Raw genomic sequence first — 91,593 nt, 5'->3', positions numbered from 1 at the left:
CGGCGCGGGTGGGGAGCGGCCTTTTCTTCATCGAGAGTGACGGCCACGAGGCAGCGGCGGGGCGGTACGGCGGCCAAACCGTTCCACTTCATAAAAAAAGTCGCTCCCTCCCCGCACGTCGCGGGTGGGGAGGGACTTTTTCTTCATAGAGAGTGACGGGCTCGAGCAAAAACAGCGGCCACGAGCAAGAGCAGCGGGAACGAGCAAGAACAGCAGCCACGCTCGCGGCGCACGCATGCGCCCGAATTACTTGGTCGAGCCTCGCATGACGCCCGAGATGATCCACTTCTGCGCGAACACGTACACGAGCATCATGGGCGCGATCGCCATGAGGTAGCTCGCGAAGGAAACCGGGTAGTTCGTGTTGAACTGGCCCTGGAACACGTACTGCGCAAGCGGGAGCGTCTGCGAATCGGGATCGGAGAGGATCACGAGCGGCAGCATGAAGTCGTTCCACGACCACAGGCACGTGAGGATGCCGACCGTCGCGTTCATGGGGCCCATGAGCGGGAACACGATCTTCCAGAACACGGTCCATGTCGAGGCGCCTTCGAGGCGCGCGGCCTCTTCGAGTTCCTCCGGCAGTGACTTCAAGAAGCTCACGTAGAGCAGGATGTTCATCGCGAGCCCGTACACGGTGTACAGGAGGATCAGGCCGGCTTCATTGTCGATACCGAGCGCGGCCGTCTGCTTCACGACGGGCAGCATGATGATCGGGAAGGGCACGAAGAGCGCCGCCACAAAGAAGTAGTAGAGGAACTGGAAGCTCTTGCGGTGGAGGTTACGCGCGATCGCGTAGGCCACCATCGAGTTCGTGAGCAGCGTGACGATCACGGCGCCGACCGTGATGATCGCGCTCGTCATGAGACGCTTCGGGAACTCGGTGAGGCGCCAGGCCTCCACGAAGTTGTCGAGGTTCCACTGGTTCGGCAGGCCGAAGCCGCTCTCGGCGAGCTCGGGTGCCGTCTTGAACGCGGTCACCACCGCAAAGTACAGCGGCACGAGGATCGTCAGGGAAAGAACGGCCACGAGGGCGGTCGCCCACCAGTTTGTGCGGTGGAGGCGGTAGCGGCGCTTGTTGCGCGGGGGCTTTCCGACGCTTGCTCCGCCCTTCTCGATGCTTTCGTTCGTGGGTGTTTCTGCGGCACCCGGGGTGGGGATCGACTGGGTACTCATGTCAGTTGACCTCCTTCGACTGAAGGAATCGCAGCTGCGCGAACGACAGCACGATGAGGATGATGAAGTAGATGACGCCGTTCGCCGTCTGGTAGGCGAATTCGCCGCCCTGGAAGCCGTTCTTGAAGATCAGGAACGAGATCGATTGGGTGGCGGTGCCGGGGCCGCCCTCGGTGAGGGCAACGACCTGGTCGAACACGCCAAGGGAGTTCTTGAAGCTCAACACGACATTGATGGTGAAGAACGGCATGATCAGCGGGAACGTGATTTTCCAGAACTGCTTCCACTTGTTCGCGCCGTCGAGCGAGGCGGCTTCGTAGACCTCTTCGGGCACGGTTTGCAGGCCCGAGAGGTAGATGAGGGTCGTGAAGGCGACGCCCTGCCACACGCCCACGAACACGATCGCGAGCCACGCGAGGCTCTCATTGGCAAGCAGCGAGGAGGAGAGCCATTCCCAACCGAGCCACTGGCCGATGAGCGGAATGTTGTTCGTGAACAGGTAGCTGAAGATGTACGAGACGATCAGCACGGGAAGCATGTACGGGAGGAAGAAGATCCCGCGGAAGAGGTTCTTCGCCTTGATCGCCGAGTTCAGCAGGAGCGCGAGAACCATCGCGATGACGTTCGTCGCAAGCGTCGAGGAGATCGCGAAGAGGAACGTGAAGCCGTAGCTTCCCCAAATCACGTCGTCCTGGAACAGGAACTTGTAGTTGTCGAGGCCCACGAAGCGCCAGTCGCCGTAGCCCTGGTAGTTCGTAAACGTGTAGAAGATGCCCTGGATGAGGGGCCACACGAGCAGGGCCACGAAGATGATGATCGCGGGAATGACCATCCACACGTGGGCGGGATCGATTCGCTTCTTTTTTGAGCGAAGTACCGGCGCGGAGCCGGATTTTGTGTGCGTTGCAGACACGGTGGCTTCTCCTTACGCCGTCGCGGCCATGCGCTTCGTGACCTTGTCCCACTGCGTGTCGAGCGTCTTGATGAACGCGTCGATGTTGTGGTCGATCAGGAACTGCTGCATGTAGTTGTTGAGGTTCACTCCCTGGGGGAAGTTGTGGTCGGAGTAGGTCGCGACGAGGTTGTTCGCGAAGTAGTCCTGGAGCCCTTGGAGCGCGGGGTCATCCGGCTCGGTACCCTTGAGGGTCGGGTAGGCCACCTGCTCCTTGCAGTAGGCGAGCATGTTCTCTTCCCGCATGACGTAGCGGATGAAGTCGAGGGCTTCTTCCTCGTGCTCGGGTTCGACGCCCATCGTGAGGGCCACGTCCACGCCGGAAACCACGCGTGTGTCGGCGGGGTCATCGGCGGGGGTCGCGAAGGTGCCGAGGTTGATGTCGGGGTTGTAGGAGCGGATCGCGGGGATCGCGTAGGTGCCGTGCACGTAGATCGCGGCTTTGCCCTGGGCGAAGCCCTGGTTACCGCCGTTGTAGTCGACCTCGTACTTGTTCTTATTGCCCATCTTGGCGATCTGGTTCATCTTCTCGAGCACGGGGCGAAGATCCTCGAAGGTCGTGTCGCCCTCGAGGCGCTTTTGGTACCACTCGGCAACATTCGGAAGGAAGTTGCCGGAGATCGACGAGAACATGGGCGCGCCGGTCCAGTTATCGCGGAAGCCCCAGTAGAACGGGTCCACGCCGCCCGCGGAGAATTCTTCTGCCGCGGCGATGAGGTCGTCCCATGTTTTGGGCGGCTCGATGCCGAAGTCGTCGAAGATGTCCTTGTTGTAGATCATGCCTGAGCCGTTCGTGGAGAGCGGCAGGCCGTTGACCTCGCCTTCCGCACCGGCACCGAGGCTTGGGAGGATCTCGCCAACGGCTTCCTGGACGTCGCCGAGAAGGTCGGTCTTCGCGAAGTCGTAGAACACGCCCGAGCGGGCGATCGAGCCGAAATTGTAGTCGCCGTTGATCGAGACGATGTCGGGCATGCTGTTTTTCACGAGTCGCACGCGCAGCGCCGTGACGTTGTCGGCCTGGAAGTTTTGGCGCACGTGAACGTTGTTCGATTGCGCGTTGAAGTTCTCGCAAATCGAGTTGAACAGGTCGATGGCCTCGGATTTAAACTGGAAGTATTCGAGCGAGGTGCCGCCCGAGTTCGAGCCGCCGCATCCCGCGAGCGCGCCGAGGGTCCCGAGACCCGCCATGCCCGCGAGGAAGCCGCGACGGGTGGTGGTCGCCATGGTTTCTCCTTGAGGTGCGTCTTCAATGACCTACTTATTTTCGTTATAAAATAAATCCCCGTCAAGCGCATTCCCCGAAGTGGGAGGCAAGTCGCGCTACACCCCGCAGCATCTGGCAAAGTTGAGAACCGTGAACACCCCAACCGTCCCCGAGCGCCTCACGCTCGACACGCTCCCGCCGTCGGCAAGGCGCGTGTATCTCGAGCTGCTCCGCTACGGGCCGCTTCCGCGCACGCAGCTCGCCGAGCGCCTCGGCCTGAGCGCCGCCTCCCTCACGCGCGTCACGACCCCGCTCGTTGAAGCGGAGCTCATGCTCCAGGGCGCCCCCGTTCCAAGCGAGGTGGGCCGGCCCGCAATCCCCCTCTCCGTGAACCTCACGAGCTTCGCCCTCATCGGGCTGTCGATCACCCACGAAAGCCTCGTGGCGATCGCCACGGACGCGCGGGCGACCGTGCTCGACTCGCGCACACTCAGCCTCACCGACCTGCAGCCGAACACTGTTCTTCGCGAAGCAGGCGCCCTCATCGCTCAGCTGCGCGAATCGCTGGCCGCCTCCCACCCCGGCCTGCCCGTCGCCGGAATCGGCGTGAACATCGGTGCACAAATCGACGATGGCCGCATCGTCCGCGAAGCCCCATTCCTCGAATGGACGAACGTGCGCGCCGCCGATCGGCTCGAAGAACTCACCGGCCTCCCCGTCCTCATCGTGCATGACCTGACCTCCCTTGCCGAAGCGGAAAACTGGTTCGGTGCGGGCCTTGAGGCCTCGAGGTTCATCGTGGTGACCGTCGGAATTGGCACGGGCTTTGCCCTTGTGCTGGACGGGCGCGTGATCACGGATGAGAACACGGGTTTCGGCACGGTCACCGAGGCCATCCGGGGGGCCGACTGGCCCGATTTGAGCGGCGCCCGCCCCCTCACCGCCGAGGAGTCGGCGCGCGCGGCCCGCAAGGTTGGGCGGCTCGTGGGCACGGCCGCCGCGTTCACGATGCCGCAGGCCGTCGTGATCTCCGGTGAGGGCGCGCGGTTCCTCGCGGGCAACGAGGAGGAACTCGACGCGGGCATCGCCGAAGTGAGGCACGTGAGCGCGAGCGGCCTCGACATCCAGCTTCGCGAGCACGACTTTGCGTTCTGGGCGCGCGGCGCGGCGACCGCCGCGATCCAATGGATCCTCGGCGTGGGCGAGGGCGCCGCTCGATAAACTCGAGGTATGGCTACGAAGAGCGCAACGCGCACGACCAAGACCCAAGCGACCCCCAGCGCACTGACCTCGGAACTGATTGTCATCACGGGCGCTTCCGCCGGTATTGGTGCGGCTCTCGCGCGGCGCCTCAGCGAGAGCGAATGCCGCCTCATTCTGCTGGCCCGGCGCAAAGAGAAGCTCGCACCGCTCGCGAAAGAGACCGGCGCGGCATACTACCCCGTCGATCTTTCGGATCCCGACGCCGTCGCGCAGGTGTGCGAGCGGATCCTCGCCGAGCACGGCACGCCCGACATCCTCCTCAACAACGCCGGATCGGGGCGCTTCCTCAGCATCGAGGAGACGAGCCCCAAGGAGGCGCGCGAGCAGATGGCGCTGCCGTACTTCGCGGCCTTCGACATGACGCGCGGGCTCATCGAGCCGATGCTCGCCCGCGGCAGCGGCACGATTTTCCAGATCAACTCCCCCGTCGCCCAGATCGCGTGGCCCGGCGCCGTGGGGTATGCCGCCGCCCGCTACGCCGTTCGCGGCTTCACCGAGGCTCTGCGCCAGGACCTTCACGGCACCGGGATCAACGTGGGCTCGCTGACCCCCACACGCGTGCACTCCGACTACTTCAAAGCCAACCCCAACTCAGAAAAACGCGTCCCCAAAGTCGAGCTGCTCGTGGGCACGATGACCCCCGACGAGGTTGCCGAAGCCGCCGTCCACGCCCTCGAACACCGCCCCAACAAGGACTCGAACGCCCCGTGGCGCTGGGCGCTCAGCGCCCCGATCGCGCGCGCACTCCCCGAGCCGTTCCTGTGGCTTTTCCGGGCCACGGGCTACAAGCGCCCGCGCGGCCGGATCGCTGGCCGGGTGCTGGGTCGGGGCCGACGCTTGCCGCGCGCCTAAGTGTTCCCCTGAGTGAGCATCGAGCGCATCGCCCCGAGAAAAAGAAACCAACGTAGCAGGCTCACTGCACTAGGTTGCGGCGCGGGCACTAGGAGACTGATCGGTTGCTTTCGCTACCTCAGTCGAACGGTTGCCCTACATGCGAAAAGTAGTACGGGAAGCGCGAGACACCAGATGCTCCTCCGCTCTAGACTTCACCTATGTCACGGCTCACATTTTGGAGATTTGGCGGCCTTCCCGCAGCTCTGGCGCTCGCACTAGGCGCTCTGGCGGGGTGCACACCAACAGCAGAGCAAGCTACTCCTGCAAGCACTACCGACGCGACACCACGCCCCTCCGTCGAAAACGCGACTCCGGAGAAAGAAAGCGATCCTGCTGAGCAGAAAAAGGATCCACACAGCCAAGCTCCTCCAAAAGCAGAGTCCAGGAATGTCACCCCGGGGGATCCGCACTTTGCTCTAGAGATACTCCTTGGCACTCCTGGCGCAATAGAAGACCACCCAATACTGCCAAGTGGGGGGACTGCGGAGAGTTATATTTCTTCCACTACGCCGTTCAAGGTCGAATCGGTGCTAGATAACAGCGGTCCGCGAACGTTTCATTTTTACTGCACAGAGGAGGCTGCTCAGTTCACTTTCACAACCCAGACGAGCGACCTTGTGCGTTCCGGGCCTTGCTCCGCCAATCGGGTCGTAAGCTTCACGCTTCCCGCAAGCGCCTATAGAGACGGAAAATTGGTCCTCAACATCGATTCAAGTATTGCTGGCACGCCCGTAGAGGTGCTCACGGAGAGAAAAAACCAATGACACTCACGAATGTCACACAGTCAGCCTAAGCGGAATTGCAGTGTCGCCCTATCCTCATCACATCTCGCAACTACCGCATGAATAAACGGCATTGGGTTTCGTTGACGCCGGGGCCGAGCCTTAGCGCGGATCTCGTGCGTGTACTCGTGACGGAGTCCTCTCTCTCCTTGTTGTGGAGAAACTGCCTCGGACTCAGAGGCCGATAGACCCGAGAGTAAAATTTTCTTCCAAACTCTAGGGTTTGCCCGTACGATGGTTTCACGCGCAGCGTTGCGCACCTCCTGGTGAGCGGCGCCGCACAGTGTCCCTTCGACCTCGTCGACGCACGCCCTAGGAGTATTCATGCAGGTCATCGACATCGTGGTGGTGATCGCGTACCTCATCGCGACCGCCTGGCTGGGCCTCAAGCTCAGCGGTAAGCAATCGGACGCCAAGGACTACTTCCTCGGCGGGCGCGATATCCCGTGGTGGGCGGTGTGCTTGAGCGTCGTCGCCACGGAAACGAGTGCACTGACCGTGATCGGCATTCCGGTCATGAGCTACGTGGGCGACATCAGCTACCTGCAGCTCGGCTTCGGCTACATCGTGGGCCGTGTTATCGTCGCCTACCTCCTGCTCCCCCGCTATTACGACGGCGAGATGGTCACGGCTTACGCCTACCTGGGTAAGCGCTTCGGTTCGGCTACGCAAACTACGGCGGGCGTCACGTTCCTCTTTACGCGCCTTTTGGCCGACGGTGTCCGCGTTCTCGCCGCCGCCATTCCACTCAAGATCATTCTCGACGGGCTCGGGGTGCACACGAACTACTTCGTCATCATCGTCGTGCTCGCGGTCGTCACGATCCTCTATACGTTCATTGGCGGCATTCGCGCGGTCGTGTGGGTCGACGTGGTGCAAATGTGCCTCTACGTCGCGGGCGGCCTGCTCGCGATCATCGTCGTGAGCTCCTCGCTCGGCTTCTCGTGGTTCACCGATGCGGTCGAGGCGGGAAAAACGAACCTGTTTATCCTTGGCGAGAACCCCATCAGCGGCGCGTCGGGCCTCATTCCCTCGCTGCTTGGCGGCACCGTGTTCGCGATGGCCTCGCACGGCTCGGATCAGCTGATCGTGCAGCGCCTGCTCGCATGCCGCACGAAGGCGGAGGCGCAAAAGGCACTCATCGCGTCGGGCTTCGTCGTGGTCGTGCAGTTTGCGATCTTCCTCGTGGTGGGGCTCGCGCTGTGGGGTTGGTACCACCATGCCACCCCCGCTGACCTCGGGCTCACGCGCGACGACGAGATCTTCCCGAAGTTCATCATTGAGGGTCTGCCTGCGGGCATCTCGGGCTTGCTCCTCGCGGGTATCCTCGCGGCGGCGATGTCCACGCTGTCGTCGTCGCTTTCGGCGCTCAGCTCCTCGACCGTCACGGATGTCGTCGCGAAGCTGCGCCGCACTCCCATGACGAAAGCCGACGAGCTCAACACGGGCCGTATCGCGACGGTCGTGTGGGGCCTCCTGTTCATTCTCCCGGCGACGTTCTTCCGCAGCGATGAGGGAAGCATCGTGGTCCTTGCCCTCGGCATCGCGGGCATCACGTACGGCGGGCTGCTCGGCGCGTTCGTGCTCGGCATCGTGAACAAGCGCGCGCGAACCCTCGATGCGAACATTGCATTCCTCTGCGCGATTGCGACGAACGCCTTCTTCTTCGTGATGGAGAAGTACGTCGTAGGCGAGGTGTGGATCGCGTGGCAGTGGTATCCGCTGCTCGGCGTGCTCGTCACGCTCGCGGTCGGCGGCTTGCTTTCGCTCAGGCACCCGGCCCCAATTACACCGGAGCCCTCGGCCGAGCGCTCCGCTTAAAAGAAAGCGGCTCTTCACGAACGAGGGTGTAGCGCGGGTCTGAACCCTCCGGCTTCGAGCAGCGACCGAGCGATGTAGTGGGTGAGGTTGCGGAAGCCGAGGGCGGAGCCGCGGAAGTGTTCGAGTCGCCCGTTGATGGCCTCGGTCGGGTCGTTGCTGGTGCCGGGGCGGTCGAAGAACGCGAGGATGTCGCCCGCCCGCTGCTTCATGGTCCGGCCGAGCTTGCGGACCTCGACGAGCGCCGCGGGAACGCCGCTGCTGATCGCAGCGATCACCTCCTGCATCATCGCCTTCGCTTTCTTCTTATCGGGCTCCCGGTAGGCCGCGACGATGCGCTGGTAGATGCCCCAGGTCGCCTCGACTTCGACGTGCTCCTCGCTCGCGAACACTGCGTCCAGGCGTGCCCGCTGCCGGTCGGTGAGCAGGCTCGCCCCGGTGTGCAGGGTGCGGCGGGCTTTGTAGAGCGGGTCGCCCTTGAGCCCGCGGTGACCGGTGGTGTCTTGCTGGACCCGACGCCGGCAGACATCCAGCGCGTCGCCGGCGAGGCGGACCACGTGGAACGGGTCCATGACGGGGACGGCGTCGGAGAGTTCCTCGGCGGCAGCGGTCTTGAACCCGGCGAAGCCGTCCATCGCGACCACCTCGATCCGCTTCGCCCAGTCCGCAGGGCGGGCGGCGAGCCACTGCTTGAACACCGCCTTGGAGCGGCCCTCGACCATGTCCAGCAGCCTCGCCGACCCGGTCTTGTTCCTCGCGGGCGTGAGGTCGATGATCACGGTGACGTACTTGTCGCCCAGCCTCGTGTGTCGCCAGACGTGCTCGTCGACACCGATCGTGGTGACCCCGTCGAACCGGGCGGGGTCGTCAATCAGGCGCCGCTTGCCTTCCGCGAGGACGGCGGCGTTCGCGGCACTCCAGGACACCCCGAGACCTACGGCGACGCGGGTGACGGTGAGGTGGTCGATGACGATGCCCCGCAGCGCCCACTCCAGGCCGCCGCGGGAGATCTTCGCACGCGGCGCCGCTGCCCGCGTCATGTCCTGCCGCCACGTGCGCCGGCAGTGTCCGGCCGGTACCGGCGCACCCGCACCAGCAGGGTCGTCGGCCGGTGCCCGAACGGCTCGTGCGCCAGTCGACGCGTGACCGTGTCCCGCGGCACGCCCTCGACACCGCACTTCCGACACCACGGGTCGTCTTCGACGACGCGGCATTCGATCGTGGCCCGATCCGGCTCGATCAGCTGGCCGACGGCGACGAGGCCGAGCTCGTCGAGGCGGCAGAACGTGGTCAGGTCAGGGGTCGCGAAAGTAGGGTGGAGCACGTCGAGGTCTTTCGGGATGGCGAGCGTGAAGAACTTCCATCATCCGGGAGACCTCGACCCCTACCCGGCCACCGACGCGCTCAACCGACTACACCCTCGTTCATGAAGAGCCGTCAAAGGGAGCCTCGGGCTGCGATCCTGGTACGGGGCATTCGTGTGGAGAAAGCGTAGTCCAGGTTCTGACCCTGCAGCCCTCGGGTTGTCGACTCGACTAACGCCATCTTTGGAGCTGGCCTGCAGGGCGCGCTGACGGTGGGTCAGGGTTCGCCTGCGGAAAGGCCTACGCTGGCGGACTCATGTGTCGAAGTCGATCTCGATGCGGAATACGTCGGCCCTCAGCCACGAGACCGTGAGCTCCACCGGCTGGTGGTCTCGTGCTGCCGCATCTGTCCGTGAGCGGATCGAGATGACCGGCGGAAGGACTCGGCGAAGCCGACCAGCTCGTTGTCGATGTACCGGTCACGCGAGAGCGCCAGCACCTGCCGCCTCGGTCCCATCCTCATTCGCCGGCGCACCTCGGGCGACGGAGTCTCGAGTCGCCATTCTGTGGTCCGGACGTCAGGTGTGAGTCCCGCATTGCGGACGCTCTGGCTCCATGACGGCGGATGGCAGCGGCTGATCGTGTAGTCGACCCGACGGGAGACGTACGTGCCGCTGCCCTGCCGTCGCCGCACCAGGTAGCGCCTCTCCAATTCCGCCAACGCCGCCCGCACGGTCAGTCGGCTGACACCGAGCTGACCGGCGAGCGCGTCTTCCGACGGAAGCCGGGTACCGACCGGGTGATCTGCGATCTGCTCGGCGAGAGCGTCTGCCGCGGCCAAATACACCGGGACCCGAGGTGAGGGCTGCTTCGACGTCACGTGGTTGATGGAACTGATCATATCGCAGGCGTCGGAACGGGAGATGCGGTGCGCTGGGGACGGTTGACAGCGCCGTCGGGCACCTCGCCGGCAAGCGCCTGCAGGATAGCCTTGCCAGCATGTTCCTCAATCGCGAGCCTCGCGGAGGCCACAGCGGACCCGAGGTGCGGAGTAAAGAGAGTGCGGTCCTGCATCGCCCGGAGCTCCTCTGGCACGTCCCGAGGTCGGTCCGGGCGCGAGAGGTCCTCGAACTCGAACACGTCCGAGGCGAATCCGCCGAGGTGTCCGCGACGTAGCAGCTCAGCCACGGCGACCTCGTCCACTACGGAGCCGCGACCGACGTTGACGAGCAGTGACCCCGGACGCATGGATTCCAGTCGGGGCCGGTCGAGCAGGTGCAGGGTGTTCACATCTAGCGGTGCGCAGACCACTACTGCATCGGTGCGCGCCAGCAGCTCCGACAGCTCCACACGCTCCATCTGCAGATCTTCCTCACCGGACACCGGCGAGGGATCGCAGTAGAGCAGATTCGCCTCGAACCCGCTGAGCAGTCGCGCCACTGCCCGGCCGAGCCTTCCCGCGCCCACGAGGCCGATTGTCGAGCCCACGAGCGTGCTTCCATAGAGCGTCGGTCGCCATCCTGCGAGGCGGGCCCGCACCGCGCGGTCTCCTACCGCGATGTTGCGCGCGAGTCCGATGAGCAGACCGACGGCGAGCTCAGCCGTGGGTTCGGTGAGGAGGTCCTCTACCCGCGTCAGCCAGATCCCGCGCTCGGTGCACGCGTCGGCATCGATGTTGTCGTGGCCCTTGAGAGCGCCGGCGACCACCTGCAGGCGCGGACAGGCGTCGAGGAACTCCGCGGTGATTCGATCCGGCATGAACGCCATGAGGGCGTCCGCGTCCGCTGCCCTTCGTCGCAGCTCCGAGGCGGGCAGGCTGCTGTCGCTCTGGTTCGCGATCACCTCGCAGGTGTCAGTGAGCATCTGAAGGATCAGGGGATGCACCCGGTGGGTGAGGACCACCACCGGGCGGTGGCGGGTCTCCGTCATATGCGCATCCATCGGATGTTTGTCTGTCATTGGAACCTCTTCCGCAACGCTCCGCCGAGGGCGTCGACCAGGGTGACTGTGGCTAGGATGACGAGCAGGATTGCGGCGACCTCGTCGTACTGGAGGGTGCGGAGGGCAGCCATCAGTTCGAAACCGATACCGCCGGCTCCGACGACGCCCACGACCACCGAGGCCCGGAAGTTGAGCTCCCAGCGGTAAACGGTCGTGTCAGCCATTTGCGGCAGAACCTGCGGCAGGATGCCGTGCAGGATCACCTGCGCCGGGCTGGCACCAGTCGCGCGGGCGGCCTCGACAGGCGCGTGATCGGCATGCTCGATCGCCTCGGCGAAGAACTTGCCCACCATCCCCGCGGAGTGGATCCCCAGCGCCAGCGCTCCGGGCAGAGCGCCGAAGCCGACGGCCGCCACGAAGACGATGGCCAGGATCAGCTCCGGCACGGAGCGCAGCACGTTGAGGATGAGCCGGGCGACCCAGTAGACAGCCGGATGCGGCGCGGTGTTGCGCGCACCGCACAATGCCAGCGGAACGGAGAGCAGCACCGCCAGTGCGGTGGACGCGATGCTCATCGTCATCGAGTCCCACAGCGGGCCCCACCAGCTGTTGAGGTTGGTGAAGTCCGGGACCCACATCTCGCTCAGCAGGTCGGCGATGTCCGTCAGTCCGGTGATCATGCGGGCGCCGTCGAGCATCCCGACGACCCACCAGCTCACCAGCACGGTGACGAGGACGAGTCCGGTGACAGCGACCGAGCGCCTCCAGCCGGACCGTGCCTTGTCGGAGATCCGCAGGTAGTCCTGCTCTCGCCGCTCGTCCACCAGGCCGACGGTGCTCGCGCTTTCCGTGCTGGTGCTCACTGGTAGTCCTCAAGGTCGATGTCGAGCAGAGGTGCGAGCTCGCGCACCGCGTCATAGTCCGCGTCGGTGACCTTTTCGAACCCGGCGGCGTCGAACGGTTCGAGCACCGCCGGGTCCTCGAGGTCCAGGAATGCTCTCCGCAGCTTCTCCTTCAGGTCTTCGGGGAGGTCTGACCGCATGGTCCACGGATAGTTGGCGTAAGGCTCGGACTCCTGGACCTTGACGACCTTCGTGGGGTCGATGAGTCCCTCTTCGACCATGCGCTCATAGATGGGCAGGCTCATGCCCCCCGCATCCGCATTGCCGTTCTGGACCGTCAGGGCCACCGCATCGTGAGAGCCGACGTACTGCTCTTCATAGTCGCCGTGGTCAACTCGCAGGCCCGCGTCTTCGGCGAGCATGGCCTTGGGGATCAGATGGCTCGACGTGCTCGCCTGGTCGCCCCACGCGACAGTCTTGCCGGCGACATCGTCGAGGGATTCGATTCCGGACTCGCTGTTGGCGATGAAGACCGACTGGTAGGTGGGGTCCTCGCCCTCGACTTCCTGCAGTGCGGCAAAGGGTTCAATGTCGGCCTTCGCCTTCGCGAGGACGTATGACAGCGGGCCGAAGTAGCCGAGATCGAGGCGGCCGCGGACCATCGCCTCGATCATCGAGGAGTAGTCGGTCGTCACCACGAGCTCGACCTCCATCCCCAGCTGCTCCTCGAGGTAACTCTTGAGTGGTTCATTGTTCTTGATGACCTCCGAGGCATTCTCATCGGGAAGCAGCGCAACCCGAAGGGTTTCGGGGGCGGCGCTTTCCTCGGAGGCGGCAGTGCAGCCGGAGAGGAGAAGGGCAAAAGCCGTCAGGGCTGCTGTTACGGCTGCGGTGAGGCGGGGGTGTCCAAACACGGTGATTCACTCCTGTTTCAGTTGATCGAGGGCGATCGGGTGGGTCGATTTATAGGTGACGGGTGGGTGCGGAGACTGGGGTCAGGGAGGCTCGATCACGAGTCGGTCGTCGACGGGAAGGGAGGCATCCTGAGCCTACGGCTCGTCGCGTACGTCTTCGTAGATCACGCGGAGGTCATCGTCGTCGACTTCGTCTGCGGGACCGTCGTAAACGATCCGGCCATGGGCGAGGCCGACGATGCGGTCGGCGTGCTCGAGCGCGAGGTCGATCTGATGAAGGCTGGCGACGAGAGTGATGCCGCTCTCCTGGCAGACGCGGCGCAGCAGCTCCATGACGCGACGTGCGGTAGCGGGATCGAGGCTGGCCACGGGTTCATCGGCAAGGATCAGATCCGGTTGCTGGGCGAGTGCGCGGGCGATCCCCACACGCTGCTGCATGCCGCCGCTGAGGTTGTCGACTCGGGTGAGGGCCTTGTCCAGCAGTCCGACACGGTCGAGCGCCTCCAGGGCGATGCGCTCGTCGGCGCGGCCGAACGGCAGGAGGCTGCGCCAGAAGCTGTAATATCCGACCCGGCCGAGCAGCACATTCCGCAGCGCTGTGTAACGCGGGGTGAGCTGGTGGTGCTGGAACACCATCCCGGTGCGCCGGCGATGCCGTCGAAGGTCGCCGCGCGTTTCGAGCGACGGCACGCCGTCCGCTCGCACGCCTCCCGTGCTCGGCTTCACGAGCAAATTCATGCACCGCAGCAGCGTGGACTTGCCAGCTCCCGACGGGCCGAGAAGCACGGTCACTCTCCCGGCCTCGATCGAGAGGTCCGTGGGTCCCAAAGCCTGCACGCCGCCCTTATAGGTCTTACTGACGTCGACGAGTTCGATCATGCCAAGTCCTCTATATGATTCCTGGTAGCCTCCGCAAAGGTATAGAGGATTTGTGAACTCCAAGGGGAGTGCTGGACAACGGCGTGAGAATCAAGGATGAACAGGGCATTCTTGTGGGCAGCCGTTCATGAGGCGTCCACATGAGGGTCAAGACCGGATGGAAGGTTGTCTGGCCATGACATCCTTCACCTCGGACCGCCCAGTCTCCGATCTCGTGATCGGCCACGCCACAGCAGTGCTGCCCAACGGGGTGATCGACGACGCCCGGGTGGTCGTCCGCAGCGGTCGAATCGCTCACGTCGGGCCGCATCCACGTGGCACTGCCTGTGACCTGGATGCTCGCGGCGCACACGTGCTGCCCGGGTTCGTCGACGTCCACAGCGATGTGCTGTCGCGAGATATCCGTCCACGGCCCGGTGTCGTTCTCGATCCCTCCTTCGCGGTTGCGTCTGCGGGTGCCCGGCTTCGTGCGGCAGGCATCACTACCGCGTTCCACGGCCTGGCCTTCCAGGAACGGTCGATCGTGGGAAGACCGATCGATTCTCCCGCAGCGTCCGAACTCTCGGGAGCACTCCGTCGCACTGACGACACTCAAGTCGATCATCAGGTTCTGCACCGGCTCGATGTGCGCTGCGAATACGGACTTGCGCTGCTCACGAAGGAGTTGGAGTCATCGGAATCGGCACCTCAGGACGAGATGTGTGCACTGCATCCACAGGGGCCGAACGATGGTGATTCGTGTCTTCCGGGTGGACGAGTGCCCGTCGTGTCGCACGAAGACCACACGCCGGGGCAGGGACAGTTCGCCGACCCAGCGAAAATGCAGAAGTGGCTGGTTGACAGCGATCGAATGAGTGACGACGACGCTGCTGATCATGTGGAATGGTGGCGCAGCAGTCGTGACGAGCGCCTTGCTGTGCGTGACCGTACTCTGTCGTGGTTGGAGGGCTTGGTCCGGGCAGGTTCCATTCGACTTTTCGCCCACGACCTCGCGACACCGGAGGAGGTGTCGGCGGCTGCCGACCGTGGCTGTAGTGTGGCGGAGTTCCCGACAACAGTCGCGGCTGCCCGTGCGGCCCGGGATCACGGGATTGCTCATCGTCGCGGGGGCACCGAACATCGTCCGGGGAAGATCTCACACCGGCAACGTACCGGCATCCGAACTCGCATCTGCGGGCCTGATCGGCTCGTTGGCTAGCGACTACATCCCCACATCGATGCTTCCGGGCGCACTGCGACTAGTGCGTGATGGAATTGCAACGCTTCCCCAGGCGGTGCGGCTCGTGACTTCCGGTGCAGCCGCCTGTGTGGGTCTTGACGACCGTGGCTCTCTGACCGAAGGACATCGAGCCGACCTGATCCTCGCCGACCTCACCAAGAGGTGGCCCTCCACTCTCTCCCTCACAAGAGGAGTTCTTATTGGTGGGCGACCAAGATGAGAGGATCAGCTGATCTCTGAGGTGGAGCAAGCTCACCCGCAGGGAAAGAGTGGGGGAGGGTGCAAAACGCGAGACGAGTCGTTCCATGTTGCTGTCTCATAGGGGGCTGTTCTGCGTCGGCCTACCGACCAACCTGCGCGTAACGCCGCACTCATTCAGACGAACTGCACGATGTTGCCGTTCCTCAGAAACCACCCGCAAGAACGTCACCGGGCGGTGCCAGCTGCGGAAAGACTGTCAGAACTCTTGGCTCAGCAGCCATCTCTGCAATACGGCGGTGAGCCGTTCGGGCGCGTCGAAATGGATCAGGTGACCGGCCTCGGGCACGAGGTGCAGCTCGGAACCGGGAATGAGCTCTGCGAGTCGGTGGGCGCGGTCAACCGGGATCCAAGCGAACACTGCGGAGTTGTCGGCGACGAGGCGGAAGAACTCCGAGCCCCGCGGGGCCAGAGCAACCACGTCGACCAGGGCCAATGAGTTGTATTCAGCGTGGTGAAACAGGTGAGCGCGAAGGGCCACTGCGCCGCCGTAGTCGTGGGCGACCATGTGCGGATCGGCCAGGCCCCAGTGATCGAGCAGATCCGCGAGCAACGCAGCCTGGGCGCTGAGCGAGACGTCCTGCCCGTCAGCCTTCGTCGATGTCCCATAGCCGAGCATGTCCCACAGGTGGACCGTGAAGTCAGCGCTCAGGGCGTCGGCCACAGGCCGCCACACGGCTGACGACCACGGGGTGCCGTGGCAGAAGACCACCGGCGGCCCCGACCCGTACCGCGACCACTGAACCTCATGACCATCGCGCCACACGAACGTCTCCTCGAGCATCTCACCATCATCACTGCACCAGCGGTTCGCGACTACCCCCCGTGCGCCGCCGGTCGGCGAGAAGACCGATGAAGCCGAGAAGAGGGGACGGGAACCAGGTGAGCGACTGTCGGGTCCCCGCGGAACCTGTATCGAACGTTACGGCCGCCCTGCAGCCGCCTCCGGTGCTCACTCGTCGGTAAAGGGGCTCTTCATGAACGAGGGTGTAGTCGGTTGAGCGCGTCGGTGGCCGGGTAGGGGTCGAGGTCTCCCGGATGATGGAAGTTCTTCACGCTCGCCATCCCGAAAGACCTCGACGTGCTCCACCCTACTTTCGCGACCCCTGACCTGACCACGTTCTGCCGCCTCGACGAGCTCGGCCTCGTCGCCGTCGGCCAGCTGATCGAGCCGGATCGGGCCACGATCGAATGCCGCGTCGTCGAGGACGACCCGTGGTGTCGGAAGTGCGGTGTCGAGGGCGTGCCGCGGGACACGGTCACGCGTCGACTGGCGCACGAGCCGTTCGGGCACCGGCCGACGACCCTGCTGGTGCGGGTGCGCCGGTACCGGCCGGACACTGCCGGCGCACGTGGCGGCAGGACATGACGCGGGCAGCGGCGCCGCGTGCGAAGATCTCCCGCGGCGGCCTGGAGTGGGCGCTGCGGGGCATCGTCATCGACCACCTCACCGTCACCCGCGTCGCCGTAGGTCTCGGGGTGTCCTGGAGTGCCGCGAACGCCGCCGTCCTCGCGGAAGGCAAGCGGCGCCTGATTGACGACCCCGCCCGGTTCGACGGGGTCACCACGATCGGTGTCGACGAGCACGTCTGGCGACACACGAGGCTGGGCGACAAGTACGTCACCGTGATCATCGACCTCACGCCCGCGAGGAACAAGACCGGGTCGGCGAGGCTGCTGGACATGGTCGAGGGCCGCTCCAAGGCGGTGTTCAAGCAGTGGCTCGCCGCCCGCCCTGCGGACTGGGCGAAGCGGATCGAGGTGGTCGCGATGGACGGCTTCGCCGGGTTCAAGACCGCTGCCGCCGAGGAACTCTCCGACGCCGTCCCCGTCATGGACCCGTTCCACGTGGTCCGCCTCGCCGGCGACGCGCTGGATGTCTGCCGGCGTCGGGTCCAGCAAGACACCACCGGTCACCGCGGGCTCAAGGGCGACCCGCTCTACAAAGCCCGCCGCACCCTGCACACCGGGGCGAGCCTGCTCACCGACCGGCAGCGGGCACGCCTGGACGCAGTGTTCGCGAGCGAGGAGCACGTCGAAGTCGAGGCGACCTGGGGCATCTACCAGCGCATCGTCGCGGCCTACCGGGAGCCCGATAAGAAGAAAGCGAAGGCGATGATGCAGGAGGTGATCGCTGCGATCAGCAGCGGCGTTCCCGCGGCGCTCGTCGAGGTCCGCAAGCTCGGCCGGACCATGAAGCAGCGGGCGGGCGACATCCTCGCGTTCTTCGACCGCCCCGGCACCAGCAACGACCCGACCGAGGCCATCAACGGGCGACTCGAACACTTCCGCGGCTCCGCCCTCGGCTTCCGCAACCTCACCCACTACATCGCTCGGTCGCTGCTCGAAGCCGGAGGGTTCAGACCCGCGCTACACCCTCGTTCGTGAAGAGCCAAGAAAGCACGGCTACACCCGCATGCGTCGAGAGCCAGGAAGGGGGCTTCGGCGCGGCGCGTGTAGCCGTGCGTGTGTTCTGGGGGTTTACTCGTGCGCGCCGGGCAGGTGTGCCTGCCAGGCGAGCGCGACCTCCACGAGCGTGAGGATCGCGATCACGGCGCCGCCAATGAGCATCGCCGTGTAGCTGAAGATCGTGCTGAGCGCCGCGAGGAGCATTGGCACGAAGAAGCCAAGGTAGGCAATCGAGTAGAACACGGCGGTGAGGCCGGCAAGGTCGTCGGGCCCGGCGAGGCGCTGAACTTCGCTGAGGCCGGCCACGAGCGCGAGGCCGTAGCCGCAGCCGAGGGTCGCGGCGGCGATAAGGCCGATCGTGAGGCTCGTCGTGGAAGCAGCACCAGCAGCGAACACCGCGCCGGTCGCCACGATCGCCATGGCGATCACGGAGGCACGCGCACTTCGATGCGTGTCGATCTTCTTGCCAACGGTCTGGATGCCCACGCCGAAGCCGAGGGTCACGGCGGTCATGATGCCCGCGAACGCGATCGGGTAGTCACCGGCGCGATCCTTGAGCAGAGCGGGAAGGACGGCGTAGGCGGTGCCACATGCACCGAAGACCCACGGGGCAACGGGAAGCACCACGCGCAGGAAGCGTTTGTGCGCGGCCTTCGGAACGATGAGCTTCGACATGAGCGTCTCGGCACCCGAGGCGGGTTCATTCTCGGCAGGAAGGTGACCTGGTGTGCGCGTTTCGGGCGCGGTGAAGAGCCACAGGCCGGTCACGATCGTGATGAGGATGTGCAGCGCATACGAGGTGCGGGTTGGCCACGGGCCCCACTGCGCGAGGATTGCGGCCACGAGGGCACCGGCAAGGAAGCCGGTGGTGAGGGCGAGCGACGCCCTGCGGGCGCCTGCGGCGGGGTTGGCTCCGGAGGCGTCGGAAATTTCCTTGATCCACGCGGTGCCGATCGCCATCACGAGACCGAGCGCAAGACCGCACAGGATGCGGCCGATGCCGATCATGAGGGGCGAGCCGGGAGCAAACATCAACATAAGGCTGCCGAGGAGGCTGAGCGGTGCGGCGGGCAGCAGAATCGGGCGGCGACCGTACACGTCGGAGAGGGGCCCACCGATCATGAGAGCCGGGACGATACCGAGAACGTAGGCACCAAGCAGACCATCGACGACGAGGTCGGAGAAGTGCGAGACCTCGCGATACATCACGAGAAGCGGGGTGAATTCGTTACCGCCCCACGCGATCGCGAAGATCGACGCCGCCACCGGCCACCACGCGCCGGCCGGGAGATCCGGCAGGGGGCGCGAGTCTTCGGGGAGGGTTTCGGGAATCGCTTCGAGTACGTGGGCGTGGTCCGACGCCGGGACGGCCGGCATCGAGGCCGTGTCAGTGGCGCTCACTGGCTTAAGTCTCCTTGGGGTACGAGAAATGTGGATGGGATGCGACTTCGCCGGCGCCAGCTCCTCTATCTTGACGTGAGCGCCGTACGAAACGCTAGCCTTTCTCCCCGTTTTGTATGTCATTTCATAACTACCAAGCGTTGCGGAATCGCCACTCCCCCATCACACGGTCCCATGCCACTCGGGCTAGGCTTAAGGCGTCGTCTACGCCTAACCGGCGCGCCCATGGAGGATTTCGTGAACACCGCCCCCGCATTCGTCACCGCTGCCGTGCGCGACGAAAGCCGCATCCAGACTCGACTGATCGACAGGGTGGCCGCAGCAAGCGACGCCTCCCACTATCTCTTCACCCCCGAAGCGGTCGTGCTCGCCGATACGGCACGCGAAGTCGCCGCGATCCTCAAGGGCGCAAACGCCGCCAAAAGCCCCGTCGCCTTCCGCTCGGGCGGCACGAGCCTCTCCGGCCAATCCGCAAGCCCGCACGTCCAGATCGACGTGCGCCAAAACTTCCGCCACATCGAAGTCCTCGACGAGGGCGCGCGCGTGCGAGCCGGATCGGGCGCCACGATCGCGCAGGTAAACGCGCGCCTTCGCCGCTTCAAGCGCCGCCTCGGCCCCGACCCCGCAAGCGAGGCCGCGTGCACGATCGGCGGCGTCGTCTCGAACAACTCGAGCGGCATGGCCTGCGGCACGGAGTACAACACCTACAAAACCCTCGAATCGATGGTCATGGTGCTACCGTCGGGCCTCACCCTCGACACGAGCGATCGGGAAGGGGCCGACGCTCGCCTGCGCACCAACGCGCCCGACATCCACGAGGGCCTCTTGCGCCTTCGCGAAAGAGTCGTGTCGAACCCCGAGAGTGTGCGCATCATTCGCGAACGCTTCGCACTCAAGAACACGATGGGCTACGGCATCAACGCCTTCCTCGATGCCGAGCGCCCCATCGACATCCTCGAAAAGCTCGTGATCGGAAGCGAGGGGACGCTCGCGTTCATCGCCGAGGCGACGTTCCGCACGGTGCCGATCCCGGCGCTCACGACGAGTGCGCTCGCCGTGTTCCCCACGCTCGATGCGGCTACCCGAATCCTGCCCGAGCTCGTGGACTCGGGGGCGGCGACGCTCGAGGTCATGGACTCGACCTCGATCGCGGTGGGCCAGAGGCTCGCCCGCGTGCCCGAGCAAATCCAGGGCTTCGCGCCGAGCACGGAAGCGGCACTGCTCATCGAGTACCGCGACGATGAGCACGAAAAACTCGCCGCGGCTCAGCGCGCCGGCGAAGAAATCCTGCGCGCCCACGAGCTGCGCTCCCCCGCCGTTTTCTCCGAGGATCCACGCATGCGCGCGACGGCGTGGGCGCTGCGCAAGGGGCTCTACGCCTCCGTCGCGGGCGCGCGCGAAAGTGGCACAACCGCGCTCCTCGAGGACGTCGTGGTGCCGCCCGCGAACCTCGCCGACACGTGCGGTGACCTGCACGAGCTCTTCGACGAGCACGGCTACGAGAACTCCGTGATCTTCGGCCATGCGAAAGACGGCAACATCCACTTCATGCTCACGGATCGCTTCGAGAGCGACGCGGCCCGCGAGCGCCTCGGCGCCTTCACCGAGTCGATGGTGGACGTGGTGCTCGCTCGCGGCGGCAACCTCAAGGCCGAGCACGGCACGGGCCGCGCGATGGCGCCGTTCGTGCACCGCCAGTACGGCGACGAGCTCTACGCCGTGATGAAAGAGATCAAGCTCCTCGTGGATCCCGCGGGGATCCTCAACCCGGGCGTGCTCATCGAGGACGACCCGAAGGCCCACCTCGAAAACTTCAAGCTCAACCCCACGATCGAGGTCGAGGCCGATCGCTGCGTCGAGTGCGGCTACTGCGAGCCGGTTTGCCCGAGCAAGGACCTCACGCTCACGCCGCGCCAGCGCATCGTGGTGCGCCGCGCCGAGGAGCGTGCCCGCAACGCGGGCGATGCGGCAACGGCGGATGAGCTCGCCAAGGACTACGACTACGAAGGCATCGACACGTGCGCCGTGGACGGCATGTGCGTGACGGCGTGCCCCGTGGGGATCAATACGGGGCTACTCGTCAAGCGACTGCGCCGCGAGAACACGAACGCAGTCGAGTCCGGCGCGTGGAAGGCCGCGGCAGCGTCGTGGGGTGCGATCACGCGCGGCGCCGCGGTTGGGCTCTCGGTCGCGGATAAAGTTCCGGCGCCTGCCGTGGGGGCGGCAACGAGCGTTGGCCGACGCTTGCTGGGCGAGGACACCGTGCCGAAGTACACGAAGGACCTGCCGGCCGGCGGGAAGGCTCGTGGCGCCCTCGGCGAGCGCGCCGAGGATCGCGCGGTCGGCTCTCACCTGCCCGGCCGCCTGTTCGGCGCGCCCCATGGCGAGGTCGCGGGCATCTATGTTCCCGCGTGCGTGAACACGATGTTCGGCGGGGCCGCACCGGGTGGAAACGTCGTCTCCGCGTTCGAAACACTCCTCGCGAAGGCGGGCCTTGCGCTTCTCATCCCGAAGGGCATCGACTCGACGTGTTGCGGCACCCCGTGGACGTCGAAAGGCAAAGCCAAGGGGCACGAGGTCATCTCAGCGAAGACCCGAAAGGTGGTTGACGCCGTGCGCGAGCTCGACCTGCCGATCGTGAGCGACGCCGTGAGCTGCACCGAGGGCTTCGCGGCGATCCTTGAGCGCGACGGCGCCGACGTGATCGACGCCGTGCAGTTCACCGCCGATCATCTCCTTGAGCGCCTCGACATCGACCGGTCGAGCGAACACCTGGTTCTCCACCCCACGTGCTCCTCGACCCAAATGGGGCTCAACCCCGCTCTCACGAAGGTCGCCCAGGCCGCCTACGCGAAGGTCACCGTGCCCGACGCGTGGGGCTGCTGCGCCTTCGCGGGCGATCGCGGCATGCTCCACCCCGAGCTCACCGCCTCAGCGACGGCAGCCGAAGCGGCCGAGGTCAAGGCTCTTGACGCCGACTACCACGCCTCCCTCAACCGCACGTGCGAAATCGGCATGACCCGCGCGACGGGAAAGACCTACCGCCACGTGCTCGAGCTACTCGCCGAGCGCGCGCGGTAGGCCTTCGAGGTTATTCCTTAGGCGGCGCCGCGCTCGAGCAGGAACGCGCGCAGCTCAGCGAGGTCATCGGCGCCCACGACGTCGATGCCCGCATCGAGCTGCATCTGCCACAGGATCTCGCGACGCTTGGGCAGAAGCTCGGGAACACCCCACAGGCGCGAGCGCGCGCCGATCGCGTGGGCACCGTCGGAAAACTCCTTGAGTGAACGGAACTGATCCTCCGGGCGCTCACCGAAGCCCTGCCAGCCCCACGTCTCCCAATCCTCCGAGATGAGTGGCATGTCGAGCGAGCTGATCTCACCGCCGAGATCACCCTTGTGGCCGTCGGCCGAGCCGAACCGCACCGGGTTGTCCTTGATGAGATCGTACGGGCGACCTCCCGTGTAAACGACGCGCACGGGGTTCTCGACGACCTCACCGCAGCGGTTCACGTGCCAGAACACGTCGCTGTAGGGCGCAAGCAGCTTCTCGATCGCGGGCAGCTGCTTCTCCCCCTGATCCTTGATGTCGATGAGGAGCTGGAACGGGCCGTCGTAGCCGGGGAACACGTGACCGCCGTTCGAGCGCACGAGCGCCGCGAGCGGCTTCACGTAATACTCCTCGAGGGAGCGGCCGCTCGCCGTGCCGAGGCGGGTGTGGCCAAGGAGGATCGCGCCGCCCTCAAACCACACGTCCGCCTCAACCGAGCAAAAGCCCTGCGCAAGGGCATCCCACAGCGGGTGCGTGTGCAGGTAGTCGTTGTGGGCGTGAGCGCGAGCGAGCGGGCTCTTCGGCGCCCATCCCTCGGGCGCGGGATTCTTCAGGCGCGCATCGAAGGGGTCGTCGAGAAGGCGCGGGGTGTCGTTCTCGTCGCGCTCAAAAAGCGGTGACGCGCTCGCGGGCGCGAGGGTTGCGGCACTCGCGGCGGTCGCGGCGGCTGCGGTCAGGAAGGTCCGACGGTTGAGAGCCATGCGGGGTGTCCTTTCATGCGGTGTGTGTCCTGGGCGGGCGATGGGAAAGGGGCTCGATTCCGCGGGGCATAACCCCCGCGAAACCGAGCCCACTCGTGTTCACGAAACCGTGATCACTCGACCTCGAAGAAGATCGGGTTGGTGTACATCCAGGTGTCGATCCACGGGCTTCCTGCGCCGTTCTCGCCACCGTGGGGAATCGGGCCGGCCGGATCAACATCGCTGCCCATCGGGCCCACACCCGAGCGCTTGCCATCGCTTCCGCGCAGGCGAAGGTAGCCGCTTTCCTCGACGGCGCCGAGGTCGAATTCGACCGTGAACTTCTCACGCCCGTGGCCCGCGGTGTCCTTGCGCTCAACGACCTTGGTGTGAGGGGCCGTCGTCGTGTTGACGTCCTCGACCGGGCCAGTGATAAGGCCGCGGATGAGGTCGATGTGCGCGAGCTCGGGGAGGATCCCCGCGGAGTTTTCCTTCGTCGTGGGTGTGACGGTCACGCGCAGGCCAAGCTCGGTGCCGGCCTTGACCTTGAGGGTGTCGCCGAGAGTCACGGGCTTGGCGCTGTCGTCCTTCGCGAAGAGAACGACCTCGAGGCCGGAGATGAGGTGACCGTGCTCAATCCAAATGCGGCCGGCGCGCATGGCCTCCATGACCGCCTCGTAGGAGCGGCTCGTGGCACCCACGTGCGTGCGGGAGAATTGGCCGGGCCAGTAGTCGCTTCCGCCCTGAGCTTCGTTCGTGTTGACGGGAACGGGGCGGCGACCCGCACGGTTGAAGTTGCCGAGGCTCGCACCTTCCTCCCAGCCGTCACCCTTCGGGTAGTCGCCCACGCGGTAGGTGTCGTGGGTCTTGAGGTGGAAGTCGGAATTCGAGGTGATCCAGTAGCGGCGGCCCTCAGAGAGCAGCGAGTCCCACATGCCACCCACGACCGAGGTGAGGTAGTCAAAGCCGCCGCGCGTGCGGAAGGCTTCGTCGGGGTAGTGCGGCGAGGAGTCAGGGCGGCGGCTGTTCTCGTACTCACCGCGCTGGTACTTCGGGTGGCGGTTGAGGCCGAACGCTGAGCCCTGAGCGCCAGGGGCGCCCTCCATGCCGAGGTAGATGTCGCGGTCGGCATCATGCCACGCGCGAAGCTCGCGCGGCGAGTCGATGCAGTAGCGGCTCGGGTGGTTCGCGATCACGATCGCGTCATCGATGAAGCCCTCGCGCTTCCGCTCGCCGAGCCAGGCGATGGCCTCACACGCCTTCTTCTCCAACTCTTCTTCGGGAGATTTGAGCGAGGGCTTTTCCCAGTCGTTGAGCTTGCCATCAAACTCGAGCTCGAAGGTGCGCAGCACGCGGGCCTCGTTGATGCCGGGGGCAATGAGAACGGTGCAGTGCTCGGCCGCGGGGATGTACCACTCGATGCCCTGGAGCACCATGAGCTTGCGCTCGTCGCGGGCCTTGCGGATGAGTCGATTCGCCTCCCACACGCCGCCCTTGTTGGCATGGCCCCAGTTGGAATGCTCGGTGAACGCAATGACGTCCACGCCGAACTCCTCGGCCTTATCCATGATCATGTCCATCGTGTACTTCGCATCGTGGCTGTAGAGCGAGTGCACGTGGTGGTCAACGACGAGCCATTCAAGACCGGTCTTCGCGGGCGCGAGATCCTTGCCTTCGGCCGCGTCGGTGGTGGTCACGGGGGTTTCTTCGGCGATCGCGGCGCCGGTGGTTGCGGCCGCGGCAGCACCGAGGGCACCGGCGGCAACGCTGCCGCGGAGCACGGTGCGTCGGCTCGGGGCGAGCGAGGAGGCTTGGGGGGAGCGAAGCTCGGTCATGGGGAATCTTTCTCTCAGGGCGTCGGGAAGACCAATCAGAACGCTAGAGGGAGGAAGTGAATGGTGGGTGACGGGAAGGAACTGGGGCCGACACCGGCCGGTTACCCGCCGTTCACTAAGGCCTGTCACAGTTGTCCTCGCTAACCCACCCCCCGCGCCCCAAGGAACGTGTAGAACCATGCAGCTCTCCCTCTCGCTCCGCCGCGCGGCTGCCCTCGCCGGCGCCGCAGCGCTCCTCGCCCTCCCCCAGGTTGCCGCAGCGGCAACCGAGGTCACCCTCGACGATTCCGTGACGGCCACGATCGAGAATGCCGAGGGCGTCCAGGCACACGGCGCACTCGATGCAGACCCTTTCACCTACACCGTGAAATCTCGCGTGAAGTGCGAAGAGCCCTACGTTGACGGCGCCCGCACCGTCTTCGTCCAGGGCGAAGGCGCCAAGGCGACCCGCGTCGTCATGTCGGGCATCGACTCTCTCGAAAAAGACGGCACGGTCGTCAACCCGATCGACGCAAGCTTCGTGGACGTCGCCGCAGAGGGCAAGGCAAACCTCCAGATCGAATGCGTGAAGATCGACAACGGCATTCCTCAGCCGGCACCCCAGGCGATCGTCCAGCCGCTCACGATCACGAAGGAAGAGTGGAAAATGGAGGGCGTGAGCTTTAAGGAAGCCGCTCCTGAAGAGTCTTCCGACGAAACCCCAGAGAAGAAGCCGACCGATTCCGCACCGGCTCCCGCACCCGCACCGGCTCCCGCTGCCCCTAAGCCCGGCGAGAACGACCAGGAAGCACCGAACAAGCCTTCGCCGGACGAGGTCTCGCCCGGCAACGCTGACACGGGCAAAGCCGATTCGTCGAAGCAGGCCCCCGCGAAGCCCTCGAAGTCCTCTAAGCCCGCGGGGCAGGCGAGCGGCGCTCGCGGGTTCATGCCCCGCACTGGCGCCGAGATCGCCGCGACGGCAGTTCTCGCTCTCGCGCTGATCGGCGGCGGCATCTTCGCCGTCGTGCGCATGCGCAAGAACTAAACAGCACGACGCACAAGGGAGGGCCCGGGCAACTGCCCGGGCCCTCCCTTGTCGCAATGAGGCGCGCACCGCGCGCGAATGCACTTCTCAGAGGCTGGCTACATATAGCCGAGGGAACGCCTAGCCCCAATACACCTCGCGGGTCGCCGGCTCCGTCTTCGCCACAAGCTTGCCGTCCCTGTAGGAGCGAACGACGGGCGCGTTGAAGTTGAGCGCCTCAACCCAGTTCGGCGCATCGAGCACGATAAACCGCGCGGGGTTGCCCACCTCGATGCCATATTTGTCGAGGTGGAGGGTGCGCGCCGCATTGTGGGTCACAAAGTTGTAAGACTCCGCGATCTGCGGGTAGCCCATCATCTGCGTGACATACAGGCCGTTCAGCACAACGTCGCGGAGGTTCCCCGTCCCAAGCGGGTTCCACGGGTCGCGGATATCGTCGGTCCCGAAACTCACGTTGATACCGGCCTCCGTGAGCTCCTTGACGCGCGTCACGCCGCGGCGCTTCGGGTAAGTATCCATGCGGCCCTGCAAATGCGTGTTCACCATCGGGTTAGACACGAAGTTGATGCCGCTCATCGTCAGCAGGCGAAGCAGACGAACGAAGTACGCGTTGTTATAGGAATGCATCGCGGTCGTGTGCGAAGCGGTGACCTTCTCCCCCATGCCGAACTCGAGGGCGCGCGTCGCAAGAGTCTCGAGGCCGCGCGAGGCCTCATCGTCGATCTCATCGCAGTGCACATCCATGAGCAGGCCACGATCACGCGCAAGCTCGCACGCGAAATTGAGGGAATCCACCGAATACTCGCGCGTGAACTCGAAGTGAGGAATCGCGCCAATCGCATCGACGCCCATATCAGCGGCCTTGACCATGAGATCGCGGCCATTCGGGAAGGAATCGATACCCTCCTGCGGGAACGCCACAATCTGGAGCGTAATGAGGTCGGCAAGCTCGTCACGCAGCTCAAGCAACGCACGAAGCGCCGTGAGCTCAGGATCGGTCACATCCACGTGCGTGCGCACGTATTGCACACCGAAGCTCGCCTGGTCACGCGCGACGCGGCGCACGCGAGTTTTGACATCCTCAACGCTCAGAGTCTTCTTCCGCTCGCTCCAGCGCTCGATCCCCTCAAAAAGCGTGCCGCTCATATTCCACTTCGGCTCGCCCGCCGTGAGAACCGAGTCGAGGTGAATGTGGCTCTCCACAAACGGCGGGAGCGCGAGGCGCCCCTCGGCGTCCCATGTCTCTTCGCCCGGCTCCGCGGTGAGATTCGGTTCGATGTGGGTGAAGCAAGCGTCGAAAATGCGCAGGTCAACCGAGCCCTCCCGGCCCGGTAGCGTGACGTTCTGGATGAGCACGGGGCTGCCTTTCTATTGAAATGGAGTGGGACGGGCGGGCAACGCCACCCTGGACGGTGGCGGCGCGACCCTCGACGATGCGGGCCGCGCCGCCCGCAGAAGGTGTTAGCGGCGCTTCGTCAACGCTACGCCCACGAGGTGAATAGCGACCGCGACGGCGACCGCGTTGAGGGCCGAGATGCCCCACGGCACGAAGTAGCCCACGAAGCCGCCGGCGATGACGCCGAGAACCGCGTGCCACGCGACGGTCTGCTCCGCTTCGGTCGAGTCCACGTACGCGTGCTTGCGCACCAGGAAGTCAGCGATGAGGATCGCACCGATCGGCGGAAGTGCCGCGTTGAGGAAGCTCAGCCAGCCCACGAAGTTGTCGTACAGCCACAGCGCGCTCACCGTACCGAAAATGCCCGCGATGAGAGTCATGGGGCGGGTGCGCACGCGCGTGATGTTCGAAAAGCCCAGGCCGGAGGTATACAGGGCGTTGTTGTTGGTCGTCCAAATATTCGCGCCGAGCACGAGAATCGCAGGAATCGCGAGACCCTGGGCGATCATGACGTAGAAGATGTCGTCCTTGCCGGTGAACGCGCCGCCCACCGCACCGAAGCTGAACATGAGGGTGTTGCCAAGGAAGAACGCGATCACCGTCGTGATGACGGCAACCTTCGCCGAGCGAGCAAAGCGCGTGAAGTTCGGGGTCGCCGTGCCGCCCGAAATGAAGGAACCCACGACCATCCCGATGCCGGTCACGATCGGCATCGAGCCGCCACCGAACACCTCGACGAGACCGCCGGCCTTGCTGGTTGCCGTGACCATCGAGTACGTGCCGAGGATCGCGATAAGAGGAACGGAAATGAAGGAGACGACCTCGATCGCTTTCATGCCGAAGTAAGCGGAAGCGGTCATCGCGGCGCCGGCGGCGATCACGATCCACCAGGGGCTGATGTGGAGGAGGTCGGCGACGGGGATACCAAGCATCGCCACACCCACGCCGAACCATCCCATCTGGGTCAGGCCCACGAGGGCGGAAGCCAAGAGCGAGCCGCGACGGCCGAAGGCGCGGCGGGCGAGGAGGTCAAGCCCCATGCCGGTCTTCGCGCCAAGGTAGGCGAGGCCACCGGTGTAGATCGCGAGCACGAGCCCACCGAGCGTCGTGGCCCATACGAAGCCGCCAAGATCGAGACCGTTGCCGATCTTCGCGCCGACGCTCATGGAGGCGGAGAAGAAGGTAAATCCGAGCATCACGAAGCCAACGGCCCAAAAACCGTGGCGCGCGGATGCGGGAACTGGGGTGAAGCTGAAGTCGGCGTCGTGGCCGCTTGCTTCGGTCGGGTCCGGCCCCGAGGCCGTCACTGCGGTCTCGTCGATTGAGGGGCTGGCAATAATGGGGGTGGTTGCGGGGCGCTCAGGCGCTGTGGTGCTCATGCACATTCCTCACGTGAAAACGGGACAAAGGCATGGCTGTACCCGGATCACATGAAGTGCTCGCATGGCTCTCTGTCCATGTCCGTGCACAACCGTTGGAAGGCTAGCACCCATCCCGCGCCCTCGGGAGCGATTCGAGGCTTCTAGTGGCGCGGCTCGCGTATGCGGGCAGCAATTCTTCATGCGGCCCGACTCCCCCAGCTCCCGGCTCCCCCAGTTGCTCAGCTCCCCCAGCCACCGGGCTCCCCCAGCTGCTCAGCTCCCCCAGTCACCGTCGCACTTCATGAAAAAAACTGAGCCGCCCCCGGCTCAACAGCCAGCCAACAGCCCAGTCTCTTCATAGACCGAAACGGCCCGCATCAGTGTTGCGAACCCGAACGGCAGCACCTCAGTGCTGCGAACCGGACGGCAGCGCCTCAGTGTTGCGCCGCAGCCGCGTCCCCATCGCCTCCATCGCCGAGCTCATGGGCCTTGTCTTGGGCAGCACCCGCAACGTCAACGACCTTGTCGGTAACGCCCTTGGCCTGCGGGAACTTCTCCTCGGCCTTCGCGGCGAGGTCAACAACGGCGTCGGCCGCAGCATCAACGCCCGCGGGAAGCTTTTCCTTCGCGGTGTCCGCGAGGGACTGCGCGACGTCCTTTACTTTGTCGAGGGGGCTGCTGTCGTTCATTGGTACTCCTTAGGAGGGGGGCACCCCGCGGGGGCGCCACTTTTTTAGCGTTGAATGATTTTACGAACACTTTGTGCGAGCAAACAGAGAGCGCCAAAACTGCTGTTCGATAAACTCAAGCGCCGGATGTTTCCCAGCGAAAGGCGTTTCACGTGGCCATCTCGAACCTCACTGTCTCCCAGCCCGGCCCCACACCGGGGATCAGCAAAGGCGGCACGGAGTTCGATGTCGTGATCCTCGGCGCGGGCCTCAACTCGCTCAACGTCTCGATTGCCTTTCACAAGGCCTACGGCATGCGTTCACTCACCGTGATGCGCACCCCCATCGCGATGAACGAACGCACTGTCACAAGCGCTCACGTCGCTATCGGTGCCGAGGCAAGCGAGTGCGATCTCAAGGACGCGCTCGTTCAGCTCGCGAAAGACAAACCCGTCAAGCGACCTACCCTCATGCTCGCGAATGCCGATTCGTTCATCTCCTTCATCGACACGTACCGGGCCGAGCTCGAGGAGCACTACCTTCTCGCGCAAGTCGATTCCGCTTCCCTCGCGACACTGGCCGATAAAGCCCACTTCCAAGAAGCGTGCAACGAGCTCGACATTCCGACGATCCCCACTGAAGTCGTGGACTTCTCCCGGTACGGCGGGGCCGATTTCGACGCGCCCGAGCAACTTCCCTGGGCCTACCCGATCATCGGCAAACCCGCGAACACCGCCGACTATTCGCGCGTCAAATTCCCCGGCAAGCGCAAAGTATTCGTGCTCAAGTCGCAAGCCGAATACAAGGAACTCGTGGCAAAACTCGGGGACGCTGGCTTCACGGGGCGCTTCCTTTTCCAGGAGCTCATCGAGGGTGATGACACCTCCGAATACTCGATCACCGGCTATCGCTCGCGCTCGGGGGACGTGACGCTCACATGCGCGGCGCAGGTGCTGCTCGGCGAGCACACACCCGATGCGCTTGGACGCCCCGCAGCGATGCTCACCGGTCCTCACCGCGGAATCGTCGCGCAGTTCGAAAAACTCCTCGACCACGTGGACTACGTCGGCTTCGCCAACGTTGACCTCAAGGTCGACCCGCGCAACGGAACGGCCTACTTCCTCGAACTCAATCCGCGGCTCGGGCGCAACAACCACTACGTCACCGCCGCAGGCGGCTCCTACCCCGAGCACATTGTCGCGGACCTCATCGACAACGCTCCCCTTGAGCGTGTGCGCGCCGAGGAGCAGCACCTCTACTCGATCCTCCCCACGCGCCTCGTGAAGCACTACGTCACCGAACCCGAGCTGCGCGCTCAACTCGATTCCGCCGTTCGTGCCCACGGCGTGGACAACCCCTACCGCTACGCCCCGGAGGGTGCATGGATGAGGGGCTTCGCTCTCGCTTCGGGTCTCCGCCAGGTGCAGAAGTTCCGGAAGTACTACCCGAAGGCCACGCGCACCGGGTTCTAACCGCGCGTGAACCTCATGGACGGTCCGGGGAAGCCGCAGGGCTTCCCCGGACCGTTTCGTATGAGCAAAGAATGAGAGACGCCCGTGAGGAAAGAATGAGGACCGCCCGTTGAGACCTAGTCTCGAGCGGGTGCGGCCTCGCTCTCACTGGGCTGATCGCTGAGTTCACCGTCATCCACGAGGTCGTCGAGGTTCACGACGTCGAGGCCTCCCGAGAGCGCGTACTCCTCTTCGGGACTCATAATGAGCCGGTGGCGGCCCCACAGCCAGAAGGTAATGAGCATGACCGCGTAGATCACGATGATCGCGATGATCGCGGGCAGGTAGTCGGGGTTGAGGAGGAAGCCCAGGAAGATGAGCGCGGAGATAACGGCGGCGATGATCGCACCAAAGTTTCCCCACGGCGATTTGTAGGGACGCTTCGCGTTCGGGAATCGCTTGCGCAGCACGAGGAACGACACCATTTGCATGAGGTAGGCGACGACGGCACCCCAGGCAGCGATGTTGAGGACAACCGCACCGGCGATTCCACCCTCACCACCGGCAAGATCGACGCCCACAAGGGCGCAAAAACCGATGACGGCGCCGGCGATAAGGGCAACCCACGGCGTCTGCGTGCGCCCCGTGAGCGAAAGGAACTTCGGGTAGTAGCCCGCACGCGAGAGCGAATACATGTTGCGCCCGTAGGCGAACATGATGCCTTGAAGCGAGGCAAGCAAGCCCACGAGAGCGAAGAGTGCGAGGACGGCAGCGAGGCCGTCGCCTACGATCGCGCGGAAGCCGTCGAGGAGGGGTTCGCTTGCCCCGGCGGTCGTTTCCGCGCCGAGCACGCCGGTGTTCAGAACGAGCACGAGAAGGCCGGTGACGACGAGTGTGAAGCGCGCCCACAGTGCCGCCTTGGGAATGTCGCGGACGGGGTTGTGGGCCTCTTCGGCTGCGAGCGGCAGCTCCTCGATGCCGAGGAAGAACCACATGGCAAAGGGCAGCGCGAACAGGATCGGGAGGAAACCGTGGGGCAGGAAGGCCGAACCGCCTGCGTCGGGAACGATGTTGAAGAGTGAATCCCATGAGAAAGCGCCGGAGAACAGCGCCATCGCACTAAAGACGAGCAGGATCACGATCGAAATGATCGACACCAGGATGGCGAACCTGAACGATACCGCTGCGCCCGAGGAGTTCAGCGCCACGAAGATCGTGTAGAGGATGAGCCACCACACGGGTTTTGGCAGGTCAACACCGAGGAGTTGCGATACGACCGCGTCGGCGTAGCCCGAGGAGAAGTAGACGATCACGGCGGTTGTTGCGACGTACTCGATTGTTTCGGCAAGGCCCGTCACGAAGCCTGCGTAGGGCCCCATCGCCGCTCTCGCGAACGAGTACGCGCCTCCGGTGTGGGGCATGGCGGCGGCCATTTCGTTGATCGAGAAGATGAGGCCGTAGTACATGACGATGAGAATCGCGTAGGCGATGAGCATCCCGCCGAAGCCCGCGAAATCCACGCCGAAGTTCCAGCCGGAAAAGTTACCGGAAACGACCGCGCCGACCGCGAGGCCCCAGAGTCCGAAAATGCCGGCCGCGCGCTTGAGCTGACGTTTTTCAAAATATTCGGTATCCGCCGTTCGATAGGTAACGCCACCGACCTTGGTGACTTCCCCCGATTGCGTGGAGGGCGAGGCAGGTGATGCTGCCGCGCGTTGAGGAGATTGACGATCGCTTTGATCAGCCATTGCATACCTTCCGTAGTGACGAGACCACGTTGACTCGTGTGTGCTGCCCCACACTACTCGCCTAATGGTTGGATTTCCACGCTTTTGTAGAAATTTATTGACGTGAGTTGTAGACAATCAACCCAGAACACCCAGAACTTTGCCAGACTTTCGGGTTGCATAGCTCACACCATGTGGTCTAATGGTTGCCAGACCGATGTTTAGTCAATGGCTTGCATCGCCACGTAAGGGCCCCGCCAGGCCACACCGAAGCACAATGAGGAGCTTCCATGTCAGGCAACGAAGGAATGCTGACGTTCTCAGAACTCACCAACCGCATCCACGCCGGCGATATCGACACCGTGATTCTCGGATTCACGGACATGCAAGGCCGACTCGTAGGCAAGCGCATCTCCGCTCGCCTCTTTCTCGACTCCGTCGCCGAACACGGAGCCGAGTGCTGCAATTACCTCCTCGCCGTCGACATCGACAACAACACGGTGGACGGCTACAAGATCTCCAGCTGGAAGAGCGGCTACGGCGACATGGTCATGAAGCCAGACTTGGCCACGCTGCGCCAGGTCCCGTGGATCGAGGGCTCCGCACAGGTCACCGCGGACCTCCTCACGACCTCGGGCGAGGAAGTCGGCCCCGCCCCGCGCAGTGTCCTCAAGAAGCAGCGCGCTCGCCTCGAGGAGCGCGGCTGGACGTGCATGGGCGCGACGGAACTCGAATTCCTGATTTTCGACGACACCTACCGTGAAGCGTGGGCCAAGGGCTACAACGACCTCACCCCCGCAAGCGACTACAACACCGACTACGACATCCAGGCCTCCACGCGCCTCGAACCGCTTCTTCGCGACATCCGCAACTCCATGGATGCCGCCGGCATGTACTGCGAGGGCGTCAAAGGCGAATGCAACCCCGGCCAGCAAGAGATCGCTTTCCTTTACGACGACGTGCTTACCACGTGCGACAACCACAGCCTCTACCGCACGGGCGCCAAGGAGATCGCCGAAAGACACGGCAAGTCCATCACCTTCATGGCGAAGTTCAACCAGCGCGAAGGCAACTCGTGCCACATCCACATGAGCCTGCGCGACAAGGACGACAACCCCGTGTTCGCCGATGAATCCCGCGAAGGCGGGCGCAGCGTCATCATGGATCAGTTCCTCGCGGGGCAGATCGCCGCGGCGCGCGAACTCGCCCTCATGTTCGCCCCCAACATCAACTCTTACAAGCGCTATCAGCCCGGCACATTCGCACCGACCACACTCGCGTGGGGCCTCGACAACCGCTCGTGTGCCTTCCGAGTCGTGGGCCACGGCAAATCGCTACGCTTCGAGAACCGCATTCCCGGCGGCGACGTCAATCAATATCTCGCGATGGCCGCGATGATCGCCGCGGGTCTCCACGGCATCGACAACGAGCTCTCCCTCGAGGACGAGCTCGTGGGCAACGGCTACGAAAGTGACAAGCCGAGGGTGCCGACGACGCTCCGCGAGGCCGCCGACCTGTTCGAAAACTCCGAGATTGCCCATGCCGCCTTCGGCGAAGACGTCGTCGAGCACTACACGCGGGCTGCCCGGGTCGAACTCGAGGCGTTCGATGCCGCCGTCACGGATTGGGAGCGCGTGAGGGGCTTCGAACGTGGCTAGCGCACCCATCATCGGTATCTCGACATACCTCGAATCTGCCACGTGCGGGGTATGGGATACGCGCGCATCCTTCCTGCACGAGGCCTACCTTCAGGCGGTCCTCGATGCTGGAGGCGTGCCCGTCCTGTTGCCCCCGCAACCGTCGGAACACGAACGCGCTGCCCAGGTCCTCGCCCGCCTAGACGGGCTCATCCTCGCGGGCGGGGCCGACGTCAACCCGGCTCGGTATGGCGAGCAGCCGCACGAGAGGACCGGGGCGCCGCGCGATGATCGCGACGAGTGGGAAATCGCTCTGTACGAGGCGGCATGCAGCACCGGGCTGCCCTTGCTCGCGATCTGTCGCGGCATGCAGATCGTCAACACCGTCCACTCGGGAACGCTTATCCAGCACCTGCCCGACGTCGTGGGCTCGGATCAATACCAGCCTGCCCCGGGCGTGTTCGGCTCGGTGGACATCGAGATCACCGATGGCTCGACGCTCGCGAGCATCCTCGGCGGCAGCGCGCACGATATCCCCGTGTACCACCATCAGGCGGTAGCGAAGGTTGGCAGCGGTCTCACGGTCACCGCCCGCACGTCCGACGGCACCATCCAGGCCCTCGAGTCCCCATCAGCACGGGGCTTCTTCCTTGCCGTCCAATGGCATCCCGAACAGCAAAGCGACGACCGCAGACTCTTCGAAGCCCTCGTCAATGCTACGCCCCATACCTCTAAGGAGCGCCCATGACTACGTTCGACATCATCAACCCCGCGACCGAGGAGTTCATTCGCAGCATCGAGCTCGTCGACGTCGAAGCGACTGACGACGCCATCGCCAAGGCCGTCGTTGCACAAAAGCGCTGGGCGGCCACCGCTCCAGCCGCGCGAGCACAGGTTCTACGGAGTTTTGCCCGCATCGTCGCCGAGCACAACGAGGAGCTCGCCCAGATCGAGGTTGCCAATGCCGGCCACCCCATTGGGCAAGCCCGGTGGGAAGCGCAAAACGTTGCGAATGTCCTCGAGTACTACGCAGCAGCGCCCGAAAGGCTCATCGGCGAGCAGATTCCCGTCGAGGGCGGCGTGAACGTAACGTTCCATGAGGCGGTGGGCGTCGTCGGCATCATCACCCCGTGGAACTTCCCCATGCCAATCGCCGCGTGGGGCTTCGCACCCGCGCTCGCGGCTGGCTGCGCCGTGGTTCTCAAGCCCGCCGAATGGACACCACTCACGGCGATCCGCATTGCCGAGCTCGCCCTCGAGGCCGGCCTTCCCGAGGACCTTCTCACGGTTCTTCCCGGCAAAGGGTCGGTCGTCGGCAACCGGTTCGTCACACATCCCGACGTGCGAAAAGTCGTGTTCACCGGCTCAACGGCAACGGGAAAGACGATCATGCGTGGCTGCGCCGAACAGGTCAAGACCCTCACGCTCGAACTCGGCGGAAAGAACGCGAACATCGTGTTTGCCGATTCCGATCTCGAGAAGGCAGCCGCCGCAGCTCCCGCGGGGGTTTTCGACAACGCCGGGCAGGATTGCTGCTCGCGCTCACGGATCCTCGTCGAAAAGTCCGTGTACGAGAAGTTCATGGAGCTCTTCGAGCCCGCCGTCAAGGAGTTCCGGGTTGGTGACCCCGCGAAGGACGACACCGAAATGGGGCCGCTCGTGGCGAAAGCCCACCTCGACAAGGTCACCGGATACGTGGACGACGAATCGCTTGTCGCCTTTAGAGGGAGTGCACCGTCGGGCCCCGGCTTCTGGTTCCCGCCCACCGTGCTCACGCCCGAGCGCACGCACCGGACGGTTCACGAGGAGATTTTCGGCCCCGTCGTCACCGTGCTGCCGTTCGAGGACGAGGCCGATGCGCTCGCCCTCGCAAACGACACCGAGTACGGGCTTTCGGGGTCGATCTGGACTCGCGACATCGGCCGCGCGCTTCGCGTGTCGCGCGGGGTCGAGGCGGGAAACCTCTCCGTCAACTCCCACTCGTCGGTGCGGTACTCCACGCCGTTCGGCGGGTTCAAGCAGTCCGGTCTAGGCAGGGAACAAGGGCCCGACGCTCCCCTCGCCTTCACCGAAACCAAGAATGTCTTTTTCGCGCAGGACTAGCCATCATCCACCCCTTGTAGAAAGGTTTTGACATGTCAGAGACGACTATCGACAAGATTGATCTCACCGAACGCCTGAAGGGCAAGGTCGCCGTGATTACGGGCGGCAGCTCCGGCATCGGGCTTGCGACCGCCCGCCGGTTCGCGGCCGAAGGCGCCACGGTCGTCATCGGCGATCTCGATGCGACAAACGGCGAGGCGGCTGCCAAGGAGGTCGGCGGCCTCTTCGTCGAAACGAACGTCACGAGCGAAGAGCAGGTCAACCACCTGTTCGACGAAGCAGCTCGCGTGTACGGCTCGGTCGATATTGCCTTCAACAACGCCGGGATTTCGCCCGCGGATGACGATTCGATTGAAACAACCGAGCTTCCCGCGTGGGAGAAGGTGCAGGACGTCAACCTGAAATCGGTTTACCTGTGCTCGCGCGCAGCGCTTCGCCACATGACGAAGCAGCAGTCCGGTTCGATCATCAACACGGCTAGCTTCGTGGCGGTGATGGGCTCGGCGACCTCGCAGATTTCCTACACGGCCTCCAAGGGTGGGGTGCTCGCGATGACGCGCGAGCTCGGCGTGCAGTTCGCCCGTCAGGGCATTCGCGTCAACGCCCTGTGCCCGGGGCCCGTGGCCACTCCTCTTCTTCAGGAGCTTTTCGCGAAGGACCCCGAACGTGCGCAGCGTCGCCTCGTGCACGTGCCCGTGGGCCGCTTCGGCGATGCGAAGGAATTGGCTGCTTCGGTGGCGTTCCTCGCGAGTGACGACGCTTCGTTCATCACGGCCTCGACGTTCCTCGTTGATGGCGGCCTGAGCGCCGCCTACGTCACGCCGCTCTGAGTCGCGATGCTTGTGACAAGATGTTGAGCGATGACTGAGCTGCCTGATCCCGCCCCCGTGCTGAACTCCTGGGTTCTGTTGAAGCCAGGAGCGGCCTCGAACGCTTTCGAGGGGACCGTGCACAGGCTTGTTCAATCGCTCAAACTTGGGCTCGTTGCTCCGGGGGAAAAGCTTCCTCCGGAGCGCGAGCTCGCCTCGATGCTTGGGGTTTCGCGCGACACCGTTCGCGAGGCGATCTCGGCTCTCGTTGAGGCGGGTTACCTCGAAGCGAAACGGGGCCGCTACGGCGGGACGTTCGCAAAGAATCCGCTTCCCACCTCGAGCGCGCTTTCGGAGACCTCGAGTCGCGTCGCGTCCATCATCGACACTCTCGCTCTTCGGGCGGTGGTCGAGGTAGGGATCGTGCGCAGGCTCGCCCGCCAAGAGCTTTCACGCGAAAGCCGCGAACGGCTTTGGCGCGCCCACGAGGAATGCCAGGGTGCCGACCTGGCTGACTACCGCAAGTACGACACGCGTCTGCACCTGCTCATGGGGGAGCTCGTTGACGCTCCCTCCCTCGTCCCGGTTCTCGCCGATATCCGCATGCGGGTCAACGAGCTTCTTGACCAGATCCCCCTGCTCCAGCCCAATATTGAGCATTCGTGCGAGCAGCATCAAAGGATCGTCCAGGCCATTCTTCGCGGACGGCCGGATGTCGCCTCGGTCGAGATGGAGGAACACCTCGCGGGAACCGAGGCGCTTCTTCGCGGCTTCCTCGACTAGTCACACCTCACTCTCCCGCGGCGTTTTAGGGGATTGATCCGGGATCGCCCGAGTTCTCGCAGAAAAAGGGCAGATTTCGGGACTTTTTACCCGTTTCGATCCCGGAGTTTTCCCCGAGGAGCTGCCGCTCTCACCGGGCTTTCCCACCCCAAGCTGGGAACCATTCCAGACTGCTTCGTTAGGTTCTTTCGTCGTTGCCGCACGCTGTTATGCGGCGGCTCAAACACCTAATGTTGCCTTCTGGAAAGGATCGTTCCGTGTCGTCTTTCGGCCGGGCCTGGCGCTACGTTTCACGTCAACGCGTCAAGTCGTTCATTATTTTGGGAATTTTCGCGGCGATGATGTCGGCGCTCATGGTGACCGGTTCGGTGACGCGCGCTGCCGATGCGGCGGGAGCACAGGTTGATCGGCGCACGGGCGCGGGCTTCGTTCTGCAAAACAACCCGCAGTTCAATCAGGGAACACCCCGCGGCGCAGGCACCGTGAAGGGTGCGGATATCGAGAAGATCGCGAAGCTCAAGAACGTCGACAGCTACGTCGCGCGCCAGAACGTCACGGCGGATCTTGTGGGCGCAAACGTCAAGAAGCTCGACCACAACGAGTACGACGAGCAAAAGGAAAAGCAGTTCGGCAACGCCGCCAACGTGTGGGGCGTGAACGGCTCTGAGCTGGAAAATAGCTTCCGCGGTGGGGCGCTCACCCTCACGCAAGGCCGCCACCTGCAAAGTGGGGACTCGCACAAGGCCCTCATTCACGAGGATCTCGCGAAAGCAAATGGCCTCAAGGTGGGCGATGAGATCACCGTGAAGGGCAACCAATTCGATGTGGATAACCAGAACAAGTCAACGACCGAGGTCAAAACGGAAATCGTCGGCCTTTTTTCGGGAGATAACCCGAGGCCCGTTGCCCAGCGCAGCGAGCTTTTCGCCAATACGCTATTCACGGATCTTGACACGACGCGCGAGCTCTATGGATGGACGGCGAAGACCGAGATTTATCAGGACGCTAATTTCTTCGTGAAGAAGGGCGCTGAGCTCAAGGCGGTCGCGGAGGAAGCGAGCCGTCTCGGCATCGACTGGCGCAACTATCAGCTTGCCCCGTCGACGCAGTATCTCGCGGGCATCACCGGTGCGGTTGATGGCGTTCGCTCGATCATGAACGGCGCAAAAATCGCAACGTTCGTCCTGGCCATTGCGCTTCTGAGCCTCATGCTGTTCCTGTGGCTCGGTGAACGCAAGAAGGAAACGGGTGTGCTCCTTTCGGTGGGCACCACCAAGGGTGGAATGCTGCGCCAGTACTGGATGGAGCTTGGGCTCATCGCCATTCCAGCGATCGGACTCTCGTTTCTCGTGAGCACGTTTATCGCGCAATCTATTGGCTCTTCGGTGCTGGGAAGCGTCAATTCTTCTGCGAAGAATGGTTTTGCTCCCGGGCAGCAGGCCGGCGCCGATCTCGAATCGTCGAGCGCGCTTAAAACTCTCGATTCATTGCACGTAAGCCTCGGCAATCAGGATGTTGCATACGTCGCGATCGCAGCGGCCGTCGTCATTATCGTATGCGTGCTACTCGCCGCACTCCCGATGCTTCGCACGGCCCCGAAGAAGCTTTTGGTGGCACTCAAATGAGAGGCCTTTCTTCGGCGCGCCTCGCCGTGCTTTCACTGCGCAGGCGCCCCGCACGCAGCATCATTCTTCTCCTGCTCATGACCTTGATTTTCACGGGGCTCGTGGCGCAATCAGGCGTGCGCGCCACGATGGGCGATATTAGCGGCGCGATCGATCGGAACGTCGGGGCTGGTTTCACGGCGCAGAATTCCGACGCCAGCCTCGCCCGCACCGATGCCGACGCTCTCGCGACGCTTCCCGGCGTGACCTCAAGTGCGTACGAGACCGATCTTCTGGTGAAACCGAAAGGTCACCGTCCCGTCACGGCGGCCGGAGCAGTGCAGCTTGACCCGGAGTTCGCGAATGAAATGACGGCGACGGCGACGACTAATTCGCAGTTGAACCCGCTGTTTCAAGGCAAGCTTTTCACGCTTGAGCAGGGCGAGCACCTGAAGTCTTCGTCGCACGGCGCCCTCGTGCACAAGGACTTTGCCGCGAAGAACCACCTGTCGGTGGGAAGCGCGATCACGCTCGTACGTGACGGCAAGCTCGTGCGTCTCGTCGTGACCGGCATCTTTAGCGGTCGCGCGGAGAATCCGTCCGGCCTTCCTGCGGGCGCCGCCGAGAACCGTATTTTCGCCGCGGCCGAAGACATGTCGCCCCTAACCGATCCGGCGTCGTTGACCCTCGCGCGATACAGCACCGCGAGCGCTGAGGCTCTTCCCGCCGTGCTCGCGAAGGCGCATAAGGCTCGCCCTCACCTGAGCCTCGAGGATAATTCGGCGCAGTTTCGTACCGTCCTTGCCTCGATCGCCGGCGTGGAACGCCTTCTCACATGGCTCGTTCTTGGACTGAGCGCAGTGAGCATCGCGGTGCTCGTGCTCGTGCTCGCGTTTTGGGCGCGCGGCCGCCTTCACGAGATCGGGATTCTGCTCTCCCTTGGAAGGTCGAAGGGAAGCATCCTTCGTCAGTTCCTCACGGAGATTTGCGCGCTCGTAGCCGTCGCGGCGATTCTCGCTCTTGGGCTGGGGCTCCTCGCGACGAATGCCGTGAGCGAGGCTCTCCTGGCCCGCTCTCACGACCCGGTTCTCGAAGCCCTCTCCCCTTCCGCGAGTCCGCTCGCGGCCCTGGCTGCGCTTGGCGTGGGCGCCCTCATCGTCGCCATTGCTGTCGCAGCGGTTCTTATTCCTGTTTTTCGGCGCAGCCCGAAGTCAATTCTCGCCTCTATGAGCTAGGAGCACATCATGAGCATTCTTCACCTCGATCACGTCAGCTACACCTACGAACAGTCTCGCGGCCGGGTTCTCGAGGACGTCTCGACAACCTTTGAGCTCGGGAAGCTCTACGCGATCGTCGGCGCATCCGGTGCGGGCAAATCCACTCTGTTGAGCCTCCTTGCGGGCCTTGAAGCGCCCACCGGTGGCACGGTGCGGTTCAACGGAACCGATATCGCACAGACGGGGTATTCGAAGCATCGCCGCGAGCAGATCTCTCTCGTGTTTCAGAACTACAACCTGATTGACTACCTCACTCCGCTCGAAAACCTTCGTCTCGTGGATAAGAAGGCAGGCGTCGAAAGCCTCGAGAACCTCGGTCTCACGAAGGACCAGGCGACCCGCAATGTGCTTCGCCTTTCGGGCGGGCAGCAGCAGCGCGTCGCGATTGCGCGTGCGCTCGTATCGAAGGCGCCGGTGATTCTCGCGGACGAGCCGACGGGCAACCTCGACGAGGACACGGCGGAAGAGGTGATCGAGATTCTGCGGGGCGCGGCGAAAGCCGGTAAGTGCGTGATCGTTGTGACCCACTCGAAGCGGGTCGCGGAATGTGCAGACGTGCAGCTGCGACTAACGAAGCGGACGCTTGTCTGACGCTCGTCTAGCGGCGGCCCTCTCCTCGATGCCCCGAGTGGCGCCACCTTCCCCCCGGGTGGCGCCGCTTTCTCGTTTCCCCGAAACATCGCCATCTTCCAACTCCCCCGAAAAGCCGTCACCTTCCAACTCCCCGAAACACCGCCCCTCCTCAACTCCCCAAATGCCGTCACCTTCCGACTCCCCCAAATGCCGTCACTCTTTATGAAGATTCGACGGCGCTCCCAGTCCGACACAGCGCCAAACCCCACTTTTCTTCATGATCTGAGACGGGAAGAGGCGCATGAAGGGCCCGCCCCCCCCCCCGAAAAACCGTCACCTTGTCGATCCCCCAAATGCCGTCACTGTTTATGAAGATTCGACGGCGCCCCCGGCCCGACACAGCACCAAACCCCACTTTTCTTCATGACCTGAGACGGGGAAAGGATCCGAGACGGGAAGAGGCAGCATGAAGGACCCGCGCCTCCCTGGAGAAGCGCGGGCCCTTTCTGTAGCTGTGAGCGTTTAGCTGTTCTTGCGACGCCTTGTGAGCGCCGCACCGCCGGCCGCGAGCGCGCTCGCGGCAGCAACGGTCAGGCCAACGCTCGCGCCTGTGCGCGGGAGGTCGCCCAGTAGATCGTCGCCGCCTGCATCGGATGCATCGCCGGCGTCGGAAGCTGCGGGTGCACTGCCACCGGCATCAGAGGCGCCGGCGCCCGCGGGATCGCCTTCGGCTCCGGTCCCATCGGTGTCACCGGCACCGTCAGCGGGGTTGCCCGGCTGGGCCGGGTTTTCGCCCGACGGATCCTGGCCCTCGGCGCCGCCCTGGTCGCTACCCGGCTGCTCGCCCACTACGAAGGTGAGGCGCTGAGTCTTGGCGGTAGCCTCCCCGTTATCGGCGCTGCGCTCGCCGTTACTCGCCTGCTTAGCGTGCGCCGTGACGTCGATCGTGTACGTACCCGGCTTCGTGAATGCCCACGCGGTGTGCATGTGGGTGCCGGGCGGAAGCGGGATGTCGGAAGCCTTCTCGCTCGTGGCGTACATCTTCTGGATCGTGCCGAGGTTCTCGGTGTACGCGAACCACTTACCGCCTTCGGGGGCGCTGACGGGGGTGAGCGTCATCGTTGCACCCTCGGGGTATTTGTCGCGATCGAGTTCTTCGCTCGAGAAGCCCGGCCACACCCGGCCCTGCTGCTGGGACTGCGGGAGAACATACAGCTCGCTGCCCTTCGGGCCGAGCACGTCGTAGCTCTTATCGGCAAGGACGTTACCTTCGCGCTTGGCCTTCGCGAGCTTCGTGACCTCGAGCGTCGTCGAGTCGATCGTGCGAAGCACGGACTTCTTCGCGTGTTGGCGCGAGTCGTCTCCGAGGGCGACGGAGAAGCTTCCGTCGACGTCCATGACGCGCAGGTCAACGTGCCCGTTGTTGATGGTCACGGGGGTGTTGAGGAGGGAACCGTCGGCCCCTTCATCTCCGGCGCCCGGGTCCGACGCATCCCCGCCCTCCGGTGCGTCCGGAGTGCCCGTTGCGCCGTTCTCGGAGAACTGAGTCGAGATTTCCTTACCTTTGGCGGTCACCGGGCCGAAGTCCGCGACTTCGGTGTTGCCGATTGCGGCACGCGGAAGCGGCTCGAGGGTCAGGCGGAGGTCATACTTGTCGCCCATGCATGCTTCGCGGTCGATATCGAAGCTTCGGCGGCCAGGGCCACTGACGGCATCGACGTCACACGTCGCGAACTTGGAGCCCTTTTCGTAGAACCCGCCCGAGACGTGATAGGTGAGGGAGTCGTCGGCAGGTTTCGTGGAGAGCTTCATCAGGGTGTCTTTGTCGCCGGCCTTCGCGCTCACCGAAACGTCGCGTGACCTGACCTTTACCTCTCCCTTGGGGAAGCCGGTTGCGACAGAGTCGGGGGTTTCCGTGGGGAGGTCGCCCGCGTCCTTCGTCGACGTAGCTGCTTGGCCAGTGCTCGAGGTGAGCGGCGCGCTGATCCAGCGAGCAGCGCCCTTCGTGGGCACGAAAACGGCCTGGAAGGTCGACTTCTGCGAGCCGATCATCTCGCTCCACGTGGCCTTGCCGCCCTTCACGGGCACTTCGGCGAGGTGGTAGCCGTCGATGTAGAACACGACGGTGCCTTCTGCTTCGGCGTTGCCGGCATCGAAGGTGAGGTCGGTGAGGCGCTCGTCGCCGTCCTTCTTCTTGCCGGTGTGCGGGGCGATGGTGAAGGTCGGGGTGGATTCGCCGGTCACTCCAGCAGCCTTGTCGTAGGCCGTCTTGACGTCGCCGAGCTTTTCGTCGGCGGGGTTGGTGCCACCCACGCGCCACACGAGCGTGGTGGGCTTCGAGGAGGTGAAGGTGCCGTCGGACTTCCGGGCACTCGCCTCGTAGGTGACCTCGTACCGGCCAGGTTTCGTGAAGGTCGTGAAGTTGTGGGTGTGCGTGCCCGGGTCGAGCCACACGGCGCGCGAGTTGTGATCGTGCGAGGAGAACAGATGCGTGACCGGCAGGTTGCCGTAGCTCGAGTAGTTGAACATGTTCATCTCGCCGGGGCCGTTGAAGCCCGTCAGCTCGATGGTGAAGTTCTCGTCCTGGAACTCTTCGATGGGCACTGCCGTGTCGGCGCCGAACCCTGACCAGATCGGGGTGTTGCCCGGCCCGGGACTGTGAGGCGCCATGTAGAGGTGGTCGCCTTCCTTTCCGAGGAACGCGAGGCGCGGATCCTTCGTCACGTCAAAGATGTAGCTTTGCGTGCCGTCGTCCTGGTAGCCACGTCCAACCCAGTTGGTGGTCTTGTCCAGCGGGAGTGTTTTCCCGTTGGATTGGGAGTTGATCTGGAATGTCTTGGCGTCTTTGTCCCAAAAGACCTTGGGCGCGTCGATATGCGCGTTCGTCTGGACCGTACGGTCGTCGTCGGGCCCCGCAAAGGCGGGCGCGAGGGCGAGCGTGAAAGCCGCGAGCGTGGCGCAGGTGGAGCGGAGAATCCGCATGAACCCCTCCTCGAATGGTAACTGTTCTCATTTACAGTACAGCTACCGGCGCCCCGCCGCCACCCTGCCCCCCCCCTTCTCGAGTAGAGAAAACTTCCTAGGCGCCACTGAAACAGAGGGGTCTCACGCCGTTATTTCCACCTTCATTCGGGACCTGCGGCGCGGGTCCGAGCACTACACTGGAAGTACTACCGCAACCTCCAGGGGGACCAATGCTCTGGCGCCTCTTGCGCGCCGATCTCCGGCGCAACCGTGTAGTTTCGCTCGTGCTCTTTGCGATCGTTGCCGTCGCTTCCCTCCTCGCGTGCACAAGCGCCGTTCTTCTCTCCCGCACTGCCGTTGCCCTCGAGAGCTTCTGGGCCGATTCCCGCCCTCCCGACATCGTTCAAATGCACGCCGGTCCCCTCAATCCTCACGACATCACCGCGTGGGCGCGCACCCAATCGGGCATCGCCGACACCGACGTCATGGAAACCCTTCCGGTTCCCACAGCACGCCTCACGATCGCGGGCGAGAACCAGGCCAATTCCGTACTCGAGCCCGCCCTCGTCACCTCCCCCGAGCGCTTCGACCTGCTCCTCGACGAACACGGCAACCGCGTGGCCCCCTCCCCCGGCGACGTGTGGCTTCCCGTGTACTACGAGGCGGAGAATCTCGCGAAAAAGGGAGACACGGTCACGCTTGAGCTCGGGGGCACACAACAAGTTCTGACGGTTGCCGGGTTTGCACGCGATGCCCAAATGAACCCATCGATGGTCACCTCGAAGCGCCTGGTCGTCAACGAAAGCGACTTCGAGGCCGCCCGCGCACACCTCGAGCCCGAATACCTCATCGAATTCCAGCTCAAGGAAGGCGCGAGCCTCCAGGAGGTCAAAGACGCCTACATCCACGCGGGACTTCCCGCACAAGGCGTCATGGTTGATTCCACGATCTTCGCGCTCATGAATGCGCTCAGCGCACTGCTCCTCGCGATCGTCGCCACCCTCATCGCGGGGCTGCTGATCGTGATTGCCCTCCTCGCCCTGCGCTTCGCTTTCCTCGCGGCCTTCCACACCGATATGGCGGAGATCGCGACGCTCAAAGCAATCGGCGCACCGATCGGAAAACTCAAGGGTCTTTTCATTCTCAAGTACGCGGCTCTCACCGCGGCGGGTGCGCTCGCGGGCCTTCTCATTTCGTTCCCGCTTGGAACCCTCGCAAGCCGGGGCGTGCTCATGTACATCGGTAAACCTCACTTCCACGTGGCGCTCGTGGCGGCCCCGGTAGGCGTAGCAACCTTGGGAACCCTCGCGATCGTGGCTTCATGCTGGCTGCTCATGCGTCGCATCGCCACAATGTCGGCCGCAGAAGCGCTGCGCACGGGAAACACGCGCCGGCGAGTTCGACACGCGCCGCGGTGGCAGCTTGCCCGCACACGCCTCACAGTTCCCGATTTTCTTGGCGTACGCGGCGCGCTCAATCCTCAAAATCTGCTGCTCATCGCCGTGATCGCCCTCAGCGCTTTCGCGATCATCGTGCCCGCAAACATTGCCGCGACCTTCGCGAACCCGCAGTTCGCCACCTATCTCGGCGTGGGCTCTGCGGACTTGCGGATCGATGTGCGTGAGAACGCCGAATCTCCCGCATCCCTCCTCTCGCGCCTCGCAACCGATCCCGCGGTCACCGAGACCGCGCATCTCACCACGGGCCGCTTCGAGGCCCAAAACCCCGAAGGCGAGTGGGAAAGCGTGCTCGTTGAGGTAGGTGACCACGCGGCCTTTCCGCTCACCTATCAGGAGGGCGCCGCGCCCGCGAGCGCATCGGAGATCTCTCTTTCCGTGAACGAAGCGAAGGCGCTCGACGCGAGCGTGGGCGAAACGGTCACGCTTCGCGGCGAGGGTGAGGTCCGACGGCTGCGGATCTCCGGGGTGTACCAAGACATCACGAATGGCGGCATGACCGCAAAGGCGGCATTTGCTGCCCCCACCAGGCCCCTCGCGGAGCTCGTGTACGTGCGCCTCGCCCCCGGTGAGGATGCCAACGCCGTTGCCGCGAGGCTCTCGCACGAGTTCCCCGGAGCGCGGGTCACGCACATGGCGGATTACGCCTCGCAAACGATGGGCGGCGCGATCGCGCAGCTGCGCACCGTCACGTGGATCGCGGCGGCGATCGCGCTTGGGCAAACATTCCTCATCGTCGCCCTTTTCGTGGTGCTTCTCATCGCGCGCAGCGGGCGTGAACTCGCCTCACTCACGGCACTCGGGATGAGAAACACCGCGCTCACGCGCATGCACATGGTGCAGTTAGCAAGCGTCGGAATTGTGGGCGTTGCCGCGGGCGTGGCCCTCGCCTCCCTCGCCACCCAACCCCTGTTCCGGCTCGTCATGGGGCAGATGGGTGCCCCCGGAATCTCCCTCATGCCAAATCCGTGGGTTGCGTGGCTGCTTGTTCCGGCGGCAGTTTTCGCGTGCGTGCTGCTCGCGACTCGCACGTCCACACTTCGTCTTCACACCCTCGCCCTTCGCGACTAGGAGAATCTCATGCTGAGCGCGTCAGGAATCATCAAGGATTACAGCCAACGCGTGCTACACGGCATCGACCTCGAGGTTGCAGCCGGGGAGTTCGTGGTGATCATGGGACCTTCGGGCTCGGGGAAAACGACTCTTCTCCACATGCTTTCGGGAATGGATCGGCCCACGGCCGGCACGGTCACGCTCGGCGGGCGGGAACTCACGGGGCTTGGGGAGCGGGAGCTTGCCGACGTTCGCTTGCGTCATATCGGCTTCGTTTTTCAAGAACCGCACCTTCTGCAGAGCCTTGATCTGCGCGACAACATCGTGTTGCCCGGACTCCTCGCGGGTGAGCGTCCGCGCAGTGAAATCGTGGCGCGTGCCGAGGAACTCATGACCGACATCGGGATCGCGTCGATCGCCGATCACCTGCCCGGGCAGGCATCCGGTGGGCAATTGCAGCGGGCGGGGATTTGCCGCGCACTCGTTAACGGCGCGAGCGTAGTGTTTGGCGATGAGCCCACGGGCGCGCTCAATCAGGCGATGAGTCAGCAGATTCTCGATGTGCTTTCGCGCCTCAATGACGCCGGCACAACGCTCATTCTCGTGACGCACGATCCGCAGGTTGCCGCGCGTGCGAGCCGCCTCGTGATCCTCGTGGATGGTCGCCTCACGGATGATCTGAAGCTCGGCGCGTATAGCGCTCGCGAGCACGAGGAGCGCATGAGTCCCGTGCGCGAGGTGATGGCGGCGCGGGGAATATAGGCGCTGCTGCTCTGGTCTTTCGGTTTAGGCGTCGGAGGTGGTGCGCTTTCGTGCGGCGCGATCCTTCTTGCGGCGCTCGACAACCCAGCGCGGCGCGAACGGCCAGGGAAGCGGCACCCCAATCCCGCCGAGAATGCCGATGGGGATCATGACCACGGTGATGATCCCGAGGATCCGCAGCGGCTCAGCCACGAACGCGCCGCCAGGAAACCCCAGCTCCTCGTGGAGGATGAGCAGCGCCCCGACGCTAAAAACCGGCGTGCAATAGGGCAGGATCCACAGGTTCGGAATCTCGCGGTAGTCGTCGTACCACTCGGCGTTCTCCTGATACCGAACGTGGAACATGTAGAACGCAAAGATCGCCGTGGTGACAACGAAGATGAGGACCCACAGAAGAATCTTCATGCGTCCATCCTCCTCTCTCGCCACCGCCGAGCGACGGCACCTCTTACCACGCGGAGATCTGCTGCTGGGAGGGAAGCTGATGGGCGGCCATCATGTACAGCACCCACGCATCGGTTGGCTGAAGGTAGTGGGAGCTACCGAAGATCTTGCGCGGCTCGGAATAGAAGGACAGGTAGCCGTGCGGGGTCGACACCCACGCGGTCGCGATCGGCTTCGGGCCGTTCTCGGTGTGCTTCTCGGAGGCCACAACGACCTGCTCGTAGAGGCCCTGGGTCACGTCGCCGGCCACGCCGGGTGAAACCTCGCGCACGGCCGCGGCGACATCCTGCTGAGCCTTATGGAGCTTGTCTTCCTCCCCGGGCTCGAGAACGAGGTTCTCCCACGTTTCCGCGTCGATCTTCACTGAGTCATTAGACGTGAAGTCTTTGTCGGCGATGGGCGTGAGATCCGAGAGATCAAACAGCACGGCATACCTGCTCGAGAGCTGATGCGACTTGAGCACGAAACTCGGCGGAGCAGAGACCTCGCTCGTAAGAACGGTCTGGGCGCTCACGCAGCCGTCCGGCCCGAGCCACAGGAAGCGGTTGTCTTCCGCTCCGTTGCCGGCAACCGACGTGATCGTGAGCTGGTAGCGATAGTCCTTGAGGGTGCGCCAGATGCCCTCGGTGCCGTCGGCAACGCGACCATCACTTGCCACGACCTGGTCGTTCACATCAACGACTCGAAAACCCTCGTTCGGGATTCCCTTTTCGAGCAGCATCATGAAGCTCTCGAAGCCGAGTTCCACCGCGGTGCCGTCGCTGCCCGTGTTGATCTGCTCAGTCACTGTGCCGACTCCTTCCACAGCAGGCTGTGCCCCATGTTCAAGATCAGCTGCGCTCTCTCGCCCAGCAGCTCGGTGGGGTACGTGATGGTGAGGTCAATGTGGACGCCGTTGTGCACCGCAGTCCACTGGAACATCACCAGCGGGATGCCGTCCTGGTTGGTGTACGACGCAATGCGTTGCAGCCCCGGCACGCCCTGAACGCCGACGGTGTCCGCATCAAGATGCATGATCCGGTATTCGTCGAGCGTATCCGCGTAGGAATCCTCGACCTCGTCCTGGATCGCCGCGAGCCCTTCCAGGGTCTCGATGCCCGCCTCGGCCTTCCTCTGGATGAGCACGATGTTCGGGCGGAACTGCTCGTTCCAGATTTCATCCGAAAGGTAAATGAAGATGCCTCGGTCAGCTCCCGACGTGTCTTCTTCCCACCCGCGAGGTGCGAACACATCGACGACCATGTCCGGGTGCGTATAGGTCGTCATCTCTGCGGGTACTGACTTACCCGAATCGGGCATTGCCTCTCCTCACATCCTCGTTTTCGACGTACGCGATCAATAGAAACCGCCGTAGCTCGGCGTTTTTTGCGCGTCAGTCGAAGAGATTGCCAATGGGATCCTTCACCTTGTTCGCAAGCCAACCACCTGCGGCTCCGCCAGCGACGCCGCCGATGATGCCGCCGGCAACACCGCCCACCACGGTACCAACCGGGCCGCCGAAGGAGCCGATCGCAGCGCCCATGGCCGCACCGGCCTTGCCGCCGGCCCAGCCGCCTGCCGTAGCGCCGGCAGCAGACACGCCTGCGCGCGCGCCCTTTTCCACGTTGCCCATGTTCGGGTGAACCTTTGAGTCGGTTTGCCACGAGTCCACCGCGGTAGTCGCAGCCGAGATTCCTGTGCCTGCCCGGGATACCCATTTCGCGCCCGTAGCGACCTTGCCCCACTTGGCTTTCGTCAGCCCCTGGCTGTGAGCGTGCGGCACTCGCGAATGCTTGCCTTCAAGCTTGAGCATGCTGCGGCCAATGACCGCCTGGAGCGCGCCACCGAACGAATTGGGCTTGGCCAGGGGGTTCATCGGCGAGTTCTTCGCGAGGAACTGACCACCATTGGTAACGGCATCCGCGTCCCAGCCGGTCAGGCCCTTGACAAGCCCCTTGCCGAACTCGCCCTTTTTAGCGATATTTTGCAGAAGCTTAGGTGCCCACCCCTGCCGAATCTTGATGCTGCCGTTCGAATAGAAAAAGTACGTGCTGTAGTACTTGACGAAGTCTGTACCGAGCTTGCCGAACTGGAGCAGCGCCCCCATGGCACCTTCAATATTGTTTCCGCGGGTGATAGCCCCCAGGAGCTTTTTCCCGATCACGGCGCCGGCGCTCTCGGTCGTGTTTCTGATCGAGCTCGCGCACGACGAATCCGCCGCATCACGGTCAATCCGCAGCTTGGTGCACTTATTCTGCAATCTCAGCTCCCACGCGGCAAGGGAGGCCTGAGCAGCAGCGTCAGTGGGGTCCGCTAGCGCCTTCGCCGCTTCGTACTTCTTGATCTCTTCTTCGAGGTCAGTCTTTCGCGTCCTGAGCGGCCCCAGTTTGTCCGCATAGGCATCCAAACCGTCGGCAACCTTGCCGGCCGACTTCATAATTTCGTCAGCCATTTCTTCGGGGGTCCTCATGGCGCGGTGCACCTGACCCTCCTCAGGAGCGTGGTACTGCCCGCTGATGGGCTGCCATGCATTCGAGGTGTCCCTCATCTTCTGTTGGACATTCTCGCCAGCGGTGCGGATCTCCGAGGCACCACCGGTCACGATCGACGGGTCTTCGATTTCTGGTACGTCAAAAGTCATTGCAGTTCCTCACTCGTCGATCATTTTCACTGCATGCCGGGCATATCGCTCACATGGGCCTGCTGGTTACCAGCATTAGCCGCCGTGCACATGAGCTGATCGCCCTGGGTGTACTTCTGCACTGCATCGTCCGTGGAATCGATGTTGTTGTTCACCATCTCCACGAGCGCCTGACCCGCTGATTCGAAAGCTGACGCAACGTCCCCCGCGAGCGCAGCCGACGTTTGTTTGCTGTGCAGCAGCGATCCCCCCAAGTCCGACGCGCCGTTCTTGAGATCTCTGTTGGATGATTCGATCGCGGGGACGGTTCCCCTGGTATTCGAAATCGTGCCGCGCACGGCCTTGTCGTCGATGTCGTAAAACATGTAGCTCTCCCGAATCGTCGAGTTCGTGGTCTACAAGCTGTTCGAGCTCCCCTTGCGGGACCCAGTTAACATCACGAACAGATAACAAACCTGAGTGCTCGAGGCCGCGCACGTGCACGACTGCCTTGGCGAGCCGTCAAACCGTCGGGGCCAGATGCGGAGGAAACTTCCTAGCCAGCGTCCATTCGCAGAATCTACGGTGGAAAGAGTCGATGACGAAGGAGTGCCTGATGACAACCATTGCTTTGGTAGGAACGCTCGATACGAAAGCCGAAGATTATGCCTGGCTGAAAGCGCGTCTCACAGAAATGGGGGTCAACGTGCTCGCCGTCGACGTCGGCTCGTTTTCCACGGCCGATTTCGCGGATGTCTCTTCCGATGAGGTCATCGACGCTGCCGGCGAGGATGCCGCGAAACTTAGGGAGCGCCGCGACCGCGGAGAAATGATGGCGGTCATGGGTCGCGGTGCTGCCACGATCGTGCAGAAGCTCGCGGATGAGGGCCGCATTCACGGTCTACTTGCGGTCGGTGGCTCAAGTGGTTCGTCAGTCGCGGCACCGGCGATGCAGGCGGTCCCGGTTGGTTTCCCGAAGCTGCTGGTCTCGACGATGGCCTCGGGGGATGTTTCTCCGTATGTCGGCGAAACGGACACGACACTTATGTATTCGGTCGTGGATGTTGCCGGCATCAACTCGATTTCTGCGATGGTACTCGGCAATGCGGCCGCAGCAATCGCGGGAATGGCGAAGGAATTCGAAGCCCGCACGAAGAGAGCCCCCGTTGAGCACCGCCCTCTCGTGGGGCTCACGATGTTCGGGCTCACCACACCCGCAGCAGATGAGGCTCGCAAGACTCTCGCGGATCTCGGCTACGAAGTGCTCGTGTTTCACGCGACCGGCACAGGCGGTCGGGCAATGGAAAAGCTCATTGAGTCGGGATTGATTGTTGGCGTGTGCGATCTGACGACAACGGAACTCGCCGACGATCTTGTGGGTGGAGTGCTCAGTGCCGGACCCGACCGGCTCGAGATGGCAGGGCGTACGGGAACGCCGCAAGTGGTCAGCCTTGGCGCCCTCGACATGGTGAACTTCGGTCCACAAGAGTCGGTCCCGAGCGAGTTTGAGGGCCGCACATTCCTCGTGCACAACCCGACGGTCACCCTCATGCGCACCTCCCCCACCGAGACACACGAACTGGGTCGCCGCATCGGCACGAAGCTTGCCGCCGCGAAGGGGCCCACCGAGCTTTTCATTCCCACAAAAGGCTTGAGTGGCATCGACGTTGAGGGCGGCCCATTCCATGACCCCGAAGCAGATACCGCACTTTTTGACGCCGTGAAGCAGAGCCTCGAAGGCAGCACCGTTGCCGTTCACGAGCAAGACTGTGCGATCAATGACGAGGGCTTCGGCCGCGCGATGGCCGAGCGCCTCCACGAACTTATCCGCAACCAATCGGGAAAGAAGGAGAACTGACATGTCCCGCAAAGAAATCCTTGAAGCGCTGCGCGCAAAGGTCGCGAGCAGCAAGCCGATTATCGGCGGCGGTGCCGGTACCGGCATTTCAGCGAAGTCGGCGGAAGCCGGCGGGATTGATCTTCTCGTCATTTACAATTCCGGCCGTTTCCGCATGGCGGGCCGCGGTTCCCTTTCGGGCCTTCTCGCCTATGGCGACGCGAACGGCATCGTCATGGAGATGGCAAACGAGGTGCTTCCTGTTGTGAAGCACACCCCTGTGCTCGCTGGCGTGAACGGCACGGATCCGTTCCGCGTGATGCCGCATTTCTTGAAGCAGGTCAAAGAGATCGGTTTCGCGGGCGTACAGAATTTTCCGACGGTTGGCCTCATCGACGGTGTTTTCCGCGCGAATCTTGAGGAAACCGGTATGGGCTTTGGCCCCGAGATCGACATGATTCGCATGGCGAATGAGCTTGATCTTCTCACCTCGCCGTACGTCTTCGATACCGAGCAGGCGAAAGAGATGGCCGCTGCCGGCGCCGATATTCTCGTACCGCATATGGGCCTCACGACCTCGGGCACGATCGGGGCACAGACCGCGCTTAGCCTCGAAGAGGCAGCGACAAAGGTTCAGGAACTTGCCGATGCTGCTCGCAGCGTCAACCCGGACATCCTGTGCCTGTGCCACGGTGGCCCCATCGCGAATCCCGAGGACGCCCAGTACATCCTCGACAACACGGAGGGCATCGTCGGATTCTACGGTGCTTCCTCTATCGAGCGCTTTCCAACCGAAACGGGCATCCGCGAGCAGACGGAGAAGTTCACTCAAATTACGTTCAACAAGTAGGAACGTGAGTTCGCAATGGCCCGCGGCGTGTGGCACGCTGCAGGCCATTTCTTACTGCATGTCCTCTTCGAAGTAGTCCTCGTCGACGGAGAAGAGCGTGAACTCGTGGGCCTTTTCCACGCCAACGCCGTAGGTCAGCATCAGTTTCGTGAGTCGGATGCCGTCGATCAGCACGATCCGCCCGTGGCGGTAGCCTGCGGCCGTTCCTTTGGCCCTGTCCAGAAAGGATGAGGTCGTGATGAAGACCCCGAGATTTGCGCCCTGCGCATCGAGAGAGCCGATGAAGTTACGGATCTCGGGTTCTCCCACCCTGTTGGTGTCGGCATAGCGTTTCGCCTGGATATACACGTTCGTAAGGCCGAGCGCGTCCTGGTGGATGATGCCATCAATCCCACCGTCACCCGATCGACCCACATGCTGCTTCTCGCCGTAATCTCCGCCGTAGCCCATTGCCCACAACAAGTCGATGACGGCTTTTTCGAAGAACTCAGGGGAGTTTTCCTGAAGACGCTTGCGCAGATCGGTTTCCACCTGAGCGTTAAAGTCCCGCGACCGCGCAGCGATGGCCTCGACCGGATCGGCATCTTGTTCGATCTCCGGAACCGCACCGGCGGGGGCGTCATCGGCCGATCGACGGGCCGCGACCTCGCTTTGGTATTCGCGCCATGCCTCCCATTCCGCGAGATCCTTGCCGGTATAAATAGGAAGATTGCGACGCGCAACCGTCAGACCGTCGGGCGTGATTTGATACATCGCCTGCTTAGGGCGATCAAGCAATCGAGCTTTAGTCATGGTTGAGCATGCCCACCCGATTCGGTGTCGATAGCGCATCTGACCGGAATCAAGCCGCTCGCCTCGTGTTTCGGCTGTAAGCCCAGCGGCATCAGCGACAAGTTCACATAGTTCTCGAAAACCACGAACTTTGCCGTCAGCAAGAACGGCTAACACCACCGGCCGAAACTCATCGATTGTGGGGGTATTGTCGGTAGCCATGGTGGACGTCCTAACGATTTCAAAACCAGTCCTCTCCAACGCTACCCTCAGAGCCAACTAACTGAAGAACTAATCTCGAGGGATTCGTCAGTGGATTACCAAATCTTCGACTTAATGCGCACGCGCTACGGTCTCTGCGGGAGTTGGACCGTGTGGAATGAATCTCCGTGGAGCCCCGACTCCATCCGCGCTCCACAATTGAAGCTCGATTCTGTAGTTCGCACGTTTGGAGAAGTGCGGAGCCAGCAACAGTTGGATACCGAGCTCCCTTCGCTACGCACAGATCTTGTACTCGTCGCCCTCAACTTTGCCGAGAGAGCGGCGGGCATCACCGCCGTCACTGATCGCTTAAGCTTCGCCAGTTTTCATGAAGAGTGTGGTCGCACAAGCGATAGGCGTCTACGTGAGGCATGCAAAGGCAATGGACTCGAGGGCGCGTACATTACCGATCTCGTGAAAATGCGAAACGGTACGCTCGCGCCGTTCCGAAGCAGCAAGTCGATGCCCATCAACACGCTTCTACGGGATCCACGCTTCGTGCGCGAGCAGGTCGACGGGCTTTGCGAGGAACTCCAAACTCTAGGTAGCCGGAACCCGCTCATCGTTGGGCTCGGCGCTCAGGTCTACAAGGCCCTCTATGCTCCGGCGTCACTCGACAAACTCCGCGAAACTTGCGGCAATGGCACTCAGGTCGCTCGGATCACTCACTACTCGTCAATGACAGGCATGACGCTGCCGACGTACATCTCTCGCGTCGGCCAGGAACTGGCGGACTTTCGCGATTATCTATAGAGCCCAGGCACTCAAGTTCACGCTCATCTCATTCGCCAAGGAGGAACTTTGCTTGCAGGCACCCCTTCCGTTGCTCGGGAGCGTGCCGGATCAGTGCTCCTTGCCCGCTCAAGGGTGAACGGAGAGTTCTTTTGACCCGTGATGAGGCGGCTCGAACTGGAAGGTGGAGTGTTCAACGTCGAAATGTCCCGCGACGCAGTGCTGCACTTGGCCGAGTAATTCGGGAATATGTCCGTCGGTAAAGCACTCGTCGTCGACAACAATGTGGGCTGATAGTGCCGGCAGGTCGCTCGCGACGCTCCACACATGCAGGTCATGCACGCGCTGCACGTGGGGAAGTTCAAGAAAGTGGGTGATGACTTCCTCGAGGTCAATTCCTTCCGGGGCTGCTTCGAGCAGAATTCGGCCGACGGCGCGCAAGAGATTCCACGCTGCGTGCACCATGAGGGCACACACCAGAAGGGACGCAATGACATCGGCAAAAGTCCACCCGGTCACCATGATGATGAGCGCGGCAACAATGGTTCCGAGGAAGCCGTAGAGGTCGGTAAGAATGTGTTGGTAGGCACCTTCGATATTGAGGCTTGAGCGATTGGCGCGAGCAACCAACCACGCGACGACGATGTTCACGACCACCCCGACCAGGGCAACGATGAGCACGGGGCCACCGTCGACCTCGGGTGGTTCGAACAGACGCCGGACTGCCTCCACAGCGATGACTCCAGCCACGATCAGGAGCGTAATGCCGTTGACCGCGGCGGAGATGGTTTCCACGCGTTTGAGGCCCCAGGTCCACGCCCCTTGGGCAGGCCGAGCGGCGAGGCGAATGGTCCATAGCGCTAGCCCGATCGCTCCGACGTCGGACAGCATGTGCCCGGCATCCGACAGCAGTGCGAGGGAGCCAGTCAGAAGGCTGACGATGACTTCGGCGACCATAAAGACGCTCAGCACAATCAAGGCCACCCACAGAGTCGTGCGGTCGGCGTCGGCAGAGATGCTGTGGTCGTGTGCCTCGTGAGAGTGCTTGCGCCTGCGCGACACGGATGGTTTAGTCATGGCTCGTGCTCTCCGGCTGCGAGGTTTGCCTCAGTTTTTCGGTGCCGTCGAAGAAGGCCTTTGCCGCCGTGAGAAGCGTCTTCGTTTCCTCGGGATACGCCAAGGTGTAGTACGTCGCGCGGCCATGCGTGTGGCTTGCGAGGAGCCCACTTTTTCGTAGCGAGGCCACGTGCGTTGACACTGTCGATTGCGCAAGACCCACGTGCTCGACGAGGTCCGTCACGCGGTGTTCGCCTAACAGCAAATGCTGGATGATTTGAAGCCGATGACCATCGGCGAGGCTCTTAAAGAGAGTCACCCAGTTCTCACGTTCTTCGAGGGAGGTTTCTTCACCCATATACATCGCCACAGATCGATAATATCACCTTTAGGCGATGTTAGCCATGCAGGGTCGATCGGCAGAAGCCGCCGCGACCGCCAAAGTCGCGCTTTGACGCCCGCAAAAGCACTACCGCCGCGGGCCTTCGTTTTCAGCGGCGGTCATCTCTGCGTAGCGCTCAAAGAGCAGGGTGAGGCGCTCCTCGTTCGAGTGGAGCGGTTTCTTCGCGCCGAACGCTTTGTCGACGACGCGATCGAGCGCAGCGTGCGCCTTGAGAAGCGCGGGGCTCATCGCGAGGGGGTTGTAGTGCTCGGCGAGAGAACGCTCGGGATGCAGCTCGCGCGCCGCGATCACGCCCTTGCCCGCCTCGATGATCTTTTCGCGCAGTTCCGGTTCGACGGCGGGGAGCGGGAGGTTGTTCCACACGAGCGTGTTCGAGAAGCGTAAGTCTGATTTAAGCTGGCCATCCACCGCGCGCTGCCATGTGATGAACATCGACGACGAAATCACGCCGAAAAGGAAACCGTCAGGGTCCTCGGCAGTAAAAAGTTGGTTTCCGGTTATAACTGTCTCCGGGAGATGTTGCACAGTGTACAAGTTTCTTGCTTCCGAAACCACAGCGGGGATCCCTACGTAAGGCACTAGCGGACGGTTCGCATTTCCCCTAAACAAGTGGGGCGTGTCTCGGAGCTTATAGGCATCGCTGCCCGTCGTTTGCGACGAGCGCCACCGACGGCAGGCTTCTACTCTTTCTTTCAGTACCGGTGCACGTTGGATGTCGCTGGGCTCGAAGTCTTCATCCGCCATCCACAGGCACCAACGATCAAGGCCTCGAACGACTTCGCGACCTTGACGAAACTCCCGTAGATATTTCGCGGCGGTGGGGTCCGCGGCAACTTCGGAATATTCATCGGCTTCGACAATGAGGTTGCCTCCGTCAGCTGGTTTAGAGCCGAAAGCAACTTTCGGAAGCTGAGGGCTCAACGCCTTTGATCGCTTCTGTACAAGTACGTTCGGCCCATCCACGAGGTAGGCATTGATCTGCTTTGCGGGAACCTGGGGCGGCTCGCCTTTGACATTGTTGTAGGTGAACAGCTGCGGGGCGCTGCGTTCGTGCTTGTCGTAGCCGGTAATGACACAGTGAACGGCGGCACTTCCGGGTACTTCGCTCTGCCACGCGAAGGTTTGGTGGGCGAAACGGATACGCCAGCCCACGTCGAAAAGCGGGCCAAACAGCGCGGGAACGGGCTGGCCCTGCGCAATGGAGTTTGTGGACACGAACGCGAAGCGGCCGCCAGTGACGGAACGGAAGAAATCGCTCGACTTTTGAACCAAGCGGTCACGTACTCGAGGTAACCGTCGTAAAGCTCGCCCCACACGAGCTTCATATCCTCCGTTTGATCCGCTGCCTTCGTGTACTGCCCAATGAACGGCGGATTGCCCATGATGAACGTGTTCGGGCCCGCCGGCACGAGCTCGCGCCAATCGAGGCGCAATGCGTTGCCCACGGTGATCTGGGCGGAATCCTGGAGGGGAAGCATCGGCTTCGAATAGCCGAGAGTGAGGTTCATGGCCTGGTTTGCCTGATGCTCCACGAGGAACATCGCGGTGCGGGCAATTGTCGCGGGCCACTCCTCGATCTCGATGCCGTGGAACTGGCGAAGGCGCACGTGCACAAGATCTTCCGCCATGAGGTCCAGCTGAACGCCGCCACTGTTCAATTCCTGGAGCCGCTCGTGGATCTTCAGCTCGAGGGCGCGAAGCTCGCGGTAGGCGATGATAAGGAAGTTGCCGCAGCCACACGCCGGATCGCACAACCGGTCACGATGGATACAAGACCCCAGTGCGGAGTGGCGCTATCGGATAGCGTCATTACCGGCTATGAACTGGGAATTCCGGCTGCCGCGGACGTTTGGAGATTAGCCTGCTGTACCGCTGAGTATCTGGCACGTCACTACCCGGCTGGCGTCCGTAGAGGGGGTGAACCAGTCGGGATCTCGCGCGCAAGAATAGACGCGGGGTCTCGACAAATGATGCGGGTAGCACCTCTACCTGTAGACGATACCGCTTGCTATTCGTTCTTGCAGGTGGGCCGACGACCATCTGCACTCCTAGTCAACTACAAAGCTTTTAACAAGTTGGGGGTCAAGTCCCTTGTAGTGGTGTAACGGCGTTTTCCTCTCGTTTGGGGTTTTAGCCTGCGAGTGCGGGCATGTCGGCATCGGTCGTGGTTGTGGGTGTGGTGATCAGGTTGAGGCGGCTCTTGGCGAGGACTTCCAGGCCGAGGTAGCGGCGGCCTTCTGCCCATTCATCGGTTTGCTCGGCCAGGACGGCGCCGACGAGCCGGACAATCGCTTCCCGGTTTGGGAAGATCCCAACCGCATCGGTGCGGCGCCGGATCTCGCGGTTCAGCCGTTCGGTGGGGTTGTTCGACCAGATCTGCTGCCAGACCTCGGTCGGGAAGCTGGTGAACGCGAGAATGTCAGCGCGGGCGGCATCGAGGTGGTCTGCGACGTCGGGGAGTTTCTCGGCGGTGTAGTCCAGTAGCCGGTCGAACTGGGCGTGAACAGCATCGGCGTCAGGCTGGTCATAGACGGAGTGGAGCATGACCTTGACCGCCGGCCACAAGCTCTTGGGAGTGATGCTCATCAGGTTCGCGGCGTAGTGAGTGCGGCAACGCTGCCAGACGGCACCGGGCAGGTTCGCCGCGATCGCTTCCACGATGCCTCGGTGGGCGTCGGAGGTGACCAGCCGGACCCCGGACAGTCCTCGGGCGACCGGATCGGCGAAAAACTCGTTCCAGGCCGGGCCGGTCTCGCTCGTGGCGACCCGCATCCCTAAGACTTCGCGATGCCCGTCGGCGTTGACCCCGGTCGCGAGCATGACGACCGCGTTGACCACACGACATCCCTCGCGAACTTTCATCGTCAACGCGTCGGCGGTCACGAACGTGAACGGCCCAGCATCGCCTAGTGGGCGGTGTCGAAACTCGGCGACGTGCTCGTCCAACTCGGCGGCCATGCGAGAGACCTGGGACTTCGACAGCCGGTCGATTCCCAACGTCTTGACCAACTTGTCCATCCGGCGAGTACTGACTCCAGCGAGATAGCAGTCGGCAACAACAGTGATCAATGCGGACTCGGCGCGCTTGCGACGCTCCAGCAGCCACTCAGGGAAATAGGTGCCCTGGCGTAGTTTCGGGACCGCGATGTCCAAGGTCCCAACACGGGTATCGAGAGGCCGGTGGCGGTAGCCGTTGCGCTGGGCCCGTCGGTCAGGATCTGGGCGGCCGTACTCGGCACCTGCAACCGCATCAGCATCCGCAGACAGCAACTCGTTGATCACAGTCTGCAACAGGTGACGCCTCGGCAAGCAGTTCGCCAAGCAGCCCGGCAGGGTCGACAATATGGGTAGCGGTCATCGTGTGGCCTTTCGCGAGTGAGTTGTAGGGGACGAAACTCGAGGATCACGCGGTGACCGCCCTGCTGTCCAGCACGACCACCCCGCTACACCACTATGAGGGACTCAACTCCCTTGGTGATTAGTAGCGCCCTCGCTCATCAGCGAGATGCTGTTCGCACATGATCCCACTAGCGCCATGTTCGCGACAGCACCACGTGTGCCAAACGTGTCGAGGTACTCCGATTTGAGCTGTGGGTTTAGGGCTTGGCGCCTGGCACCGGGACCGCGTCCGCTAATCTGAGGTGTGTCTCAGCTGCCAACGAGACGACGCATCGGCGGCAGCCACGAAATCGTGGAACCGTCCGGGCCGACTAGACAATTCCTTAGGCGTGCCGGTTTCGGCGACGATAGCACCGTCCGCTAAGGGTTCGAGGAAGACCACCTGATCGGCGCTATCTATGGTGGATAGTCTGTGCGCTACCACGATCACAGTGCGGCCCTCAGATAGTTGACTGATGACGTCGCTAATCGCCGATTCATTCTCGCCGTCCAGCGCCGAGGTAATCTCGTCGAGCAGCAGTATCGGAGCATCCTTGATGAATGCCCGAGCGATTGCCACTCGTTGGCGCTCACCTCCAGACAGGCTCTGCCCGGCAGGCCCCACTTCGGTATCCCAACCGTGAGGCAGCGCCTCAATCACCCGATCAAGTCTCGCCTTGCGAGCTGCCTCTTCCAACTCGGCGTCCGTCGCATTGGGACGGGCAATCCGCAGATTCTCCCGGATCGTGGTGTCAAACAGGTAGGTGTCCTGGAACACCATCGAGGTCAGCTCCATGATCCGCGTGGTTGGAATCTCGCGCACGTCCACCCCGCCGATGGTCACGCTACCGGCGTCGACATCCCAAAACCTTGCGGTGAGACGCAAGATCGTCGACTTCCCGGCCCCTGACGGCCCCACTAGTGCGGTGACTGCTCCCCGCGGGGCGGTGAGCGAGACATCGTCTAGGACAGGCCGGCCTGACTCGTAGGAAAACGACACTCCTCGGAATTCAATCGACGTCCCACGCGGTTCCCGTGCCTGCTCGGAATCAGGTTCGGCAAGTGGCGCGGCATCAAGGATTATTCCCATCTGGCGCAACGCCACTGCGGCGTTATCGACCTCAGATGCGTAGAGCGCGGCTTTTGTGAGCGGCAGCAGCATGCGCGCACTGACCGCCGCGATCACCAGATACGCAATCGGGTCCAGACGCGCTCCGGTCACGAACGACAGCCCCAAGGCGAGCACCACCGCGAAAGTCACGTTAGCGATGAGGTTGAATCCTTGGGCAGGTCGGCCCTTGATCCGAAGCCCGGCCAACGTCGCCTCAGAGTCGGCTTGCAGAGTCTCTTGTACGGGGTCCCACGACGTCGCGGCACCCGTGGCTCGAAGCACCGGTTGTAGCCTGGCGAACTCAATCAACCGGCCGGCTGCGGCGGCCGAGGTACGGTCTTCCATGTCATTGGCTCTGGTTGTTGCCGCCGACATTTTCCGCCACGTGAGAATAAACGGCAAGATCGACACTGCCATGACCACAGCTAACGGCCACTCAATGAATGCGGTAGCAACGAGCATCACCAACGGCACGATGAAGGCGTTGCACAGGTTCGGGATCACCATTGATGCCAGATGCGACAGGGTGTTGATCTCCTTGGATGTCGCATTAGCCACGTCCGCTTCGCGTTTGGCATTAAACCACCCAAGCGGCAGCTGCAAGACATGATCTGCTACGCGATCAATTAAGGTATCGCATACTTCATAGACGCTGATCCGATAGGAGCGGTACATCGCGAAGGTGTCGACCGTCACCGTGATCGCGCCGAGGATGGCAACGACGACGAGCCAGGTGCCAAGGGTTTCAGAGCGGGAGAATAATGCCCGAAGGAAGGGGATCATCAACGCCAGTGTGATGCCTTGTAGGACAGCGGAGAAGGCGAACCAGCCCACCAACGTACGCAACTCGGCCCTGTTGACGACCCTGATCATTAGTTTCCACATGAGCGTGTCTCTCCTTAGGCCATGTAATGGAGTTCTTGGGCCCGCCACATCTCGCTATAGGTCCCCGCTTGGTCGACCAAGTCCTCGTGCCTACCACGCTGAGTGATGTGGCCGTCCTCAATCACGAGGATCTGGTCGGCGTCTCGGATGGTGGCGAGTCGATGCGCGATGATGATCACCGTGCGCCCGGATGCCAAGGTGCTGAGCGCTTCGTGGATCGCACGCTCCGACTGGGGGTCTGCTTGCGCGGTGGCCTCGTCGAGAATCAAGATCGGCGCATCCTGCAAGTATGCTCGCGCCAGGGTGATGCGTTGCCGCTCACCGCCCGAGAGGAAGCCACCAACCTCGCCAAGCACGGTGTCATACCCCTCGGGCAGACGCATAATGCGATCGTGGATGCATGCCGCACGGGCTGCTGCCTCGACCTCGGCGCGCGTTGCCGACGGTTTCGACAGCGCGATATTGGTATGGACCGAATCGTTCGACAACGTTACGTCCTGTAGGACGATCGCGACGCGGGAAAGTAGCCACGAAAAACTCGCCTCGCGTACATCCACACCGCTGATGCGTACCACGCCATCATTGACGTCGTAAAAGCGCGCAATCAGCCGGGCCAGTGTGGACTTCCCTCCGCCCGACGGGCCCACCAGAGCCGTGACCGTTCCGGGCTCAGCCGTAAAGGAGACACCGTGCACAACGGGCACGTCAGGCTCGTAGGAGAAGGAAACCTCACAGACCTCAACTTGGCCGGGGTTTGGGCCCTCTTCTTGGGTGCGGCTGCCTTCGGGCATGGGTTTCTCGGAAAGCAGCTCTGCCGTGGTGCGAGCCGCCAGCTGCGACTCATAGATATGCTGCATCAGACCGACTAGCACCGTGAACCCCTCCGGGATGCCGGGAGCGATCAGGAAGAATGGCAGCGTCGCCGACAGCGTGCTCCAATCCTGCGCGACGAATAGCGCCGCCAGTAACGCGACCGTGACGAAGACCGTGGCTGGACGCAGTAGCGAACCGAGCAGACTAATCGCTCTGCCGGAGCGACGAACCCAGTCGAAGGAGATGGCAGAAAATTGCTGGCGGGCGGCGTTAAAGCGCGTTCGGGTCGCATCGGTGGCCTGGAAATTCTTGATCTCCTTAATGCCCTCAAGCATTTCGACGGTGGCTGCGGCCAGTGCGGTCTGGGCATGTCCGAATCGCTCGGTGATATCGCTATAGCCGCGCATGGTCGTGCTGACGATGATCATGATCGCTACGGCCCACGTTCCAAAGAGCGCGAGCGCCAGTCGCCAATCGACCCACACGAGATACCCGAGGCCTACGACCATCGAGACCACGGCGTTGGTGACATCACCGGGAACATGCGCAACGAGAGTATGGATAGCTGCGGTATCGTCACACACCATCTTGCGGATGGCCCCGTGCGGCACCTGCGAGACCCTACCCAAGGGCAAACTGCCCAGCGCTTGGACCACATTGCCGCGCAACCGATGTCGGAGCTTGGCTTCTGCCTCGTGGGTGACACCCAATCCAAACAGGTAGAGCAATTGGCCCACGAACAGCGAAAGCACCGCTATCACGGCCCAAACCCACGGCTTTCCGGTCCAGCCGGTGCGCACCTGCCCGTCAAGCCAGATCGCGGCCATGTTGTGTAAGGCGACGAACGGCACCAGCGTGACGATAGCGCCGAAGGCTGTGAGGACTGCGGAAAGGACCATCGCGCCCTTGGCCGGGCGGATTAGTGCGGCGACGGAAATACTCACATCAGGCTCCTGTCGAGTCGAGTCTTTCGAAACGTTCATTGGCGCCACCACCACAGCAACGCAGTAACGGCCCAAAGGAGGCCCACCAGGCACCAATCTCGCACCTGCCACGGTGTGTGTTGGAGTTCCGTGCGCCGCGGATAGGCGCCAAAGCCACGTGAATCCATCGACAGGGCAACCCGTTCGCCGTGCTGGACGGCGAGGATCGCCAGCGGCACGAGGGAACCCACCCATCGAATTGCGGGCGCTAACGGCCCCCATGATGCCCCAATACCCCGCAATGCCCGCGCTGTGCGCAACAGCTGGAAATCTTGCCGGAAACGAGTGACGAAGGCGACAGCCGCAGCTCCCGCCGCAGTGACCCGATAGGGAAGCTTGAACGTCGTCGTCAACGTGCGAAGCAGCGCTTCCGGATGAGTGCTGATGCCTGAAAGCAGCATGAGGGACAACAGTGCCCCGATACCGCTCGCTGCCGCAAGCTCGCCACCGTGATTGTAGAGTGGGCTGACCTCTTCAATGGTGTAGTTGTAGCGGAACACCGGCAGTAGCACAGCTGCGATGACCCAGGGTGCTAGCAGTGACATGACCGTTCGAGCGCGACTCGCTCTCGCGGCTACCATGGCCAGGCTCGCTGCGATGAGCACTCCAACATTGACGGCCGGGTCCTTGCATACGAACACCATGACCATCGCCGGGATTAGCGCCAATAGCAACGTCACAGGATTGAACGATGAGAAGAGTCCACGGGGCACGGACGGCGAAGGCGGGTTCGCTGGTGCTGCGGATGCGGCGTTTTCACGAGTTTCGCTAACGGCAGCAGGTAGCGCGATGATGTGGCTGCAGCGTGATAGGGCAAGTTCTAGGTCGTGGGTGGCCATGATGACGGTTCTGCCCTCAGCGCGCAGTTCGTCGATGAAGGCCATGAGTTCGCAGGTATTCGCCCAGTCCTGGCCGTACGTGGGCTCGTCAAGGACAATCACATCGCGGCTCTCGGCGACCATCGTAGCCACCGATAGTCTACGAATCTGGCCGCCTGAGAGAGTCAACGGGTGTTGGTCTCGATACTGGGAGAGATGGAATTGCTCCACAATAGCCTCGGCTTTAGACGCGGAAACATCCCCCGTGGAGATTTCGCCAGCCACGGTGGAACAAACCATCTGATGTTCCGGGTTTTGAAACACGTAGCCGACCTGGTGCCGCCCTCGCCGCACAACCTCTCCGCAGACCGTAGCGCGTTGTGCCTTTGATGGTATGAGACCCGCCAGCGCCGCGAGCAGGGATGTTTTGCCTGCGCCATTCGGCCCTATAAGCGCGATAAACTCGCCACCCCGTAGCCGCATAGAGATAGCTGGGGAACGTCCGGGAACACAGAAATCTGCCAGCTCTACCGTGGCGCTGCCTCCACCGTCGAGCGTGTCAATCGCATCGATGGTTTCCCATCCTGCTTCGGTGCGCCGCTGATATTGCACCGAATCACCACAGATATCCGTGATGCGGGGAACTCGAATGCCCGCCTGCTCGCAGGTCAAGGCGTGGTGCGGGGATTCGTCGCGTAACGCACGGGGCAGCCACACTCCGCACGCCTCAAGTTCCGCGGTATGGCTGAGAAAAACCTCATGTGGAGTTCCCTGCGCGATCACCGCGCCCTGCGCGTTGAGCGCTATGACGTGATCGCACAGGGGTAGGACCGGGTCGAGGTCATGGTCGATCACCACGATGCCCACGCCATCGCTAACCAGCTGTTGGATGACGCTGTAAAACTCGTCCGTGCCTTGCGTGTCAATAGTCGATGTTGGCTCATCGAGGACTAATAAGCGGGGCTGCATAGCCAGTGCTACCGCGATCGCTAGGCGCTGGCGTTGGCCGCCCGATAATCTCCATGGGCTCTCCCACAGCTTGGTCTCCAGACCAACCGCAGCCAATGCCTCGCGTACCCGTCGATCAATCTCAGGAACAGGCAGGCAGAGGTTCTGCAGCGCAAACGCGACATCGTCATACACCGTACGGGTAATGACTGCGGCATCCGGATTTTGTCCCACGTAGGCGACATTGGTAGCGATCAACTGGACCGTGGCGTCGGCGATTTCGGCGCCGGCAATTTGAACGCTGCCGGAGTATTCGGACGGCAGACAGTGGGGCACAAGGCCGCACACGGCTCGGACGAAGGTAGTTTTACCGCATCCAGAGGGCCCAATGACGGCCGTTACCTGACCGCTCAGGTGGACCAGGGTTGGACGTTGCAGCACCCACCGGTCCTGACCCAAGTAGTGAACGGAAAGATCCTCAACCGCCAGGAGCGCCCGCGCGGACTCGCTCACAGACCGTTGCTCGCTGCTCAAAGTGGAGGCCAGCCTTTCACTCACGATGGTCTACGCCTACGCCTGCATTGTTGAGCAAACGGGTTAGTCCGACGACGGCCAAACCGCCAATGACGGACGACGTGACTCCCACCAGCACGATCAGTCCCGATACCGAGATTCCCACCGCGTGCTTGAGCAGCGTGAGGTACAACAGGCTGTTAAATGCCCCGAAGAATGCGGCGGAGATCAGATACGCCCACCACGTCCACTTCCGGTACAGCATCAACGCCATGGGAAACTCAACCAGGAGCCCGCCAATGACGTTACCGACAATCGCGGCAGGCCCAGTGGGAGTAGTAAATACGCTCACAACTCCGATGATCAGCGCGGCCAGCAGCGAAGCGCCCGGCCTTCGCACAACGGCCAGAGGAAGGAGGTAGGGAATGACCCAAAGTCCGAGAAGGGACACCCCGAGCCAGACTGCGCTCTGCGAAGCCGCACCCGCCGGCGCGATGTAGCTCAGTGGGATGAGGATGATGAGGCCGACCACCGACAGGGAGGCCACCATCATGAGATTTCGGGTACCTAGAATTGAGTCGGTTAATCCTCCGCGAGCTGAGCGTCGAACTGTACCGGATCGGTCTGTCACAGCAAACCTCCTTTCACTTAGGTTAGCCTAACCTAACTCCCGACTGAGGTCAATTCCCTTGAGCTAGACGTTGAGCCTACGCAGAGACGCAGCCCACGCATCGACCCCAGTTCCAAGAAATGCTGGCCCTTGCCCGGAAAGGAGCGATCGACCTGATTCTCACCAAGTCGATCTCGCGCTTCGCTCGCAACACCGTCGACCTGCTCGAAACCGTTCGCGAGCTCAAAGACCTCGAGGTGGAGGTGCGATTCGATAAAGAGAACATCTCCTCAACCAGCGCTGACGGAGAACTCATGCTCACCCTGCTGGCCTCTTTCGCGCAGGCAGAATCAGAGCAAATCAGCCAAAACGTGAAGTGGCGCATTTGGAAAGGCTTCGAAGAAGGAAAAGCGAACGGCTTCCACCTGTACGGTTACACCGACTCCGCTGACGGCACCGACGTCCAGATCATCGAAGAAGAAGCAGCCGTGGTGTGCTGGATATTCGACCAGTACATGAAGAAGATCTCGTGCGAAAAGATGGCCGCGCAGCTCATCGCCGACGGCAGGGTTCCACACCTGGCTGACAACAAGTTGCCCGGCGAATGGGTCCGTCACATCCTGAAGAACCCGCACTACACCGGCGACCTCCTGTTAGGGCGATGGTCCACTCCGGAGGGTAAGCCTGGACGAGCAGTGCGCAACACCGGCCAGTTGCCGCAATACCTGGTGGAAAACGCGATCCCCGCCATCATCGACCGCGACACCTTCGTCGCGGTTCAAACCGAGATTGCACGCCGACGCGAACTCGGGGCCCGGGCGAACTGGTCCATAGAAACTGTGGCGTTGACGTCGAAGATCAAATGCGTGTCCTGCAACTGCTCGTTCGTGCGCAACGTACGCAATCCGAAAACCCAAAACTCGATCTCCACCGAGCACTGGATCTGCACCGAACGGAAGAAAGGCCGGAAAACCGGATGCGGCACCTGCGAGATCTCTGACACGGCACTCAAAGGCTTCATCGCTCAAGTCCTGGGTATCGATGCCTTCGACGAGGATGTGTTCAACGAGCGTATCGACCACATCGATGTGCAGGGAAAAGACCAATACACGTTTCAGTACACCGATGGCACCAGCAGCTCGCACACGTGGCGACCAAACCTGAAGAAGAGCTCGTGGACCCCAGCAAGAAAAGCCGCCTGGGGTGATCTCGTGCGTGCCCGCTGGGCCGAAGCCAAAAGGCTCGGGTTGGACAACCCACGGCAAGCACCAACACCGCCAGAAGCATTGGCGAAGTACCGGGCCGTGGCCAAGGCAGAGGCTGAGCGCCTGCGCGCCGAGCGAGGCGAACGCTAAATGGCCCGCACCGTCACAGCAATCCCCGCCACCCGAGCTCTCCACACGGGTGCTCCACTTGGACAGACAACCCTGCGCAGGGTCGCCGGGTATGCCCGCGTGTCCACCGACCACGACGATCAGGTCACGTCCTACGAAGCCCAAGTCGACTACTACACCCGCTACATCAGCGACCACGCAGGCTGGCAGTTCGTCAAGGTCTATACCGATGAAGGCATCACCGGCACCTCAACCAAACACCGCGCTGGGTTCCAGCAGATGGTGACCGACGCGCTCGACGGCAAGATCGACCTGATCATCACCAAGAGCGTGTCCCGTTTCGCCCGCAACACCGTCGACTCGCTCACCACCGTTCGAGCGCTCAAAGACAAAGGCGTGGAGGTCTTCTTCGAAAAAGAAGGCATCTGGACCTTCGACGCAAAGGGCGAGCTCCTCATCACCATCATGAGCTCGCTGGCGCAAGAAGAAGCCCGCTCCATCTCCGAAAACGTCACCTGGGGGCACCGCAAACGCTTCGCCGACGGCAAGGTCACCGTCCCATACTCTCGGTTCCTCGGATACGACAAAGGTGAAGACGGCAGCCTCGTCATCAACCCCGAGCAAGCCAAAACTGTGCGCCGGATCTACGGCATGTACCTGGAAGGCCACTCCATCAGGCATATCGCGCACACCCTGACAGACGAGCCAGCAACCTACACGGCAGCAGGGAATAAAACCTGGCATTACCAGTCCGTGCGCTCCATTCTCACCAACGAGAAATACAAAGGACACGCACTCCTGCAAAAGAGCTACACCGCAGACGTCCTCACTAAGAAGCAAGTCATCAACGAGGGCGAAGTACCCCAGTACTACGTCACCGGAAACCACGAGGCCATCATCAGCCCCGCAGTGTGGGACTTCGTCCAAGCAGAACTCGCCAAAGGCACCGCGAATCAGCGAGCCCAACACCGCACCCGACCTTTCTCATCCACCCTTGTCTGCGGCCAGTGCGGGCACTTCTTCGGCTCGAAAACCTGGCACGCAGGCAGCAAATACGAAAAGGTCATCTGGCGCTGCGGCCACAAATACAAAGGCGACACCATGTGCACTACTGGGCACATCAACGATGAACGACTCAAGTACATGTTCCTCGAGGCTATCCGCCTCCGCTTCGGCTCACCTGCCGATGACACCGTCAACCACGCCGTACTCGACGCGCTCGACACCAGCGACCTCGAAGTCGAAGCAGCCGGACTGATCGCCCAGATCGACCAGGTAGCGAAAAAGCTCGAATCACTAATCGCCCACAACGCACGCGTCGCGCAAGACCAACAGGTTTACGAGAAGGCGTTCAACGCTAGCCAAGAACAGCACCAGGCGCTGTTAGCTGAGCACGCTGCCGTGGTCGACGAAATCCACAACAAGCACAACCGGCTGGCCACCTACCACTACTACAGGCAAGAGACCGCCAACCTTGAACTTGAACAATTGGTCTTCAGCCCATACCTCTGCGTAGCTTTGCTCGACAAAGGCACCGTCGATGTCGACGGCAGGGTCACCTTTCAATTCCGCGACGGCAGCACCCAAGTAGTAGCCATCAAACAGTAACCCAGTATCTATGTCTAAGCGCCCGCCTCTACTTGGTGGGCGCTTGCGTATTCTCGGAATGGTGGATCGCTTACAACTGAGGGTTCTTCAGCAAGTTGAGGACTACGTGACGCCGTTCCAGGTGGTCGAGGGATTCGATGACTGCTGGTGGCACGACAGGGCTGGAAGAGTCGGCGAAGACTCCCCGGAGGGCAAGGAGTACATCCAGTTTCTTGCCGATGGTGTGGAAGTCGGGCGCGCTGAGGTGACAGATTGGCCACTCTCCGATAGCTACATCGGGATCGACTCGGAAGTGCTGACCAAAGAAATCTGGTTCTTTGAAATCCGCCGTGATCTTCGCCGACATCACTATGGGGCTGCGTTTGCAAGGCATCTGATCAGCCACTACTCAGGCTTTCCCTTGATCGCTTTCTCCGAAGGCGATGACGAATTTTGGTCAGGAATCGGCTGGCACTATTACCCGCGTAAAGACGGGGATCCCCACTACCGCAAGCTCTTCGTTTCCCAGAAGATTGGCAAGTGATCTTCACCCGCTGGAAGTGAACCAATCAAGCGACTGAATCGTAGTTCCCGCTTGTTTGTACCCGTCGTGCCATGAAAGTTTCGCACAAGCACTCACGTTGGATACAAGAACCCGGTTCGAAGAACCACCACAATCAGGCGCCGACAGCCGTGATGACTACCGATTTTGCACTCGATAAACGGATTTAGAGCTGGGTTATCAAGCTGGGGAAACGCCCCTGCAAAGTCCGAGTTTGCCTCCGTGTCGAAGTGAACCAGTCAAAATTTCCGCGCATCGATGGTGAGACGACAGCTACCTACATCACTACTTACGGACACAACCTCCAGCCGCCACTGGATACAGGAGCACACTCGGCAGGAGCGTCGAGGGATCCGCTAACGTTCAAAGTGTCAAGTTGAAAAACTTCGCTGAGTTCGATTCTAATCGCTGGAATTATCAACTTTCGATCCATTGCTTGAGGGCAGCCCTAATAGCCATTGCACAAGTAGAGCAGACACAGATGGCCGCAGGGCATCAAACGCTTTCACAGATTCCACACCTTGTAATACAGGGCGAATTTCTCGAATCTCTTTGGTGGCACCTTTCAAGTAATTTTATGGCGATGCCTACATACATTTACCGCAGGTTTTGGATTCTTAGCTGCCCAGGTTGGACAATTTTCACATTGCCATGATTTGGCTCGATTACACAAAGGGCACAGCGACATTAACTCAGCAAGAACATGGGGTATGTTTACCCGTCAATCTCAAAAGGGATGCGATGATCAACTTGTAACACTCCACCAGCAACGCCGCATACTTCACATCTCCCAGAGCTCTTTACTGCATCCGATACATTCTTCGAAAATGCTCGGGACTGCTGAGGGTTTGGTTGACGTTTGGGTTGCTTCGCGGTTGCGGGGCGGGAAGGATGTTGATCATGCCGAAGGTCTATAGTGAGCAGTTCAAAGCTGATGCGGTGACGGACGCGCGTCTGCAGGCTCATGGGATGAGCCCGTCAAATGATCCCGTGGTGGCCAAAGAGATGAGTGCTGTCCTGAAACGGATCCGTGAACTAGAAATGGAAAACGAGGTTCTTAGGGCTGCAGCAGCTTATTTGAGCCAGGAAACAATCCAACCAAAAGGATCTTCCCGACCATGGAAGCACAGGTCGCAAAGGGTAAGACAACCTTGACGATCGCGACTCGGGTGTTAAAGTTTTCTCGCCAGGCATTCTACAAGTGGCTGGCTAAGCCGCTCTCGGACAGACGATGGAGGGGACGAGGAGCTTATAGCTAAGATTCGTCTGATCCACCACAATGATCCTGAGTTCGGTTACCGGTTGATCGCTGATGAACTCCATGCTCAAGGGGTAAAGATTTCTGAGCGACGAGTGTGGCGATTGTACTCGAGTGCTGAGATCTTCTTCGGTGATCTCCAGGCGCAAACCACGCAGGAAGAAGCCGGTGGGCCGGTCCACGATGATCTGCCTGCCAGGCACTTCCATGCCGATACCCCAAATACTGCGTGGGTGACCGACATTACTGAGCATTGGACAGGCGAAGGAAAACTGTCTCGGTGTGCGATCAAAGACCTGCACTCGCGTAAAATCGTGGGCTACGCCACTAGTGCGCGGATAAAATCAGGTTTGGCTGTGGCCGCGTTAGATGACGCAAGGAGGAAACGAGGACATCCCCGTGGCGTGATCGTCCACTTCGATCGAGGCTCACAACCTTGCTCTAGGAGTTTTCGTGCCGCATTGAAGACCTACCATGCCAAGGGCCCCATGGGCAGGGCCGGAGCCTATGGGGATAACGCGGCCATAGAGTCATTCTGCGCCCTTGTGCAAAAGAATGTCCCTAACCGTCAATCCTGGGCCAACCGCCAAGAGCTCTTCGTAGCGATCGCCACTGGATCGAAAGCACCTAGCACCGCAAGAGACGCCAACGCGCGCCCGGTAAATTGACACGCATTGAATACGGAACCATCACGGGAGCAGCCGCACCACTCGCGGCCTAAAAAACAGAAGGAAAACTGTCAACCAAACCTTCAGCAGTCCCTCCAGCACAACATGACATCCGGCAAAGCCAAGTGGGCCATAGTCTTCACCGCCAACGACGTCTTGCCCACCGTGGCCTGCGGTCTCACCGACCGCGCGTTGGAAGAGAACGGCGTTGCCTGGAGCAAGAAAACGTCCCCAGACGTGCTGAGCAAGAAAGCATGGCGCCTGAAGGACGTTGAAGAAAACCTCGACGCGATCCGCCTTGAAGCGTTCGTCACCGCTGCTGACCGCAACGGAAAACAGATCCAGAACGGAACCCTCGCAGAGCTTCTGCCACCAAAGTATTGGATCGAGAAAGTCACCGAACGCGGCGACGCGGAAGAAGGCACCATCTTGATCTCCGGCGCCATCCCTATAGATGGCGAGGTCAACCAGTTCGCGAACGCATGGCGCGTGGCGATGACCAACCCAGACACCGACGACACCATCGCGATCGCCTACACCATCAAACCAATGCTAGAACCAATCGGCTAACAACGAAATGGGCTGGGCATGGATTTTGAAGTCCATGCCCAGCCCTTTTGTAGCCTGCAGAGGTATACTCGTCAGTTCGTTTTATCCCTCCAGGTTCTCACCACAGCAGTTTCACTGCTTACGTGGTCGCCTCCTGAGGAACAATCCAACACCGAGCAACGTGGCCGCGATCGCGAGGAAGCCTGCAACTTCCACACCAGTTCGAGGCAGCCCCTTCTCAGGAACCCTCGGTTTCTCCGGCGTCGGCTCCGGCGTTGGTTCCTCACCTGGTTCCGGTGTTGGCTCCGGGGTTGGTTCTGGCGCCGGCTCAGGAGTCGGATCCGGTGTCGGCTCAGGAGTCGGATCCGGTGTCGGCTCAGGTGTCGGCTCAGGAGTCGGATCCGGTGTCGGCTCCGGTGTCGGCTCAGGAGTCGGATCCGGTGTCGGCTCAGGAGTCGGATCCGGTGTCGGCTCAGGTGTCGGCTCAGGAGTCGGATCCGGTGTCGGCTCCGGTGTCGGCTCCGGTTCACGTGTATTCGTGACCGTCACCTCGAAGACGCTACCGGCGTCCGCCACCTTGACCTGCGAGGTGTAGCCCTCAACCGAGTCTTCCTGCACCGTATAACTGACCGGCTCATCGTCGACCGTGGCTGGTAGCGATTCGAACGTGTGCTTCCAACCATTTGCGGCCGAAAGCACAACCTTCTCGCCCACCGGGGTGCTTTTATCTCCCTGCTGGCGCATCAACTGCACCTGCACCGAGTCCGGAGTCTCCGTAAGGGCTTCGCCGTTCTCGTCCTTCCACACCTTCTCAACGCTGACGTCGACAGGCGTACGCACCGTGAACTGCGCAGACGTACGCATCCGCAGTTTCGTGTTCTCAGCACGACCCACGGCCTTGTTGACAACAACATCGCCATGCTGGGCTTGATGCAGCTCAGTCTTCACAGTAATCGTTTGACTATCCCCAAATGCCAGCGGGGCTTTGGTGATAACGCGGAGCGCGGTTGCGTCCTCCTTCACGCCTTCTTCCCAGATGTCAGACGGCGTTCCGGTGCCACCATTGACCTTGGCATTCGGGTCTTCATCAATCTCAGCTGGGTCCACAGTGGTGCTGTAGACCTTCGCGCCTTCAGCACCTTCAACTCCGGTCACCTTGAGTGTGCCATCAAACTTCGAACCCTGGGAATCATCGTTTGACGGAAGCACATCGATCACGTCAGTGAGGTTCGAACGTGTCGGGTCATTCGACGTCAGGCTAAGCGTCCACTCGTTAGCCGCAACACCGTTCCGAGTCGTCTCAACAACAGGCGTTTCAACGTTTTTCTTCAGCGACGTGTAGCCGGCCCGCGGCACCGTCACCTTAGCTGTCGCCTTGCGGGTCTGGCCCTGGCTCGATGCCGCGACCTCGTTGGTGTAAACCGCTCCAGGCTTTGCGTCCTTAGGCAACTTCGCCTTGTAGTTAATGACGTAAGCGTTGCCGTCCTCAAAGACGCGGATATTAGGCTCAACGCCATCCTTCGTCCACGTCAAAACCTGCTGGCCGTTAGCGTTGGTCTTCACGTCAGGCTCAGCGTCAGCGCTACCCGGAACATACTCCATGCCCGCCGGCAGGGTGTCTTCAATAACCACCTGATCCTTAGGCATGTTCGCAACCTCGGATTCGAGGCCATAACGAATCGTATAGTCAGCTTCCTCACCCGGACCATACTCCGGCTGGGCGACGTCCTTGACTACAACAGGCAGCGAGGGAACCACGCGTAGAAGGTCACGCCCCGGGCCTGCATATGGATAGCGGACCCCGTCGGTGATAACGCCAGGGGATGCGAACCCAGGAGTGATCTCCCGTTCGTTAGTGACGCGGTCATAAGCAATCTTCGCGTCAAGACCCATCGTCCAGTCGGTTCGTGTCTCGTCGAGAACAGAAGTCCACGCCCACACGTCTGCGCCAATCTCTACGTCATCGTGAATCTTCTGTTCGATAACCAGGTAGAAGTACGACTGCGGGAGCTTCGACAAGTGGCCCTTATCGCGAGGCACACGCAACTTGACAGCCTTCACCGTGGAAAGATCTGCAGGCTTGGTGTAGCTCCAGCCGTCTTTTTCATCTTTCCCTTCATCAAACGGGGTTTCTTCGGTTCCGCATTTGAAAAGGTTAGGGTCCTCAACCTCACCCGTGTAGTAGAGGATCTTAAGGCCGTCCACGTTTTCGCCATAGTAGACGTTCGGCTTCGCGTAGGGGTCAGCAACAACACGGGCGTTGACGAAATCGACGCGCTCGGTATCCAGGGTGTTACAAATCCAGTTGTCAGAAAAGCCCTCAACGCGCGGAGGGGCGATTCCGGACACCGACATCACAGTGGCACCCACGGGTGCGCGAGACGTATCAGACCATCCGATACCTGGGTATGCCTTCGGGTACTGTGACCCAACAACCCACGCACCGGTCCAGTTGCCGCGGATCATCGGGGCGCGGTTCTGGTTGTTCGACGGGTCGTCCTCACTCGTTGAACCGTCGACGGCGGTGTACGTCGGCGTCGATGCCTTCAGCGTCACGTTGGTGTTTCGGTTCGAATCAGATCCGGAGGCCTTATACGGAACCTTGATGCGCAGCTCTCCAGCGGCGATAACTTCGCGCGGATGCTTCGGCTGAACCTGCGGCAAACGGACACCATTCGAGTCAAGCTCAGGACGTTTCGAAACATAATCCAGATCAGACAACGTCAGTCGGAAAGTGTTCGTCTCAGGATCAACCAGAGTGAACTCACACGTAGGGAACTTCGCGGTCTGTTCCTGCGGCTTACCGGGAGCGGAGTACGGGTAGCCGGAATGCACACGATCGATAGGCGCACACGCTACATCCTGCGTAGTGATTCTTTCACCGCGGACACCATTGATCGTGATGTCATAACTCACGCTTTCCGGGCCCGCCGCGGATCCCGTTGAATGCGCCAACGAAAACGGGAAAGACATGACCTGGTACGTGTCTGGCTGACCAGTCAATGAGCTCGGTGCGCCAGCATCAAACTTAGCGTCCATGATGAACGGCGCGACGATCGGGATCTCTGGCAGCTCAGCTTCAAGACCCCGGAAGGTTGCCTTCGCAGAGACCTTCGACTCAGCCGGGCCATCAACCTTGACACCCGATAGCACCATCTGAGCTGTACCCTCATCGCGCTCACCGATGTCACAAGTCAGAGTGCGCTTATCTTCTGAAATCTTTGAAGCACCCTTATCTCCACTGAGACATTCAGCGGGGATCTCGCCAAAGTGCGCATTCTTCACCGTGACAGACAGGAGGTTGTCAGCAGTGGGCTTGTTGCCTGGCGCTGGCGCCGAATCGTTGATGTCCAGGTGCCACACCATCGAAAGAACATCGAGACCCGAGGTAACAACCTCTGGCTGGTTCTTCCATACACCTTCTAGCTCATAAGCCTTGGTGTCGCCGTTTGTATCGCCACTACCTAAGGCGTATACCACTTGCGAACAGAAAACCATGATGACCGCGATGAACGCGGCAAGAACCGTGAGCGCGATTCTACGCGTTGGAGACTGCTGAAGTTTTGTCGAGATTGACCGTACCACTCAGCATCCCCCCCTTTCAGTTGTCCGTCAACCGTCAAGAAGCGTACTGGAGAGGACCGCCAAAAAGGTTCGGCAACGCAACCCCATCAACGCATAACAAATGATAGTCACCCAACAAGGGGTACTGCAAAAAAAACTAACTAGGGTCTGCTGAAGGTTTGGTTGACTCGGGTTTCCACTATTAGGCAGCCAAACCGACTACATCTCTCTTTATACCCTCACACTCGACCGGTGTCAACTTTCCCAGGCCCCGTGGTTTGCGTTTACGGTGAGACTTCGCTTCAACCCAGTGCACGATGGCGAGCCTGAGCTCTTGCCGGGTACGCCACGGCTGCCGATCAAGCACGTTCTTCTGCAACAAACTGAAAAATAACTCCATGGCTGCGTTATCCCCACACGCTCCATCGAACCTTTCAACTTGTGCTTCTTAAGCGCCTTCTGGAACTTCCGACTCCGAAATTGGCTTTCCCTATCGCTACGCGCCACCACGCCTTCTACCCAGCCACGCTGCATGAGCGCGTTCTCCAACGCTCGAACCGCGAGCGACGCTTTCATGCGGGAATCGATCGCGCACCCGGCACCCGCCCTCGGGGTCGTCCTCGTGGAGTTCACCCAATACTTGAATGATCTGCGCGTCAGCAATCTTTCGGGCAGACAACGGCTGTTTCAGCCATTGGTAATGCGCCTGCTTCGTAAACCCCAGCACCCGGCACGCCACCGCCACCGGCACTCGAATGCGGGCACCGGGCGCGGCCATCTCTTGGACGAGTGGGAACACTATTTTGGGGGCGTGATATGAATCTGCGACAAATACGCCGCCGCACGCCTGAGTACCTCGTTCTCCTGCTCGAGGAGCCGGTTCCGACGCATCAATTCACGAATCTGCGCATCCTCGCCCCGGGGTCACGTCTTTTGCTACCGGCAGGCCAGCGTCACGTCTGTCAGCATCAGCGACCCATTTCGACATTGCTGATCTCGAGATACCAAGATCGCGACACACCTCGCGTTGCGTGGCACTTGCCCGCACCAACGCGACGACATCTTACTTGAACTCTTCTGCGTACTTCATCACTAATCATTCTCCTTCACCCCACCCGCATGCACGAATGGACAGGAGTCAACCAACCCCTCAGCAGACCCCACGTTCTCCGGCAAAATCAGGTGCGCCTAGTGCGGGGTCTGGTACGGGTCGAAAACCTGGCATGCCGGCACCAAATACGAAAAACGCATCTGGCAGTGCAACCACAAATACGCAGGTGGAACCCCGTGTGCGACCCCCTCACGTCAGCGACGAACAAATCACCACCGCGTTCCTCGACGCCGTCCACCACTTCCTCGCCAGCCGGGACCAGGTCGACGAGCTGGTCGACAAGGCCGTACGAGCCGAACTGGACTCCACCGACCTTCATATCGAAACCGACCAACTCTTCGCGCGCGTCGGTGCGACCGCCGAGACGATCGACGCGCTGATAGCCCGCAACGCCCGCATCGCCCAAGACCAGGCCGAATACCAGAGCCGCTTCGACAAACTCACCAGCAAACACGCCACCCTCCTAGAGGAGTACCACCGGCTCCTCGACCAGATCAGCGACCTCGACAACCAGCAAGCCGCCTACTGCCACTACCAGGAAGAACTCGACAAACTCGACATCGACCACATCGAGTTCACCCCATACCTATGGCACACCCTCGTCGACCACGCCAAAATCAGCGTCGACTCCACCATTACCTCCACATTCAGGGACGCAAGGTCGCAGGCGATCACACTCAAGAACTGATCGTCTCAGCAATAACTGCGACATTGTGTACAGGGTTTTGGGCGCCGGAGTACACGGTGATTTCACGGTAGTTCGGGTGTGCGATGTTCAGCGAAGGGAGTGGGGCTTCACGGAGTCGAACAACAAGGAACCCATCTGCTAGGAGATCTACGGTCTTGACGCGATCAACGTCCGCTTTGTTGCGATGCCAGTACGAGCCGCCATATTCGATGGCGAATCGTTTCCCGGATGGAAGATCCACGCAAATATCAACAGTCCAGGAGGAGTGAGTCTGGAACTTTGCGGAATGAATGCGGGAACCAGATTTCGCATTTCCACAGTGCGCAAGAGCTGCTGAATAGTACTCGGTCTCGATCCGTGATTTTCCTGTTTCGATGCACTCCGGGCATTGCGACCCATTGACTCGCGCTGCGGGCATGGCTCGCCACACATGAGCCGGATCGTTTTTGCATACCCAAAGGGGTGGCTCAGCCAGTTGCGAGGTGTTCGGACGGATCTCCCACGGCGAGAGCGGATTGTCTGGCGACCATTCCTCGGCAACCTCTGGATAGTGGTATGCCAGCGAATCAAGGATTGTATGGCACACCGGGCAGCGCCACCGCTCATATTTATCGCGTTCTCGGGGAGTGGCTTGGAACTCATGTCCGCAGACGGGGTCACGCCACCAGACCATGCGACGGGACTCGGGAGAGACGTCCGCAAGGCGCAAATTGCCATTCTTGGTGGGGTGCCACTGGCTGCTGATCTCTGGTGTCAACCTACTCGCGGAGGGATCGGCTGCCGCAGCATCCGCATTTGCTTTCCTGGTCTTAATTGCCTTGCAAGCAGAACAGCCCCCAAACAGATAGCTGAGAGGTTGACGCGTGTTTCGGTGACCAGCAGGACACCGGAATCTATAACCCGAACCCCAGTGGTTCTCGTCGACTCGAACACCCTCAGGAGGGAGGTCGTCGTCCCAAGCGGCCAACAGCTCGGGTACATCAGCGATAGTCTTACCTGCAAAAGAAGCTCTTTTCTCTTCCCAGGCGACCCGCCGGATCTCCTGACACTCAGGACAGGAGAAATAGTCATTCGTGACATCTAGGATGCGAGCCTTGAACGAATGCCCTTCAGGGCAGGTCCACCGCGCTTCTCGTATACGGCGGCCGTACGGCCACTAATACCGAAGCATCGAAGAAGTCCGCGCACAAACTCCTGAGCCTCGCCCTTCTCATAACCCTCCGCATCACGCCAATCCGACACAAACGCGCCCGCGCGATTGCGGATATCGGAAAGAACGAGAGGCTTCGGCATGGCAGCTCCAGGGCGCGGTAACGATACTGTCTGCATCTACGTTACCGGGCAGCCTCGCTCGCCCTAATGCGCGTCGAGAAGAGCCTCGGCCGTGTCGCGGTCGGTCACAAGGCCCGTGATGAGGCCGGTGCGAGCCGCACCGAGAATGGCCGACACTTTCTTTGCCCCCGCGGCGACCGCAATGACGCGGGGGGTTTGGCTCAAGTGGTGAGTTTCGAGAGTCATGCACATTCTGGTGACTTCGGGAGCGAGGACCCTGCCGGTCTCGTCAAACCAGATGCCTGCGAGTTCGCCGGCGGGCTTGACCTGATCGAGCCGTGCCCTCACCGAGGGCGGGAATTCGCGATAGAGCTGCGTTTCTTTGTGTTCCCATGAGCCGATCGACACGAGGGCCGTGTCAAGGTGTTCGAATTGCCCGCGCACATAGGAGTGGGTTTCGAAGAGCTGGCGGCGCATTTCGGGCGAACGCACGTAGAAGGGAACCGGGAGGTCGTGGATGTAGCCGTTGGCGCTGAGAACAGCCTCGCGGATGTTGTCGATTGGCGACGACGCATGTGCGGCCGCTAGGGCGCCAGAAATCTGGATGACGGTGATGGGAGGAAGGTGTCGGAGGTTCTTCGCGACCTCGGCCACCGTCCGCCCCCACCCGAGGCCCAGGTTATCCCCGGGTTTCACGAGTTCGCCGAGCAGTTGCGCTCCCATTGATCCGAGCTGCGTGCGCACGTCGGTGTCTGTGCCGTTGGAGCCGATTACCCGCACGTAGCGGAGGCCGAGGTGGCTCGCGAGGGGCTCGGAGAGCATGGGCAGATCAGTGGACGGATCGATGATCTCAAGGCGAATGATGCCTTCTTCGCGGCCCTTGGCGAGGAGCCGTGCGATGCGAAACCGCGAGATGCCGAACTCTTTGGCGAGCTGCACCTTGGAGACGTCTTCGAGGTAGTGGCGGCGCGCGAGAGACGCAATCAATTGCGGCTCGGGCAACTCGGCATCCATCGGTGCCTCTCTCCTCAAACGTCCTGGTCTGGTCAGGCGCCTGGCCTGCTCCACGCACTTTACCGTGATTGACATGGGTCACACTAAGGGCTAGTGTGCTCATGTGAGCGGCCTAGAGCGCTCATTTGAGCATACGTCACGCTGGGGCAGCGGGCCACCCGCCCGAGGCCCTCGCACACACCCACTCGAAGAGGAGTGACATGGCAGAAAGCAGCACATACGCGATTGGCGTCGACTTCGGAACCGAATCCGCACGTTCAGTCTTGGTGCGGCTTGCCGATCGCGCGGAAATCGAAACCGCGACCCACCTCTACGAACACGGCGTGATGACCGAAACGCTCGCCGCCTCGGGGGAAAAGCTCGCCCCCAACACCGCACTGCAGGATCCCGACGATTACCTCGTCGCCCTCGAAAAGGTCGTGCGCGCCGTTGTCGACCGAAGCGGCGTGGATCCTGAGCAGATCGTTGGCCTCGGTGTTGACACCACCGCCTGCACGATCGTGCTGACAGACGACGATCTCGTTCCGCTCCCGCGCTCCCCGCGCTGGAAGAAACACCCACTGGCCTACGCGCGGCTATGGAAGCATCACGCCGCGCAAAGCCACGCCGAAGAAATCAACCGTGCCGCCGAAGCCGAAGGCGGCCTCTTCCTGCCGCAATACGGAGGGCGCCTTTCATCCGAATGGGTGCTCCCGAAAGCCCTGCAAACCCTCCGCGACGATCGAGAGGTGTACGACGCTACCTCGCGCATCATCGAGCAAGAGGATTGGATCGTCTCGACGCTCGTGGGCACGGAGGTGCGCGGAGCGTCCGTCGCAGGCTTCAAAGGCAACTACCGCGAAGAAGCGGGGGGTTACCCCTCCCCCGAGTTCCTCAATTCGCTCGAACCCGGCTTCGCGGGCGTTCTCGACAAACTGGGGCACGAATTCCTCACCCCGGGCGAAAGCGCTGGGACGCTCACCTCTGAGTGGGCCACGCGGCTCGGGCTCGACACTCACGTCACCGTTGCCGCCGGCAACATCGATGCGCATGCCGCCTTCCTCGGTGCTGGCGCCGCCCAGCCCGGAACCATGGTCGCCGTCATGGGCACGAGCGTGTGCAACCTCGTCGTTTCCAAAGAGCACCGCACCCCGCGGGGAATCCAGGGAGTCGTCAAGAACGGCATCCTGCCCAACCACTGGGCTTACGAAGCGGGCCAAGCGGGCTTCGGGGACACCTTCGGGTGGTTCGCCCGCAACATGACCTCGGCCGACATCGCCGACCTCGCCTCCATTTCAGCGACCTCCACCTTCGAAGTCCTTGAGTCGAAAGCCAAGGCGCTTCAACCCGGCGGCTCTGGCCTCATCGTCCTGGATTGGATGAACGGCAACCGCTCCACGCTCATTGACTCGAACCTCTCCGGGGCTATCGTCGGACTCACCCTCGACACGCGCGACTACCACATTTACCGCGCGCTCCTCGAAGGTGCGGCCTTCGGGCAGCGGATCATCCTCGAAGCATTCGAAGAGGCCGAGGTTCCGATCGACCGCTTCATCGTGTGCGGCGGAATCCCCGCCAAGAGCCCCCTGCTCATGCAGATCCTGGCCGACGTCATCGGAATGCCGGTCGAGGTGTCGTCCTCCGCGAACACCTCCGCCCTGGGTGCGGCCCTCCACGGTGCCATCGCCGCAGGTGAACTGACCTGGGAGAGCGCCGGCAAAGCCGAGTCAGCGATCGCGACCGTTTACCGACCCAACCCCACCGCCCACGAGGCCTACAACGAGATCTACACCCACTACCGTGCAATTCACGACACCTTCGGGATTGACCAACGCTCCCTCATGCACAGCTTGCGAGAAATCCAGGCCAACTCCACCCACTAACCGCGCCCACACCACAAGGCAAAGGAGCCGACATGCGAAAGATCATCAACTCACCCGAGAACTTCGTCGATGAGGTCATCGACGGCATCCTGCTCGCCCACGGCGACAAGCTCCGGGCAGCCGACCCCAACCGCCGTGCGATCGTTCGCACAGATGCGGGCACGGGCGGCAAGGTCGGCATCGTCACGGGCGGCGGCTCCGGCCACCTCCCCCTCTTCCTCGGCTACGTCGGGCAGGGCCTCGCCTCGGGCGTTGCCGTCGGCAATGTCTTTTCCTCGCCCTCGCCAGAGCAGATCCATGCCGCAACCGTGGCAAGTGACGACGGCGCCGGCGTGCTCTACCTCTACGGCAACTACGGCGGCGACGTATACACGTTCGACCTCGCGGCCGACATGTGTGAAGGCGACGGGATTCGCACGCGCACCGTACTCGGGACCGACGATCTCCTCTCCGCGCCGCCCGAGCGCGCCGAAACCCGCCGCGGCGTCGCGGGTCTCTTCTTCGCCTACAAAACCGCGGGTGCCGCTGCCGAACGCGGCGACAATCTCGACCAGGTTGCCGAGATCGCCCAACGCACATGCGACCGTACACGCACAATGGGCGTCGGCCTCTCCCCCACAATCTTGCCGGCCGCCGGTGAACCCACCTTCACCCTCGACGAAGGCGAAATGGAAATTGGAATCGGCATCCACGGTGAACCTGGCCAGCACCGCGGTCCCCTCGAAACCGCCGACGAAATTACCGACCGCTTCACCACGGAGCTGCTTCGCGAGCTTCCCGTGGGCGAAGGGGACGAACTTGCCGTGCTGGTCAACGGACTCGGCGCAACTCCGCTCGAAGAGCTCTACGTGATTTATCGCCGTCTCCACGCGACCATCACCGAGCGCGGCGCACGCCTCACCCACGTCTACATCGGCGAGTACGCCACAAGCCTCGAAATGGCGGGCGCCTCCGTTTCACTGTGCCACCTCGACGATGAGCTATCCGAACTTCTCTCGGCTCCCGCCGATTCTCCCTTCTTCGAGCAAGCCGCCGGCTCGGCCCACGGTGCTCACGCGGAGCCTACGGAAGCACAAGCAAAGGATGTGCCCGTCGCGCGCGCGACCACTGCACGCGACATCACGACGGTCGATAATCCCGGTCCCGCACGAGAGCTCCTTCTCGGCGTCACAGCGACGCTGCCTTCCCATGCGGAGGAGCTTCGCGAACTCGATGCCGCACTCGGCGACGGTGACCTTGGTATCACCGTATCCTCCGGCGCACGCGCCGTTCACGAAGCTCTGACCGCGCTTCCCGAAAATGCGGCAGTACACGAAGTCCTCCGCACCGCAGGAACGGCCTTCGCCTCCGCGAACCCCTCGACCTTTGCGGCGCTTCTCGGCGGAGGAACACTCGCTGCTGCCACGGCAGTCGCCAAAGATGATGAAGAGGGCGATACACCCGTTGTTGCCCTCTCGGCCCTTATCTCGCGCATCGCAGAGCGCGGCGGTGCCGACATCGGTGACAAGACAGTCCTCGACGTTCTCGATGCAGTGCTGCACAGTTTCGAAGACTCCGCGGGCCAGACGCTCCAGGAGCGCGTTGACCAGGCCGTTAGCCTCGCGCGTGATGTCGTTGAAAAGTCTGCCTCCCTACCCTCGCGACGCGGCCGTGCCGCCTGGGTAGGCGAGCGCTCCATCGGCCATAAAGATCCAGGCCAGGTTGCGGCATTGCGTTTCCTCGAAGCCCTTGCCGCAACAGTCCACGACAACTAACCCCCTTTCCTGATCCCCACCATTTTCAAAGGAGAAAACAATGAACGCTGAATTCGCCCCAAGTCGCCGCGCCATGCTTTTCGCATCGCTCGGTATCCTCGCAATCCCCTCCCTCGCCGCGTGTGGAACCACCCAGGGCGGAACGAGCGGCGGTGAGGGCGGTGGCAATGCCGCCGGCGCCATGGTCACCGTTCCCAAACTCACCGGTATCGCGTGGTTCAACCGCATGGAAGAAGGCGTCAAGGAATACGCCAAGAAAACGAGCGAAAACGCCTACTACCAGGGTTCATCCGAAGCCGATGCCGCGGCACAGGTTAAGGTTCTTGAAGACCTCATCGCCTCGAAGGTCGCTGCGATTTGCGTGACGCCTTTCCAGCCCGATGCTGTCGAGCAAACGCTCAAGAAGGCAATGGACGCTGGCATTAAGGTCGTGACCCACGAAGCTCCGTCCATCAAAAACGCTGACTATGACGTTGAAGCGTTCAAGAACGCTGATTACGGCATCAACCTCATGAAGCTCCTCGCGGAAAAGATGGGCAACAAGGGCGAATACGCGATCATGGTGGGCTCGCTCTCCTCCACCACGCACATGGAGTGGGTCAACGCCGCCAAGGAGTACCAGGAGAAGAACTTCCCGGAGATGAAGCAGGTTGGCGATTTCGTCGAAACAAGCGACGATTCCCAAAAGGCCTACGAGGCCATGCAAGAGCTCCTTTCGGCTCACCCGAACCTCGCAGGTGTGCAGGGTTCCGCCTCGACTGACGTCGTTGGCGTGGGCCAGGCAGTAGATGAGGCAGGACTTCAGGACAAAATCGCCGTGGTTGGTACATCCACCCCGAAGGACACCAAAGACCTTCTTGAAAGTGGCGCGATCGACGTGATCCAGTTCTGGGATCCGGGCCACGCTGCGTGGGCTCAAAACGCCATCGCCAAGCTTCTCCTCGACGACAAGAAAGTTGAAGAAGGCACTGACCTCGGCATCGACGGTTACGGCAAGATCACCATCGAAGACAAGGTCGTGTACGGCGACAATGCCTGGATCAACGTGACCAAGGACAACGCCGGCGACTATGACTACTAAACCCGTACACGCTACTGACGCGAACGGTGAGGCTGCCGTTCGCGTCAGCGGCATCTCAAAAACGTTCGGAACCGTCAAGGCCCTCAACGACGTTTCACTCACCCTGCGCCAGGGAACCGTGCACGCGCTCGTCGGTGAAAACGGATCCGGAAAGTCCACCCTGACCAAAATTATTGCGGGGGCCTACTCCCCGGATTCAGGAACGATCGAACTCGAAGGCAACGTCATCGAGTCCGTCACCCCGCGCGATGCTTTGGCTCACGGCGTTCGCGTGATCTACCAGGATTTCGCCCTTTTCCCGAACATGACCGTCGCTGAGAACATCAGTTTCGACGGATCGAAAGCCCCCGTCGGAATTGTTCCCTCTCGCGAAGCCCGCGCACGCGCGAAAAAAGCACTGGCCACGCTCGGGATGACCATTTCGCCGAACACGCGTCTCGGCGACCTTTCGACGGCTGAACGTCAGCTCGTTGCAATTGCCCGCGCCGTTTCTGCGGACGGCCGCATCATCCTCATGGACGAGCCCACTGCGGCTCTGACCCAAGATGAGATCGACTCCTTCCTCGAAACTGTGCGTCACCTCGCGACGCAAGGCATGAGCTTCATCTTCATTTCGCACAAGCTGCGCGAGGTAGTCGAGATTGCTGATGACGTTACGGTAATCCGCGACGGCAACCTCATCGCAACAGGCCCCGCGGCTGATTACGATCTGGAACGTATTTCGAAACTCATGACGGGAACCGACGTTCTCAATGAGCGCCGCGAGAGCGCATGGGAGCGCGCCGAACAACCGATTGTGGCAGCTCGAGGGATAAGCCTTGGCCACGAGTTCCACGATATTAATCTCGAGCTTCACCCCGGCAGGATCCTCGGGCTTTCAGGACTCGTCGGCTGCGGAAAGATCGAGATTGGCCTCGCCCTCGCCGGTCTCATCAGCTGCGATAAAGGCACTATTGAGCTCAACGGCAAGCCAACGAAGGATCTTCGCTCAAAGAAGGAGATCCAATACGTGCCCGACGACAGGCTCACTGAAGGGCTCTTCCTCGACTGGTCGATCGCCGACAACATGACTGTCAACAACCTGCACAACGTGCGTGGAAAAAGCGGTCTCATCTCTGCGCGCTCAATCATGGCGAGTGCGAAAGAGTGGCGTTCGCGATTGCGCATCAAAGCCCCGAGCGTGAGCGCACCAGCCTCGTCGCTCTCCGGTGGTAACCAACAGCGAGTGCTGCTTGCCCGCACTCTCGCGCCACGGCCCAAAGTCGTCATCATCAATAATCCGACCGTAGGTGTCGATGTGGGTTCTCGCGCCGACATTCACGATCTCATCCGGTCGGTTGCTGATGAGGGAACCGCCGTTCTTCTCGTATCCGATGAACCTGCGGAGCTCATGAGCCTGTGCGACGAAATCGCCTTCGTGGTGCAGGGCAAGATCGTGAAACAAGCGGAGGCTACCGAGCTCACCGAGGAAAACATCATCGATATCAATGGTCAAAGGAGTCAGGTATGAGTTCTGTGGCTGAAACTCAGGCAACGCAGTCACCAGACAGGTCGTGGCTCGCAACCCTGCTCGCTAAGCGTGAACTGCTCCTCGGCATCGTCATCGTGGTGACATGCATCGTGTTTGCTCTCGGAAACCCCACGTTCCTCTCTGCCGCGCATCTTTTCGGCATCGGCCGATCCGCAGTTGTCGTTGGAATCATGGCGCTTGGGGTTCTTCTGGTGCTGCTCACCGGCGGCATCGACGTGTCGGTCTCAGCGATCGCTGTGTCATCCATGTACCTGACGACGGTGACACTTCAAGCCATCGACTTTCAGGGCACATTCCTCGTGGCAATCGCCCTCGCCGTTCTCATCGGGGCCATCCTCGGTCTCATCAACGGCGTCCTTGTCGCGTGGCTCAAGCTCCCCTCGATGATCGTCACGATCGGCACGCTCACCCTGTACCGAGGCGGGCTTTTGGCGTTCGTCGGAACCGAACGAATCCGCAGCCTGCCCGCGCAAATGTCTGATTTCGCGCGCGCCCAGCTCTTCACCACGCAAAGTGCTGGGCGCACGGTTTCGCTCCACGCGAGTGTCCTCATTCTCATCGTGCTCGCGGTCGTGCTTGCGTTCTTGCTGCACCGTCTGTGGTGGGGCCGCTATATCTACGCGATCGGTGACGATGAAGAGGCGGCAAAGCGCATGGGGGTTAAGGTCAACCTCATTCGCACCTCCGCGTTCATCGTGTCGGGTGCCACCGCGGGATTGGCAGGCCTGTTCTATGCCGCCATGAACCGCGCCGCGGACCCTTCGACATTCACGGGGCTGGAGATGACGGTACTTGCCGCCGTGGTTCTCGGTGGTGCCGCAGTCACGGGAGGTCGCGGCAGCGTTCTCGGCACGATGCTCGGCGTCCTCCTCATCACCGTCGTAGGCTCGAGCCTCGTGCTCGTTGGAATTCCCGCGGCGTGGCAAGACCTTTTCATCGGTGCGTTCTTGCTCTTCGGAGTGTGCGTGCCGGCAATTCGCGACCGCCGTGTTGAACGCCGGCGAGGAATGGTGGTGACAGAATGAACGACGCTCGTCTCGGGCCTCGCGCCCAAGTGTGGACTCTCATCGCACTCGTCGTTGTACTCGCAGTGTCGCTCAGCATCATGGCGCCACACACCTTCCCGACGATTCTCAACATGCAGAGCATGATGGGACAGATCGCGCCGCTGGGGATGCTCGCGATCTGCATCGGGATCACCTTCCTTATTGGCGGCATTGACCTGTCAGTTGTGGCAGTAGCAAATACGGCTGCGATCACTGCCGCGCTCGTAGGCGAGGCCCTCCTGCCGTCAATGGGCTCGACGCTGGCGACTGTCCTCGCCAGTATCGCCGCCCTCGTCGTCGGAGCCGCTGCAGGTGCGATCAACGGGTTCCTTATCGCCACGCTGCGCGTGCACCCGATCCCTATCACGCTCGGCACCATGAGCGTGTACCTCGGCATCAGCACGGGTCTCACGAAAGGCGCGACCGTGTACGGAAGCGGGAACGCGGGGATTATCGCAACAACAACAGTGGCGCTCATGCCCATGTCATTCGTGATCTTCCTGCTGCTGCTTGCCGGTTTCACCCTCGTGACGTTGAAAACCCGCTTCGGTTTCCACATGTACACGATCGGTGAATCAAACAAGGTGGCACGCTTCGCCCGCATCCCCGTGGACCGCACGATCCTCGTGGTCTATGCCTCCTCAGGGGTGCTTGCTTCGATCGCGGGACTTCTCATGTTCGCGTCAACCAACGCAGCGAACGTGTCGTTCGCCAGCTCCTACCTCATGCAAGCCATCTTGATTGCCGTGATCGCCGGTATGGACCCCTACGGCGGCGCCGGCCGTCTGTGGATGATCGCCATCGGAGCGATCGCCATGCAAGAACTCCAAACCGGTATCAACATGGTCCTTGGCTCCTGGTCAGGTTCAGCCTTCGCCTCCAACTTCGTATGGGGCGTACTTCTGATTGCTGTTCTCGGCTTCAGCACCTGGCTCAGTCACCGTAAACGTTATGCGCGTGAGGAAGAGGCGGAGAAGGCTCTCGACACCGATACGTCAGCACCAGCCCCCGCTTAGACGCTAGCGGCGCTAATTTCTCGAAGGGTCTTGCCTCAGTCTTGAGGTGAGGCCCTTCGGCCGTCAGGTCCACGACATCGACTGCGCAACACCTTGAGTAGCCGGTCGAAGCCCTACCCGGCTCGCGCCACCGCTCATGGCTCGCAGATCAGGCGCCGTGCGTGACGCGCGGTAGCGTCGGATCCCCCGGGAAGAGGCGGGGCCCCACGGCGCGCATCACGTACACGAGCGCAACCAGCACGGGAATCTCCACCATCGGCCCGATCGTGCCCGCGAGAGCCTCGGACGATGCCGCCCCGAAAGTTCCGATTGTCACGGCGATCGCGAGCTCAAAATTGTTTCCGGCAGCGGTGAAAGCTGTGGAGGCACTCTGCGCATAGTTCATTCCCGAAGCGCGGGCGACGATAAGCGAGATTCCAAACATGAGCACGAAATAGGCGAGCAGTGGCAAGGCAACACTTGCGACGCTCCAGGGGTGCTGCAGGATCTGCCGGCCCTGGAGGCAAAACAGCACCACGATCGTGTAGAGCAACCCGATCATTGCGAGTGGCGAGACCTTTGGGAGAAAGGAATTCTCGAACCATTCCCGGCCTTTGTATCGCTCACCGAGGATGCGTGAAAGCACGCCGAGGGCGAGCGGGATGCCGAGGAAAATGAGCACGCTTTTCGCGATCGCCGCGAAGGAGAAGTGCACACTGGTGGTATCAAGCCCCAGCCATCCCGGGAGGACCTGCAGGTAAAACCAGCCGAGCACCGAGAACATGAGGAGCTGGAACACGGAATTGATCGCCACGAGAACGGCCGTTGCTTCACGGTCCGCGCACGAAAGATCGCTCCACACAAGCACCATGGCGATACAGCGCGCGAGACCCACGATCACAAGACCGGTTCTTAGCTCTGGCTCATTCGGCAGAAACACCCACGCGAGGGTGAACATCAGGAGTGGACCCAGGATCCAGTTGAGAAGCAGCGAGAGGATCATGAGCCGCCTGTCGCGCACGATTTCCCTCGCTTTTTCAAACCGCACCTTCGCCAAAGGCGGGTACATCATGACGAGGAGGCCGAGAGCGATCGGCAGCGAAATGTCGCTAATTTTTACGTGGTTGAGCACTTCCGCGGTTTGCGGAACCCATACGCTCAGCGCAATTCCCACGCCCATCGCCACAAGGATGAAAAGCGGCAAAAGGCGGTCAAGAATGGACAGCCGAGGTGCGGCAGTATCCTGCACAATTGTCCTTTCGCTTACTCGGCGCTTGCGGTCAGCTCTGCAAGCAGGGCCTGCACGCGTCGGTCAATATCGTCGCGGATAAGAGCCATGCGCTCCTCCCCTTCGACTCCGCGCAGGGATGGTTCGTCGATATCCCATTTTTCAATAGTGCCGCGCATTCCTTCGATCGGTTCGACGTGCGCGTCTCCACCCACAATGATGGTGCGGTTTGCGGTGCGCAGGATGTTTGGGTCGATCGGCTTCGGGAATTCCCCGTCAAAATTTCCTCCGACGGTTGCCACGCTTGCGCGAGAAGCTTCATTGAGCGCCGTTCCCGGCTTCGTACCCGCTGAATGCACCTCGATCGCACCGTGTGCATGGTGACGCATGAGTGCTGCTGCCATTTGGCTCTTGCCGCCGTTTTTCACGCACACGAACAGCACGCTTGGTGCATTCATGCTTTCCCTCCTCGCAGTAGTGACCGGGCTCCGATCATTCTAGGAGGTGTCGTTCGGTCTCGACGAGCGGCCGGCCCGGTGCGCGTCGGGGCGCACCACCCTGCGAGGCTCCGACGCTTTCTTCACTTCAGCTGCGTTCGTGGGTGAATCCTCGTGCCGGCAATGGGCTCGATTATGGCGACCTTCCAGGGAATGCTTCTGGTCGCTGTCCGCAGCTTCAGCACCTGACTGGGCTGCGCTCTCCGGAGTACCCGCGCGTTTCGGTGGTGGCTATGGGTGGTCGGTTTTCTTCGTGTTAATGATTAGTGAGGGTGAGATCGCGATGCGATCTCACCCTCACTAGTTATGCCGGTCTATTACCGGTTAGGCGATCAGTTCTCTTCGCCTTCGCGGCGGCGGCGCGAGAACACGAGGCCCAGGCCTGCTGCGATGAGAGCAGCCGCAGCACCAGCCACACCTGCAACCTCAGCACCGGTCCTGGGCAGCGGCACCCTCTTCACAGGGCCGTTGCCGTTCGAAGTGCCAGGCTTCGGCTGAGCAGTGCCGTTGTCGTTGCCTCCGGGCGCGGGCTGTTCCGCAGGAGCCTCAGGCTTCTCAACAGTCACCGTGACCGTATCGATTACCTTGCCGTCCTTGTCCTTGACGACAACAGTGACCTTGTCACCGGGCTTAGCGTCATCGTTGATGTCGACAACCAGGTTGCCGTCCTCATCGATCTCAGCCTTACCGGGGCCTTCGGTCTCAACGGTCGAGCCCTCCGGAACCTTGCCACCCTCGTTCGGGATCACAACGTTCTCGCCAGGCTTACCGCTGTTGTCCTTCCAGTCCGGCTTTTCGGCCGGCTTGTCTGCAGGCTTCTCAACCTCGACGACCACACGGTCGATCTCGTTGCCGTCCTTGTCCTTGACAATGACAACAACCTTGTCACCGGGCTTGGCATCCTTATCGATGTCGACAGTGATCTTGCCGTCCTCATCGATCTCAGCCTTGCCGGGGCCTTCCGTCTCAACGGTGGTGCCGTCTTCAACGGGGCCACCGGTGTTCGGAATCTCGACCTTGTCGCCAGGCTGACCCTTGTCGTCATTCCAGTCCGGCTTCTCAGCAGGAGCCTCAGGTTCTTCAACCGTGACGGTGACGTCAACGGTGTCCTTCGAACCATCCGGGTAAGTCACCACAACCGGAACGGTGATCTTGTCACCCGGCTTCGCATCCCCAGGGATGGTAACCGTGATCTCACCAGTGTCCTTGTCGATGGTCACACCACCAGGA

The 91,593-nt window shown here is 62.0% G+C and carries 69 protein-coding genes and 8 pseudogenes; 35 read left to right on the top strand and 42 right to left on the bottom strand.

The window, feature by feature from the left end:
• Positions 1-246: 246 nt before the first annotated feature.
• Genes HMPREF1484_RS03370 through HMPREF1484_RS03360 form a run of 3 tightly spaced genes read right to left on the bottom strand, consistent with a single transcriptional unit; the run spans position 247 to position 3,352 of the window.
• Complete coding sequence (locus tag HMPREF1484_RS03370) at positions 247-1,176, bottom strand: carbohydrate ABC transporter permease (RefSeq protein WP_016663623.1); 930 nt, start codon at positions 1,174-1,176, stop codon at positions 247-249.
• Position 1,177: 1 nt separating this feature from the next.
• Positions 1,178-2,089 (bottom strand): carbohydrate ABC transporter permease, encoded by a 912-nt coding sequence (locus HMPREF1484_RS03365; protein ID WP_016663622.1) that lies wholly within the window; start codon positions 2,087-2,089, stop codon positions 1,178-1,180.
• Positions 2,090-2,101: 12 nt separating this feature from the next.
• Positions 2,102-3,352, bottom strand: a complete 1,251-nt coding sequence (locus HMPREF1484_RS03360) for an ABC transporter substrate-binding protein (protein ID WP_016663621.1) — start codon at positions 3,350-3,352, stop codon at positions 2,102-2,104.
• A gap of 130 nt (positions 3,353-3,482) precedes the next feature.
• Here HMPREF1484_RS03360 and HMPREF1484_RS03355 point away from each other — a divergent pair, with 130 nt between their 5' ends.
• The 3 genes from HMPREF1484_RS03355 (at position 3,483) to HMPREF1484_RS03345 (ending at position 8,092) form a co-directional block, all read left to right on the top strand.
• Positions 3,483-4,553 (top strand): ROK family transcriptional regulator, encoded by a 1,071-nt coding sequence (locus HMPREF1484_RS03355; protein ID WP_040386411.1) that lies wholly within the window; start codon positions 3,483-3,485, stop codon positions 4,551-4,553.
• A gap of 9 nt (positions 4,554-4,562) precedes the next feature.
• Positions 4,563-5,447: an SDR family oxidoreductase gene (locus tag HMPREF1484_RS03350; RefSeq protein WP_016663619.1), complete on the top strand. Its 885-nt coding sequence runs from the start codon at positions 4,563-4,565 to the stop codon at positions 5,445-5,447.
• A 1,148-nt stretch (positions 5,448-6,595) separates the two neighbouring features.
• Positions 6,596-8,092 carry a sodium:solute symporter gene (locus tag HMPREF1484_RS03345; protein ID WP_016663617.1) on the top strand — a complete coding sequence of 499 codons (1,497 nt, stop codon included), beginning with the start codon at positions 6,596-6,598 and terminating at the stop codon, positions 8,090-8,092.
• A gap of 14 nt (positions 8,093-8,106) precedes the next feature.
• Here HMPREF1484_RS03345 and HMPREF1484_RS03340 read toward each other — a convergent pair.
• The 6 genes and pseudogenes from HMPREF1484_RS03340 to phnC all read right to left on the bottom strand — a co-directional run bounded on the left by HMPREF1484_RS03340 (position 8,107) and on the right by phnC (position 13,969).
• Positions 8,107-9,413: pseudogene (locus HMPREF1484_RS03340) on the bottom strand (ISL3 family transposase).
• 335 nt (positions 9,414-9,748) lie between these two features.
• Complete coding sequence (locus tag HMPREF1484_RS03335) at positions 9,749-10,273, bottom strand: GntR family transcriptional regulator (protein ID WP_197736228.1); 525 nt, start codon at positions 10,271-10,273, stop codon at positions 9,749-9,751.
• Positions 10,274-10,290: 17 nt separating this feature from the next.
• Positions 10,291-11,322 (bottom strand): phosphonate dehydrogenase, encoded by a 1,032-nt coding sequence (locus HMPREF1484_RS03330; RefSeq protein WP_040386779.1) that lies wholly within the window; start codon positions 11,320-11,322, stop codon positions 10,291-10,293.
• A 26-nt stretch (positions 11,323-11,348) separates the two neighbouring features.
• Complete coding sequence (phnE, locus tag HMPREF1484_RS03325; protein ID WP_369707161.1) at positions 11,349-12,161, bottom strand: phosphonate ABC transporter, permease protein PhnE; 813 nt, start codon at positions 12,159-12,161, stop codon at positions 11,349-11,351.
• A gap of 32 nt (positions 12,162-12,193) precedes the next feature.
• Entirely contained in the window at positions 12,194-13,090 is an 897-nt protein-coding gene (gene phnD / locus HMPREF1484_RS03320; protein WP_016663613.1) for a phosphate/phosphite/phosphonate ABC transporter substrate-binding protein, read from the bottom strand.
• A gap of 135 nt (positions 13,091-13,225) precedes the next feature.
• Entirely contained in the window at positions 13,226-13,969 is a 744-nt protein-coding gene (gene phnC, locus HMPREF1484_RS03315) for a phosphonate ABC transporter ATP-binding protein (protein WP_016663612.1), read from the bottom strand.
• Positions 13,970-14,144: 175 nt separating this feature from the next.
• Here phnC and HMPREF1484_RS03310 point away from each other — a divergent pair, with 175 nt between their 5' ends.
• Positions 14,145-15,167 carry a hypothetical protein gene (locus HMPREF1484_RS03310; RefSeq protein ID WP_016663611.1) on the top strand — a complete coding sequence of 341 codons (1,023 nt, stop codon included), beginning with the start codon at positions 14,145-14,147 and terminating at the stop codon, positions 15,165-15,167.
• On the top strand, positions 15,061-15,408 hold the full coding sequence (locus HMPREF1484_RS11765) for an amidohydrolase family protein (RefSeq protein ID WP_232049685.1): 348 nt from the start codon (positions 15,061-15,063) through the stop codon (positions 15,406-15,408). The genes HMPREF1484_RS03310 and HMPREF1484_RS11765 overlap by 107 nt, the downstream gene beginning before the upstream one ends.
• 237 nt (positions 15,409-15,645) lie before the next feature.
• Here HMPREF1484_RS11765 and HMPREF1484_RS03305 read toward each other — a convergent pair whose 3' ends face one another.
• The gene (locus HMPREF1484_RS03305; RefSeq protein WP_040386409.1) at positions 15,646-16,230 is read right to left on the bottom strand and encodes an alpha/beta fold hydrolase; all 585 of its coding nucleotides are present in this window, start codon (positions 16,228-16,230) and stop codon (positions 15,646-15,648) included.
• Positions 16,231-16,527: 297 nt separating this feature from the next.
• Here HMPREF1484_RS03305 and HMPREF1484_RS03300 point away from each other — a divergent pair.
• Positions 16,528-17,834 (top strand): annotated as a pseudogene (locus HMPREF1484_RS03300) (ISL3 family transposase).
• Positions 17,835-17,927: 93 nt separating this feature from the next.
• Here the strand turns inward: HMPREF1484_RS03300 and HMPREF1484_RS03295 are convergent.
• A complete protein-coding gene (locus tag HMPREF1484_RS03295) occupies positions 17,928-19,256 on the bottom strand; it encodes an MFS transporter (RefSeq protein ID WP_016663606.1) in 1,329 nt (442 codons plus the stop codon).
• A gap of 225 nt (positions 19,257-19,481) precedes the next feature.
• Here HMPREF1484_RS03295 and HMPREF1484_RS03290 point away from each other — a divergent pair, with 225 nt between their 5' ends.
• Complete coding sequence (locus tag HMPREF1484_RS03290; protein ID WP_051120612.1) at positions 19,482-22,337, top strand: FAD-binding and (Fe-S)-binding domain-containing protein; 2,856 nt, start codon at positions 19,482-19,484, stop codon at positions 22,335-22,337.
• 17 nt (positions 22,338-22,354) lie between these two features.
• Here HMPREF1484_RS03290 and HMPREF1484_RS03285 read toward each other — a convergent pair whose 3' ends face one another.
• Both HMPREF1484_RS03285 and HMPREF1484_RS03280 read right to left on the bottom strand, forming a co-directional pair.
• Complete coding sequence (locus HMPREF1484_RS03285) at positions 22,355-23,287, bottom strand: hypothetical protein (RefSeq protein ID WP_016663604.1); 933 nt, start codon at positions 23,285-23,287, stop codon at positions 22,355-22,357.
• A gap of 113 nt (positions 23,288-23,400) precedes the next feature.
• The gene (locus tag HMPREF1484_RS03280; RefSeq protein WP_016663603.1) at positions 23,401-25,101 is read right to left on the bottom strand and encodes a PHP domain-containing protein; all 1,701 of its coding nucleotides are present in this window, start codon (positions 25,099-25,101) and stop codon (positions 23,401-23,403) included.
• A gap of 178 nt (positions 25,102-25,279) precedes the next feature.
• Between HMPREF1484_RS03280 and HMPREF1484_RS03275 the strand changes: the two genes are divergently transcribed.
• Positions 25,280-26,125 carry a hypothetical protein gene (locus HMPREF1484_RS03275; RefSeq protein ID WP_016663602.1) on the top strand — a complete coding sequence of 282 codons (846 nt, stop codon included), beginning with the start codon at positions 25,280-25,282 and terminating at the stop codon, positions 26,123-26,125.
• Between the two features lie 120 nt (positions 26,126-26,245).
• Here HMPREF1484_RS03275 and codA read toward each other — a convergent pair whose 3' ends face one another.
• The 3 genes from codA to HMPREF1484_RS03260 all read right to left on the bottom strand — a co-directional run bounded on the left by codA (position 26,246) and on the right by HMPREF1484_RS03260 (position 29,571).
• A complete protein-coding gene (codA, locus tag HMPREF1484_RS03270) occupies positions 26,246-27,481 on the bottom strand; it encodes a cytosine deaminase (protein WP_016663601.1) in 1,236 nt (411 codons plus the stop codon).
• Between the two features lie 105 nt (positions 27,482-27,586).
• Positions 27,587-28,900, bottom strand: a complete 1,314-nt coding sequence (gene codB, locus HMPREF1484_RS03265) for a cytosine permease (protein WP_016663600.1) — start codon at positions 28,898-28,900, stop codon at positions 27,587-27,589.
• A 416-nt stretch (positions 28,901-29,316) separates the two neighbouring features.
• Positions 29,317-29,571 (bottom strand): hypothetical protein, encoded by a 255-nt coding sequence (locus HMPREF1484_RS03260; RefSeq protein ID WP_016663599.1) that lies wholly within the window; start codon positions 29,569-29,571, stop codon positions 29,317-29,319.
• 152 nt (positions 29,572-29,723) lie between these two features.
• Here HMPREF1484_RS03260 and HMPREF1484_RS03255 point away from each other — a divergent pair, with 152 nt between their 5' ends.
• Positions 29,724-31,022 (top strand): hypothetical protein, encoded by a 1,299-nt coding sequence (locus tag HMPREF1484_RS03255; protein WP_016663598.1) that lies wholly within the window; start codon positions 29,724-29,726, stop codon positions 31,020-31,022.
• A 116-nt stretch (positions 31,023-31,138) separates the two neighbouring features.
• Here the strand turns inward: HMPREF1484_RS03255 and HMPREF1484_RS03250 are convergent, their stop codons facing one another.
• A complete protein-coding gene (locus HMPREF1484_RS03250) occupies positions 31,139-32,749 on the bottom strand; it encodes an amino acid permease (protein WP_016663597.1) in 1,611 nt (536 codons plus the stop codon).
• A 269-nt stretch (positions 32,750-33,018) separates the two neighbouring features.
• Between HMPREF1484_RS03250 and HMPREF1484_RS03245 the strand changes: the two genes are divergently transcribed.
• The 8 genes from HMPREF1484_RS03245 (at position 33,019) to HMPREF1484_RS03210 (ending at position 41,532) form a co-directional block, all read left to right on the top strand.
• On the top strand, positions 33,019-34,386 hold the full coding sequence (locus tag HMPREF1484_RS03245; protein ID WP_016663596.1) for a glutamine synthetase family protein: 1,368 nt from the start codon (positions 33,019-33,021) through the stop codon (positions 34,384-34,386).
• Positions 34,379-35,113 carry a gamma-glutamyl-gamma-aminobutyrate hydrolase family protein gene (locus tag HMPREF1484_RS03240; protein ID WP_016663595.1) on the top strand — a complete coding sequence of 245 codons (735 nt, stop codon included), beginning with the start codon at positions 34,379-34,381 and terminating at the stop codon, positions 35,111-35,113. The genes HMPREF1484_RS03245 and HMPREF1484_RS03240 overlap by 8 nt, the downstream gene beginning before the upstream one ends.
• Complete coding sequence (locus tag HMPREF1484_RS03235; RefSeq protein ID WP_016663594.1) at positions 35,110-36,468, top strand: aldehyde dehydrogenase; 1,359 nt, start codon at positions 35,110-35,112, stop codon at positions 36,466-36,468. The genes HMPREF1484_RS03240 and HMPREF1484_RS03235 overlap by 4 nt, the downstream gene beginning before the upstream one ends.
• A 32-nt stretch (positions 36,469-36,500) precedes the next feature.
• A complete protein-coding gene (locus HMPREF1484_RS03230) occupies positions 36,501-37,298 on the top strand; it encodes a 3-oxoacyl-ACP reductase (RefSeq protein ID WP_016663593.1) in 798 nt (265 codons plus the stop codon).
• Between the two features lie 30 nt (positions 37,299-37,328).
• Positions 37,329-38,060 carry a FadR/GntR family transcriptional regulator gene (locus HMPREF1484_RS03225; RefSeq protein WP_016663592.1) on the top strand — a complete coding sequence of 244 codons (732 nt, stop codon included), beginning with the start codon at positions 37,329-37,331 and terminating at the stop codon, positions 38,058-38,060.
• A gap of 257 nt (positions 38,061-38,317) precedes the next feature.
• The gene (locus tag HMPREF1484_RS03220; RefSeq protein WP_016663591.1) at positions 38,318-39,685 is read left to right on the top strand and encodes an ABC transporter permease; all 1,368 of its coding nucleotides are present in this window, start codon (positions 38,318-38,320) and stop codon (positions 39,683-39,685) included.
• Complete coding sequence (locus HMPREF1484_RS03215; RefSeq protein ID WP_016663590.1) at positions 39,682-40,899, top strand: ABC transporter permease; 1,218 nt, start codon at positions 39,682-39,684, stop codon at positions 40,897-40,899. Before HMPREF1484_RS03220 ends, HMPREF1484_RS03215 begins: the two co-directional genes overlap by 4 nt.
• 9 nt (positions 40,900-40,908) lie before the next feature.
• Entirely contained in the window at positions 40,909-41,532 is a 624-nt protein-coding gene (locus tag HMPREF1484_RS03210) for an ABC transporter ATP-binding protein (RefSeq protein ID WP_016663589.1), read from the top strand.
• Between the two features lie 504 nt (positions 41,533-42,036).
• Here the strand turns inward: HMPREF1484_RS03210 and HMPREF1484_RS03205 are convergent.
• Positions 42,037-44,496 carry a choice-of-anchor M domain-containing protein gene (locus HMPREF1484_RS03205; protein WP_016663588.1) on the bottom strand — a complete coding sequence of 820 codons (2,460 nt, stop codon included), beginning with the start codon at positions 44,494-44,496 and terminating at the stop codon, positions 42,037-42,039.
• 212 nt (positions 44,497-44,708) lie between these two features.
• On the opposite strand from HMPREF1484_RS03205, the gene HMPREF1484_RS03200 reads away from it, so the two are divergent.
• Together HMPREF1484_RS03200 and HMPREF1484_RS03195 are read left to right on the top strand one after the other, a co-directional pair.
• On the top strand, positions 44,709-47,006 hold the full coding sequence (locus tag HMPREF1484_RS03200; protein WP_016663587.1) for an ABC transporter permease: 2,298 nt from the start codon (positions 44,709-44,711) through the stop codon (positions 47,004-47,006).
• 9 nt (positions 47,007-47,015) lie between these two features.
• Positions 47,016-47,750, top strand: coding sequence for an ABC transporter ATP-binding protein (locus tag HMPREF1484_RS03195; protein ID WP_016663586.1), 735 nt, complete (start codon positions 47,016-47,018; stop codon positions 47,748-47,750).
• Positions 47,751-47,774: 24 nt separating this feature from the next.
• On the opposite strand, the gene HMPREF1484_RS03190 is transcribed toward HMPREF1484_RS03195, so the two are convergent.
• The 5 genes from HMPREF1484_RS03190 to HMPREF1484_RS03165 all read right to left on the bottom strand — a co-directional run bounded on the left by HMPREF1484_RS03190 (position 47,775) and on the right by HMPREF1484_RS03165 (position 51,179).
• Positions 47,775-48,155: a hypothetical protein gene (locus tag HMPREF1484_RS03190; RefSeq protein ID WP_016663585.1), complete on the bottom strand. Its 381-nt coding sequence runs from the start codon at positions 48,153-48,155 to the stop codon at positions 47,775-47,777.
• 43 nt (positions 48,156-48,198) lie between these two features.
• The gene (locus HMPREF1484_RS03185; protein ID WP_016663584.1) at positions 48,199-48,981 is read right to left on the bottom strand and encodes a hypothetical protein; all 783 of its coding nucleotides are present in this window, start codon (positions 48,979-48,981) and stop codon (positions 48,199-48,201) included.
• Entirely contained in the window at positions 48,978-49,493 is a 516-nt protein-coding gene (locus HMPREF1484_RS03180; protein WP_016663583.1) for a hypothetical protein, read from the bottom strand. The genes HMPREF1484_RS03185 and HMPREF1484_RS03180 overlap by 4 nt, the downstream gene beginning before the upstream one ends.
• A 73-nt stretch (positions 49,494-49,566) precedes the next feature.
• Positions 49,567-50,814 (bottom strand): hypothetical protein, encoded by a 1,248-nt coding sequence (locus HMPREF1484_RS10830; protein ID WP_016663582.1) that lies wholly within the window; start codon positions 50,812-50,814, stop codon positions 49,567-49,569.
• 26 nt (positions 50,815-50,840) lie between these two features.
• Complete coding sequence (locus HMPREF1484_RS03165) at positions 50,841-51,179, bottom strand: hypothetical protein (protein ID WP_016663581.1); 339 nt, start codon at positions 51,177-51,179, stop codon at positions 50,841-50,843.
• 230 nt (positions 51,180-51,409) lie between these two features.
• On the opposite strand from HMPREF1484_RS03165, the gene HMPREF1484_RS03160 reads away from it, so the two are divergent.
• The gene (locus HMPREF1484_RS03160) at positions 51,410-52,651 is read left to right on the top strand and encodes a Tm-1-like ATP-binding domain-containing protein (protein WP_016663580.1); all 1,242 of its coding nucleotides are present in this window, start codon (positions 51,410-51,412) and stop codon (positions 52,649-52,651) included.
• Position 52,652: 1 nt separating this feature from the next.
• The gene (locus HMPREF1484_RS03155; protein WP_016663579.1) at positions 52,653-53,480 is read left to right on the top strand and encodes a phosphoenolpyruvate hydrolase family protein; all 828 of its coding nucleotides are present in this window, start codon (positions 52,653-52,655) and stop codon (positions 53,478-53,480) included.
• Between the two features lie 51 nt (positions 53,481-53,531).
• On the opposite strand, the gene HMPREF1484_RS03150 is transcribed toward HMPREF1484_RS03155, so the two are convergent.
• The gene (locus HMPREF1484_RS03150; RefSeq protein ID WP_016663578.1) at positions 53,532-54,473 is read right to left on the bottom strand and encodes a restriction endonuclease; all 942 of its coding nucleotides are present in this window, start codon (positions 54,471-54,473) and stop codon (positions 53,532-53,534) included.
• A 234-nt stretch (positions 54,474-54,707) separates the two neighbouring features.
• Here HMPREF1484_RS03150 and HMPREF1484_RS03145 point away from each other — a divergent pair, with 234 nt between their 5' ends.
• Entirely contained in the window at positions 54,708-55,265 is a 558-nt protein-coding gene (locus HMPREF1484_RS03145) for a hypothetical protein (protein ID WP_147594883.1), read from the top strand.
• A 108-nt stretch (positions 55,266-55,373) separates the two neighbouring features.
• Here HMPREF1484_RS03145 and HMPREF1484_RS03140 read toward each other — a convergent pair whose 3' ends face one another.
• The 9 genes and pseudogenes from HMPREF1484_RS03140 to HMPREF1484_RS03105 form a co-directional block, all read right to left on the bottom strand.
• On the bottom strand, positions 55,374-56,321 hold the full coding sequence (locus tag HMPREF1484_RS03140; protein ID WP_016663576.1) for a cation diffusion facilitator family transporter: 948 nt from the start codon (positions 56,319-56,321) through the stop codon (positions 55,374-55,376).
• Positions 56,314-56,664 carry a metalloregulator ArsR/SmtB family transcription factor gene (locus tag HMPREF1484_RS03135; protein ID WP_016663575.1) on the bottom strand — a complete coding sequence of 117 codons (351 nt, stop codon included), beginning with the start codon at positions 56,662-56,664 and terminating at the stop codon, positions 56,314-56,316. Before HMPREF1484_RS03135 ends, HMPREF1484_RS03140 begins: the two co-directional genes overlap by 8 nt.
• A gap of 105 nt (positions 56,665-56,769) precedes the next feature.
• Positions 56,770-56,994, bottom strand: coding sequence for a type IIL restriction-modification enzyme MmeI (locus HMPREF1484_RS11970; RefSeq protein WP_311201302.1), 225 nt, complete (start codon positions 56,992-56,994; stop codon positions 56,770-56,772).
• A 105-nt stretch (positions 56,995-57,099) separates the two neighbouring features.
• Positions 57,100-58,457 (bottom strand): annotated as a pseudogene (locus HMPREF1484_RS11965) (DNA methyltransferase); the annotation flags it as partial.
• Between the two features lie 376 nt (positions 58,458-58,833).
• A pseudogene (locus HMPREF1484_RS03125) lies at positions 58,834-60,061 on the bottom strand (IS256 family transposase).
• 273 nt (positions 60,062-60,334) lie between these two features.
• Positions 60,335-62,077: an ABC transporter ATP-binding protein gene (locus tag HMPREF1484_RS03120; protein WP_016663571.1), complete on the bottom strand. Its 1,743-nt coding sequence runs from the start codon at positions 62,075-62,077 to the stop codon at positions 60,335-60,337.
• 14 nt (positions 62,078-62,091) lie between these two features.
• Entirely contained in the window at positions 62,092-63,834 is a 1,743-nt protein-coding gene (locus HMPREF1484_RS03115) for an ABC transporter ATP-binding protein (protein WP_016663570.1), read from the bottom strand.
• A gap of 35 nt (positions 63,835-63,869) precedes the next feature.
• Positions 63,870-66,152, bottom strand: a complete 2,283-nt coding sequence (locus tag HMPREF1484_RS03110; protein ID WP_016663569.1) for an ATP-binding cassette domain-containing protein — start codon at positions 66,150-66,152, stop codon at positions 63,870-63,872.
• A gap of 37 nt (positions 66,153-66,189) precedes the next feature.
• Positions 66,190-66,705 (bottom strand): ECF transporter S component, encoded by a 516-nt coding sequence (locus HMPREF1484_RS03105; RefSeq protein WP_223845782.1) that lies wholly within the window; start codon positions 66,703-66,705, stop codon positions 66,190-66,192.
• A 185-nt stretch (positions 66,706-66,890) separates the two neighbouring features.
• Between HMPREF1484_RS03105 and HMPREF1484_RS11875 the strand changes: the two are divergent.
• The 6 genes and pseudogenes from HMPREF1484_RS11875 to HMPREF1484_RS03080 form a co-directional block, all read left to right on the top strand.
• Positions 66,891-67,160: pseudogene (locus HMPREF1484_RS11875) on the top strand (recombinase family protein); the annotation flags it as partial.
• The gene (locus HMPREF1484_RS03100) at positions 67,134-68,117 is read left to right on the top strand and encodes a recombinase family protein (protein ID WP_255348416.1); all 984 of its coding nucleotides are present in this window, start codon (positions 67,134-67,136) and stop codon (positions 68,115-68,117) included. The pseudogene HMPREF1484_RS11875 and the gene HMPREF1484_RS03100, both read left to right, overlap by 27 nt.
• Positions 68,118-69,704: a recombinase family protein gene (locus tag HMPREF1484_RS03095; RefSeq protein ID WP_016663567.1), complete on the top strand. Its 1,587-nt coding sequence runs from the start codon at positions 68,118-68,120 to the stop codon at positions 69,702-69,704.
• Between the two features lie 10 nt (positions 69,705-69,714).
• On the top strand, positions 69,715-70,227 hold the full coding sequence (locus HMPREF1484_RS03090; RefSeq protein WP_016663566.1) for a hypothetical protein: 513 nt from the start codon (positions 69,715-69,717) through the stop codon (positions 70,225-70,227).
• A gap of 918 nt (positions 70,228-71,145) precedes the next feature.
• Positions 71,146-72,224 (top strand): annotated as a pseudogene (locus tag HMPREF1484_RS11165) (IS3 family transposase).
• Entirely contained in the window at positions 72,178-72,741 is a 564-nt protein-coding gene (locus HMPREF1484_RS03080) for a DUF2848 family protein (protein ID WP_141742330.1), read from the top strand. Before HMPREF1484_RS11165 ends, HMPREF1484_RS03080 begins: the two are co-directional and overlap by 47 nt.
• Positions 72,742-72,852: 111 nt before the next feature.
• On the opposite strand, the gene HMPREF1484_RS03075 is transcribed toward HMPREF1484_RS03080, so the two are convergent.
• Positions 72,853-76,305: a Cna B-type domain-containing protein gene (locus HMPREF1484_RS03075; RefSeq protein ID WP_016663562.1), complete on the bottom strand. Its 3,453-nt coding sequence runs from the start codon at positions 76,303-76,305 to the stop codon at positions 72,853-72,855.
• A gap of 181 nt (positions 76,306-76,486) precedes the next feature.
• Positions 76,487-77,335 (bottom strand): annotated as a pseudogene (locus HMPREF1484_RS11160) (IS3 family transposase).
• A 172-nt stretch (positions 77,336-77,507) separates the two neighbouring features.
• Here HMPREF1484_RS11160 and HMPREF1484_RS03065 point away from each other — a divergent pair.
• Complete coding sequence (locus HMPREF1484_RS03065) at positions 77,508-78,083, top strand: DUF3450 domain-containing protein (protein ID WP_147594882.1); 576 nt, start codon at positions 77,508-77,510, stop codon at positions 78,081-78,083.
• On the opposite strand, the gene HMPREF1484_RS11155 is transcribed toward HMPREF1484_RS03065, so the two are convergent.
• From HMPREF1484_RS11155 to HMPREF1484_RS03050, 4 genes and pseudogenes are all read right to left on the bottom strand, one after another.
• On the bottom strand, positions 78,073-78,669 hold the full coding sequence (locus HMPREF1484_RS11155; RefSeq protein ID WP_232049684.1) for a zinc-ribbon domain-containing protein: 597 nt from the start codon (positions 78,667-78,669) through the stop codon (positions 78,073-78,075). The two genes, HMPREF1484_RS03065 and HMPREF1484_RS11155, sit on opposite strands and share 11 nt — an antisense overlap.
• A gap of 6 nt (positions 78,670-78,675) precedes the next feature.
• A pseudogene (locus tag HMPREF1484_RS11960) lies at positions 78,676-78,840 on the bottom strand (zinc-ribbon domain-containing protein); the annotation flags it as partial.
• Between the two features lie 323 nt (positions 78,841-79,163).
• The gene (locus tag HMPREF1484_RS03055) at positions 79,164-79,376 is read right to left on the bottom strand and encodes a hypothetical protein (RefSeq protein WP_016663558.1); all 213 of its coding nucleotides are present in this window, start codon (positions 79,374-79,376) and stop codon (positions 79,164-79,166) included.
• Positions 79,377-79,439: 63 nt separating this feature from the next.
• Entirely contained in the window at positions 79,440-80,369 is a 930-nt protein-coding gene (locus HMPREF1484_RS03050) for a sugar-binding transcriptional regulator (protein ID WP_016663557.1), read from the bottom strand.
• A gap of 200 nt (positions 80,370-80,569) precedes the next feature.
• On the opposite strand from HMPREF1484_RS03050, the gene HMPREF1484_RS03045 reads away from it, so the two are divergent.
• Genes HMPREF1484_RS03045 through HMPREF1484_RS03020 form a run of 6 tightly spaced genes read left to right on the top strand, consistent with a single transcriptional unit; the run spans position 80,570 to position 88,659 of the window.
• The gene (locus HMPREF1484_RS03045; protein ID WP_016663556.1) at positions 80,570-82,231 is read left to right on the top strand and encodes a ribulokinase; all 1,662 of its coding nucleotides are present in this window, start codon (positions 80,570-80,572) and stop codon (positions 82,229-82,231) included.
• A gap of 32 nt (positions 82,232-82,263) precedes the next feature.
• On the top strand, positions 82,264-83,985 hold the full coding sequence (locus HMPREF1484_RS03040; RefSeq protein ID WP_016663555.1) for a dihydroxyacetone kinase family protein: 1,722 nt from the start codon (positions 82,264-82,266) through the stop codon (positions 83,983-83,985).
• A gap of 40 nt (positions 83,986-84,025) precedes the next feature.
• Positions 84,026-85,066 (top strand): autoinducer 2 ABC transporter substrate-binding protein, encoded by a 1,041-nt coding sequence (locus HMPREF1484_RS03035; RefSeq protein WP_016663554.1) that lies wholly within the window; start codon positions 84,026-84,028, stop codon positions 85,064-85,066.
• Entirely contained in the window at positions 85,056-86,576 is a 1,521-nt protein-coding gene (locus HMPREF1484_RS03030; protein ID WP_016663553.1) for a sugar ABC transporter ATP-binding protein, read from the top strand. The genes HMPREF1484_RS03035 and HMPREF1484_RS03030 overlap by 11 nt, the downstream gene beginning before the upstream one ends.
• Positions 86,573-87,622, top strand: a complete 1,050-nt coding sequence (locus HMPREF1484_RS03025; protein ID WP_016663552.1) for an ABC transporter permease — start codon at positions 86,573-86,575, stop codon at positions 87,620-87,622. The genes HMPREF1484_RS03030 and HMPREF1484_RS03025 overlap by 4 nt, the downstream gene beginning before the upstream one ends.
• Positions 87,619-88,659, top strand: a complete 1,041-nt coding sequence (locus HMPREF1484_RS03020; RefSeq protein WP_016663551.1) for an ABC transporter permease — start codon at positions 87,619-87,621, stop codon at positions 88,657-88,659. Before HMPREF1484_RS03025 ends, HMPREF1484_RS03020 begins: the two co-directional genes overlap by 4 nt.
• Before the next feature lie 148 nt (positions 88,660-88,807).
• On the opposite strand, the gene arsB is transcribed toward HMPREF1484_RS03020, so the two are convergent.
• The 3 genes from arsB to HMPREF1484_RS11490 all read right to left on the bottom strand — a co-directional run.
• On the bottom strand, positions 88,808-89,887 hold the full coding sequence (gene arsB, locus HMPREF1484_RS03015) for an ACR3 family arsenite efflux transporter (RefSeq protein WP_016663550.1): 1,080 nt from the start codon (positions 89,885-89,887) through the stop codon (positions 88,808-88,810).
• 14 nt (positions 89,888-89,901) lie between these two features.
• The gene (locus HMPREF1484_RS03010; protein ID WP_016663549.1) at positions 89,902-90,324 is read right to left on the bottom strand and encodes a low molecular weight phosphatase family protein; all 423 of its coding nucleotides are present in this window, start codon (positions 90,322-90,324) and stop codon (positions 89,902-89,904) included.
• Positions 90,325-90,695: 371 nt separating this feature from the next.
• Positions 90,696-91,593, bottom strand: an 898-nt coding sequence (locus tag HMPREF1484_RS11490) for a YPDG domain-containing protein (protein WP_016663548.1), incomplete at its 5' end; no start/stop codon positions are given.

This window comes from Dermabacter sp. HFH0086, from assembly GCF_000413375.1.
GTDB classification, from domain to species: domain Bacteria; phylum Actinomycetota; class Actinomycetes; order Actinomycetales; family Dermabacteraceae; genus Dermabacter; species Dermabacter hominis.
This window is presented reverse-complemented; position numbering and strand designations above follow the sequence as displayed.

Excerpts from the sequence above, each read along its gene's own strand:
- HMPREF1484_RS03370 (WP_016663623.1), bottom strand. The coding sequence starts at position 1,176 with ATGAGTACCCAGTCGATCCCCACCCCGGGTGCCGCAGAAACACCCACG.
- HMPREF1484_RS03165 (WP_016663581.1), bottom strand. The coding sequence starts at position 51,179 with ATGTTTTACGACATCGACGACAAGGCCGTGCGCGGCACGATTTCGAAT.
- HMPREF1484_RS03235 (WP_016663594.1), top strand. The coding sequence starts at position 35,110 with ATGACTACGTTCGACATCATCAACCCCGCGACCGAGGAGTTCATTCGC.
- HMPREF1484_RS03280 (WP_016663603.1), bottom strand. The coding sequence starts at position 25,101 with ATGACCGAGCTTCGCTCCCCCCAAGCCTCCTCGCTCGCCCCGAGCCGA.
- HMPREF1484_RS03345 (WP_016663617.1), top strand. The coding sequence starts at position 6,596 with ATGCAGGTCATCGACATCGTGGTGGTGATCGCGTACCTCATCGCGACC.
- HMPREF1484_RS03135 (WP_016663575.1), bottom strand. The coding sequence starts at position 56,664 with ATGTATATGGGTGAAGAAACCTCCCTCGAAGAACGTGAGAACTGGGTG.
- HMPREF1484_RS03330 (WP_040386779.1), bottom strand. The coding sequence starts at position 11,322 with ATGACGGAGACCCGCCACCGCCCGGTGGTGGTCCTCACCCACCGGGTG.
- HMPREF1484_RS03020 (WP_016663551.1), top strand. The coding sequence starts at position 87,619 with ATGAACGACGCTCGTCTCGGGCCTCGCGCCCAAGTGTGGACTCTCATC.
- HMPREF1484_RS03205 (WP_016663588.1), bottom strand. The coding sequence starts at position 44,496 with ATGCGGATTCTCCGCTCCACCTGCGCCACGCTCGCGGCTTTCACGCTC.
- codB (WP_016663600.1), bottom strand. The coding sequence starts at position 28,900 with ATGAGCACCACAGCGCCTGAGCGCCCCGCAACCACCCCCATTATTGCC.
- HMPREF1484_RS03160 (WP_016663580.1), top strand. The coding sequence starts at position 51,410 with ATGACAACCATTGCTTTGGTAGGAACGCTCGATACGAAAGCCGAAGAT.
- HMPREF1484_RS03290 (WP_051120612.1), top strand. The coding sequence starts at position 19,482 with ATGGAGGATTTCGTGAACACCGCCCCCGCATTCGTCACCGCTGCCGTG.
- HMPREF1484_RS03045 (WP_016663556.1), top strand. The coding sequence starts at position 80,570 with ATGGCAGAAAGCAGCACATACGCGATTGGCGTCGACTTCGGAACCGAA.
- HMPREF1484_RS03360 (WP_016663621.1), bottom strand. The coding sequence starts at position 3,352 with ATGGCGACCACCACCCGTCGCGGCTTCCTCGCGGGCATGGCGGGTCTC.
- HMPREF1484_RS03120 (WP_016663571.1), bottom strand. The coding sequence starts at position 62,077 with ATGTGGAAACTAATGATCAGGGTCGTCAACAGGGCCGAGTTGCGTACG.
- HMPREF1484_RS03025 (WP_016663552.1), top strand. The coding sequence starts at position 86,573 with ATGAGTTCTGTGGCTGAAACTCAGGCAACGCAGTCACCAGACAGGTCG.
- HMPREF1484_RS03180 (WP_016663583.1), bottom strand. The coding sequence starts at position 49,493 with ATGCCCGATTCGGGTAAGTCAGTACCCGCAGAGATGACGACCTATACG.
- HMPREF1484_RS03285 (WP_016663604.1), bottom strand. The coding sequence starts at position 23,287 with ATGGCTCTCAACCGTCGGACCTTCCTGACCGCAGCCGCCGCGACCGCC.
- HMPREF1484_RS03245 (WP_016663596.1), top strand. The coding sequence starts at position 33,019 with ATGTCAGGCAACGAAGGAATGCTGACGTTCTCAGAACTCACCAACCGC.
- HMPREF1484_RS03090 (WP_016663566.1), top strand. The coding sequence starts at position 69,715 with ATGTCTAAGCGCCCGCCTCTACTTGGTGGGCGCTTGCGTATTCTCGGA.
- phnC (WP_016663612.1), bottom strand. The coding sequence starts at position 13,969 with ATGATCGAACTCGTCGACGTCAGTAAGACCTATAAGGGCGGCGTGCAG.
- HMPREF1484_RS03105 (WP_223845782.1), bottom strand. The coding sequence starts at position 66,705 with ATGATGGTGGCCTCCCTGTCGGTGGTCGGCCTCATCATCCTCATCCCA.
- HMPREF1484_RS03155 (WP_016663579.1), top strand. The coding sequence starts at position 52,653 with ATGTCCCGCAAAGAAATCCTTGAAGCGCTGCGCGCAAAGGTCGCGAGC.
- HMPREF1484_RS03040 (WP_016663555.1), top strand. The coding sequence starts at position 82,264 with ATGCGAAAGATCATCAACTCACCCGAGAACTTCGTCGATGAGGTCATC.
- HMPREF1484_RS03140 (WP_016663576.1), bottom strand. The coding sequence starts at position 56,321 with ATGACTAAACCATCCGTGTCGCGCAGGCGCAAGCACTCTCACGAGGCA.
- HMPREF1484_RS03215 (WP_016663590.1), top strand. The coding sequence starts at position 39,682 with ATGAGAGGCCTTTCTTCGGCGCGCCTCGCCGTGCTTTCACTGCGCAGG.
- HMPREF1484_RS03035 (WP_016663554.1), top strand. The coding sequence starts at position 84,026 with ATGAACGCTGAATTCGCCCCAAGTCGCCGCGCCATGCTTTTCGCATCG.
- HMPREF1484_RS03230 (WP_016663593.1), top strand. The coding sequence starts at position 36,501 with ATGTCAGAGACGACTATCGACAAGATTGATCTCACCGAACGCCTGAAG.
- HMPREF1484_RS03055 (WP_016663558.1), bottom strand. The coding sequence starts at position 79,376 with ATGCCGAAGCCTCTCGTTCTTTCCGATATCCGCAATCGCGCGGGCGCG.
- HMPREF1484_RS03150 (WP_016663578.1), bottom strand. The coding sequence starts at position 54,473 with ATGGCTACCGACAATACCCCCACAATCGATGAGTTTCGGCCGGTGGTG.
- HMPREF1484_RS03305 (WP_040386409.1), bottom strand. The coding sequence starts at position 16,230 with ATGCTCGAGGAGACGTTCGTGTGGCGCGATGGTCATGAGGTTCAGTGG.
- HMPREF1484_RS03095 (WP_016663567.1), top strand. The coding sequence starts at position 68,118 with ATGGCCCGCACCGTCACAGCAATCCCCGCCACCCGAGCTCTCCACACG.
- HMPREF1484_RS03275 (WP_016663602.1), top strand. The coding sequence starts at position 25,280 with ATGCAGCTCTCCCTCTCGCTCCGCCGCGCGGCTGCCCTCGCCGGCGCC.
- HMPREF1484_RS03250 (WP_016663597.1), bottom strand. The coding sequence starts at position 32,749 with ATGGCTGATCAAAGCGATCGTCAATCTCCTCAACGCGCGGCAGCATCA.
- HMPREF1484_RS03210 (WP_016663589.1), top strand. The coding sequence starts at position 40,909 with ATGAGCATTCTTCACCTCGATCACGTCAGCTACACCTACGAACAGTCT.
- HMPREF1484_RS03260 (WP_016663599.1), bottom strand. The coding sequence starts at position 29,571 with ATGAACGACAGCAGCCCCCTCGACAAAGTAAAGGACGTCGCGCAGTCC.
- HMPREF1484_RS10830 (WP_016663582.1), bottom strand. The coding sequence starts at position 50,814 with ATGACTTTTGACGTACCAGAAATCGAAGACCCGTCGATCGTGACCGGT.
- HMPREF1484_RS03350 (WP_016663619.1), top strand. The coding sequence starts at position 4,563 with ATGGCTACGAAGAGCGCAACGCGCACGACCAAGACCCAAGCGACCCCC.
- HMPREF1484_RS03310 (WP_016663611.1), top strand. The coding sequence starts at position 14,145 with ATGACATCCTTCACCTCGGACCGCCCAGTCTCCGATCTCGTGATCGGC.
- HMPREF1484_RS03225 (WP_016663592.1), top strand. The coding sequence starts at position 37,329 with ATGACTGAGCTGCCTGATCCCGCCCCCGTGCTGAACTCCTGGGTTCTG.
- HMPREF1484_RS03050 (WP_016663557.1), bottom strand. The coding sequence starts at position 80,369 with ATGGATGCCGAGTTGCCCGAGCCGCAATTGATTGCGTCTCTCGCGCGC.
- HMPREF1484_RS03195 (WP_016663586.1), top strand. The coding sequence starts at position 47,016 with ATGCTGAGCGCGTCAGGAATCATCAAGGATTACAGCCAACGCGTGCTA.
- HMPREF1484_RS03065 (WP_147594882.1), top strand. The coding sequence starts at position 77,508 with ATGCCGGCACCAAATACGAAAAACGCATCTGGCAGTGCAACCACAAAT.
- HMPREF1484_RS03200 (WP_016663587.1), top strand. The coding sequence starts at position 44,709 with ATGCTCTGGCGCCTCTTGCGCGCCGATCTCCGGCGCAACCGTGTAGTT.
- HMPREF1484_RS03010 (WP_016663549.1), bottom strand. The coding sequence starts at position 90,324 with ATGAATGCACCAAGCGTGCTGTTCGTGTGCGTGAAAAACGGCGGCAAG.
- HMPREF1484_RS03190 (WP_016663585.1), bottom strand. The coding sequence starts at position 48,155 with ATGAAGATTCTTCTGTGGGTCCTCATCTTCGTTGTCACCACGGCGATC.
- HMPREF1484_RS03030 (WP_016663553.1), top strand. The coding sequence starts at position 85,056 with ATGACTACTAAACCCGTACACGCTACTGACGCGAACGGTGAGGCTGCC.